At 69.2% G+C, this 112,065-nt stretch carries 113 protein-coding genes and 3 pseudogenes (2 of these 116 cut by a window edge); 75 read left to right on the top strand and 41 right to left on the bottom strand.

The features are described 5' to 3' along the window. From OHT21_RS21590 to OHT21_RS21575, 4 genes are all read left to right on the top strand, one after another. On the top strand, window positions 1-24 hold the 3' end of the coding sequence (locus OHT21_RS21590; protein ID WP_328770000.1) for a heat shock protein transcriptional repressor HspR. It extends 426 nt beyond the left edge of the window; 24 of the gene's 450 nt are visible here — the last part of the coding sequence; its start codon lies beyond the left edge, outside the window; it ends in the stop codon at window positions 22-24. A gap of 121 nt (window positions 25-145) precedes the next feature. Continuing rightward, window positions 146-586, top strand: a complete 441-nt coding sequence (locus tag OHT21_RS21585; RefSeq protein WP_328768325.1) for a helix-turn-helix domain-containing protein — start codon at window positions 146-148, stop codon at window positions 584-586. After that, window positions 583-1,266: an IS630 family transposase gene (locus OHT21_RS21580; RefSeq protein WP_328766012.1), complete on the top strand. Its 684-nt coding sequence runs from the start codon at window positions 583-585 to the stop codon at window positions 1,264-1,266. The genes OHT21_RS21585 and OHT21_RS21580 overlap by 4 nt, the downstream gene beginning before the upstream one ends. 305 nt (window positions 1,267-1,571) lie before the next feature. Continuing rightward, window positions 1,572-2,084: a hypothetical protein gene (locus tag OHT21_RS21575; protein WP_328769999.1), complete on the top strand. Its 513-nt coding sequence runs from the start codon at window positions 1,572-1,574 to the stop codon at window positions 2,082-2,084. A gap of 31 nt (window positions 2,085-2,115) precedes the next feature. Here the strand turns inward: OHT21_RS21575 and OHT21_RS21570 are convergent, their stop codons facing one another. Then, a complete protein-coding gene (locus OHT21_RS21570; RefSeq protein ID WP_033322076.1) occupies window positions 2,116-2,370 on the bottom strand; it encodes a hypothetical protein in 255 nt (84 codons plus the stop codon). Window positions 2,371-2,774: 404 nt separating this feature from the next. On the opposite strand from OHT21_RS21570, the gene OHT21_RS21565 reads away from it, so the two are divergent. Further along, window positions 2,775-3,227: a helix-turn-helix domain-containing protein gene (locus tag OHT21_RS21565; RefSeq protein WP_328769998.1), complete on the top strand. Its 453-nt coding sequence runs from the start codon at window positions 2,775-2,777 to the stop codon at window positions 3,225-3,227. 44 nt (window positions 3,228-3,271) lie between these two features. Further along, a complete protein-coding gene (locus OHT21_RS21560) occupies window positions 3,272-3,643 on the top strand; it encodes a hypothetical protein (protein ID WP_328769997.1) in 372 nt (123 codons plus the stop codon). Here the strand turns inward: OHT21_RS21560 and OHT21_RS21555 are convergent. Then, window positions 3,628-4,194 carry a dihydrofolate reductase family protein gene (locus OHT21_RS21555; protein ID WP_328769996.1) on the bottom strand — a complete coding sequence of 189 codons (567 nt, stop codon included), beginning with the start codon at window positions 4,192-4,194 and terminating at the stop codon, window positions 3,628-3,630. The two genes, OHT21_RS21560 and OHT21_RS21555, sit on opposite strands and share 16 nt — an antisense overlap. 253 nt (window positions 4,195-4,447) lie before the next feature. Here OHT21_RS21555 and OHT21_RS21550 point away from each other — a divergent pair, with 253 nt between their 5' ends. After that, window positions 4,448-5,563 carry a sugar ABC transporter substrate-binding protein gene (locus OHT21_RS21550; RefSeq protein ID WP_328769995.1) on the top strand — a complete coding sequence of 372 codons (1,116 nt, stop codon included), beginning with the start codon at window positions 4,448-4,450 and terminating at the stop codon, window positions 5,561-5,563. 18 nt (window positions 5,564-5,581) lie between these two features. Here OHT21_RS21550 and OHT21_RS21545 read toward each other — a convergent pair whose 3' ends face one another. Together OHT21_RS21545 and OHT21_RS21540 are read right to left on the bottom strand one after the other, a co-directional pair. Continuing rightward, on the bottom strand, window positions 5,582-5,764 hold the full coding sequence (locus OHT21_RS21545) for a DUF397 domain-containing protein (protein ID WP_328769994.1): 183 nt from the start codon (window positions 5,762-5,764) through the stop codon (window positions 5,582-5,584). A 12-nt stretch (window positions 5,765-5,776) separates the two neighbouring features. After that, window positions 5,777-6,658: a helix-turn-helix domain-containing protein gene (locus tag OHT21_RS21540; protein ID WP_328769993.1), complete on the bottom strand. Its 882-nt coding sequence runs from the start codon at window positions 6,656-6,658 to the stop codon at window positions 5,777-5,779. A 152-nt stretch (window positions 6,659-6,810) separates the two neighbouring features. Between OHT21_RS21540 and OHT21_RS21535 the strand changes: the two genes are divergently transcribed. From OHT21_RS21535 to OHT21_RS21525, 3 genes are all read left to right on the top strand, one after another. Further along, the gene (locus OHT21_RS21535) at window positions 6,811-7,260 is read left to right on the top strand and encodes an ATP-binding protein (protein ID WP_328769992.1); all 450 of its coding nucleotides are present in this window, start codon (window positions 6,811-6,813) and stop codon (window positions 7,258-7,260) included. A gap of 73 nt (window positions 7,261-7,333) precedes the next feature. Beyond that, window positions 7,334-8,656, top strand: a complete 1,323-nt coding sequence (locus tag OHT21_RS21530; protein ID WP_328769991.1) for an AAA family ATPase — start codon at window positions 7,334-7,336, stop codon at window positions 8,654-8,656. 49 nt (window positions 8,657-8,705) lie between these two features. Further along, window positions 8,706-9,257: an RloB family protein gene (locus tag OHT21_RS21525; RefSeq protein ID WP_328769990.1), complete on the top strand. Its 552-nt coding sequence runs from the start codon at window positions 8,706-8,708 to the stop codon at window positions 9,255-9,257. A gap of 45 nt (window positions 9,258-9,302) precedes the next feature. On the opposite strand, the gene OHT21_RS21520 is transcribed toward OHT21_RS21525, so the two are convergent. The 4 genes from OHT21_RS21520 to OHT21_RS21505 form a co-directional block, all read right to left on the bottom strand. Then, window positions 9,303-9,578: a DUF1876 domain-containing protein gene (locus OHT21_RS21520; RefSeq protein WP_165341476.1), complete on the bottom strand. Its 276-nt coding sequence runs from the start codon at window positions 9,576-9,578 to the stop codon at window positions 9,303-9,305. Between the two features lie 64 nt (window positions 9,579-9,642). Beyond that, the gene (locus tag OHT21_RS21515) at window positions 9,643-10,485 is read right to left on the bottom strand and encodes a transglutaminase family protein (protein WP_328769989.1); all 843 of its coding nucleotides are present in this window, start codon (window positions 10,483-10,485) and stop codon (window positions 9,643-9,645) included. Window positions 10,486-10,492: 7 nt separating this feature from the next. Beyond that, on the bottom strand, window positions 10,493-11,425 hold the full coding sequence (locus OHT21_RS21510) for an alpha-E domain-containing protein (RefSeq protein ID WP_328769988.1): 933 nt from the start codon (window positions 11,423-11,425) through the stop codon (window positions 10,493-10,495). Window positions 11,426-11,481: 56 nt separating this feature from the next. Next, window positions 11,482-13,026 carry a circularly permuted type 2 ATP-grasp protein gene (locus OHT21_RS21505; protein ID WP_328769987.1) on the bottom strand — a complete coding sequence of 515 codons (1,545 nt, stop codon included), beginning with the start codon at window positions 13,024-13,026 and terminating at the stop codon, window positions 11,482-11,484. 233 nt (window positions 13,027-13,259) lie between these two features. Here OHT21_RS21505 and OHT21_RS21500 point away from each other — a divergent pair, with 233 nt between their 5' ends. Next, window positions 13,260-14,717 carry an AAA family ATPase gene (locus tag OHT21_RS21500; RefSeq protein WP_328774175.1) on the top strand — a complete coding sequence of 486 codons (1,458 nt, stop codon included), beginning with the start codon at window positions 13,260-13,262 and terminating at the stop codon, window positions 14,715-14,717. 113 nt (window positions 14,718-14,830) lie between these two features. Then, window positions 14,831-15,409 carry a DUF3887 domain-containing protein gene (locus OHT21_RS21495; RefSeq protein ID WP_328769986.1) on the top strand — a complete coding sequence of 193 codons (579 nt, stop codon included), beginning with the start codon at window positions 14,831-14,833 and terminating at the stop codon, window positions 15,407-15,409. A gap of 109 nt (window positions 15,410-15,518) precedes the next feature. On the opposite strand, the gene OHT21_RS21490 is transcribed toward OHT21_RS21495, so the two are convergent. The 3 genes from OHT21_RS21490 to OHT21_RS21480 form a co-directional block, all read right to left on the bottom strand. After that, window positions 15,519-16,139 carry a hypothetical protein gene (locus OHT21_RS21490; RefSeq protein WP_443050410.1) on the bottom strand — a complete coding sequence of 207 codons (621 nt, stop codon included), beginning with the start codon at window positions 16,137-16,139 and terminating at the stop codon, window positions 15,519-15,521. A 267-nt stretch (window positions 16,140-16,406) separates the two neighbouring features. After that, window positions 16,407-16,691 carry a hypothetical protein gene (locus tag OHT21_RS21485; protein ID WP_328769985.1) on the bottom strand — a complete coding sequence of 95 codons (285 nt, stop codon included), beginning with the start codon at window positions 16,689-16,691 and terminating at the stop codon, window positions 16,407-16,409. 248 nt (window positions 16,692-16,939) lie between these two features. Continuing rightward, complete coding sequence (locus OHT21_RS21480; RefSeq protein WP_328769984.1) at window positions 16,940-17,413, bottom strand: hypothetical protein; 474 nt, start codon at window positions 17,411-17,413, stop codon at window positions 16,940-16,942. A gap of 795 nt (window positions 17,414-18,208) precedes the next feature. Between OHT21_RS21480 and OHT21_RS21475 the strand changes: the two genes are divergently transcribed. After that, entirely contained in the window at window positions 18,209-19,252 is a 1,044-nt protein-coding gene (locus OHT21_RS21475) for a helix-turn-helix transcriptional regulator (protein WP_328769983.1), read from the top strand. On the opposite strand, the gene OHT21_RS21470 is transcribed toward OHT21_RS21475, so the two are convergent. Genes OHT21_RS21470 through OHT21_RS21460 form a run of 3 tightly spaced genes read right to left on the bottom strand, consistent with a single transcriptional unit; the run spans window position 19,206 to window position 22,182 of the window. Continuing rightward, window positions 19,206-20,198, bottom strand: a complete 993-nt coding sequence (locus OHT21_RS21470) for a helix-turn-helix transcriptional regulator (RefSeq protein WP_328769982.1) — start codon at window positions 20,196-20,198, stop codon at window positions 19,206-19,208. The two genes, OHT21_RS21475 and OHT21_RS21470, sit on opposite strands and share 47 nt — an antisense overlap. Then, window positions 20,195-21,175, bottom strand: coding sequence for a helix-turn-helix transcriptional regulator (locus OHT21_RS21465; RefSeq protein ID WP_328769981.1), 981 nt, complete (start codon window positions 21,173-21,175; stop codon window positions 20,195-20,197). Before OHT21_RS21465 ends, OHT21_RS21470 begins: the two co-directional genes overlap by 4 nt. A gap of 23 nt (window positions 21,176-21,198) precedes the next feature. Continuing rightward, complete coding sequence (locus tag OHT21_RS21460) at window positions 21,199-22,182, bottom strand: helix-turn-helix transcriptional regulator (RefSeq protein ID WP_328769980.1); 984 nt, start codon at window positions 22,180-22,182, stop codon at window positions 21,199-21,201. Window positions 22,183-22,507: 325 nt separating this feature from the next. Here OHT21_RS21460 and OHT21_RS21455 point away from each other — a divergent pair, with 325 nt between their 5' ends. The 6 genes from OHT21_RS21455 (at window position 22,508) to OHT21_RS21430 (ending at window position 27,746) form a co-directional block, all read left to right on the top strand. After that, on the top strand, window positions 22,508-22,843 hold the full coding sequence (locus tag OHT21_RS21455; RefSeq protein ID WP_119101612.1) for a hypothetical protein: 336 nt from the start codon (window positions 22,508-22,510) through the stop codon (window positions 22,841-22,843). A gap of 301 nt (window positions 22,844-23,144) precedes the next feature. Then, window positions 23,145-25,757, top strand: a complete 2,613-nt coding sequence (clpB, locus tag OHT21_RS21450; protein WP_328769979.1) for an ATP-dependent chaperone ClpB — start codon at window positions 23,145-23,147, stop codon at window positions 25,755-25,757. Between the two features lie 32 nt (window positions 25,758-25,789). Continuing rightward, complete coding sequence (locus tag OHT21_RS21445; RefSeq protein ID WP_328769978.1) at window positions 25,790-26,014, top strand: hypothetical protein; 225 nt, start codon at window positions 25,790-25,792, stop codon at window positions 26,012-26,014. Beyond that, on the top strand, window positions 26,011-26,331 hold the full coding sequence (locus tag OHT21_RS21440; protein ID WP_328769977.1) for a type II toxin-antitoxin system PemK/MazF family toxin: 321 nt from the start codon (window positions 26,011-26,013) through the stop codon (window positions 26,329-26,331). Before OHT21_RS21445 ends, OHT21_RS21440 begins: the two co-directional genes overlap by 4 nt. A 166-nt stretch (window positions 26,332-26,497) precedes the next feature. After that, a complete protein-coding gene (locus tag OHT21_RS21435; protein ID WP_165341484.1) occupies window positions 26,498-27,034 on the top strand; it encodes a YbjN domain-containing protein in 537 nt (178 codons plus the stop codon). 403 nt (window positions 27,035-27,437) lie between these two features. Then, window positions 27,438-27,746 carry a hypothetical protein gene (locus tag OHT21_RS21430; RefSeq protein ID WP_328769976.1) on the top strand — a complete coding sequence of 103 codons (309 nt, stop codon included), beginning with the start codon at window positions 27,438-27,440 and terminating at the stop codon, window positions 27,744-27,746. A gap of 51 nt (window positions 27,747-27,797) precedes the next feature. Here OHT21_RS21430 and OHT21_RS21425 read toward each other — a convergent pair whose 3' ends face one another. Then, window positions 27,798-28,988 (bottom strand): pyridoxal phosphate-dependent aminotransferase, encoded by a 1,191-nt coding sequence (locus OHT21_RS21425; RefSeq protein WP_328769975.1) that lies wholly within the window; start codon window positions 28,986-28,988, stop codon window positions 27,798-27,800. A gap of 188 nt (window positions 28,989-29,176) precedes the next feature. Between OHT21_RS21425 and OHT21_RS21420 the strand changes: the two genes are divergently transcribed. The 8 genes from OHT21_RS21420 to OHT21_RS21385 all read left to right on the top strand — a co-directional run bounded on the left by OHT21_RS21420 (window position 29,177) and on the right by OHT21_RS21385 (window position 37,925). After that, window positions 29,177-29,419, top strand: a complete 243-nt coding sequence (locus OHT21_RS21420; RefSeq protein ID WP_328769974.1) for a hypothetical protein — start codon at window positions 29,177-29,179, stop codon at window positions 29,417-29,419. Between the two features lie 401 nt (window positions 29,420-29,820). Next, the gene (locus tag OHT21_RS21415) at window positions 29,821-30,342 is read left to right on the top strand and encodes a DUF2617 family protein (protein WP_328769973.1); all 522 of its coding nucleotides are present in this window, start codon (window positions 29,821-29,823) and stop codon (window positions 30,340-30,342) included. Between the two features lie 143 nt (window positions 30,343-30,485). After that, window positions 30,486-32,057, top strand: a complete 1,572-nt coding sequence (locus tag OHT21_RS21410) for a polyamine aminopropyltransferase (protein WP_328769972.1) — start codon at window positions 30,486-30,488, stop codon at window positions 32,055-32,057. Between the two features lie 57 nt (window positions 32,058-32,114). Next, the gene (locus tag OHT21_RS21405) at window positions 32,115-33,419 is read left to right on the top strand and encodes an SRPBCC domain-containing protein (protein ID WP_328769971.1); all 1,305 of its coding nucleotides are present in this window, start codon (window positions 32,115-32,117) and stop codon (window positions 33,417-33,419) included. A gap of 207 nt (window positions 33,420-33,626) precedes the next feature. Beyond that, on the top strand, window positions 33,627-34,415 hold the full coding sequence (locus OHT21_RS21400; protein ID WP_328769970.1) for an aldose epimerase family protein: 789 nt from the start codon (window positions 33,627-33,629) through the stop codon (window positions 34,413-34,415). Between the two features lie 46 nt (window positions 34,416-34,461). Continuing rightward, entirely contained in the window at window positions 34,462-35,010 is a 549-nt protein-coding gene (gene pyrE / locus OHT21_RS21395) for an orotate phosphoribosyltransferase (protein WP_328769969.1), read from the top strand. A gap of 179 nt (window positions 35,011-35,189) precedes the next feature. Next, the gene (fbaA, locus tag OHT21_RS21390) at window positions 35,190-36,212 is read left to right on the top strand and encodes a class II fructose-bisphosphate aldolase (protein ID WP_328769968.1); all 1,023 of its coding nucleotides are present in this window, start codon (window positions 35,190-35,192) and stop codon (window positions 36,210-36,212) included. 102 nt (window positions 36,213-36,314) lie between these two features. Further along, a complete protein-coding gene (locus tag OHT21_RS21385) occupies window positions 36,315-37,925 on the top strand; it encodes an MFS transporter (RefSeq protein WP_328769967.1) in 1,611 nt (536 codons plus the stop codon). A gap of 22 nt (window positions 37,926-37,947) precedes the next feature. On the opposite strand, the gene OHT21_RS21380 is transcribed toward OHT21_RS21385, so the two are convergent. The 4 genes and pseudogenes from OHT21_RS21380 to OHT21_RS21365 form a co-directional block, all read right to left on the bottom strand. Next, complete coding sequence (locus OHT21_RS21380; RefSeq protein ID WP_328769966.1) at window positions 37,948-38,367, bottom strand: DUF3151 domain-containing protein; 420 nt, start codon at window positions 38,365-38,367, stop codon at window positions 37,948-37,950. Further along, a pseudogene (locus tag OHT21_RS21375) lies at window positions 38,333-39,430 on the bottom strand (acyltransferase family protein); the annotation flags it as partial. The pseudogene OHT21_RS21375 and the gene OHT21_RS21380, both read right to left, overlap by 35 nt. A gap of 237 nt (window positions 39,431-39,667) precedes the next feature. After that, window positions 39,668-41,686 (bottom strand): annotated as a pseudogene (locus OHT21_RS21370) (glycosyltransferase); the annotation flags it as partial. A gap of 194 nt (window positions 41,687-41,880) precedes the next feature. After that, window positions 41,881-42,726 carry a hypothetical protein gene (locus tag OHT21_RS21365; RefSeq protein WP_328769965.1) on the bottom strand — a complete coding sequence of 282 codons (846 nt, stop codon included), beginning with the start codon at window positions 42,724-42,726 and terminating at the stop codon, window positions 41,881-41,883. Between the two features lie 276 nt (window positions 42,727-43,002). Between OHT21_RS21365 and OHT21_RS21360 the strand changes: the two genes are divergently transcribed. Continuing rightward, a complete protein-coding gene (locus OHT21_RS21360) occupies window positions 43,003-43,833 on the top strand; it encodes a tryptophan 2,3-dioxygenase family protein (RefSeq protein WP_328769964.1) in 831 nt (276 codons plus the stop codon). Further along, window positions 43,826-45,010, top strand: coding sequence for a kynureninase (gene kynU / locus OHT21_RS21355; RefSeq protein ID WP_328769963.1), 1,185 nt, complete (start codon window positions 43,826-43,828; stop codon window positions 45,008-45,010). The genes OHT21_RS21360 and kynU overlap by 8 nt, the downstream gene beginning before the upstream one ends. 109 nt (window positions 45,011-45,119) lie before the next feature. Here kynU and OHT21_RS21350 read toward each other — a convergent pair whose 3' ends face one another. Together OHT21_RS21350 and OHT21_RS21345 are read right to left on the bottom strand one after the other, a co-directional pair. After that, on the bottom strand, window positions 45,120-45,446 hold the full coding sequence (locus OHT21_RS21350; RefSeq protein WP_328769962.1) for an SCO4225 family membrane protein: 327 nt from the start codon (window positions 45,444-45,446) through the stop codon (window positions 45,120-45,122). A gap of 343 nt (window positions 45,447-45,789) precedes the next feature. After that, on the bottom strand, window positions 45,790-46,704 hold the full coding sequence (locus OHT21_RS21345; protein ID WP_328769961.1) for an alpha/beta hydrolase: 915 nt from the start codon (window positions 46,702-46,704) through the stop codon (window positions 45,790-45,792). 578 nt (window positions 46,705-47,282) lie between these two features. On the opposite strand from OHT21_RS21345, the gene OHT21_RS21340 reads away from it, so the two are divergent. The 7 genes from OHT21_RS21340 to OHT21_RS21310 all read left to right on the top strand — a co-directional run bounded on the left by OHT21_RS21340 (window position 47,283) and on the right by OHT21_RS21310 (window position 55,252). After that, a complete protein-coding gene (locus tag OHT21_RS21340) occupies window positions 47,283-48,308 on the top strand; it encodes an alpha/beta hydrolase (RefSeq protein ID WP_443050409.1) in 1,026 nt (341 codons plus the stop codon). Further along, complete coding sequence (locus tag OHT21_RS21335) at window positions 48,301-49,665, top strand: acyltransferase family protein (protein ID WP_328769959.1); 1,365 nt, start codon at window positions 48,301-48,303, stop codon at window positions 49,663-49,665. The genes OHT21_RS21340 and OHT21_RS21335 overlap by 8 nt, the downstream gene beginning before the upstream one ends. Window positions 49,666-49,675: 10 nt before the next feature. Continuing rightward, window positions 49,676-51,052: a sensor histidine kinase gene (locus OHT21_RS21330; RefSeq protein ID WP_328769958.1), complete on the top strand. Its 1,377-nt coding sequence runs from the start codon at window positions 49,676-49,678 to the stop codon at window positions 51,050-51,052. Then, entirely contained in the window at window positions 51,049-51,723 is a 675-nt protein-coding gene (locus tag OHT21_RS21325; protein ID WP_328769957.1) for a response regulator transcription factor, read from the top strand. Before OHT21_RS21330 ends, OHT21_RS21325 begins: the two co-directional genes overlap by 4 nt. Window positions 51,724-51,833: 110 nt before the next feature. Beyond that, window positions 51,834-53,198 (top strand): sensor histidine kinase, encoded by a 1,365-nt coding sequence (locus tag OHT21_RS21320; RefSeq protein WP_328769956.1) that lies wholly within the window; start codon window positions 51,834-51,836, stop codon window positions 53,196-53,198. Continuing rightward, window positions 53,195-53,863, top strand: a complete 669-nt coding sequence (locus tag OHT21_RS21315) for a response regulator transcription factor (protein WP_328769955.1) — start codon at window positions 53,195-53,197, stop codon at window positions 53,861-53,863. Before OHT21_RS21320 ends, OHT21_RS21315 begins: the two co-directional genes overlap by 4 nt. A gap of 156 nt (window positions 53,864-54,019) precedes the next feature. Further along, window positions 54,020-55,252 (top strand): cytochrome P450, encoded by a 1,233-nt coding sequence (locus tag OHT21_RS21310; RefSeq protein WP_328769954.1) that lies wholly within the window; start codon window positions 54,020-54,022, stop codon window positions 55,250-55,252. Here OHT21_RS21310 and OHT21_RS21305 read toward each other — a convergent pair. The 3 genes from OHT21_RS21305 to OHT21_RS21295 all read right to left on the bottom strand — a co-directional run bounded on the left by OHT21_RS21305 (window position 55,235) and on the right by OHT21_RS21295 (window position 58,369). Then, entirely contained in the window at window positions 55,235-55,642 is a 408-nt protein-coding gene (locus tag OHT21_RS21305; protein ID WP_328769953.1) for a hypothetical protein, read from the bottom strand. The two genes, OHT21_RS21310 and OHT21_RS21305, sit on opposite strands and share 18 nt — an antisense overlap. 100 nt (window positions 55,643-55,742) lie before the next feature. Beyond that, entirely contained in the window at window positions 55,743-57,404 is a 1,662-nt protein-coding gene (locus OHT21_RS21300; RefSeq protein ID WP_328769952.1) for an ABC transporter permease, read from the bottom strand. Beyond that, window positions 57,401-58,369, bottom strand: a complete 969-nt coding sequence (locus tag OHT21_RS21295) for an ABC transporter ATP-binding protein (RefSeq protein WP_328769951.1) — start codon at window positions 58,367-58,369, stop codon at window positions 57,401-57,403. The genes OHT21_RS21300 and OHT21_RS21295 overlap by 4 nt, the downstream gene beginning before the upstream one ends. Window positions 58,370-58,494: 125 nt before the next feature. Here OHT21_RS21295 and OHT21_RS21290 point away from each other — a divergent pair, with 125 nt between their 5' ends. Further along, the gene (locus OHT21_RS21290; RefSeq protein WP_328769950.1) at window positions 58,495-58,992 is read left to right on the top strand and encodes a GbsR/MarR family transcriptional regulator; all 498 of its coding nucleotides are present in this window, start codon (window positions 58,495-58,497) and stop codon (window positions 58,990-58,992) included. Between the two features lie 17 nt (window positions 58,993-59,009). On the opposite strand, the gene OHT21_RS21285 is transcribed toward OHT21_RS21290, so the two are convergent. After that, window positions 59,010-59,912, bottom strand: coding sequence for a diacylglycerol kinase (locus tag OHT21_RS21285; protein ID WP_328769949.1), 903 nt, complete (start codon window positions 59,910-59,912; stop codon window positions 59,010-59,012). 187 nt (window positions 59,913-60,099) lie between these two features. Here OHT21_RS21285 and OHT21_RS21280 point away from each other — a divergent pair, with 187 nt between their 5' ends. The 10 genes from OHT21_RS21280 (at window position 60,100) to OHT21_RS21235 (ending at window position 65,609) form a co-directional block, all read left to right on the top strand. Continuing rightward, window positions 60,100-61,383 (top strand): adenylosuccinate synthase, encoded by a 1,284-nt coding sequence (locus tag OHT21_RS21280; protein WP_328769948.1) that lies wholly within the window; start codon window positions 60,100-60,102, stop codon window positions 61,381-61,383. A 116-nt stretch (window positions 61,384-61,499) separates the two neighbouring features. Beyond that, window positions 61,500-61,769: a hypothetical protein gene (locus tag OHT21_RS21275; protein WP_328769947.1), complete on the top strand. Its 270-nt coding sequence runs from the start codon at window positions 61,500-61,502 to the stop codon at window positions 61,767-61,769. Window positions 61,770-61,788: 19 nt separating this feature from the next. Next, window positions 61,789-62,640: a helix-turn-helix domain-containing protein gene (locus OHT21_RS21270; RefSeq protein ID WP_328769946.1), complete on the top strand. Its 852-nt coding sequence runs from the start codon at window positions 61,789-61,791 to the stop codon at window positions 62,638-62,640. Between the two features lie 4 nt (window positions 62,641-62,644). Next, window positions 62,645-62,845 carry a DUF397 domain-containing protein gene (locus tag OHT21_RS21265; RefSeq protein ID WP_328769945.1) on the top strand — a complete coding sequence of 67 codons (201 nt, stop codon included), beginning with the start codon at window positions 62,645-62,647 and terminating at the stop codon, window positions 62,843-62,845. A gap of 241 nt (window positions 62,846-63,086) precedes the next feature. Next, complete coding sequence (locus OHT21_RS21260; RefSeq protein ID WP_328769944.1) at window positions 63,087-63,473, top strand: hypothetical protein; 387 nt, start codon at window positions 63,087-63,089, stop codon at window positions 63,471-63,473. Next, window positions 63,473-63,745 (top strand): hypothetical protein, encoded by a 273-nt coding sequence (locus OHT21_RS21255; protein WP_328769943.1) that lies wholly within the window; start codon window positions 63,473-63,475, stop codon window positions 63,743-63,745. Before OHT21_RS21260 ends, OHT21_RS21255 begins: the two co-directional genes overlap by 1 nt. 131 nt (window positions 63,746-63,876) lie before the next feature. Then, window positions 63,877-64,176, top strand: a complete 300-nt coding sequence (locus OHT21_RS21250; protein WP_328769942.1) for a hypothetical protein — start codon at window positions 63,877-63,879, stop codon at window positions 64,174-64,176. Continuing rightward, complete coding sequence (locus OHT21_RS21245) at window positions 64,173-64,643, top strand: hypothetical protein (protein ID WP_328769941.1); 471 nt, start codon at window positions 64,173-64,175, stop codon at window positions 64,641-64,643. Before OHT21_RS21250 ends, OHT21_RS21245 begins: the two co-directional genes overlap by 4 nt. A 178-nt stretch (window positions 64,644-64,821) precedes the next feature. Further along, the gene (locus tag OHT21_RS21240) at window positions 64,822-65,124 is read left to right on the top strand and encodes a hypothetical protein (protein ID WP_328769940.1); all 303 of its coding nucleotides are present in this window, start codon (window positions 64,822-64,824) and stop codon (window positions 65,122-65,124) included. A gap of 194 nt (window positions 65,125-65,318) precedes the next feature. Continuing rightward, window positions 65,319-65,609, top strand: a complete 291-nt coding sequence (locus OHT21_RS21235) for a DUF3303 family protein (protein ID WP_328769939.1) — start codon at window positions 65,319-65,321, stop codon at window positions 65,607-65,609. A gap of 3 nt (window positions 65,610-65,612) precedes the next feature. On the opposite strand, the gene OHT21_RS21230 is transcribed toward OHT21_RS21235, so the two are convergent. Next, window positions 65,613-66,263, bottom strand: a complete 651-nt coding sequence (locus OHT21_RS21230; protein ID WP_328769938.1) for a hypothetical protein — start codon at window positions 66,261-66,263, stop codon at window positions 65,613-65,615. A gap of 127 nt (window positions 66,264-66,390) precedes the next feature. Further along, a complete protein-coding gene (locus OHT21_RS21225; RefSeq protein ID WP_328769937.1) occupies window positions 66,391-67,116 on the bottom strand; it encodes a GntR family transcriptional regulator in 726 nt (241 codons plus the stop codon). Between the two features lie 172 nt (window positions 67,117-67,288). Here OHT21_RS21225 and OHT21_RS21220 point away from each other — a divergent pair, with 172 nt between their 5' ends. The 5 genes from OHT21_RS21220 (at window position 67,289) to OHT21_RS21200 (ending at window position 73,773) form a co-directional block, all read left to right on the top strand. Beyond that, window positions 67,289-67,903, top strand: a complete 615-nt coding sequence (locus OHT21_RS21220; RefSeq protein WP_328769936.1) for a type 1 glutamine amidotransferase family protein — start codon at window positions 67,289-67,291, stop codon at window positions 67,901-67,903. Then, a complete protein-coding gene (locus OHT21_RS21215; RefSeq protein WP_328769935.1) occupies window positions 67,900-68,367 on the top strand; it encodes a MarR family winged helix-turn-helix transcriptional regulator in 468 nt (155 codons plus the stop codon). The genes OHT21_RS21220 and OHT21_RS21215 overlap by 4 nt, the downstream gene beginning before the upstream one ends. A gap of 78 nt (window positions 68,368-68,445) precedes the next feature. Next, on the top strand, window positions 68,446-70,569 hold the full coding sequence (locus OHT21_RS21210) for a serine/threonine-protein kinase (RefSeq protein WP_328769934.1): 2,124 nt from the start codon (window positions 68,446-68,448) through the stop codon (window positions 70,567-70,569). A 128-nt stretch (window positions 70,570-70,697) separates the two neighbouring features. Next, the gene (locus OHT21_RS21205) at window positions 70,698-72,263 is read left to right on the top strand and encodes a PstS family phosphate ABC transporter substrate-binding protein (protein WP_328769933.1); all 1,566 of its coding nucleotides are present in this window, start codon (window positions 70,698-70,700) and stop codon (window positions 72,261-72,263) included. A 100-nt stretch (window positions 72,264-72,363) separates the two neighbouring features. Next, window positions 72,364-73,773 carry a M20/M25/M40 family metallo-hydrolase gene (locus tag OHT21_RS21200; RefSeq protein WP_328769932.1) on the top strand — a complete coding sequence of 470 codons (1,410 nt, stop codon included), beginning with the start codon at window positions 72,364-72,366 and terminating at the stop codon, window positions 73,771-73,773. A 178-nt stretch (window positions 73,774-73,951) separates the two neighbouring features. Here OHT21_RS21200 and OHT21_RS21195 read toward each other — a convergent pair whose 3' ends face one another. After that, window positions 73,952-74,731, bottom strand: coding sequence for an SLATT domain-containing protein (locus tag OHT21_RS21195; protein ID WP_328769931.1), 780 nt, complete (start codon window positions 74,729-74,731; stop codon window positions 73,952-73,954). Between the two features lie 288 nt (window positions 74,732-75,019). On the opposite strand from OHT21_RS21195, the gene OHT21_RS21190 reads away from it, so the two are divergent. The 5 genes from OHT21_RS21190 to OHT21_RS21170 all read left to right on the top strand — a co-directional run bounded on the left by OHT21_RS21190 (window position 75,020) and on the right by OHT21_RS21170 (window position 78,010). Then, on the top strand, window positions 75,020-75,364 hold the full coding sequence (locus OHT21_RS21190) for a YbaB/EbfC family nucleoid-associated protein (RefSeq protein ID WP_165339968.1): 345 nt from the start codon (window positions 75,020-75,022) through the stop codon (window positions 75,362-75,364). A 111-nt stretch (window positions 75,365-75,475) separates the two neighbouring features. Further along, window positions 75,476-76,075, top strand: a complete 600-nt coding sequence (gene recR / locus OHT21_RS21185; protein WP_165339967.1) for a recombination mediator RecR — start codon at window positions 75,476-75,478, stop codon at window positions 76,073-76,075. Between the two features lie 119 nt (window positions 76,076-76,194). Continuing rightward, a complete protein-coding gene (locus OHT21_RS21180) occupies window positions 76,195-76,854 on the top strand; it encodes a DUF5063 domain-containing protein (protein ID WP_328769930.1) in 660 nt (219 codons plus the stop codon). Between the two features lie 494 nt (window positions 76,855-77,348). Further along, the gene (locus OHT21_RS21175; RefSeq protein ID WP_328769929.1) at window positions 77,349-77,624 is read left to right on the top strand and encodes a hypothetical protein; all 276 of its coding nucleotides are present in this window, start codon (window positions 77,349-77,351) and stop codon (window positions 77,622-77,624) included. Next, a complete protein-coding gene (locus OHT21_RS21170; RefSeq protein WP_328769928.1) occupies window positions 77,621-78,010 on the top strand; it encodes a twitching motility protein PilT in 390 nt (129 codons plus the stop codon). Before OHT21_RS21175 ends, OHT21_RS21170 begins: the two co-directional genes overlap by 4 nt. A gap of 25 nt (window positions 78,011-78,035) precedes the next feature. Here the strand turns inward: OHT21_RS21170 and OHT21_RS21165 are convergent, their stop codons facing one another. Further along, complete coding sequence (locus OHT21_RS21165) at window positions 78,036-78,767, bottom strand: TSUP family transporter (protein WP_443050649.1); 732 nt, start codon at window positions 78,765-78,767, stop codon at window positions 78,036-78,038. A gap of 150 nt (window positions 78,768-78,917) precedes the next feature. On the opposite strand from OHT21_RS21165, the gene OHT21_RS21160 reads away from it, so the two are divergent. Beyond that, on the top strand, window positions 78,918-79,415 hold the full coding sequence (locus OHT21_RS21160) for an SgcJ/EcaC family oxidoreductase (RefSeq protein WP_328769926.1): 498 nt from the start codon (window positions 78,918-78,920) through the stop codon (window positions 79,413-79,415). On the opposite strand, the gene OHT21_RS21155 is transcribed toward OHT21_RS21160, so the two are convergent. Beyond that, window positions 79,381-80,793: a HAMP domain-containing sensor histidine kinase gene (locus tag OHT21_RS21155; RefSeq protein WP_328769925.1), complete on the bottom strand. Its 1,413-nt coding sequence runs from the start codon at window positions 80,791-80,793 to the stop codon at window positions 79,381-79,383. The two genes, OHT21_RS21160 and OHT21_RS21155, sit on opposite strands and share 35 nt — an antisense overlap. Next, a complete protein-coding gene (locus OHT21_RS21150) occupies window positions 80,790-81,554 on the bottom strand; it encodes a response regulator transcription factor (protein ID WP_328769924.1) in 765 nt (254 codons plus the stop codon). The genes OHT21_RS21155 and OHT21_RS21150 overlap by 4 nt, the downstream gene beginning before the upstream one ends. 279 nt (window positions 81,555-81,833) lie before the next feature. On the opposite strand from OHT21_RS21150, the gene OHT21_RS21145 reads away from it, so the two are divergent. The 4 genes from OHT21_RS21145 (at window position 81,834) to OHT21_RS21130 (ending at window position 86,548) form a co-directional block, all read left to right on the top strand. Further along, a complete protein-coding gene (locus tag OHT21_RS21145; RefSeq protein ID WP_328769923.1) occupies window positions 81,834-83,111 on the top strand; it encodes an aspartate kinase in 1,278 nt (425 codons plus the stop codon). 55 nt (window positions 83,112-83,166) lie between these two features. Continuing rightward, window positions 83,167-84,261, top strand: coding sequence for an aspartate-semialdehyde dehydrogenase (locus OHT21_RS21140; protein ID WP_328769922.1), 1,095 nt, complete (start codon window positions 83,167-83,169; stop codon window positions 84,259-84,261). Between the two features lie 452 nt (window positions 84,262-84,713). Then, window positions 84,714-85,289, top strand: coding sequence for a SigE family RNA polymerase sigma factor (locus OHT21_RS21135; RefSeq protein ID WP_165339958.1), 576 nt, complete (start codon window positions 84,714-84,716; stop codon window positions 85,287-85,289). Beyond that, complete coding sequence (locus OHT21_RS21130) at window positions 85,286-86,548, top strand: hypothetical protein (protein WP_328769921.1); 1,263 nt, start codon at window positions 85,286-85,288, stop codon at window positions 86,546-86,548. The genes OHT21_RS21135 and OHT21_RS21130 overlap by 4 nt, the downstream gene beginning before the upstream one ends. A 265-nt stretch (window positions 86,549-86,813) precedes the next feature. Here the strand turns inward: OHT21_RS21130 and OHT21_RS21125 are convergent, their stop codons facing one another. Both OHT21_RS21125 and OHT21_RS21120 read right to left on the bottom strand, forming a co-directional pair. Further along, window positions 86,814-87,776: an SURF1 family protein gene (locus OHT21_RS21125; protein WP_328769920.1), complete on the bottom strand. Its 963-nt coding sequence runs from the start codon at window positions 87,774-87,776 to the stop codon at window positions 86,814-86,816. Window positions 87,777-87,862: 86 nt separating this feature from the next. Further along, window positions 87,863-89,734: a S9 family peptidase gene (locus OHT21_RS21120; RefSeq protein ID WP_443050408.1), complete on the bottom strand. Its 1,872-nt coding sequence runs from the start codon at window positions 89,732-89,734 to the stop codon at window positions 87,863-87,865. A gap of 125 nt (window positions 89,735-89,859) precedes the next feature. Here OHT21_RS21120 and OHT21_RS21115 point away from each other — a divergent pair, with 125 nt between their 5' ends. Continuing rightward, window positions 89,860-90,261, top strand: a complete 402-nt coding sequence (locus OHT21_RS21115; RefSeq protein WP_328769919.1) for a nuclear transport factor 2 family protein — start codon at window positions 89,860-89,862, stop codon at window positions 90,259-90,261. A gap of 15 nt (window positions 90,262-90,276) precedes the next feature. Here the strand turns inward: OHT21_RS21115 and OHT21_RS21110 are convergent, their stop codons facing one another. Next, a complete protein-coding gene (locus OHT21_RS21110) occupies window positions 90,277-92,289 on the bottom strand; it encodes an NAD-binding protein (RefSeq protein ID WP_328769918.1) in 2,013 nt (670 codons plus the stop codon). Between the two features lie 263 nt (window positions 92,290-92,552). Here OHT21_RS21110 and OHT21_RS21105 point away from each other — a divergent pair, with 263 nt between their 5' ends. Next, the gene (locus tag OHT21_RS21105; RefSeq protein WP_328769917.1) at window positions 92,553-93,836 is read left to right on the top strand and encodes a GNAT family N-acetyltransferase; all 1,284 of its coding nucleotides are present in this window, start codon (window positions 92,553-92,555) and stop codon (window positions 93,834-93,836) included. Window positions 93,837-93,950: 114 nt separating this feature from the next. On the opposite strand, the gene OHT21_RS21100 is transcribed toward OHT21_RS21105, so the two are convergent. Next, window positions 93,951-94,139 (bottom strand): hypothetical protein, encoded by a 189-nt coding sequence (locus tag OHT21_RS21100; RefSeq protein WP_328769916.1) that lies wholly within the window; start codon window positions 94,137-94,139, stop codon window positions 93,951-93,953. After that, on the bottom strand, window positions 94,139-94,294 hold the full coding sequence (locus OHT21_RS21095; protein ID WP_328769915.1) for a hypothetical protein: 156 nt from the start codon (window positions 94,292-94,294) through the stop codon (window positions 94,139-94,141). Before OHT21_RS21095 ends, OHT21_RS21100 begins: the two co-directional genes overlap by 1 nt. 47 nt (window positions 94,295-94,341) lie before the next feature. Here OHT21_RS21095 and OHT21_RS21090 point away from each other — a divergent pair, with 47 nt between their 5' ends. After that, window positions 94,342-95,259, top strand: coding sequence for a winged helix-turn-helix domain-containing protein (locus OHT21_RS21090; protein ID WP_328769914.1), 918 nt, complete (start codon window positions 94,342-94,344; stop codon window positions 95,257-95,259). A 72-nt stretch (window positions 95,260-95,331) separates the two neighbouring features. Here the strand turns inward: OHT21_RS21090 and OHT21_RS21085 are convergent, their stop codons facing one another. Further along, on the bottom strand, window positions 95,332-95,520 hold the full coding sequence (locus OHT21_RS21085; RefSeq protein WP_328769913.1) for a hypothetical protein: 189 nt from the start codon (window positions 95,518-95,520) through the stop codon (window positions 95,332-95,334). A 232-nt stretch (window positions 95,521-95,752) separates the two neighbouring features. Between OHT21_RS21085 and OHT21_RS21080 the strand changes: the two genes are divergently transcribed. Then, window positions 95,753-96,631 (top strand): winged helix-turn-helix domain-containing protein, encoded by an 879-nt coding sequence (locus tag OHT21_RS21080; RefSeq protein WP_328769912.1) that lies wholly within the window; start codon window positions 95,753-95,755, stop codon window positions 96,629-96,631. Between the two features lie 32 nt (window positions 96,632-96,663). After that, complete coding sequence (locus OHT21_RS21075; RefSeq protein WP_328769911.1) at window positions 96,664-97,386, top strand: HAD family hydrolase; 723 nt, start codon at window positions 96,664-96,666, stop codon at window positions 97,384-97,386. Between the two features lie 148 nt (window positions 97,387-97,534). Here the strand turns inward: OHT21_RS21075 and OHT21_RS21070 are convergent, their stop codons facing one another. Further along, the gene (locus tag OHT21_RS21070) at window positions 97,535-97,717 is read right to left on the bottom strand and encodes a hypothetical protein (RefSeq protein ID WP_328769910.1); all 183 of its coding nucleotides are present in this window, start codon (window positions 97,715-97,717) and stop codon (window positions 97,535-97,537) included. Between the two features lie 176 nt (window positions 97,718-97,893). Here OHT21_RS21070 and OHT21_RS21065 point away from each other — a divergent pair, with 176 nt between their 5' ends. From OHT21_RS21065 to OHT21_RS21040, 6 genes and pseudogenes are all read left to right on the top strand, one after another. Next, window positions 97,894-98,766, top strand: coding sequence for a GntR family transcriptional regulator (locus OHT21_RS21065; RefSeq protein WP_328769909.1), 873 nt, complete (start codon window positions 97,894-97,896; stop codon window positions 98,764-98,766). Window positions 98,767-99,011: 245 nt separating this feature from the next. Continuing rightward, the gene (locus OHT21_RS21060; protein WP_328774172.1) at window positions 99,012-101,153 is read left to right on the top strand and encodes a phosphotransferase family protein; all 2,142 of its coding nucleotides are present in this window, start codon (window positions 99,012-99,014) and stop codon (window positions 101,151-101,153) included. A gap of 115 nt (window positions 101,154-101,268) precedes the next feature. After that, a complete protein-coding gene (locus OHT21_RS21055) occupies window positions 101,269-102,078 on the top strand; it encodes a hypothetical protein (protein ID WP_328769908.1) in 810 nt (269 codons plus the stop codon). Window positions 102,079-102,197: 119 nt separating this feature from the next. Beyond that, window positions 102,198-102,686 (top strand): annotated as a pseudogene (locus tag OHT21_RS21050) (AAA family ATPase); the annotation flags it as partial. A gap of 347 nt (window positions 102,687-103,033) precedes the next feature. Continuing rightward, window positions 103,034-104,368 (top strand): S8 family peptidase, encoded by a 1,335-nt coding sequence (locus OHT21_RS21045; protein WP_328769907.1) that lies wholly within the window; start codon window positions 103,034-103,036, stop codon window positions 104,366-104,368. After that, window positions 104,365-104,613 carry a hypothetical protein gene (locus tag OHT21_RS21040; protein WP_328769906.1) on the top strand — a complete coding sequence of 83 codons (249 nt, stop codon included), beginning with the start codon at window positions 104,365-104,367 and terminating at the stop codon, window positions 104,611-104,613. Before OHT21_RS21045 ends, OHT21_RS21040 begins: the two co-directional genes overlap by 4 nt. A 33-nt stretch (window positions 104,614-104,646) precedes the next feature. On the opposite strand, the gene OHT21_RS21035 is transcribed toward OHT21_RS21040, so the two are convergent. Then, window positions 104,647-105,552 carry a nitroreductase/quinone reductase family protein gene (locus OHT21_RS21035; RefSeq protein ID WP_328769905.1) on the bottom strand — a complete coding sequence of 302 codons (906 nt, stop codon included), beginning with the start codon at window positions 105,550-105,552 and terminating at the stop codon, window positions 104,647-104,649. Window positions 105,553-106,261: 709 nt separating this feature from the next. On the opposite strand from OHT21_RS21035, the gene OHT21_RS21030 reads away from it, so the two are divergent. Continuing rightward, window positions 106,262-107,032 (top strand): SDR family oxidoreductase, encoded by a 771-nt coding sequence (locus OHT21_RS21030; RefSeq protein ID WP_328769904.1) that lies wholly within the window; start codon window positions 106,262-106,264, stop codon window positions 107,030-107,032. A gap of 93 nt (window positions 107,033-107,125) precedes the next feature. Here the strand turns inward: OHT21_RS21030 and OHT21_RS21025 are convergent, their stop codons facing one another. Both OHT21_RS21025 and OHT21_RS21020 read right to left on the bottom strand, forming a co-directional pair. Then, entirely contained in the window at window positions 107,126-108,040 is a 915-nt protein-coding gene (locus OHT21_RS21025) for a LysR family transcriptional regulator (RefSeq protein WP_328769903.1), read from the bottom strand. 131 nt (window positions 108,041-108,171) lie between these two features. Next, window positions 108,172-109,410 (bottom strand): acyltransferase family protein, encoded by a 1,239-nt coding sequence (locus tag OHT21_RS21020; protein WP_328769902.1) that lies wholly within the window; start codon window positions 109,408-109,410, stop codon window positions 108,172-108,174. Between the two features lie 197 nt (window positions 109,411-109,607). Between OHT21_RS21020 and OHT21_RS21015 the strand changes: the two genes are divergently transcribed. Next, window positions 109,608-112,065: the 5' portion of an nSTAND1 domain-containing NTPase gene (locus OHT21_RS21015; RefSeq protein ID WP_328769901.1), read on the top strand. It continues 1,334 nt past the right edge of the window; the window shows 2,458 of its 3,792 coding nt (coding positions 1-2,458); the start codon lies at window positions 109,608-109,610; its stop codon lies off the right edge, out of view.

Genomic DNA, 112,065 nt, shown 5'->3' with positions numbered 1-112,065 from the left:
CCGAAGCGCCAGCAGTCGGACTAGTAGACTGTCGCGACTAAGTGTCGTTCTGGTTGGTGGAGTTGGGGTCGGGCAGGCTTCGCTTGATGCTTCCGTTCGGCCGGGCAGGGGTGCCGTGTCCTCGCAGAAGAAGTATCCGGTTGTCTTGAGTGCCGAAGACCGTCGGGCGTTGGAGCGTGTGACGACGACGGGGGTCCGCAGCGCGTCGATGATCAGGCGGGCGCGGGTGCTGCTCGCGTTGGACACCTCGGCCGGCGAGGTCGCTCCGCGGGCGGTGATCGCGGAGCGGGTCGGGGTCTCGTGCGATTCGGTCCGCCTGATCTCGAAGCGGTACGCGGAGACCGGCGGCGATGTGTGGGCCACGGTCGGCCGGAAGGAACGCGCACTGCCGCCGGTGCCCTCCCCGGTGACCGGCGAGGTCGAGGCAAGGCTGATTGCGCTGGCCTGCTCGAAGCCGCCCAAAGGACACGCCCGCTGGTCGCTGCGCCTGCTGGAGAAGCACGTCGCGCTGGCCGAGGACATCCCGGATCTGGACCACTCCACGATCGGGCGGGTCTTAAAAAAACGGAACTGCGCCCTCACGTGAAGAAGTGCTGGACCATCCCGCCCGCTGCGAATGCGGCCTTCGCCGCGGCGATGGAGGATGTCCTGGCGGTCTACCACCGGCCCTTCGACCCGACGCGCCCGGTGGTGTGCATGGACGAGAAACCGTACCAGTTGCTCGGCCACGTCCGTGATCCGCTTCCCGCGCGGCCGGGCCGTGACCGCCGCGAGGACAACGAGTACGTCCGCTCGGGGACCTGCTCGATCTTCTGCTGGGTCGAGCCGCTGCGCGGATGGCGACGCGTGGACGCGCAGCCCCGCCGGACCAGGGTCGACTGGGCGCACCAGGTCGAGCACCTGCTGACCGTGGACTACCCCGACGCCGCCACGGTCGTGCTGGTGATGGACAACCTCAACACCCACACCACCGCCTCGCTCTACGAGGCGTTCGACCCGGCAAAGGCCTTCGCGCTGACCCAGCGCCTGGAGATCCACCACACCCCCAAACACGGGTCCTGGCTCAACATCGCCGAGATCGAGCTCTCCGCGCTCACCCGCCAGTGCCTGGACCGCCGCCTCGACGACCTCGCCGTACTCAACGCCGAACTTGCTGCCTGGCAGCAACAGACCAACAGCAACCAGCGCCAAGTCGACTGGCAGTTCACCACCGACGACGCACGCGTGAAACTACGCCACCTCTACCCAACCACACAGCGAAATTAAGCCGCGACAATCTACTAGGTCCTGTCTCTCCGATCTTCGCGGATCAGCGCGCGGCGTCTGGTGCGGTGCATCGGTGTGCGGCCGCATCGCCCTCGTACTGGACGTACTTGGGTGAGGCGGCCGTGCGGCGAGGTGCCGTGCCAGGCGTCGTGTGCCCGCGAAGATCGGGGAGACAGGGCCTAGGGGACCAGGGACAGCGCAACTGCCTTGACGGGCCCGGAGGTTGAACCTCCGGGCCCGTTCCCGTTCGCATGCTGCGATCATCTGTCCGACTACTGGAATCACTGGGGGAATGGAGCTTTCCCATGGCCATGGTGGGGCTGTTCTGGATCGCCGAGGGCGATGTGTATGTGGGGGCGAAGCCGTCCGGGCTCGCCCCGGGGGTGCGGCTGACGCCGGAGGGGGTCGTGGCCCTGGGTGACCGGCAGTCGGGACTGTGGCCGTGGGACGACGTCCGGACCCTGACGGTCGTGGACGTACCGGTGAAGTCCCTCAGGCGCCAGGCGGGCGCTCTGCTGGAGATGGCGCTGACGGTGGGTGGCCTGGGCTCGGACGAGGCGCCCACGATGACCGTATCGATCGAAACGGTCGACAAGGACGCCGAGTTGACGGCGTACGCGGCGGCCGCCTGGTACTCCCAGGAGGAGTACGACCTCTCGCTGGCGGTCCTGTCCCACCTGACGGCGGGCGAGGCCACCCTGCGGGCGACGTTGGCCGCCATGGCCCAGTGGGGGCGTGCACAGGAGGACGGGTCGCCTCGGGCGGCGGAGCGGGAGGGGCTGCTGCGGGAGTGGATCGAGGTGAGCCGGCTTCCGTAAGCGGCCTCGCATCAACTCCCGCATCGCGGGCCTACCGCCCCGCCGCCTGCCACAGCGTCACCGCCAAGGCGATGCAGGACGTGAGGGCGGCCAGGGACGGCAGGGGCCAGCGGGCGCGTTCCAGGGCTTCGAGGCGGGTCTCGTGTTCGTCGAGGGTCTTGTCCGTCTGGTCGGCGCGCTGGAGCAGGAGGGCCAGGTCGCCACGGGTGGTGGCGAAGCCGACGTCGACCGAGCGGCGCAGGCGTTCCAGCTCCAGCGCGACCTCGTCGGCTTCAGTCGTCGTCATGGTCGGCCTCCGTCCCGGCGTCCTCGCGCAGCAGCCTGTCCGTACGAAACGCTGTGCGCTTGGCATCGGTCATCGTGGTCGCTCCTCTCTCCTCGTCTCCTCGGCCTTCGCCGCTCTTCTGCGTTCTTGTGTTCTTCTGCGCTCTTCTCCGGTCTTCGTCGCTCCGAGTGTGGGAACATATGTTCGATGACGAAGAGCGAGCGAATAGACTCGCATGGTGCGAGCGCGTACGCAAGTGACTACCCTCCGTGGAGGTGGGTGCGATGGTGACGCTCCAGGCCGTACATCAACTGCCGCTGGCACCAGGGCGGTTGCCGAATCTCCACAGTTACGCGCGAGCGCGCGCACACCTTGGTGCGAGGGCGATCGGTACGTTGTCCGCGCGACGAGGGGAGAGCGGACATATGCGTTCCAGCTCACGGGCCGATGCCCGTACAGATCGCAGATACCGGGCCGAGGGGCTCGAGGAATTCGCCGGCTGGATCGAGGATCTGCTGCGCGGCCGTGGCTACGACATCGACAGCCCGCGGGGCGGCGGTCGTTCGAAGCTCGCCGACGATGCCGGGGTGCATCGGGCCGCCGTGAGCCGGCTGTTGCAGCGTCAGTCCATGCCGGACCTGGAGACGATGCGGCGTATCGCGGCCGTACTGGGCGTCCCGCTGCGCGAGATGCTCATCCGCTCCGGCCGGCTGTCGGAGGACGACCTGCCGGTCGTCGCGGGCGGCGAGCCCCCCGTGCCGGGGGCCGCTCATGCGGAGCTGAGCCCCGAGGAGGCGGCTCGCAGGATGGGTGTTCCGCCCGAACTGCGGGAGCTGTTCGCCAAGGTGGCGCGGCAGTTCCTGCCGGAGGGCGCCTGACGGGAGAGCCGAGGGAGTGGCGCGAGCGAGCCGAGGGGTACGGCATGGGGAATCCGGGCGGCGACGGCCGCGGTGACGAGGCGGAACGCGTCTCCAGGCTGGTGGGCGAACTGCTCATCGGGCTCGGCGAGAAGCTCCGGGCGGCCGGCCCGGAGGGCGTACGCGTACTCACGGAGGACGAACTCCAACGGCACCAGCTGAACTGGTTCCGCGCCGGCTGGCACGAACACGCCCGCGCGACCGAACAGCCGGGCTCCGGCGCCTGTCCCGAGCCCGGCCCCAACTCCCGTACCGACGACGACGTCCGGCGCCAGCACCCCGACAGCGAGCACTGCCCGCCCCCGCCGGCCCGACTCCTCCGCTTCCCGGAACGCCCTCCGGAAGGTCCCTCGGACGACGGTCAGGGCCGCTCGTAACGCAGCAGCACCACCCCGTTGCCGAAGGTGTGGGTGTCGGCGAGGCGGAGGTGGGTGGTGGCGTCCGATTCCGGGAAGAGGGGGCGTCCGCGGCCCAGGATGACCGGGGTGACGTAGAGCCAGTACTCGTCGATCAGGTCATGCCGCCGGAACTCCGCGGCGAGCTCCGCGCCGCCGACCCCGAGGTCTCCGCCGGGCTGCTCCTTGAGGGCCCTGACCTCCTCGGGTACGACCTCCGGCACGACGGTCGTGTTCCCTTCGGCGGGACCGGGGGGAAGCGTGCGGGAGTACACGATCTTCGGCATGTCCCGGTAGATGGCCGCGAACTCCCGCTGCGTCTCCGGAGCCGAGGGGTCCTGGTCGGCGGTCGGCCAGAAGTCGGACATCAGCTCGTACACGACCCGCCCGAACAGGAAGCCGCCCATCGGCTTGATGCGCTCGTTGTGGTGGCGGTGCACTTCCTCGTCGACCAGATGCCAGTCGATCTCGCGGTTCGGGCCCTCGAAGAAGCCGTCGAGGGACACGGCCATAGCGAGTGTGATTTTGCGCATCGGGACTCCCGGGCTTGCAGATGGTGAACGGGGTGGCGAGCGGGCGGGTGAACTGCCGATAGACAGGCCATCACGCGTACTTCATCGCTGCACGCCGGTCCTCCAGATACTCACCTCTGTGTCTTCACAACGACCACGCAGCGTGCTGTTGCGATCTCGTTAACCAGAATTCCTTGACGCTTTGGATACGTGGGCGTTGGCTTTTTGTCACCTGGGTCGCAAATCTGCGCTCTCGTTCGGAAGGCACCATTAAGTGAACAACCGTATGCGTCGTATCGCCATAACTCTGGCCGTGTCCACCCTGACTCTCTCGCTCGCCTCGTGTGGAGTGCTCGACAGCGATACGGAGGGCGCGTCGGCCGAGCCGACCAAGGGCGACGACATCACGGTGGGCCTGCTGCTGCCGGAGAAGGCGAACCAGCGCTACGAGCAGTTCGACCACCCCATCATCAAGAAGACGGTCGACGAGCTGACCAAGGGCAAGGGCAGGGTCGAGTACGCCAATGCCGACGGGGACGCCGACGAGCAGAAGCAGCAGCTCCAGCAGATGATCGACGACAAGGTCGACGTGGTGCTCCTGGACGCGGTGGACGCCAAGGACATCGCGGACGGCGTACAGAAGGCGAAGGACGCGGACATCCCCGTCATCGCGTACGACCGGCTGGCGCAGGGCCCCATCGACGCGTACATCTCCTTCGACAGCCAGCAGGTCGGGGAGGTGCAGGGCCGGGCGCTCGCCGAGGCCCTGGACGGCGGCAGGGCCGAGAAGATCGTCATGATGAACGGCGCGCTCACCGACCCGAACGCGGCCCAGTTCAAGAAGGCCGCCCTCGCCGAACTCAGCGACAAGGTGACCATCGCCAAGCAGTACGACACCAAGGACTGGAAGCCGTCGAACGCGCGGGCCAACATGATGGCCGCGATCTCCTCCATCGGCGCCGAGAACATCGACGGCGTGTACTCCGCCAACGACGGCATGGCAGGCGGCATCGTCTCCGCCCTGAAGGCGGCCGGCGTCACCGACCTGCCGCCGATCACCGGCCAGGACGCGGAACTCGAGGCGGTGCAGCGGATCGTCTCCGGCGAGCAGTACATGAGCGTCTACAAGCCCTACCCCGAAGAGGCCGAAACGGCCGCCGAACTGGCCGTCGCCCGAGCCCACGGCTGGGACATCGAGTTCGACGCCCTCACCCGCGACAAGGTCGACAGCCCGACGACCAAGGACATCCCGGCCCACCTGGTCCTCGTCTCCCCCCTGACGAAGGACAACATCCAGGACACGGTCATCGACGACGGCATCTACAAGGTCTCGGACATCTGCACTGCGAAGTACGAGGCGGCTTGCGAGGAGATCGGCCTGAAGAAGTAGGGGTTCTGGAGCGGTACTTCAGCGCTCGCCCTTGAGGTGCCGGAGGAGTGCGGCGAGGGGGGCGGGTCCGGTGGCCAGTACGGTGCTGGGTTCGTCGCTCTCGCGTAGGCGGAGGGTTCCGTCGGGGGCGAGGGCGACGTTGACGCACTCGCCCTGCGGGCCGCCGCTGAACGTCGACTTCTGCCAGTCGAGCTCGGACATCTTGGCTTCCCCCTAAAGCGTGTAGAGAAGGTGCTGGATGAGGGCCAGCGAGTCCTTCACTGAGTGTGCTTCCGGGGCCAACGATACGTCGATGGGGGCGAGGGCGTTCTCGATGAGCCGGTCGAACATCTCGCTGTACTGCTGAAGGTGGGCCTGCTCGCTCAAATAGCGTGCGCCGCTGGGCTGTTCCAGGACCACCGTGCTCAGCTGCGGGGCGCTGGGGATGATGTGAACGAAGTTCCCGCTCAACGCGGCGTGCGCCTGCGAGCTGAATGGATAGATCTGGATCGTGATGTGAGGTAGGCGAGCCAGTTCGACCAGCCGCAGCAACTGTTCGCGCACCACATCAGGGCCGCCGAATCGCATGTGGAGTGCCGCTTCGTGGATCACGGCGTGCACGGTGGGCGGGTTCTCCTGTGTGAGGAGGCGCTGCCGTTCCATGCGGAACTTCAGCGCCTCCTCGATGTTCTCAAAGCCCAGTTTCGGACTGTTGAAGATGGCTTGTGTGTACGCGGAGGTCTGGAACAGCCCCGGAATGAACAGCGATTGGTGCATCCGTAGCGCCACCGCGTTCGCCTCGAGTTCGGCCAGACTGAGTGCGCCCGGTTCCATGGGCCGCTTGTACGCGTTCCACCAGCCCTTGCCCGTTGCCTCCGACAGGGCAACCAGGGCGTCGACATAGGTCTTATCTGTGCATCCATAGATGCGGCACAGCTCGCGGAGCCGCTCGGTCAGAATGGTCGTCTTCGCGGTCTCGATCTGGCTCAACTGGGCGCGGCCCATGCCGATCCGTGCGGCGGCCTCACCAGCGCTCAACCCTGCTTGTTCGCGCAGTTGTTTGAGCTCGGCACCGAGTCGTCGCTGACGCTCGCTGATGGTGGTGCGCAATCCCACGGGCTACTCCTCGTCCGGTCTACCAAAGTCTCTCCAGGGCAAGGGAGTTCGTCCACCGACCTGAGCGAATAGCTTGAACAATTTAAACCATCTCCTCTACCGTGTGTGCCGCACCAACCACTCTCCGGAATCGCGACGGGAGTCGATCCCCCATGGAAGCAGCCCGCAGGGCATCGCACCTGCCTGCCCAACTCACGTACGACTACAGCCTCTTCGCCCCCGGCGACGCCACCGCACCCAAGGTCTGCCGGGACTTCGTGCGCGCCGTACTCCTCACCCTCGACCGCGAACCCCTGGTGCTGCCCGCGGCCCTCTGCACCTCGGAGCTCGTCACGAACGTCCACCTCCACAGCAAGGGCTCCACCATGCTCCGCTTCCAGCTCACCCCCGCCCGGCTCCGGATCGGCGTGTACGACGAGAGCCGCGACCCTCCGGTCACACCCGTGGCGGAGGCGACCGCCTGCTGGGGCCGCGGCCTCGCGCTGGTCGCCGAGGTGGCCGACGCGTGGGGTGTGGCGGGCGACCGGGCGGGGCGGTATGCGAAGGGGGTTTGGTTCGAGCTCGGCAGCGAGTCGGGGCGTACGCTGGTGCTGGACGCGTAGTCGCGTGATTTTTCTGCACGGCAGGGCATGAAACCCCTGAAGGGAGGTGATTCGCGTGCTCCTAAGTTTTCGTGTGACCAACCACCGATCGATCAGGGATGAGCAGCAGCTCGGTCTCACCCCCGTGTACGACGCGGACCGACCCGAGGGCACGGACTGGCAGGCAGTGCCAGTCGTCGCGCTCTTCGGCGCGAACGCCTCGGGCAAGTCCAATGTCGTCGACGCGCTGCGATTCATGGCGCGTATGGTGCGGGCGTCCCACCGGGATGCCGAACCCGGCGGGGGAATCGAGCGGTACCCCTTCGCGCTGGACCAGGAGGGCCTCACCGAACCTTCTTGGTATGTGGTGGACCTGCTTCTACGGGGGGTCCGGCATACGTACGGCTTCAGCGTGGACTCCGAGCAGGTCCTTGACGAGTGGCTCTACAGCTACCCGCGGGGACGCAGGAGGAAGGTCTTCCACCGCACGGGAGACGAGATCGAGTTCGGAGACAAGGCGCCCAAGCGCGAGCTGGACGTGATCAAGAACATCACCGAGCCGAACGCCCTGTTCATCTCGGTCGCCGCACGCTCCAAGCAGGAGGCGGTTCAGCCCGTATACACATGGTTCTCCGGTTCCGTGCTCTTCCGCGCGGGTGGTGCTCGCCCCTACGGCGTCAGCCCCGCGAGCATGAAACTCCTGGAGGACCCGGAGCGGGCCCCGGCCGTCGTCGAACTGCTGCGCGCCGCCGACCTGGGCATCGAGAACGCCGGTGTGGAACGTGTCGAGGTCATGGAGGACTACCTTCCCGTGACTCGGCGCCTTCGCGAGACGCTGCGCCGGGGCGGTGACGGTCAGGCGACACTCTTCGGGGACGAGATGCCTGCGGCCTCGCGTGGCGCGGTCAAGGAGGTGTCCCGTGTCTGGGTGGAGCAACGGGGGCGCAACGGTGCCGTTCGGCTCGACCTGCGTGACCAGTCGGAAGGCACCCGCATCATCCTCGATTACGCCGGCCCCGTGCTCAAGGCGATCGAGCGGGGCGGGCTGCTGGTGGTCGACGAGGTGGACGCCAGCTTGCACCCACGGCTGACGGCTCATCTGATCAGGCTCTTCCAGGAACCCGAAACCAATCCACGAGGCGCCCAGCTCCTGCTGACCACACACGACGCGAGCCTGCTCGGACGCAGTGGCGGAGAGGACATCCTGAAGCGTGACCAGGTGTGGTTCGTGGAGAAGGACGAGCACGGTGAGACGACGCTGTTCCCCCTCTCCGACTTCAGGCCACGCCAGGAGGAGAACCGGGAGCGCCGCTACCTGGGCGGCAGCTACGGCGCGGTCCCGTTTCTGAACGACGAGCGATTCACGGCCGCGGTAGTGGCACGGGGGGACAGGGATGACGAGAACGCGGAAACCTAGCGGCCGGCGGCGCCCTTCGTTCGACACGGATCTGTCCCGCTCCCAAGGAGTGCGCGAGGCACGTAAGCGGCTGCTCGTGGTGTGCGGGGCCCTGGTGACCGAGAGCGCCTACCTGCGTGGCCTCAGGGCACACGCCGCGAACCCGGCCGTCGCTCTGCGCGTGGTGGAGCGCCCATGTGCTCCGACGCAGCTCGTCTCGTACACGGCGGACTTACGCGATCGATCGCCGGGTGATTTCGACGAGGCATGGTATGTCTTCGACATTGACGAATTCCGGGATGTGCCCCGTGCCGTGTCAGACGCGATCCGGCGAGATGTCAAGGTCGCCGTGTCCAATCCGTGCTTCGAGCTATGGCTGTTGCTCCACTTCACGGATCACGGCGCGTACGCCGAGTCGTACGCCAGGCTGCTGCCGCACCTCACCAAGCATCTGCCGCGGTACGACAAGGCACGCCTCGACTTTCGTCATTTCGCCGACGGCCGGCACGACGCGGTCCGAAGGGCGAAGACGCTGTCTCCGGAGGGCAAGGAGCACGAAGTAAACCCGTCGAGCGGCGTCTGGCGCCTGGCGGAAGAGGTGGCCGGACCGCCACGCGGCTGAGGCGCGCGGCGGTCCCGGATGGGGGCGGATTTCGCCGCGTGGAGGTCACGCGGTCAATGGATGTGACGTACGGCCCGAGGCCTCGTCGATCTCGTCATGGGCCTTGGTCAGGAGTTTCATGGCCAGTTCGTTCAGGGCCCTGGCTCCTGCCACCTCTTCGCCCACCCTCGGCTGGTTGGAGTCGGAGGGGTGGCGTTTGGCGTAGCCGTGGGCTCGTACCTCGCTTCCGTCGCGGAGTCGTACGAGGGCGGCGGCGCGGGTGCGCTGGTCGTCCTCGTCGAATTCCAGCTCCACGTGCCATCCGACAGCCGTGTGCGTCATCGCGATCACCTCCGGAGACGGCCGACTACAGCTACCACCAACAGGATCCGCCCGCCCGCCCCTCCTACGCCACCCGCGTGAACTCCACCGTCACCTCCGGTGGCCCACCGGCCACTCCCCGGTACACCCCCTTGTGCGGCGTCACGTCGTCGTAGTCGCGGCCCCGGCCCACGACCACATGGGACTCGTCGACGCGGACGCGGTTGGTGGGGTCGTAGCCGGTCCAGTCGCCCGCCCAGTACTCGACCCAGGCGTGGCTCTGGCCTTCGACGGGGCGGTGCAGTTCAGCGTCGCGCTCGGGGTGCAGGTAGCCGGAGACATAGCGGGTCGGCAGGCCGAGCGCACGCAGCAGCCCCGCCGTCAGGTGCGCGATGTCCTGGCAGACGCCCGCGCCCTGCTCCCAGGCCTCCGCGGCGGCGGTGTTCACCCCGGTGGAGCCCGGGATGTACCTGACGTGGTCGGCGACCATGGACGACACCGCCACCGCCGTCTCATGCGGATCCAGGCCGGCCGCGGCGGCACGGGCCCGCTCGACGAGTGCGTCGGGCATGGTCGTACGGGAGGTCGGCGCCGCGTACTCCAACAGGCGGGACTTCGCGACCAGTTCGGCCACCTCCGCCCAGGTCGGCGCCGCCGACAGCCCGCTCGGCGGGGCCGTCTCCACCAGGCTCACCGCCGTGATCGTCAGGTCCGCGTGCGGTTCCATCAGGTCGAAGCCGGTGACCTGGGTGCCCCAGTAGTCCCAGTACGACCAGGTCGGCGTGGACGGGTTCACCAGCACGCGGGCGTCCAGCGTGGTCTGGGTCGGGAGCGTCAGCGGCGTCATGCGGACCTCGTTGTGGGAGGAGACCGCGGCCTGGGCGTACGACACCTTCGTGGTGTGCCGGATGCGGAGTCTGCGCGTCATGGCGTGCTCACGCTCCTTCCTGGGCCCACTCGACGGGCCCCTGGTACGGGAAGAACTTCTCCGCGACGGCCTCGGCGGAAGCCATGCAGGACGTCTGCAACTCCCTCAGCAGGGACGGGAGTACGTCTTCGAGAGCGGTCGAGTCCTGGTACTCGAGCCGCGTACGCATCCGGCCGATCGGCCGCCGCGCCGGATCCTGGCGCGGACGCCCCAGCGCCGCCAGACACTCCTCCGCCGTGGTCAGGGCGTGCAGTACCGAACGCGGGAACTCCCGGTCCATGATGAGGAATTCGGCCACGCGGGCGGTGTCCCCGAAGCCGCCGTACACGCGCGCGTACGCCTCGTCCGCCCCGCTCGCACTCAGCAGCGTCGGCCAGTCCGGCGCGTGGGGAGCGTCCAGCACGCGTACGGACAGCAACCGTACGGTCATGTCCACCCGCTCCAGGCTCCGGCCGAGCACCACGAAACGCCAGCTGTCGTCGCGGCTCATCGTCGAGTCGGCCAGGCCGAAGAAGAGGGCGGCCCGGCGGCGTACGAGTTCCAGATAGGCGTACGGGCCGGTGCGGCGGGCTGCCATGCGCTGGTCGGCGAGGGCGTGCCAGGTGGAGTTGAGGCACTCCCACATCTCGGAGGAGACGGCCTCGCGGGCGCTGCGGGCATTGAGGCGGGCCGCGCCCAGCGCACCCTCGATCGAGCAGGTGGAACGGGCGTCGAAGGCCAGCTGGTCAAGGACCTGCTGCATGTCGACGCGCGTGTCCCCCGCGTCGACGCCGAGGATCGCATACAGCGAGCGGCAGGCCACGTCCTCGTCCCGCCAGGGGTCCTCAAGCAGCCGGTGCAGATACGCGTCGAGGATGCGGCCGGTGGCGTCCGCCCGCTCGACGTACCGGCCCGTCCAGGTCAGTGCTTCGGCGATGCGGGAGAGGATCACGTCATTCACGGCCGAACCTCCTCGATCAGTGTTCGCGCCGTCCGGGGGTGTCCGGTGCGAGGTCGTCACTGCTGTTGCGCCCCTTCCTGCGGGACGAGGCGTTCCCCGTCGGGGCCGAGCTGGCGCGGGGCGACGTCCGGTACGGCGCCGGGCTCCTCCGGAAGCGGCCCGCCGGCCGGACCCTCCGCGAGCACCCAGGTGTCCTTGGAGCCGCCGCCCTGGCTGGAGTTGACGATGAGGTTGCCCTCCTGGAGCGCCACCCGGGTGAGCCCGCCGGGCAGCACCCACACGTCGCTGCCGTCGTTCACGGCGAACGGCCGCAGATCGATGTGGCGCGGCGCCATCCGCTCGCCCGCGAGGGTCGGCGAGGTGGACAGGGCGACGGGACGCTGAGCGATCCAGCCGCGCGGATCGGCGATGACCTCTTTGCGTACGCGATCCAGCGTGGCCTTGTCCGCGTGGGGACCGATGACGATGCCCTGCCCGCCCGCCCCGTCGACGGGCTTCACCACCAGTTGGTGGAGCTGGTCGAGGACGGCCTCCAACTGCCCTGGCTCCTCGGGGCGAAACGATTCGACATTGGGGATGACAGGTTCCTCGGCGAGGTAGTACCGGATGAGGTCGGGGACGTACGTATACAGCAGCTTGTCGTCCGCGATGCCGTTGCCGACGGCGTTCGCGAGTGTGACGTTCCCCGCTTGGGCGGCGCTCATGATGCCGGGGCAGCCGATGACGGAGTCGGGGCGGAAGTGGAGCGGGTCGAGGAAGTCGTCGTCGAGCCGCCGGTATACGACATGAACCGGCATCTCGCCGCGCGTCGTCCGCATCCAGACGCGGTTCCCGCGGCAGACGAGGTCGTGGCCCTCGACGAGTTGCACGCCCATCAGCCGGGCGAGGAGGGCGTGTTCGAAGTAGGCGGCGTTGCTCGGGCCGGGGGTGAGGACGACGACGCGCGGGTCGCCGACCCCGTCGGGCGCGGCCGCGCGCAGCGCCGCGTACAGCCGCTGCCCGTAGCCGTCGACCGGGCACACCTGCTGTTCGGCGAAGAGGGAGGGGAAGATCCGGGTCATCGCCCGCCGGTTCTCGATGACGTACGAGACCCCCGACGGCACCCGTACGTTGTCCTCCAGGACCCGGAAGTCGCCCGCCTCGTCGCGTACGAGATCGATGCCGGCGACATGGATGCGCACCCCGCCCGGCGGCTCCACACCGTGCGCGGCCCGGTGGAAGTGCCCGGAGTTGAGGAGCAGCCGCCAGGGGACGACCCCGTCCTCGAAGGCCCGGCACGGCCCGTACGCGTCGGCGAGATAGGCCTCGAGCGCCCTGACCCGCTGGGCGACCCCGCGCTGGATCAGATCCCACTCGAGCGCGTCCAGGACCCGCGGCACGAGGTCCAGCGGCCAGGGTCTCTCCTCGCCCGCGAAGGCGTAGGTCACGCCGCGATCCGTGAACGCGCGCGCCATCTGATCGGCCTTGAACCGGAGTTCGGCCGATTCCATCGGTTGAAGCGCCGCCAGCACCGGCTCATAGGCGGCCCTGACCTCACCCGGCCGCTCAAACATCTCGTCCCATGCGTCGGCCAACGCGTACGCGTCAAATATGTCCGCCATGGCCTGACGGTAGGTGTGGTAGGTAACGCCCTGGTCACTGGGGGATTTCGGGCAGTTCACGGGGGTGATCGGGGGTGGGGCGTCAGCTGCGCCGATGGGGCGCCCAGGAGCAATGATAAGCACGCCTATAATAGATGCCCTGGTCATTGAAGCTGCTTGGATCTGGCAGCAGGAAGCGGCACACCGGAGGCCCCGTGATTCCCAAGCCCGAGAAACCCGAGAAGCCCGAGACCATGTTCGACCGCGACTTCGAGTGGGCCGAGCTCGTGCGTTACGCGGGTTACCAAGGTCCCGAGGCCACATTGGGCGTGGTGTCCGGACGGCGGCGGCAAGGCAAGACCTTCCTGCTGGACGCGGTGTGCCGGGCGAACGGTGGGTTCTTCTTCGCGGCCAGTGAGGCCACCGAGGCCGAATCGCTACGGCAGTTCGGCGCGGCGATGGCCCGGTTCAAGGGGCGGCGGACGCCGTACCGTTTCGCGCACTGGGACGAGGCCGTCGAGGCGATGATGCGGCTCGCGACGCCGGAGACCGGACCACTGACCGTCGTACTCGACGAGTTCCCGTTCCTGGTCAAGGCCTCGCCCGAGCTGCCGTCCCTGCTCCAGCGCGCACTCGGACCGCAGGGGCGCCGGGAGGGCGGGCCTGTCCGGCTGCTGCTGTGCGGATCGGCGCTGTCCTTCATGGGCAACCTGCTCTCCGGTACGGCGCCGCTGCGCGGCCGGGCGAGCCTGGAGCTGGTCGTGCCGACGCTCGACTACAGATCCGCTGCCCGGTTCTGGGGCGTCGAGGACCCCCGCCTGGCTCTCGTGCTCAACTCCGTGGTGGGCGGCACCCCCGCCTACGGCCGTGAGTTCGTGCTCGGCGACACCCCTGCCGACCTCGACGACTTCGGCCCCTGGATACTGCGCAACGTCCTCAATCCAGGTCGCCCCCTCTTCCGCGAAGCACGCTTCCTCCTCGCCGAGGAGCCGGACCTGCGCGACACTGCGCTCTATCACGGCGTCCTCGCTGCCATCGCCCAGGGTAACCACACCCGAGGCGGCATCGCGAGCTTCCTGGAACGCAAGTCCACCGACCTCGGCCACGCGCTGACCGTTCTCGAGGACACCGGCATGATCACGCGCGATCCGGACGCCTTCCACGGCAAACGTTCCGCCTACCGGATCGCCGAGCCCATCCTCACCTTCTACTACGCCGTGATGCGCCCGGAGTGGAGCGACCTGGAGCGGTCGGGACAGGCCCCGGCCGTCTGGAAGCGGTCCCAATCCACCTTCCGCAGCAAGGTCGTCGGCCCGCACTTCGAACAGATCTGCCGCACCTGGGCCCGTTGGTACGCCTCCGCCGACACCCTGGGCGGCCAGCGCACCCGCGTCGAGTCCGGCACAGTCGCGGACCCCGCGGCGAAGACCAGCCAAGAGGTCGACCTGGCGGTCTTCGGCCGCACGGACGACGGCCGCGAGGTCCTGCTGGCGATCGGCGAGGCCAAGTGGAACGAGACCATGGGCACGGGGCACCTCGACCGACTGGGCCGTATCCGCGAGCTGCTGCGCAAGCGCTCGGGCACGGACGGCTCCGGTACGCGGCTGCTGTGCTTCAGCGGCGCAGGGTTCACGGATGGCCTCCGGACTGCCGCTGCTGCCGATCCGTCCATCCAGCTGATCGACCTCGAGCGGCTGTACCGGGGGGAGTGAGGCGCGACCATCGGCAGATCTTGTAAAGGTTCCCTTGATACGCCATCGGCGTCAAGGGAACCTTTACAAGCGTGAGCAGTCCACGAAGTGAACTCGCCGAACTAGCAGCCAAGATGGCGGCGCTCGCCCGCCTGCTCGCCGACGCCACCGAGCGCAACGACGCAGTGCCCGCCGAGCTGACCAGCGTGAAGATCGCGCGTGACCTGGCTGCAATGTCAGACACCGCGTTGCGCGTGAGTGTCGAGCGAGCCCGTGCCGCCGGGCGCACCTGGCAGGAGATCGGTGACCTGCTCGGTGTCAGACGGCAGGCCGCGTTCCAGCGCTTTGGACGCCCCCTCGACCCGCGGACAGGAGAACCCATGAGCAACGCCGCACTTCCGGATGCCGCGAACCGCGCGACCGACCTGTTCGTCAACTGGATCGAAGGACGACACGACGAGATCGTCGCTCACTTCGACCCGACGATGACCGCGCAGCTTCCGCCCGACCAGATAGCCGCCGCCTGGGCCGAGATCATCGGCATGGTCGGGACTTATGAACGGATGGACAAGCCCTTGGTCCGGCAACTGGGCGACCACACGGTCGTGGACATCCCGCTGGAATTCGAAGCCGGCCAGATGAAAGGCCGCGCCACCTTCAACAAGGAAGGTCAGGTCAGCGGTCTGTTCATCCTCACTCCCGAAATTCCCTGACCGATACGCAAACCGTTGACTTTCGGCAACAGCTCGCACTCGTCGGTCGGTTGAGGGCCACCGGGCCGCCAGGAGGGGCGCGTAGGCGGTCCTGACCTCACCCGGCCGTTCAACCCCCTCGTCCCACGCGTCCATCATGGCTGGCGCTTCGCCGGAGGTGGCCGAGCAGAGTGGCGAGGCCCTGCGGGGCAGTGGTGAGTGCGGTGCGGGGGTCGTCGCTCTCGCGGAGGCGGATCGTTCCGTCGGGGGCGGCGGCGAGCGGCTTGCTGGCCTTGCCCGCCCGGGCGTCGACGGTGACCAGGCGGGTTCTGCTCTGCTTCGCGTTGTCGTCGGTGAACTGCGACACCACCGCCGTCTCACCTTGCCCGCAGCCGGGCGAGAAGTACGCGAGGGATGACTGCACCGGCAGTTTGGTCACTTTGCCAGTGGTCAACTCGACGACCGCGGTGAAGGCACCTCTCGTCATCAGCTCGGGTTTGTTGGTGAAGGTGCGGGGTGCGTAGACGGCGACGGCGTGTTTACCGGAGGCGGTGACGCAGGCGTTGCCGATCCACGCGTCCGCGTCGAAGCCCGGCTCGGAGAGCGATGCGGCGGTCTTCCAGTCGTAGCCATCGTTCTTGTCGGCCGTGAGGATGTGGAAGCCCTGCGCGTCGGAGCTGGTCGTCCATGCGCGGTCCTCTGACGCGCGCCAGTCCTTGCCGAGCAGCCGGGACCGCTGTCCTGCGGGCACTGCCGCAGGGTCCGGTGCTGTGGTCGCCGATTTCTCTGTTCGTTGCCTGGCGGGTTGGGAGTCGGGTTCGTCGGCGACAGCGACGGCCTGTATGAGTCCGGTGAGGACTGCGGTGGCCGCGAGGCCGGCGATCCCTGAGCGGACGGGTCTGAGCACTCTCAACGGGAGAACTCCCCTTCGAGTCGGTGGATTCGGGCAGCGCGCAAGAGACCGCCGCAGCTCCGTAGGGGAAGGTGCTGCGGCGGTCGGCTGGAGGGCGGGGCGCGGTCAGTTCTGGCACCAGCGATGCCGCGGATGCGTGCGCAGATTCAGGGCTGTCTGCGTGCAGGCAAGCAGATCGGCTGCCGTGGGCTGGCACGGCGCTTCTCTGCATACCTTGGCGGCCAGGGTGGCGTCATGGATGCCGTAGCGCCAGTCGGTCAGCGTCTTGCCGCCGATGCTGGGAAGACCTGGGGCAGGGGTCCATTGACCGAACCCCGCGTCCTTCATACACGCGTCGATGAGATCGTCCCGGAGCCCGGCGACCATCCGCGTCTGGGCTGTGGTGGGCATGTACTCCGCGATGGGAAGTCGCCACGTCGCCGGGTCTTTGGGGTCTGCTGCAGGCGCATGCGGAGCCTGAGGCTGCTTGGCGGCGGTCGCCGGCACGGTGCGGTCTTTTCGGCTGTCTGGTTCGGATGATGAACTGATCACCGCGACGGTGCACACAGCCCCGGCAGTGAGGAGCGGAATTCCCACCCGCATTGCCGCTCTTCTGGAATTCACTGATGTTCCCCCTCGATTGGATGAAGCCCGCGTCTCTATACCCACCGGAACGAGGCGTTCTCGTTGTAGACGTAACGGAACTGGCTGATGTGCTGGTATGGGGCCATCTTGTCTCGGACGCCCTTGTACCCGCTGTTGAAGCAGACTTCTGCCATGTACTTGTAGTGCGAGTTCTCGCCAGAGGCCGCGTTGTTCTTGATCTTCAGTCCTGATCCGGGCCAAGGGGCGCTGGCGCCGTTCTTGGTGCAGAACCGGAGTGGGTAGGCAGCCCCGTCTCCCGGTCTCAAGGCGTTGAAGTCGTACACGCTGTATCCGATATTTCGGTACGAACCGCTTTGGCCCGAGTTGTACCAGATGTGGAACTTGAACTTTGAGTTGTACCAATTGCTGCAGGCCGCCATGTCGTGGAGGTTGGCCGCAGGGCCATCAGGGTTCGCGCTGGCCGAACCAGCACCCATCATGACGATCGACACGGCGATCGTGGCCGCTGTCATGGCTTTCCTGATCACATATCTCTCCTTTGTTTAGACGCGCTGCGCGGGTTGAATGCACTCAGGGCACGGTCACGTCAGTCGGTTGTTTAGCGTGGCGTGCGGCCCCAGCGATTGGGGAAATGGCAAATCGACGATGGGGGGAATTGCAAGCCCTAGAGGAAAGCTGTCTTTCAGGGTTTACCTGGCCGCAGGCTTGGTCGTGTTTTCGTGCGCGCCGACAATTGCACTGGCGCTTATTCGGATACACCCTCATCTTGTTGCGTGAGGAGGGGGTGCATACTTCGATTATCGGTTGAATAGGGCTATATCGGTCATCGTGATGTGGCCTGTAATGCATGGATTCGCAGGTAGGGAGTAGTTGGGCCTGCGTCTCTTGTGTGCCACCTCGGTGCTACGGAAAGGGCCGTGAGTTGAGGCGGGTGTACAGCTTGGGTAACCCTGATCTCACAGGTCAGACCCACTTATTGTCTAGGTGATCACTTGTGGGCGGCAGTTCACGTGGATGCGTGGGAACAATTGGAATCCAGACCATGGCCGGTGCGTGGCCAATGTGCGAGGCGCCCCAACGATCGGTATTCGGCCAAGGTTCCTCTGGGTGCCTGGCGGATTCGGGAGGAAGGCGTTCGATCGTGGGCTGGGGTGCGTGCGGGCTCCCGCCGTCAGCTTGTTGCAACCGACCATCCGGAGGGGTGGACAAATACGGATCCAATGCGTCGATAAAGGGTGCAGATGAGGTCGAGCCGTGTTGCGGAGGCCGGGTCAGCCGCGCATAGTGGCGCTCCGAAGAGGCTTGAACCGGGGGTTGGGGAGATGGCCGGGCACGGGACGCAGGCGCATCCGCACGGTGCTGACCGTCTGTGTGACGCGGGGGACCGGGTGTACTCCCGGGCGGTACGGCGCGGCCGGGTGTCCCGTGAGGACGCCGACGCCGTGCCGTGTCTGGTCGAGCTCGCGCTGTTGCATCCCGACCCCGACGACATGCGGTACCTGGTGCCGACCTCGCCGCAGGAAGTCATGACGCGGCTGCTGCGGGAGATGCACGAGGACGTCGTGGCGGCGCAGGCGCGCATGGGTGCGACCGTGTCCGCCTTCGAGTGGTACGCCTCCCTGGGCGGCGACGCGCGTTCGCCCGCCGAGGGCGTGGCGATCCGGGTGCTCGACGGACTGCCCCGGATCCGTGCCGCCATGGACGCGGCGACCGAGGCATGCACGTCCGAGGTGCTGGCCGTCCAGCCCGGCGGCATCCGCCGCGAGGACGAGCTCTCCGAAGGGCTGCACCGGGCACTCGCGCTCCGCCGGCGGGGCGTACGGATGCGCGACCTGTACACGCACGTCGCCCGGCATGGGCAAGGCCTGCTCAACTACATGGAGCTGATGGGCGACGCGGCCGAGGCCCGCACCCTCGACGAGGTACCCGAGCGGCTCATCGTCTTCGACCGGACGGTCGCCCTGATCCCCGCCAGCCCCGACCGCACGATCGCCCTGGAGCTGCGCCACCCTGCGCTGGTCGACTACCTGATCACCGTCTTCGAACGGCTCTGGCGCCTCGCGATCCCCCTCACCGCGCCCCTCCCGGACACCGGCATCGAGGGCATCACCCACCGCGAACGTTCCATCGCGGCGCTGCTGGCAGAGGGCCACCAGGACGCGGTGGTCGCGGAGCGACTGGGTATCAGCGTCCGTACGTGCCGGGCCCACATCGCCCGGCTGTCGGAGACGCTGGGGGCCGCCAGCCGTACGCAACTGGGGGTCCGCATCGCCCAGGCGGGCCTCGACGGCCCGCCGCGCTCCCCGGAGCTTGAGCCTCTCACCGCTCCTGGGCCGGCTGCTCCAGAATTCCCGACTGGCCGATGAGGTAGCCGAGTTGGGCGCGGCTTTCGCTGCCGAGAGCGGCGGCGAGTTTGGCTATGTGGACTCGGGCGGTGCGGACGTTCAGGCCGAGACGTGCGGCTATCGCTGCGTCTGTGTGGCCTTCGATGAGGAGGCTTGCGATGGCACGTTGGCGGGCGGTGATGCCGTTAAGTGACGGGCGCTGGACAGCTTCGGGGTACATGGGGGTGGCCAGGCGCCAGAGGCGGTCGAAGGTGGTGGCAAAGTACGCGACGAGCGCGGGGTGGCTGACTTCCAGGGCAAGGGTGCCGTCCTCGTTCGCAGGGATGAAGGCGACCGCGCGGTCGACGACGATGAGGCGGTCGGTGACCTCATCGAGCGTACGGGCCTCTGCGTCGCCCCTCAGCTGTTCGTAGCGGGCGAGGATGAAGGGCAGGTAGCGCGTCGTGTGCTGGTAAAGGGTGCGTATGCGGCCGCCGCGGTCGAGCAGGGCCTGGTCTCGATCCATGACGTCGGACCGGGGCATTCCGCCGCGCTGACCGCCGTAATTGCTGCGGGGCTGAATGGCAAGGAGTTCCTCGTCGGCGTTGGCCATGGCCTCGGTGATGGCCAGATTGATCCGCTGTCTGCCGTTGAGGATGTTGATCGTCGGGGCCACTGCCGTATGACGGCCGTCGATCCGCATGAGCGGCTCGAACACCGTGGCCAGCCGGGCCTCGCGCCTTCGTTCATCCGCGATGCGTTCCTCGGAGGTCCGCAGTAACCGGTGTAGGGCAACGACTGGTGCGACGGGTTCCAACCAGCCTAGATCCCTGACAGCTGGGTGCAGCAGTCCGAAGTCGACGAGACAGGGGACTTCGTCGGCGTCCGCGCAGCGTACGCGCCCCTCGCGCAGAGCCCGTTCGTACAGCTTTGATCCCGCCGCGCACAGTTCGTCCACGCCGTGGGCCGGGTGCGGCGCTGTGGTCACTCCGCTGCTCCCTCCTGCTTGAGGATTCCTGATTCTGCGATGAGGTAGCCGAGTTGGGCGCGGCTTTCGCTGCCGAGGGTTTCGGCGAGTTTGGCGATGTGGACGCGGGCGGTGCGGACGTTCAGGCCGAGGCGTTCGGCGATCGCTGCGTCTGTGTGGCCTTCAATGAGGAGGCTTGCGATGGCGCGCTGGCGGGGGGTGATGCCGTTGAGGGACGGGCGCTGGACCGCTTCGGGGTACATGGGTGTGCCCAGGCGCCACAGGCGTTCGAAGGTGGTGACGAAGAAGGTGATCAGGGCCGGGTTGCGGACTTCCAGAGCGAGCGTGCGGTCCTTGTTCGCCGGGATGAACGCCACGGTGCGGTCGATGATGAGCAGCCGCTGGGTGAGTTCGTCGAGTGTGCGCGCTTCGACGTCGCCCTTGATCAGTTCGTAGCGGGCGATCACCGGGGGCCAGTGGCGGGCGGTGTGCTGGTAGAGGGTGAGGATCCGGGCGCCCCGGTCCAGCAGTGCCTGGTCACGGTCCAGGGCGGCCAGGGTGTTGGAGGGCTGGCCGATGTGGGGCTGGATGGCGAGGAGTTCCTCGTTCGCATCAGCCATGGCCTGCGTGATGGCCAGGTTGATCCGCTGTTTGTCACTGTGGATGCTGATCATTGAGGTGTCGGCTGCTGCCGTATGACGGCCGTCGATCCGCATGAGCGGCGCGAACGCTTCGGCCAGGCGTGCCTCGCTCTGTCGCTGACGCGCGATGTCCTCGGCGGAGGTGTGCAGGAGCCGGGGGAGGGCTATGGCGGGGGCGACGGGACGCAGCCAGTGCATGTCCTCGAGGTCCGGCTGAAGCAGGCAGGAATCGATCAGGCAGGGGACAGGGTCCGCCTCCTGATGGTGGACACCGCCCTCGCGTAACGCGCGGGCATACAGCTCCAGGCCTGCCTCGCACGGCTCGTCGGCTCTGTGCCCGTGCGGCCCTGTGGTCACCTGTGGCTCTCCTCCCTCGGCGTTCAGTGATCCTGGTCCAGGATCCCCGACTGCGCTATGAGGAAGCCGAGTTGGGCACGGCTACCGCTGCCGAGCGATGACGCCAGCTTGGCTATGTGGGCTCGGCAGGTACGTACGTTCATGCCGAGGCGGCGGGCTATGGCCTCGTCGACGTAGCCCTCCACGAGGAGCTTCGCGATGGAGTGCTGGATGTCGGTGATGCCGTCGGGTGCGGTTTCGTAGGGAGCGTTGGCGCTCAGCGGCACCGCACGGCCCCACATGAACTCGAAGACCTTGACCAGGTAGTTGACGAGACCCGGATGCCGGAGCTCCAGGGCGACTTGGCGGTCGTCACGGATGGGGATGAAGGCAACGGTCTCATCGCAGATGATGAGGCGCTCGACCAGCTCGTCGATGGTGCGGTACTCCGCCTTACCACTGGCGAAACGATCCACGTAGGCGAGCCGCTCGGGACTGTACCTGGCCGTGTGCTGGTAAAGGGTCCGAATCCGCACCCCGCGTTCGATCAGGGTCTTGTCGCGCTCCAACCCTTCGATGACCCTGCGTTCGGGGTGGCGGGCGCTCGGCTGGACCGTGAGCATCTCGTTCTGGCACTGGGTCGTGGCCAGGTCGAGGGCCGCGTTGATGCGGTCGAGACCCTCGAGCACCGTGATCGAGTGGGTGGGGGCCGAGTCCTGTGCGCTGAGAGCCATGAACGGTTCGAAGACTTCGGCCAGCTCGATCGACGTGCGCCTGCGTTCGGAGATCTCGTGCTCGATCGGATTGAGCCGCTGGGCCAAAGCGATCGAGGGGGGCACGGGGCGCAGCCAGTTGGCGTCGTCGGGATCCGGGTGCAGGAGGGCGAACTCCATGAGGCAAGGAGCGGCCTCCACATCCGCGCGGGCGATACGTCCTGTGCGCAGAGCGTTCGCATACAGGTGTCCGCCCTCGGCGCACAGTTCAGTGATGGCGTGGGGATGTGTCACTTTGGCCTGATTTGTTGTCAAATCTCCACCCCCCAGGGTCCTGAACGTGCAGGAACATGATGCACTGTGTGTGTGGCCATGACGTGCCTGAATGAGCCATCGTCTTATCGGACGGGGGAACGAGGGGACCTTCAAGTGAGGACGAAGCCGACTATGCGTAAGAGAATGCTTCGCTCGGTGCTTGTCGCCGCCTTCTCCGCCGTTGTGGCCGTCGGAACGCTGAGCGGCCTCTCGCAGGCGAAGGGTGACGCGCCGGCTGACAGTATCTGGTCACTCAGTGCGGTGACAGCGGAGTCCGTCGGCGAGGGTGGTCATGACGGCACGGACGACAGCATTTGGTCTTGATATGACGACTCCTCCAGACGACCGCTCCTTCCGCCGGGAAATGGCCACGGCCTACCGCTCCGGCTGGCACTTCATCGACCTGGTCACCGCCATCCCCCACAGCGGCGACTCGCTGATGGTGACCGTCTTCGGAGAGCCGGTCGTCGTCACCCGGGACGAGGACGACGACGTGCGGGCGTACCGGTGTCTGCGGCGCCCGCGTGGAGCGCCGCAACCCGTGCGGTGTGCCATTCGGTACGGAATGATCTTTGTGAACCTCGACCAGCGCGACCACCGGCTGGTCGAGCCGGAAGCCCCGGACGTACGAACCATCTCAGCCACCCCCCGCAGTGCCTGACGCGATTCCCCCGTCGTAGTAGATCGCTCAGGTGCTTCCCCCCGCAGCGGCGTCACCGTGACCTGAACACGGTGACGCCGCTGTCGTTTGTGCGGAATCTCCGGGTATGCGGTGGTTCGGGCGCTGTCAAGCGCGGCTGGATTCCGTCGATTTTCGTCTGCACGTGCAGCGGCCTCCTTGACCGGCCTCCGTCGCCTCCTTGAGTGGAATAGACTCAACTTTATGTACGTTGCTGAAGTCAGCGTTGAGTGATGACAGAACCACGCCTGACGACGGCTGACGCAAGGAGGAGACAGCGGACGTGGACGCCGAGCTGACCAACAGGAGCCGGGACGCGATCAACGCGGCCAGCAATCGGGCCGTGTCCGAGGGGCACCCGGATCTCACCCCCGCGCACTTGCTGCTGGCGCTGCTCGAGGGGCAGGAGAACGAGAACATCACCGACCTGCTGGCCGCGGTGGAGGCGGACCAGGCGGCCGTACGGAACGGCGCCGAGCGCGTACTGAGCGCGCTGCCCAGCGTGACCGGCTCGACCGTCGCGCCTCCGCAGCCCAACCGTGAGCTGCTTGCCGTGATCGCCGATGCCACGGAGCGGGCCAAGGAGCTGGGCGACGAGTACCTCTCCACGGAGCACCTGCTCATCGGCATCGCCGCGAAGGGGGGCCAGACCGGGGACGTACTCTCCCAGCAGGGCGCCAGTGCGAAGAAGCTGCTGGAGGCCTTCCAGAAGACGAGGGGAGGGCGTCGCGTGACCACACCGGATCCCGAGGGCCAGTACAAGGCACTCGAGAAGTTCGGGACCGACTTCACGGCCGCCGCGCGTGAGGGCAAGCTCGACCCCGTCATCGGGCGGGACCAGGAGATCCGGCGCGTCGTACAGGTGCTGTCCCGACGTACGAAGAACAACCCCGTCCTCATCGGCGAGCCCGGCGTCGGCAAGACCGCCGTCGTCGAGGGACTCGCCCAGCGCATCGTCAAAGGTGACGTGCCCGAGTCCCTCAGGAACAAGCGGCTCGTGGCGCTCGACCTGGGCGCGATGGTGGCGGGCGCCAAGTACCGCGGTGAGTTCGAGGAGCGGCTGAAGACCGTGCTCGCGGAGATCAAGGACTCCGACGGGCAGATCATCACGTTCATCGACGAGCTGCACACCGTCGTGGGCGCGGGCGCCGGCGGTGACTCGGCGATGGACGCGGGCAACATGCTCAAGCCCATGCTCGCGCGCGGTGAGCTGCGCATGGTCGGCGCCACGACCCTCGACGAGTACCGCGAGCGCATCGAGAAGGACGCGGCGCTGGAGCGGCGCTTCCAGCAGGTGCTGGTCGCCGAGCCGACCGTCGAGGACTCGATCGCGATCCTGCGCGGGCTCAAGGGGCGGTACGAGGCCCATCACAAGGTGGTGATCGCGGACAGCGCGCTGGTCGCCGCGGCCACGCTCTCCGACCGGTACATCACCTCACGCTTCCTGCCCGACAAGGCCATCGACCTGGTCGACGAGGCCGCCTCCCGGCTTCGTATGGAGATCGACTCGTCCCCCGTCGAGATCGACGAACTCCAGCGCGCCGTCGACCGGTTGCGGATGGAGGAACTCGCCCTCAGCAAGGAGACCGACCCCGCCTCCCGCGAACGCCTGGAGAAGCTGCGCCGTGACCTCGCCGACAAGGAGGAGGAGCTGCGCGGCCTCACCGCCCGCTGGGAGAAGGAGAAGCAGTCCCTGAACCGGGTCGGTGAGCTGAAGGAGAAGCTCGACGAACTGCGCGGGCAGGCCGAACGCGCCCAGCGCGACGGCGACTTCGACACCGCGTCCAAGCTGCTGTACGGCGAGATCCCGGCCGTGGAACGGGACTTGGAGGCCGCCTCCGAGGAAGAGGAGGAGGCGTCCAAGTCGGGGTCCAAGTCCGACACGATGGTCAAGGAGGAGGTCGGCGCGGACGACATCGCGGATGTCGTCGCCGCGTGGACCGGCATCCCCGCCGGGCGGCTCCTGGAGGGCGAGACGCAGAAACTGCTGCGTATGGAGGAGGAGTTGGGGCGTCGGCTGATCGGCCAGACCGAGGCCGTACGGGCCGTCTCGGATGCCGTACGCCGCACGCGTGCGGGTATCTCGGACCCCGACCGCCCCACCGGATCCTTCCTCTTCCTCGGCCCGACGGGTGTCGGCAAGACCGAACTGGCCAAGGCGCTCGCGGACTTCCTCTTCGACGACGAGCGGGCGATGGTCCGGATCGACATGTCGGAGTACAGCGAGAAGCACAGCGTGGCGCGGCTGGTCGGCGCCCCGCCCGGCTATGTCGGCTACGAGGAGGGCGGCCAGCTGACGGAGGCGGTGCGCCGTCGCCCGTACAGCGTCGTGCTCCTCGACGAGGTCGAGAAGGCGCACGCGGAGGTCTTCGACATCCTGCTCCAGGTGCTGGACGACGGACGCCTCACGGACGGACAGGGCCGCACGGTCGACTTCCGCAACACGATCCTGATCCTCACCTCGAACCTGGGCAGCCAGTTCCTGGTCGACCCCATCACCAGCGAGGCGGAGAAGAAGGAGCAGGTCCTCGAGGTGGTCCGCGCCTCCTTCAAGCCGGAGTTCCTGAACCGCCTGGACGACCTGGTCGTCTTCTCGGCCCTGACGAAGCCCGAACTGGAACGCATCGCCAGGCTCCAGATCGACCGCCTCACCAAGCGCCTCGCCGAACGCCGCCTCACCCTGGAGGTCACCGACGAGGCCCTGACGTGGCTCGCGGACGAGGGCATGGACCCGGCCTACGGTGCCCGCCCCCTCCGCCGCCTCGTCCAGACCGCCATCGGCGACCGCCTGGCCAAGGAGATCCTCGCGGGGGAGATCAAGGACGGCGACACGGTACGGGTGGACTCGTTCGGGGATGGCCTGATCGTGGGGCCGGTGACGGGCAAGACGTTGTAATACGGCGTAATACGGCGCAATACGCTGTCTCCATGGGCACTCTGAACGTCCGCACGGACGAGGCCATGGAGACAGCGCTGAGCGCACTGGTGGAGGAGTACGGCTCCCGTAGGGAGGCCGTGCGGCATGCGCTTCTGCGCGCGTACAGGGCGAAACTGATCGTGCAGGCGAAGGCTGACGCCGAGCGCCTTGCCAACGACCCGGACGACCAGGCGGAGATGCTCGCCATTCAGCGGTACATGGGTGTCGCCGAGTGACCTTCCGGGGGGCGATCTACGAGATCAAGGCCGCGCCCGATGCGCGCGGCCACGAGCAGCAGGGGCGGCGTTGCGCGGTCGTCATCCAGTCCGACCGCTTCTCAACGAGCACGGTCACGGTCGCGCTCACGTCGGCGAGTGCCGGCCCTGCTGGGTACCGCCCGGAGATCGAACTCGACGGGAAGTCGACACGCGTCCTGACCGACCAGATCCACTCGGTCACGCCCGAGCGACTCGGCCACTTCAATGCCTCTCTCGATGCCGACGAGCTGATGGACGTCGACCAAGCCCTCATGCTCAAGCTCGGCCTGTTCTGAGCGCAGATCGCAGGAGCAGACCGCAGGACCAGGGCTCATTCGGCCACATTCGGGAGGCCTTTCCCTGGGGCGGTTGCCGGTCATGGGGCAAGAGAGAGAGGGTGGCGGTGTACGTCTGGTCTCAGCTATGGCCGGACGAGCCAGACGAGCACAGGAGTGTCCAAGTATGTCCATCGACCCGTCCTCGATTCCGAACTTCGGGGGCCAGCCCGAGCCAGAGCCGCAGAGCGGCGGACCAGCGGGCCCCGTCGTCCCGGATCAGGACCTCGTGAAGCAGCTCCTGGACCAGATGGAGCTGAAGTACGTCGTCGACGACGAGGGTGACCTCGCGGCGCCGTGGGAGCAGTTCCGTACGTACTTCATGTTCCGTGGCGAGGGAGACCAGCAGGTCTTCTCGGTGCGGACGTTCTACGACCGCCCGCACAAGATCGACGAGAAGCCCCAGCTCCTCGAGTCGATCGATGACTGGAACCGGCGCACGCTGTGGCCCAAGGTCTACAGCCACACGCACGACGACGGCACCGTCCGCCTCATCGGCGAGGCGCAGATGCTGATCGGTACCGGTGTCAGCCTGGAGCACTTCGTGTCCTCGACGGTCAGCTGGGTGCGGGCCGCCATCGAGTTCGACAAGTGGCTCGTCGAGCAGCTCGGCCTCGAGCAGGAGGTCAACGACGCCGAGAAGCCCGACGACGACGCGGAGTAGCGTCCGCAGGTTTCCAGGGGCCTCGCCCCGTACGCGTACGAGAGCCCGGTCAGGGGGCGCGACCAGAGTAGGTCGCGGACCCGGGCCGGGCTCTCGCCGTCGTGGCAGGGCTCTCACAGCAGCAACCACTCCGCTGGGGCTGGTCGCGCCCACGCGGCCGAGCCGCAAATTGATACAGCCCCGCGCCCCTTCGGGCGCTGGTCGCGCCCCGCCGGACTACTGCCGTAGCTTGAGCAGCCGCTCCGTAGCCGCCTTCAGCCATCGACTACACGCGTGCTCGACGGCCGCGTCATCGGCGAACTCACGCTCGCCCTGCGCGCCCCGTGACCTGAGTATCCCGGCTGCAGCGACTGAGTACGTTGCCCGGTATCCCCGGATCCGGGGCGGCTGGTGCACTGTCGGCATGACCACGGACAGCACACGCACACGCCCCCTCCGGAAAGCCACCGCCACGGTCACCGCCACCGGTTCGGCCCTCTCGGTGGTGCTGGTCCCGCTGGTGGTCGGGGCCTTGGTGGCGCGGACGGTCGGAGGCGACCCGATGGTGTCGGTCAACGCCCTGATCGCGGGCGGCGGGCAGCGGGCCAGGCTGTCCCGGAGCCAGTTGCGCGGCTACCGCGGTCGGGCGCTCGCGGCGGCGCGGGTTGCGCGGGGTCGGTCGGCCCGGTGGCCGAGCAGGAGGACCGGCGGGGAAACCTCCGTCGGGTCATGAGCACCGGCCCGTGTGGTCGGCACCCGGTGCGGGTACGCCTGCCGCCGGCTGTTATGCGGTCAGCGTCTTGAGCCGGGCGGCCGCCTCTTCCAGCACTGTCGTCCGCTTGCAGAAGGCGAACCGTACGAAGGGCGCGCCCTGCTCGCGGTGGTCGTAGAAGACGGCGTTGGGGATCGCCACCACCCCGCAGCGCTCCGGCAGCGCGCGGCAGAAGGCGAAGCCGTCGCTCTCGCCGAGGGGCCGGATGTCGGTGGTGATGAAGTACGTTCCGGCCGGTCGGAAGACCTTGAAGCCCGCCTGCTCCAGGCCGCCCGCGAGCAGGTCCCGCTTGGCGCGCATGTCCGCACGGAACTCCTCGAAGTACGTTCCGGGCAGGCGTAGAGCCTCGGCCACGGCGTACTGGAAGGGCCCGGAAGCGACGTACGTCAGGAACTGCTTGGCCGAGCGGACGGCCGAGACGAGTTCCCGGGACGCCGTCACCCAGCCGACCTTCCACCCGGTGAAGGAGAAGCTCTTTCCGGCCGACCCGATGGTGACCGTGCGGTCGCGCATTCCGGGAAGGGTCGCGAGGGGGATGTGTTCGGCCTCGTCGAAGACCAGGTGTTCGTAGACCTCGTCGGTGACGACGAGGAGGTCGCGTTCCACGGCGAGTGCCGCGATCGCGGTGAGTTCCTCGCGGGTGAGGACCGTGCCGGTGGGGTTGTGCGGGGTGTTGATCAGCAGGAGGCGGGTGCGGTCGGTGACCGCGTCGCGCAGCTCGTCCAGGTCCAGCCGGAACGAGCCCTCGTGCGGGCGCAGCGTCACGGGGACACGGGTGCCGCCCGCCATCGCGATACAGGCCGCGTACGAGTCGTAGTACGGCTCGAGCGCGATCACCTCGTCGCCGGGTTCCAGCAGGGCGAGCAGCGCGGCCGCGATCGCCTCCGTCGCGCCCGCCGTGACGAGGACGTCGGTGTCGGGGTCGTACGTGAGCCCGTACCGGCGCTCCTGATGTGCGGCGATCGCCGTGCGCAGCTCGGGGATGCCGGGGCCCGGCGGGTACTGGTTGCCGCGGCCGTCGCGCAGCGCCCGTACGGCCGCCTCGCGGATCTCCTCGGGGCCGTCGGTGTCGGGAAAGCCCTGGCCGAGGTTGATGGAGCCGGTGCTCAGGGCCAGGGCGGACATCTCGGCGAAGATCGTCGTCCCGAACTCGGCGAGACGGCGGTTCAGGAGCGGGCGCGCGGTGGAGGTCATGGCGGCCATCCTGCGCGCAACCTCTGGAGTTGCTCAACTCCGGCTTGAGCTCCGAGGGCCGGGGGCATCCCCCTCTCACGCAAGAAGGAACCCGGAACGAAGCAAGCGGGAACAGCAAGGAAGCAGACCGAAACACAAGTGAGAAGCAACGCCCACGGGGGGTCGCTTCGGGGGAACGACGAAAGGAGGGTGACGCCATGAACATCGGCATCATCCTGGCGGTGGTCGCAGCAGTGGTCGTCATCGGTGTGGTCATCGCGAAGAGCGACAGCAGGAGGTCGCGCTCACGTTCGTACAGAGGCTCCAGGCGGGGCGGCAGCTGGTGGACCTCGGGCGGCGGCGGTTACCACGGGGGTTCGTCGTGCAGCGGCGGCTCGGCCTGCGGAGGCGGGTCGTCCTGCGGGGGCGGCGGGGGAGGATGCGGCGGCGGAGGCAGCTGACACGGGGCAGCTGGTCCGCGGGGGAACCGCATCCGGGCCGTCCGGCACCATGAGGCGTCCGCCGAAGTGTGACACTCAGCGCCAAAGTGTCACACTTTCCGGCGGACGCCTTGCTGTGTGTCCATGTCCCGCAGGGCGCTTGGCAGTTGGGGCGCGCGCGGCGCACTCGGGAGCCGGGGGCGCACTCCCAGGTTGAACTGGTGAGCTGGGGAGCCCTCGGATGGATGGAAACCGCACGAACATGGGTAAAACTGCTTTGGCAGAAGCGCTTTTCATGATTCCCTGCTAATCCGACGCAGCCCCCGACACATCCTTCTGAGCAGGCAGACCGGGCGATTTCCCGGCGCCGGCGCGGGGTGCGACGGACCCACTCACCCTTTGCGTGCCAGCGGAGCCGACCCATGCTCACGAATCTCAACACCGCCTATACCGACACGCGCGCGGCCGACCTCGCCTGGGCCCTGGGACGCGAGCCGCTCCCCGCGCTCGCGACCCTCGACCTCGAACTGTCCGGCGCTAAGCTCCAGTTGAGACTCCTCGGCGCCTCCCACCAGGTCCTCCTGGAAGAACAGAACGGCACCTGTTCGGAGACCGTCGCCTGTATCCCCGGCAGCAGCACCCCCCTGCCGCTGGGCGTCGCCAAACGCGTGGGAGAGTGGGAGTACGAGTTCGCGGCCCGAGTAGAAACGTTGTCACGCGGCTCCTTCGCAGGCCGAGCCCAAGAACTCCTGGCCCTGGTCTCCGACCACCCCCACGGCCTGGCAGGAGTCTTCCCAGGCAACCCCCACGCCTTCACAGCCCTACTGGCCCAACACCACGAGGGCCAGGTCCACTGGAGGACTTGGCACGCGTATCCCCAGGACGGTCAACTGGTGGCGACGAGGACGAGAGTTGGGGTGAGGGTTCCGGTAGCGGCCCTGTAAGGGGCGCGGGGCTGTGTTGATTTGCGGCTCCGCCGCGTGGGCGCGAGCAACCACCAACTACCGGCAGCCGCAGACGAAACAGGCGGAAGCTCCACACGTGCGAGTGACCCAGCCCGCTGCAGGCGTGACGTACTGTGACCGGGGTGATCGAACCGCACGCTCCCGCCGGAGGCCGTCCGCGGCTGCCGGTCAAAGCAGCCACAGGCCGCGCCCTAGTACTCGCGGGCGTCTTCGTCTGCGCAGCCTGCGGACTCGTCTACGAACTGGAACTCGTAGCCCTCGCCTCGTACTTGATAGGCGACTCCGTCACCCAGGCCTCCGTCGTGCTCTCGGTCATGGTCTTCGCGATGGGCATCGGCTCACTCGTGGCCAAACGCCTGCGTCACCACGCCGCCGCCGGCTTCGGCGCGATCGAGGCGCTGCTCGCGCTGGTCGGCGGCTGCAGCGCGATGGCCCAGTACGCCGCCTTCGCCTGGACCGGCCACTGGGGCGGGGCCTGGGAGGGCGGCTCCCGTCATCTGCTCGTCGTCCTCTCACTGGTGATCGGACTGCTCATCGGCGCCGAAGTGCCCCTCCTGATGGAGCTGATCCAACGGATCAGACGACAGGACGCGGGCGGCGCGGTCGCGGACCTGTTCGCCGCGGACTACGTGGGCGCGCTGGTCGGCGGACTCGCCTTCCCCTTCCTGCTCCTGCCCCTGCTCGGCCAGTTGACCGGCGCGCTGATCACCGGAGCCGTCAACGCGATCGCGGGCGGTGCACTCGTACTCGGCCTGTTCCGGCAGGACTTGACCCGCCGCGGACGCCAACTGCTCGTCGTCGCCAACCTCGTCGTCCTCGGGCTGCTCGGCTCCGCCGCCATCCACGTCGACGACTTCGAACGGGCCGCGCGGCAGGCGGTGTACGGCCACGACGTACGGGTGGCGCTGCAGACGGACGTACAGGAGATCGTCCTCGCGGGCGGCTCCGACGGGCGTCCGCTCAGCCTGTTCCTCGACGGGCGGCTGCGGGTCAGCGGGCGCGACGAACGGCGCTATCACGAGTCGTTGGTGCACCCGGCGATGGAAAACGGCCCGCACGCGCGCGTGCTCATCCTCGGCGGCGGCGACGGGCTCGCCGTACGCGAAGTGCTCCGGCACACGGGCGTACGGCGGGTCGATGTGGCCGAACTCGACGCGGACGTCGTGCGGTTGGCGCGCACCGACCCGGCGCTGACCGCGCTGAACAAGGACGCGTTCGGGGATCCGCGGGTGCGCGTCCAGCACGCGGACGCATTCGTGTGGCTGAGGGAGACCGCGGACACGTACGACGTGGTGATCTCGGATCTGCCGGATCCCGGGATCACGGCCAGTACGAAGCTGTACTCGCAGGAGTTCTACGGGCTCGCGCGGCGGGTCCTCGCCGAGCGCGGGCGGCTCGTCGTGCACGCGGGTCCGGTGGAGTCCCGGCCGCGGGTGTTCTGGACGGTGGACGCGACGCTGCGGGCTGCGGGGCTGCGGACCGTGCCGTACCGGGTGGGCGGCCGCGACTCCGGCTTCGCGGCCGGGCCCGACCGTACGAGCGGTCCGGCGGGGGCGCCGCGCGACTGGGGCTTCGTCCTCGCGTCCCGTACGGCACCGGTGCTGTCCCTGCCCGGGGCGGCGCGGGCGGCGGAACGTACCCGGGTGCCGGGATTGCCCGCGTCGACGCTGGTGCATCCGCGGTACGCGGGCTGAACCGAATGCGCTGATACATGGGTGCGGAACGGGCCACGCTGGGTAGGCTCGGCCGACATGGAGCATGAGGTGTTCGTTCCGGTTCCCGTCGAACGTCTCCGGGAAGCGCTCGCCGATCCCGCGCGGGTGGCCCGGGCGGTGCCCGGGCTCCAGCAGGACGCGGGAACGGAGCCTGTCTCCGGACGCCTGAAGGTACGCGTCGGCAGCCACAGCATCACGTACCGCGGAACGCTGCGGATCACCGGCCAGGACGACGGTTCGTACGCCATCGAAGGCGACGCCACCGAAGCCCGCGGGACCGGCTCCGTGAAGCTCGCGCTCACGTTGTCGCTCCGCTCGGCTGAGGGGGGCTCGGTGCTGGCCTTTGGGGGGACGGCTTCGGGGGACGGGCGGGTTACCGAGCTGGCGTCGGATGCGGTGGCTTCGGCGGGGGCGCGGTTGCTGAGTCGGTTCGCGGAGAACTTGGCGGGGGGCTTCGGGGGGCCGGCGGGGGCGGCTGGTGTGGCGGCGGCTTCTGCCGAGCCGGACGCTGGTGAGGCCAAGGTGCCTGGTGAGGCAGTCGCTTCTATCGAGCCTGGGGCTGCCGGTGAGGCCGAAGGCTCTGCCGAGCCTATGGCTCCTGGTGAGGCGGAGGGCGCCAGCGCGGGGCAGGCTTCTGCTGCGGCGAAGGGCGCTGGTGACGCCGAGTCCGCTGGTGAGGCTGAGGCCGTTGCTGGTGACACCGACGGTGCTGCCGAGCCGGAGGCCGTTGCTGGTGACGCCGAGGGTGCTGCCGAGCCGGAGGCCGTTGCTGGTGACGCCGAGGGTGCTGCCGAGCCGGAGGCCGTTGCTGGTGACGCCGAGGGTGCTGCCGAGCCGGAGGCCGTTGCTGGTGACGCCGAGGGTGCTGCCGAGCCGGAGGCCGTTGCTGGTGACACCGAGGGTGCTGCCGAGCCGGAGGCCGCGTCCGACCCAGCCGCGCAGGACGCGGCCGCCGAGCCGAGTGCCGGTTCCGACTCGGCGATCGCGCCGCCCGAAGGGGCCCGGGACGGGGAGGCCTTGGCTGCCGAGGAACCCTCCGTCTACGAGACGGAGGTTCCGCCGCCCCCGCTCGTTCCGTTCGCCGAGGACGACTTCGAGGGTGGGTTCGAGGACGACGATGAGGACGGGGAGCCTCCTGCCGAGGCCGCGCATGCTCGGCGGACGATGATCGGGCGTAGCGCGGAGGAGGTCGATCACGCGCCGCCGCGTGGGCGGTATGCGCCGGTGCCGGCGCCCGAGGCCGTGTCCGGCAACGCGGCGCTGCGCTGGGCCGCGCCGGCCGCCGCGCTTGTGGTGGCCTCGGCCATCGTGTTGGGGCGCGTGCTGCGGCGGCGTCGCTAGCCGGGTCGCGGGGCGTGCGGGTTTCTTTCCCCAATCCCGCCCCTTCCCGAAACTGGGGTCTGCGCCCCAGGCCCCCCATAAAGGGGTGGGATGACAGGTCCATTCTCGGACGCGGGTCCGTTGTGGCTGATCGCGCGGTTCCCCGCGCCCCCGAAGGGGCGCCCCCTCGGCCGCGCTCCTAAATCGTCCGCCCAGTAGGGTCATGCCGTGCATAACGAAGACATCACGCTGACCGCGGGTGACGCGGAGGTGGCCGTGCGGCCGGGGAACGGCGGGCGGGTCGGTGGGCTGCGGGTTGGTGGGCTTGAACTGCTGCGGCAGGGTGGGAAGTTCGGGAGCTTTCCGATGGTGCCTTGGTGTGGGCGTCTGAGGGACGGGCGGTTCCTGAACGGGGCCACCGTGCACCAACTGCCGCTCAACTCCCCGCCGCACGCCATCCACGGGACCACCCGCGACGCGGCCTGGCGGACGGCTCGTACGAGCGCGACCGAAGCCGTCATCACGTACGACCTCGTCGAACCGTGGCCGTACGCGGGACGCGTCACTCAGGTCTTCTCGCTGGGCGCGGACGCGCTGACGCTGACCATGTCCGTGGAGACGTACGACGATTCCTTTCCGGCGCAGATCGGCTGGCACCCGTGGTTCAACCGGAACCTCGGCGGTGACGACGTACGCATCGACTTCTCGGCCGCCTGGCAGGAGGAGCGCGGCGACGACCATCTGCCCACGGGGCGGCGGCTCGACCCGAAGCCGGGGCCGTGGGACGACTGCTTCGGGATGCCCGGCGGTGTCGACGTCACCCTGACCTGGCCGGGGCAGCTGGAGCTGAAGGTGGCCAGCCGCGAGGAGTGGGTCGTCGTGTACGACGAGCAGGAGGCGGCCGTGTGTGTGGAGCCGCAGACCGGTCCGCCCAACGGGCTCAACACGCTGCCCCGCCTGGTCACCCCGATCGAGCCCCTGGAAGCCACGACCACGTGGTCCTGGCGGCGGCTCTGAGCCAGGGCATCTGGACCTCGTTGCGGGCGGCTCTAAGCTGGCGGGCATGACGGACGTACGCGGCACGCTGCTGCAGCAGATCAAGGACAAGGCCGTGGTGCACGGCAAGGTGACCCTCTCCTCGGGTCTTGAGGCCGACTACTACGTGGACCTGCGCCGCGTCACCCTCGACGGCGAGGCCGCCCCGCTCGTCGGTCAGGTGCTGCTCGACCTGACGGACGGGCTCGCGTACGACGCCGTGGGCGGGCTCACCATGGGCGCCGACCCGGTGGCCGCGTCGATGCTGCATGCGGCCGCCGCGCGCGGACGGCGGCTCGACGCGTTCGTCGTCCGCAAGGCCGCCAAGGCGCACGGCCTGCAACGCCGCGTCGAGGGGCCGGACATCAAGGGCCGGCGGGTGCTGGTCGTCGAGGACACGTCCACCACCGGCGGCTCCCCGCTGACCGCCGTCGAGGCGGTACGGGAGGCCGGGGCCGAGGTGGTCGCCGTCGCGACGATCGTCGACCGGGCCACGGGCGCCGCCGAGAAGATCCAGGAGGGCGCCGGGGTGCCGTATCTCTTCGCGTACTCGAAGGACGAGCTGGGCCTGGACTGAGCTGTGTCCACAGGGAGTTGTCCACAGGTGACCCGAGGCCCCGAACGGGAGTTGTCCACAGGCCCGGGCCGCGTGGCTGGATCATCCGGCCAATTCTGGAAAGATGGGGCCGACGATGACGTCGCCCCCTAGGTCAGGGCTGTAAGCAGAACTCCACCCGCACATACAAGGAGCGGACAATGCCCATCGCAACCCCCGAGGTCTACAACGAGATGCTCGACCGGGCGAAGGCAGGCAAGTTCGCCTACCCGGCCATCAACGTGACCTCGTCGCAGACCCTGCACGCTGCGCTGCGCGGCTTCGCGGAGGCCGAGAGCGACGGCATCATCCAGATGTCCACCGGTGGTGCGGAGTTCCTGGGCGGCCAGCACAGCAAGGACATGGTCACCGGTGCGGTCGCGCTGGCCGAGTTCGCGCACATCGTCGCCAAGAAGTACGACATCACGGTCGCCCTGCACACGGACCACTGCCCGAAGGACAAGCTCGACGGGTACGTACGCCCGCTGCTGGCCATCTCCGAGGAGCGCGTGGCGCGGGGCGAGAACCCGCTGTTCCAGTCCCACATGTGGGACGGCTCGGCGGAGACCCTCGCCGACAACCTCACGATCGGCCAGGAGCTCCTGGAGCGCGCCCGCGCCGCGAAGATCATCCTCGAGGTGGAGATCACCCCGACGGGCGGCGAGGAGGACGGCGTCTCGCACGAGATCAACGACTCCCTGTACACGACGGTCGACGACGCGATCCGTACGGCCGAGGCGCTGGGCCTGGGCGAGAAGGGCCGTTACCTGCTGGCGGCGTCGTTCGGCAATGTGCACGGCGTGTACAAGCCGGGCAACGTCGTGCTCCGTCCCGAGCTGCTCAAGGAGCTGAACGAGGGCGTCGGCGCCAAGTACGGCAAGGCCTCCCCGTTCGACTTCGTCTTCCACGGCGGCTCCGGTTCCACGGAGCAGGAGATCGCGACCGCGCTGGAGAACGGCGTGGTCAAGATGAACATCGACACGGACACGCAGTACGCCTTCACGCGTCCCGTCGCCGACCACATGTTCCGGAACTACGACGGCGTCCTGAAGGTCGACGGCGAGGTCGGCTCCAAGAAGCTGTACGACCCGCGGACGTGGGGCAAGGCCGCCGAGGCGTCGATGGCCGCGCGTGTGGTGGAGGCCTGCCAGAACCTCCGGTCGACCGGCACGAAGATCAAGTAAGGCGCCGGCTGGTCAAGTAGGACGCGCGTCGGAAGCGTAGGCGCTCTTTTCGGACGGTCCGGGATCCTGTGGGGTGCCGGGCCGTTCCGTATGCTCCGGGGTATGACTGCCCTTGAGCAGGACCAGGAGGGCCGGGAGAACACGGGCGTCAGGATCGGTACCCCCGCGGGGAGATGGATCCTGCTGACCACGGTGCTCGGTTCGAGCATGGCGATGCTGGACTCGACGGTGGTGAACGTCGCGCTGCCGCGCATCGGCCGTGACCTGGACGCCGATCTCGCCGCTCTTCAGTGGACCGTCAACGCGTACATGGTGACCCTCGCGGGTCTGATCCTCCTGGGCGGCGCCCTGGGTGACCGTTTCGGGCGGCGGAAGGTCTTCGTCGTCGGCGTGATCTGGTTCGCGGTGGCGTCGCTGCTGTGCGGCATCGCGCCGAACGCCCCTGTGCTCATCGCGGCCCGCGCCCTCCAGGGCATCGGCGGTGCGCTGCTCACCCCGGGCTCGCTTGCCCTGATCCAGGCGTCCTTCCATCCCGACGACCGGGGGAAGGCGGTCGGTCTGTGGTCGGGCTTCGGGGGCATCGGCGCCGCGATCGGCCCTTTCCTGGGCGGCTGGCTGGTGGACGGCCCAGGCTGGCGCTGGGTGTTCCTGCTCAACGTCCCGGTCGCGCTGCTGTGCGCACCGATCGCCGTGCGTCACGTACCGGAGTCGAAGGACGGGCGCGAGCACGGGCGCGGCTTCGACGTACTCGGTGCGGCCCTCGGCGCGCTGGCCCTCGCCCTGGTGACGTACGCCCTGATCGAGGCCCGGAGCGGCACGCTGGTCGTCGCCGGTACGGCGACCGTAGGGCTGGTGGCGGGCATCGCCTTCGTGTACGTCGAGCGGCGGCGGGCGGACCCGATGATGCCGCTGGACATCTTCGCGTCCCGCCAGTTCACGGCGGTCAACGTGGTGACCCTGTGCGTGTACGCGGCCTTCGGCGGCTTCTTCTTCCTCACCGCGCTCCAGCTCCAGGTCGTCTCCGGCTACTCGCCGCTCGGCGCCGGTACGGCGCTGCTGCCCATCACCGTCCTGATGCTGCTCCTGTCGGCCCGCGCCGGAGACCTGGGCCGACGCATCGGTCCGCGCATTCCGCTCACGGTGGGCCCGCTGCTGTGCGCAACGGGGATGCTGCTGATGCTGCGGGTGGGCACGGACGCGTCGTACGTCCTGGACGTGCTGCCCGCGCTGCTGGTGCTGGGCCTGGGCATGGTCACCCTGGTCGCCCCGCTGACGGCGACGGTACTGGCGTCGGTTGACGCCTCCCGCGCGGGCCTGGCCAGCGGCATCAACAACGCGGCGGCCCGCGCGGCGGGCCTGGTGGCGGTCGCAGCGCTGCCGCTGGCCGCGGGGATGGGGGCGGAGGCGTATCGCTCGCCGGCCGCGTTCGACGACGCGTTTACGCGGGCGATGCCGTTGTGCGCCGCGATTGTCGTGGTGGGCGGGGTGGTCGCCTTCACGACGGTGCGGCGGCCGGCGCCGGATTGCCGACGGCCCGAGTGCAAGACCCATGGGAACGTAACGGCTCCTCCCCTGGAGGGGGCAAGGGAAGCGCCCCTCCAGGGGCGCGGGGAACTGCGCGATCAGCCACAAACGCCCCGCACCCAAGGTACGACCTCTAAAGGGGGGCCCGGGGGCGCAGCCCCCCGCGACGCCCACACCGACGCCGGGTGACTAGGCAAGCACAGGGCACCCTCTACCGCTTAAGCGCCGCGTAAGCCTCCGCACTGCTGTCCTGCAGGAACTGCCAACACCGCTCCGCCTCATCCTTCTCACCGATCGAGTCGGCCGCGCGAGCGAGCGCCGCAAGGCACCGCAGGAAGCCGCGATTGGCGCGATGGTCCCAGGGAATGGGCCCATGCCCCTTCCACCCGGACCGCCGCAGTTGGTCGAGCCCCCGGTGATAGCCGGTACGTGCGTACGCGTACGACTCCACCACGCGCCCCGCCTCGAAGGCGTCATCGGCGAGCATGGCCCAGGCCAGCGAGAACGTAGGGTGCTTCGCCGCGACCTCGGCCGGTGCGAGGGACTCCTCGCCCAGCATGCGGTACGCGTCTTCGTTCTCCGGCAGGTGCGTCGGGTCAGGGCCGCCGAGCAGGTTCTTGTGAGTCGTCATGCATGCAGTCTGCCACTTTGCGGTCAGGCGTTCGGGCAGTCGACGGCCCGCCGGACGACGAGGGCCCGGAGGCGGCGATCGGGGACTTCTTCGGTGGCTCCGGCGGCTCCGGTGGTTTCGTGGGCCACGGGTGGGGCCGTTTCCGGGAAGCGAGATCCTCGGCCCAGCCCACCGTCACGATCGCCGCGGCGAGCAGCGGCCAGACCAGCAGGAACAGCAACCAGTCCGAACCCAGCGGCAGATACTGCTCCAGGAACGGCACCTGCCACATCCGGTCGGTCAGCGCCACGGCAAGGATCAGCGCGACCTCATGCCACAGGTAGATCGTGACGGCACGGGCGTTGAAGAGCCGGACAAATGCATCGAGCCACGGCCACCGAGGCAGCGAACGCGGCCGGAATCGCATGAGGAGCAGCACAAACCCCAGCGACCACAGCGCCTGCCCGAGCGGAATCGAGCCCAGGTCGTAGCCCGCGTCCGTGGGATGCGTGAACGCGAACCAGCCGCCGCCCGCCAGCAACAGCGCCGAGGCCGCGCAGACGGTACGGGCCCGCAGCGCGTCCAGCGAACCGTCCTGGTGGGCGAAGCCGAGCAGCCAGCACGCACCGAAGACCCCGAAGTCGGTGAGGGCCGAATCGACCAGGACCGGCAAATCCACCAGCTCGTACTGGCTGACCACGGCCAGCGCCAGAAACCCCCCGAGAAGCGGAAGCGGGGCACGCCGCCACGCCCACAGCAGCACGGGGGACAGGAGCACGAACCAGAGGTAGGCGCGTACGTACCAGAGTGTCCCGGTCAGCTGCGCGCCCCACTCGCTGCCCGGCGGATCGCCCAACGGCACCACCCACAGCAGCAGCCGCGGCAGTTGTACGGGATCCCAGCCGCGCGCCAGCATCCAGCAGACCGCGACGGCCGCGAACACCCAGAACGGGATGAGCAGCCGCCGCAACCTGCCGCGGATCACGGACAGCGCAGGCCTGCTCAGCGAGCGCGCCATCAACGAGCCGGCCAGCGCGAACATCACCCCGAGCGACGGGAAGAGGAGCGTCAGCCAGGCCCAGCCGAAGGTGTGGTACGTGACGACGCGGACCAGGGCGAGGGAGCGGAGGAGATCGAGGTAGCGGTCGCGTACGGCGGGCCGGGCCGGGGGCGCGGAGGGCGCCGCCCTCGCGGTCCTCTGCTCCGGGATGCTGCCGAGCGAAGTCGTCGAGCCGAGCGAAGCCGCCGAGTCGAGCGAAGTCATCGAGCCGATCGCAGTCGCCGACGCCGACTTCGGCCCGTCTCCCTTCGCCATGACGCGCGCCCCCACCTCCCCCGTCCTGCGCAGCTTCTGCCACCGCAGTCGGCCGCCGCTGATCGCGGTGAGGCAGGCCTGGATCAGCACCAGGTACATCAACTGCCGGTAGACCAGCTGCTGGAACGGCAGCGCCCACAGCTCCCGCAGCCGTTCGCCGTCGAGCCGGAAGGCGTACGCGGCGCAGGCGGCCTGGATGCCGAGCACCGCGCACCAGGCCAGGGCCGTACGCCCCGGGTCCATGAAGACGAAGCCGTAGATGGCGAAGAGGTCGATGAGCGGGGCGAGCAGCGGGGTCAGCACCATGAAGACGGTGACCAGCGGCAGCCCGACCCGGCCGAAACGCCCGGAGTGCCCGCTGTCGCGCAGTGCGCCGCGGTGCTTCCACATCGCCTGCATGGTGCCGTACGACCACCGGTAGCGCTGGCGCCACAGTTCGCCGAGCGAACCCGGGGCCTCGGTGTGGGCGAGGGCCTTCTCCTCGTACACCACCTGCCAGCCCGCCCGGTGCAGGGCCATGGTGATGTCGGTGTCCTCGGCGAGCGTGTCGTCGCTCATCCGCCCGGCCTGCTCGAGCGCGAGGCGGCGGAAGGCGCCGATGGCGCCGGGGATGGTGGGCATGCAGCGCAGCAGGTCGTACATGCGGCGGTCGAGGTTGAAGCCCATCACGTACTCGATGTGCTGCCAGCGGCCGATCATGGTGGTGCGGTTGCCGACCTTGGCGTTGCCCGCGACCGCGCCGACGGCGGGGTCGGCGAAGGGCTGCACCAACTGCCGTACGGTGTCCGCTTCGAAGACCGTGTCGCCGTCCATCATCACGATCAGGTCGTGACGGGCCTGTGCGATCCCGGTGTTGAGGGCGGCGGACTTGCCGCTGTTGCGCTGGGTGAGGACCGTGACGTTCGGCAGGTCGAGCGCGGCGGCGATCTCGGGCGTGCCGTCCGTCGAACCGTCATCGACCACGATGATCTCGATGGGATGGTCGCTCGCGGCGAGCGAGCGCAGGGTGTCGGCGATGCACTCGCTCTCGTTGTACGCGGGGATGATCACGCTCACCGGTTCGGTGACCGGATCGCCGTCTCCCCAGGTGAAGTCCGATGCCCGGCGGGTACGGGCGTGGCGGCGGGCGAGGACGAGCATCGCCAGGAACCGGCCCAGCACCAGGACACCGACGACGGCGAGCAGACCGGCGAGCACGGGCAGCGCCCACTCCGAGAGGACCACCGCGGCCACGAAGGCACGGCCCCGCCACAGCTCGGTGTCGGACACGGGCTGGTTCAGCGGGCCGGACCCGGCGGCGTCGGCGACGGTGGTGAACCGGTAGCCGCGCGCCTTGAGTTGAGGGATCAACCGATCCAGGGCCTCGACGGTCTGGGAGCGGTCGCCGCCGGAGTCGTGCAGCAGGACGATCGCCCCGTCGTCGCCCTCGGGCACGGCCGCGTCGACGATCTTCTGGACGCCCGGCCGCTTCCAGTCCTCGGTGTCCCGGTCGATGAACGCGACGAGATAGCCCTGCTCGCCGAGCCGCTCGACCACCGGCCAGGACGCGTTGTCGAGGGCATCGGGCTTCGAGGAGTACGGGGGCCGGAACAGCGAACTGTGGATCCCCGCCGCACCCGCCAGCGCGAGCTGCGCCTGCGCGTTCTCGCGGTCGATGCCCGCCGCGTCCTTGTACGCGAGGTCGGGGTGCCCGAAGGTGTGCAGCCCGATCTCGTGCCCGCCCTCGACCATGTCCTCGACGAGACCCGGATGCCGCGACGTCTGGGTGCCGGTGACGAAGAAAGAGCCCGGGACCCGGTGCTTGCGCAGCACGTCGAGGACCTTCGGCGTCCAGGTCGGGTCCGGGCCGTCGTCGAAGGTCAGCACGATGGTGCGGTCGGGCGTGGGGTGCGCGCGGGGCTGTTCGCCGGTGGCGTCGACGATGGGCCCGCCGTTGAGGACGTTCCGCGGTACGTCACCGTCCGCGACCAGCGGGTGGGTGCGGTGGTCGGCGGCGTAGTCCCCTCGTACGTAACCGCCGAGCATGAGCACGCAGACCAGCGCCAGCAGGACGAGGGAGGGGACGACGATGTGCGGACGGGGCCGCCGCCGGGACGTCGGGGAGGCCGGAGAGGACGGCGAGGCCGGGGACGTCCCGGAGGTCCGGGAGGTCCGGGAGGTCCCCGGTGGTGTCGAACGCGGTGGTGTCGACGTCGACCGGCGCCCGGCGGGGGGACGCGTCACCCAAGGACCCCGCCCAGGAGACCGCCCACTGTGTCGGTGACCGGGTCCACTACGTCGTCGACCACGTCACCGAGGCCACCGCCGCTGCCGGAACCGCCTCCGCCGGTGCTGCCGCCGCCTGTGCCGCCGGAGTCGGAGGGGGAGGACGGTTCGGGGGTCGGGTCGGTGGGGGCGGGGTCGTTCGGAGTGGGGTCCGTGGGGCCTGCCGGGTCTTCGCCCGGGTCGTTCTCGTCCGGGGCGTCCGGGTTCTCGTTGTCGGCGGGCGGCCCGGCGGCGGGTGGTGTCGTGGGCGTCGTCGGGCGGTCGGGGGGAGCGGGCCGGTCCGGGGCGGGGTCGCTGCCGCCGGCCGGCTCGTCCGCGGCTCCCTCGGAGGGCGGAGTCGGGCTCGGCCGGCCGGTCGAGGGGTCCACCGCCTCGGACCGTGCTGAATCGTTACGTCCATCCCTGCTGGACTCCGACGCGTCCCGGTCCCGCCCGTCGGCGGCACCGATGGACGCCTCGCGGTCCGGGTCGCGTAGCGGCATCAGCGTCTCGGGTGCGAAGGGTGCCGCCCCGGCGAGGCTCAGCCCGAGCGTCAGGCAGTAGGCGACGCAGATGCCGCCCATCCCCCACCCGACACGGCGTACCCAGCGGGGCCGACGCCCACTGGAGTCGACGAACACCGGGTCGCTCTCGGATGCGGAGGTGGATACGGACCGGGCCGTGCCACCGTCCGCGGCTGTGGTCTCGGCCGCGGTCCCGGCTATGCCGCTGCAGTCGGTCTCGGTCGTGCTCTCGGTCGTGCTCTCGGTCGTGCTCTCGTTCCCGGCGCCTTCACATGCGCCTGAGGCAGAGTTCGTCACGGTTCCCCCCATGTCGAACGTTCAACTCCAAATGCCCAACCTAGAAGCCGAAATGAACGTCCGCAGGTGAGCTGGGAGTCGACACACACTCCTCACAAGCTGTGTGTTCGCTGTACCGGCGATGTTCCCGGAGGAGCAGGTGCCCGGTCCGGTGTGACCAGGTCGCCCTTGCGATCCGGCGAAGCGACTGCGCAAGATGCGGAGTGGGGACCGGGGCCCCCGTGTCGAAAACGGCAGGGGCGGACCGCTACCCGGAGTACACAACAGGAGACAGCGATGTCCCACGAGGCTGCAGAGCCCGAGACCCCGCATCTCGACTTCCACGGCACGACCCCGTACGAGGACTACGTACAGGCGGATGTGCTCACCCACCTCCAGCACACCCTCTCCGACGATCCCGGAGAGATGGTCTTCCTGGTCACGACCCAGGTGATGGAGCTGTGGTTCACGGTCATCGTCCACGAGTGGGAGACCGCGACGAAGGCGCTGCGCGAGGACGACGTACCGGTCGCGGTGGCGGCGCTGAAGCGGTCCGTACGGGAGCTGGAGGCGCTGAACGCCTCATGGAAGCCCCTCGGCCAGCTGACCCCGGCCCAGTTCAACTCGTACCGCAACGCCCTCGGCGAAGGCTCCGGCTTCCAGTCCGCGATGTACCGGCGGATGGAGTTCCTGCTCGGCGAGAAGTCCTCGTCCATGCTCGTACCGCACCGGGGCGCGCCGCGCGTGCACGCCGAGCTGGAGAAGGCGCTGCATGAACCGAGCCTGTACGACGAGGTGTTGAGGCTCCTGGCCCGGCGCGGGTACGCGATTCCCGCCGCCGTACTCGAACGCGACGTCTCGCTCAGGTACGAGCCGTCGCCCGAGGTCGAGCAGGTGTGGGCGGCCCTGTACGCGGGCGACGACACCTCCGAACTGGCCCGCCTCGGCGAGGCGTTGACCGACGTCGCCGAGCTGGTGTGGCGGTGGCGCAACGACCACCTGGTCGCGACCCGGCGCGCGATGGGCGCGAAGCCCGGGACCGGCGGTTCGGCAGGCGTGGCCTGGCTGGAGAAACGGGCGCGGAAGAACGTGTTCCCCGAGCTGTGGACGGCGCGGTCCTATGTCTGAACTGACCGCGAGGTCCGTGGAGTTGGACGCGGCCGACGAACTGGCCAAGCTGCGCTCGCAGTTCGTACTGGATGAGGTCGTGTACCTGGACGGGAACTCGCTCGGCGCGCTGCCGACGGCCGTGCCCGGCCGCGTCGAGGACGTCGTACGGCGCCAGTGGGGCGAACTGCGCATCCGCTCCTGGGACGAAGGCGGCTGGTGGACGGCGCCCGAACGGATCGGCGACCGCATCGCTCCGCTGGTGGGCGCGGCGGCCGGGCAGATCGTGGTGGGCGACTCGACAAGTGTCAACGTCTTCAAGGCGGTTGTCGGGGCGGTACGGCTGGCCGGGGATGGCCGCGACGAGATCGTGGTGGATGCGACAACCTTCCCCACGGATGGCTACATCGCCGAGTCGGCGGCCCGTATGACCGGCTGTACGGTGCGTGCGGTGGCCCCCGGCGACGTACGGCCGGCACTCGGCCCGCGTACCGCGGCGGTGCTGCTGAACCACGTCGACTACCGCACGGGCCGCCTCCACGACCTGCCTTCTTTGACGGCGGCCGTGCATGAGGCGGGGGCTGTCGCGGTCTGGGACCTGTGCCACAGCGCGGGCGCCCTGCCGGTGGGCCTCGACGAGCACGGCGTGGACCTGGCGGTCGGCTGCACGTACAAGTACCTGAACGGCGGCCCCGGTTCCCCCGCCTTCCTGTACGTACGCCGAGACCTCCAGGACCGCTTCGACTCCCCGCTACCCGGCTGGAACTCCCACGTGGACCCCTTCGGCATGCGGCCTTCGTACGAGCCCGCGCGGGGCGCACCACGCGGCCGCGTCGGCACCCCGGACATCCTCTCCATGCTGGCCCTGGAGGCGGCGCTGGAGGTATGGGAAGGCGTCTCGATCGAAACGGTCCGCACCAAGTCCCTCGCCCTCACGGACTTCTTCCTGGAGTGCGTAGCGGCCTACGTCCCCGAGGGCCGCGTGGAGTCGGTGACGCCGACGGCCCACGCGGACCGGGGCAGCCAGGTCGCGCTGCGCTGCGATGACGCACGCGAGGTGATGCGCCGCCTGATCGCGCGGGGCGTGGTCGGCGACTTCCGCGAACCGGACATCCTGCGCTTCGGCTTCACGCCGTTGTATGTGGGGTTCGGGGATGTGGAGAGGGCGGTGAGGGTGTTGGCGGGCGTGGTCGGCTGAGCCGTACTGCCCGCGCCTGCAGGGACGGCGGGACCGCACCTTGTGTGTGACTCCGCCGTCGGCCTGTGGCTGCGCGCACAGCCGTGTCCGAAGTTGATGGTGCGGTGCGTCAGGCGTTGCTGATGCCGGCACGCTGCGCGGGCCGGTTACGGAACCAGCGGTACGCGGCGCCGAGCACGGACGCCTGGGTGACAGCTCCGACAGCGACGCCGATGATGGGCAGCGCGCCGGGAAGGGCCAAGAACAGGAACGAGGTCGGAGCGGTGACGACGAACAGCCAGACTCCCGCAAGACTGGCATCCGCGTGCTCGACGAACAGCGCGTCCACCCCGACCCAGACACCGACGGCGGCCACAACGGCCAGATAACCGAGGGCGGCAGGGTTCGCCAGGTTGCGGCGAAGGGGCTGGGCCAGGGAACGCAAAGAGGAAGCCATTTCCGAACTCCTTCGAGACGACACGGTGTTGCGTGATCTGTTGAGGTCAACCATGTCGCGGGGGAACGGCTGCGGCTTGAGTACGCGTACCTACCTTGGCTCGGCGATCGGACCTGTTTCGTGTGGGTGCACTCGCTCGTGCCCGTTAGGCGTCCATGAACCGAACCTACAATTTGTAGGCCACCGTTTCGCAACAGGGCAGAGAGGAAGCCCGTTGCAGAGCGAATGCCACACGAGCTGGAAGGTGCCGCCCGAGCACCGCGAGGCTCCGCTCGCCGTGCCGTGGGACGCGGCCCGCAGCAGGGACACCCACGCCTGGTGACATCCACCATTGCCCACCGACTCACCAGGCCAGCTGTGCGATCTCCTCCGCCACCACCGCGCACGCGTCCGCGGCCGGATCGATCAGCGGGAAGTGCCCCACGTCATCGAGGAGCGTGAGCCCCACCACCTCGCCCGCCTTCGCCGCGGCGTCCGCGTACGACTCGGCGACGGCCTGGGGTACGACGACATCCGTGCGGCCCTGGACCAGGGTCGTGGCGATTCCGGTGGGGAGGAGGAGAGCGGGATCGGCGTATGGCTGCCGCTCGGCGAACTTCCCTTCCCCGCCCAGGAGTTGAGGGGCCGCGCCTCCGCACACGTCGAGCTTCTCGGCGACGGCGAAGTCCGCGATCGGAGCGAGCGCGACGACACCGCGCAGCGGCGCGGGCCGATCCGTACGCCAGGGTGCGTCCTCCGGCAGCAGATGCCGGGCGGCGGCCCACAGGGCGAGCTGCCCGCCCGCCGAGTGGCCGGTGATCACCGTACGGCGCGCATCTGCCTGCGGCAGGGCATCCCGTACGAGACCGGGGATCGCGTCGAGTGCCGCCGCGATGTCGTCGAAGGTGTCCGGCCAACGCCCCGCGACGGAACCGTCATCGCCTTCGCCCTCCCCCGGCCCGCCACCGCCACGCCGGTACTCGACGTTGGCCACCGCGAACCCGCGCCGGGCCAGGAAGTCCGCGAACGGCGTGATGTGCCGACGGTCGTACGCGGCCCGCCAGGCGCCCCCGTGCAGAACGATGACGAACGGGGCCGACTCCTCGCCCCCGCGCGGCGCATAGAAGTCGATCACCTGGTCGGGATGGTCGCCGTACGCGGCGGTGGTGTCGGGATCGACAGGCGGATGCGAGAAGGCCGACTGCTCCTCGGCTGCGGCGCGGGCAGCGACGGCGGCGTCCGGTTCCGCGGCTACACGGGCTGCGTCGTCATCCGGCATGCTCCAACCTCTCAACGCTGTTCGAACGTTGGCCGGACGGTATCAGCCCTGTGACGTGGGCCGACATGGGGCTGTCCCGCTGTGGCGGGCGGCGGCGAACGGTGACCGGTCAGTCCAGATATGAGCACGGCAGCCACTCCGGTTCGGCCGCCCGGTAATACCCCTAATACCTGAGAGCTACGTCCCAGGTGAGCTCCCTGGCGGGACGCCGACCACGAGGTCGCGTCCGTAACTTCCTTTCCAGTTAGGCCCGATGAGCGGGTCGGTGAGCTGGGACTGGGGGCACGGGCGTCATGGGGGTACGGGGGAGGCTGAGGCTGTCGGAGCCTGGAGTGAGGTCAGAGTCTGGAGTGAGGTCAGAGTCTGGAGTGAGGCCAGAGTCTGGAGTGAGGCCAGAGTCTGGAGTGAGGCCAGAGTCTGAGGCGAGGCCGGATTCGGCGGCGGGGGCGGAGGAGGCGGCTGGGTCGGCTCGTTCGGCTCCGTCGGCTCCGTCGGCTGGTCCGGATGCTGGTTCAGCTCGGGTGCGGCGGTCGGGGTGGCTCCGGCGGCGCGGCCGGCTGTCGCGCGGTCTGCTTGCTGTGCTGGTCACGGCGGCAGTGGTCGTTCCGGTCTCCGCCGTTGCCGCGCACCCGGGGATACCGGCCCCCGCACCGGCCCGCCTCACGGCGGTGACCCCGGCCACCCTGGACGAGGCGTACGCCGCGAACCGTGCGAACGCCGCCGAGGCTGCCCGTATGGCCGCCGACCACGGCGACCACGGCCGCGCGGCGGCGGTTCGCTCCATGGCGGCCCCGGGCCGGAACTTCCTCTCCTTCGACGCCCGAGGCTCCGGCCGCGCCATCGAGGTCTTCGGCGACCTCGCGAAGGCCGAGCGCGTGGCCATGCTCGTGCCCGGCTCCGACACGAACCTGGACACGTACAAGCGCTTCCGCGCGGGCGCCGACGCCTTGCACAAACGGCTCGGGATACGTGGCGCCGTTGTCGCCTGGCTCGGCTATGAGACGCCCGGAACCATAAGCCCCGAGGTCCTCACCACGGGGCGTGCGAAGGATGCGGCGCCTGAACTGCGGGGATTCATACGGGAGTTGGAGGCCCTGAATCCGCAGGCCCAGGTCTCGCTGCTGTGCCACTCGTACGGAAGCGTTGTGTGCGCGGAGGCGGCCGAGAGCGCCTTCCGGGCCGCGGGTTCCGCCCGGTTCGCGGGGCCTGGCGAACCCGCCGGTGCGTCCCGGGCCGCCGTTGCCTCGCGCCCCGCAAGCGGTCAGGGCGCTGAGATCGGCGAGGGCGACCTCGATGTCTCCGACATCGCGCTCTTCGGCAGCCCCGGAACCGGCGCCGACTCCGTTGCCGGACTGCACACGAACGCCCGCGTCTGGGCGGGCCGGGGCGCCGACGACTGGATCGCGGACGTCCCGCACACCAAGGCCGACCTGTTCGGCACCACGGTCGGTTTCGGCACCGACCCCGTGTCGTCGGACTTCGGCGCGCGCGTTTTCGCGGCGGGCGACGGCGGCCACAGCGACTACCTCAAGCCGGGCTCGGTGTCCCTGGACAACCTCGCCCGGATCGTCCTTGGCGAGACTGCGGAGGTGACCCATGCGTGAGCTGAAGTTGAGGGGGAGGGTGGGGGAGGGGGAGGGCCCCCCGAAGGACTCCACGCGAAACGCCGCCCAGCCCGGCACCTTGCCCATCACCACCCCACCCCCGCTCCCCGGAGCAGGCCTCCTCCGGAAACGCCTCCCCCAAGAAGGCCCCCTCCGGAAACGCCTCCCCCAAAAAGCCTTCCACCGCCTCCACCGCACCGCCCACCAGATCGACACCGCCACCCCACCCCACCGCGACCGTTCCCTCGACGCCCTGCGCGCCTTCGCGATACTCGGCATAGTGCTCGGCCACTGGCTGGTCACGGCACTGGTCGCGGACGGCGGCGCGCTGCGTACGTCGAGCCCGCTGGCGTACATGCCATGGCTGGCCCCGGTCTCCTGGGTCTTCCAGACGCTCGCGGTGTTCTTCCTGGTGGGCGGGCATGTGGTGACCAAGAGTTACAAGTCGGCGCGGGCCCGTGGCATCACGTACGGGAGGTGGCTGCGTACGCGGCTGTCGCGCCTCTTCGGGCCGGTGGCCGCCGTGCTGGGCCTGTGGACGGTGGCCGCCGTCTGCCTGCTGGTGACGGGGACGGGTGTGCCGACGGTGCATGCGTTGCTGAAGCTCGTCCTGTCGCCCCTGTGGTTCTTGCTGGTCTTCGCCGCGCTGACGGCGCTGACCCCACTCGTTGCCCGGGTCAACCCGCTGTGGCCGCTGGCCGTGGTTCTCCATGTGGACCTCATACGGTTCGGTTTCGGCGGTCCGGCCTGGCTGGGCTGGATCAATGTGGCGGCGGGCTGGCTGGTCCCGTACACGCTGGGGGCGGCCTGGATGCGGGGTGAGCTGACGCGACGTGCCGGGTGGGTGCTGCTGATCGGTGGTGCGGCGACGACCGCGGGGCTCGTCGCGTGGGCCGGTTACCCGGCGTCGATGGTCGGCGTCCCCGGCTCCGCGGTCTCCAACCTCAACCCGCCGACCCTGGCCGCCGTCACCTTCGGTCTGGCCCAGTGCGGTCTGGCGTTGCTGCTCCGGGAGCCGTTGCGCCGGGCGATGCGGCGGCCCGTGGCGTGGGCGGCGGTGGCGTTCGTCAACCTCTCCGCGATGACGATCTTCCTGTGGCACCAGACGGCGCTGATGTCGGTCACCGCGACGGGCCTGTTCGCGGGCCGTCTCCCGGGACTGCACACCACTCCCGACAGCCTGGCCTGGGTGCTGGCCCGCTTCGCCTGGCTCCCGGTCTTCGCCCTCGCCCTCCTGGTGTGCTGGGCCGCCTTTCGCTCCTACGAGCAGGGGCGCCGCCGTCGCGGTGGGCGCCTGTCGCGCGTGGTCCACGTACAGCGTGGCAGGGCGGGGGCCAAGGGAGTTCGCCGTGCATAGGGTTGTGCGGATGAGAGCGGTGGAGAAGCGCCTTGCGCGGGGACTGCGGGTGCTGCGCGAGGACCTGTGGACCGGGAAGGCGGACCCGTTGCCGCCCTCGGTGTGGTTGCGCTGGCTGCCGCACGGTCTGGTGATCCTGGTCGCGATCGGCAGCACCATCGCCAACGCGGACCAGTTCGGCGACGGCTACAACCTGGGTACCGAGTACGGCCTGGTGTGCGCGCTGGCTCAGGGCGCCGCCGTGGGGTTGGCGCTGCGGTGGCCGGTCCCGGCGTGGCAGCTGTCGATGGTGGCCACGGTCGTGGTGGCCATGGGAGCACGGTCTCAACTGAACCAGCTCGACTTCACTCCTCCCTGGCCATGGGGACCGCCCGGTCTGGTCGCGCACGCGATGGTGCTGTTCCTGTTGGCGCTGCGGGTACCCACCCGCGTCTCCGCAGAGGTGTTCGCCCTGACCGCGCTGGTCACCTGGGTGGTGCAGGGCCTCATCGGTGCCGCGAACTACTCGTCTACGGGCACGCTGGCCGTGGCCCTGTTCGCCGGCGTCATCCTCCTCGGCAGCGCCCAGCGCGGTCGCCGCGAAGCCCGTACCCAACTCGTCGAGCAGGCCGGTATCACCGCCGAGGAACGCGCCCGCCGTACGGTCCTCGAGGAGCGCAACCGCATAGCGCGCGAGCTGCACGACGTGGTCGCCCACCACATGTCGGTGATCTCCATCCAGGCCCAGGTCGCCCCCCACCTGGTCAAGGACCCTTCCGACGAGCTCAGGGAGAACCTCGACGGCATCCGGCAGAACGCACTGGAGGCGCTCACCGAGCTGCGCCGTGTCCTGGGCGTACTGCGCTCGGAGAACCCCGAGGACCCGTACGGGATCGGCGCTCCCGGTACCGGAGCCGCCCCCGATGCGCCACAACCCACCCTCGACCGCCTCGACGTGCTCGTCGAGAACACGCGCGCCGCCGGCATGAAGGTGAACACCGAGATCAGCGGCGAGGTGCTTCCGTTGCCGCCGGGTGTGGAGCTGTCCGCGTACCGGATCATCCAGGAGGCGCTGAGCAACGCGCTGCGGCACGCGCCCGGTTCGGAGGTGCGCGTGGAGCTCACGCACGTCCCGCGTGGCCTGCAGATCCGGGTCGCCAACTCCGCGCCCCGGCGCCCCGCCCCGCCGTCGCCGGGTGCGGGACATGGTCTGCTGGGAATGCGGGAGCGCGCGGCGATGCTCGGTGGCACCCTCATGGCGACGGAGACGTCCGACGGCGGCTTCATGGTGGAGGCCTTCCTGCCCCGCGCCGGAACCGCCACCCTCGACGCCTCCGCTCACGACGCCACTACCCCCGACGCCACCACCCCCGACAACTCCACAGAATCCCCAGGAGAACGATTATGAAGAGCGGCACCATCCGCGTACTCATCGCCGACGACCAGCAGATGGTCCGGCAGGGCTTCTCGGTGCTGCTCAACACCCAGCCCGACATCGATGTGATCGGCCAGGCGGTCGACGGCCTGGACGCGGTCGCCCAGGTCGCCGAACTCGCCCCGGATGTCGTCCTGATGGACATCCGCATGCCGGAACTCGGCGGCATCGAGGCCACTCGCCGCATCGTCGACAAGACACCGCAGATCAAGGTGCTGGTGCTGACCACGTTCGATCTCGACGAGTACGTGTATGACGCGCTGCGCGCGGGTGCCTCCGGGTTTCTGCTGAAGGACGCGTCCGCCGACAAGCTGGCGGAGGCGGTCAGGGTGGTCGCCGCGGGGGACGCACTGCTCGCGCCCGGGATCACGAGGCGGCTGATCGCCCGGTTCTCCCAGCTCGACGGGGCTCCCCGCGCCCCTCTCAAGGAGCGCGTCGGTGAGCTGACCGAGCGCGAGACGGAGGTCCTCGCCCTGATCGCGCAGGGTCTGTCGAACGCCGAGATCGCCGAGCGGCTGGTGGTCGCCGAGCAGACGGTGAAGACCCATGTGGGCCGGATCCTGGTGAAGTTGGGGCTGCGGGACCGGACGCAGGCGGCGGTGTTCGCGTACGAGTCGGGTCTGGTACGGCCCGCCGGGTACTGAACCGCCGATTCCGCCGGTCCCCCGGGCTACCCGTAGTACCTGAGAGGGATTCCGGAGGACCATTCTCACTGGTGACGACCGCGAGCCGCCCGCCGCTTACTGTTTTCAACGTGACCGAGACGACCCAGACGCAGACGACACCCCCACGGGGCGGAGCCAAGTCGCGCACTCCTGAGTACCGGCTGGCCGTGGAGGCCCTGCGCGGGATGCGGCAGGAGCTGTTCCACGACGCGTTCGCCTACCGCCCGCTGCCGCGCATGAGCGTGGACGGCCCGATCACCCGGCGGCTGCCCGGGCGCCTGCGGGTGTACGCGGGGTGGACCCCGCACGCCGTGGTGCTGGCGGGCGGCTTGCTGGCGGCGCTCATAGCCGGGACCGCGAGCGACGGCGACGAGGCCACCGCGATGATCGCGGCCCTCCTCGTCTTGGTCCCGGTCCTGCTGACGCTGGTCCGACCCATCGCCGCCTTCTGGGCGTCGATCGCAGTCACTCCGTTCGACGCGGTGCTCAGCGGCGGCGGTTCTGCGGGCTGGCCGTGGGCGCCCGGTGCTTTTGCCGCGCACCTGGTGGTGCTCACGGTCGTGGCGCTCCGGACGCGTCCCCGCACGGCAGCGTGGATGTGGGCCCTGACGGCTTGCTATGGAATCCTCGCGGAGCTCGTCGCCGGCTCGGACTACTACTCCTCCACCGCCGGCCCGATGCTGTTCGTCTCCGCACTGGCCCTCCTGGTCGTCGCCGTCGTCCACATACGCCGTACGGCAGAGCGGCAGGTGATCGCCCAGCAGACGGTGACCGAACACGAGCGTTCCAAGCGGACCCTGCTCGAGGAGCGTACGACCATCGCTCGCGAGCTGCACGATGTCGTGGCCCACCACATGTCGGTGGTCGCGATCCAGGCGGAGGCCGCGCCCTACCGGGTGGAGAACCCGCCACCGGAGCTGGAGCACGCGTTCGCGGTGATACGGGAGAACGCGGTGATCGCACTCTCCGAACTGCGCCGGGTCCTCGGTGTCGTCCGCGCGGAGGACTACGAGGCCCCCGACGCCCCGCAGCCGACCCTCGCCGACCTGGACGGGTTGCTGACCAATGTGCGCAACGCCGGCCTGACCGTCGAGAAGGTGATCACCGGAGCCGTTCGTGAACTCCCGCAAGGCATAGAGCTGTCCGCGTACCGAATAGTCCAGGAGGCACTGAGCAACGCGCTACGGCATGCGCCGGGTGCCTCGGCCCGCGTGGAGATCGGTTATGTGCTGGGCGGCCTAGGTCTGCGGATCGTCAACGGTCCGGCGACCGAGCTGGTGAAGCCCTCGCCCGGTGCCGGGCACGGGCTCACGGGGATGCGGGAGCGGGTGACGATGCTGAACGGCGAGATGACGGCTGCGACGACGGACGACGGGGGGTACGAGGTGACGGTGTTCCTGCCGGTGCCCGTATCCGACACGGAGGCCTCGAGGGACTCGGGAGACTCCGCATGACGATCCGGGTGCTGATCGCTGACGACCAGATGATGGTCCGCGAAGGGTTCTCCGTGCTGCTCGGCGCGATGCCGGACATCGAGGTTGTCGGCGAGGCGGTCAACGGGCGGGACGCGGTGGACCGAGTGCGGGAACTCGCACCCGACGTGGTCCTGATGGACATCCGTATGCCCGAGCTCAACGGCATCGAGGCGACCCGGGAGATAGTCGCCGCGGACGGCGGGGCCAAGGTGCTGGTGCTGACCACGTTCGACCTCGACGAGTACGTGTACCAGGCGCTGCGCGCAGGGGCGTCGGGCTTCCTCCTGAAGGATGCCTCGGCACGCCAACTCGCGGACGGGGTAAGGGTGGTGGCGGCCGGCGAGGCCCTGCTCGCGCCCTCTGTCACCAGACGGTTGATCACGGAGTTCTCGAAGTTGGCGGAGGCGCCGAGCCTGTCGGCCACGGCGCGGGCGGCGGCGTACGGCGATCTGACCGAGCGGGAGACGGAGGTGCTGGTACTCATCGCGCAGGGCCTGTCCAACGGTGAGATAGCCGGGCGTCTCGTGGTCGCCGAGTCGACGATCAAGACCCATGTGAGCCGGATCCTGGTGAAGCTGGGCCTGCGGGACCGGACCCAGGCGGCGGTGTTCGCATACGAGGCGAGGTTGGTCACTCCGGGGTGAGGATCACCTCGGGGTGAGGTGGCAAGCCGGGATGGAAGGGCAAGCCGGGAAGAGAGGCACGCCGGGACGGGAGCGTGTGCCGTTCAGAGGCGGGTGTGGCGTTCTACGGAGGGGGCGGCTCTGGCGGGCCGAGACGCGGCAGGTTAGCGTCCCGACATGACAGACCCTTCCGACTCCGACCGTGCACTTGACGCGTTCGACCCCTGGGATACCGGGTTCGTCGACGATCCCTACCCCGCGTACGCCGAGTTGCGTGACCGGGGGCGGGTTCACTACTTCGAGCCCACGAACCAGTGGCTGGTGCCGCGGCATGCGGATGTGTCGGCGTTGTTGAGGGACCGGCGGCTGGGGCGGACGTATCAGCACCGGTTCACACACGAGGACTTCGGGCGGACGGCGCCGCCGGCCGAGCACGAGCCGTTCCACGTGCTCAACGACCACGGCATGCTCGACCTGGAGCCGCCGGACCACACACGGATCCGGCGTCTGGTGTCGAAGGCGTTCACGCCGCGTACGGTCGAGGGGCTGCGCCCGTACGTCCACAAGCTGGCGAACGAGCTGGTGGCGGGCCTCGTGGCGGACGGTGGCGGTGATCTGCTGACGGCGGTCGCCGAGCCGCTGCCGGTCGCCGTGATCGCCGAGATGCTGGGGATCCCGGAGTCCGACCGGGCGCCGCTGCGGCCCTGGTCGGCGGACATCTGCGGGATGTACGAGCTGAATCCCTCGGAGGAGACGGCGGCGAAGGCGGTGCGGGCGTCGGTCGAATTCACCGAGTATCTCCGGGAGTTGATCGCGGTTCGGCGCAAGGAGCCGGGGGGCGATCTGATCTCGGGGCTGATCGAGGCGTACGAGGAGGGCGACCGGCTGACCGAGCAGGAGATGATCTCCACGTGCGTTCTGCTGCTCAACGCGGGGCACGAGGCGACGGTGAACGCCACGGTCAACGGCTGGTGGGCGCTGTTCCGCAACCCCGACCAGCTGGCGGCTCTCCGCGCCGACCGCGGACTGTTGTCCACAGCTGTGGAAGAACTGATGCGTTACGACACGCCGCTTCAGCTCTTCGAGCGATGGGTGCTGGATGAGATCGAGATCGACGGGACGGTGATTCCGCGGGGGAGTGAGGTGGCGATGCTCTTCGGCTCCGCCAACCACGATCCGGCGGTCTTCGACCGGCCCGAGCGGCTCGATCTCGCCCGGGCCGAGAACCCGCACATCTCGTTCAGTGCGGGCATCCACTACTGCATCGGCGCGCCCCTCGCCCGTATCGAACTGGCCGCGTCCATGGGCGCATTGCTCGACCGAGCCCCGACACTCCGGCTGGCCGCCGAGCCGGAGCGCAAGCCGAACTTCGTCATCCGGGGCATGAAGGAGCTACAAGTGGAGGTCTGACAGTCGTACGTCGTCTGAGAGCCGCCTATCGTCCGACAGCCGTACGTCGGGCGAGGGCGGCCTGGGCGGGTTCACCCAGGTGTGCAGGGCCCACGCGGAGAGCACGAGAGCGCCGATCGTGACGGCCGTCGGCACGAGGAGTCGGGCGGCGCGCGGCCCTCGCCCGCGCAGCAGTCGTCCCACCGTCAGCCATACGGTCGCCGGTATCAGGGCGCCCGCGGCCAGGACGAGCGGCAGCTCGGTCCACAGCACGCTCAGGTCCATGCCCTGGTTCTCGAATCCGCCGCCCATGTGCACGTGGGTACGCCTCGAACCGCCCCACACGAACAGCGCGGTGAGCAGGCCCGCGACCGACAGCAGACAGCCCCCGCATCCGACGGATTCCGGCACTGATGCCCTACGCCCCATGGTCAACAAGGACGCACGCGCCGCCCCGAGGGTTCCCGGCGGACGGAGAGACCGCCGACCGCCGGAAACCCTGAAGGTGCCGCTACTTCGTCTCCAGGTCCCGTCGGCGGAAGCCCTCCAGGCCCAGCCACACCAGGCCCGCCGCGATCAGGGTGAGGAGCAGCAGTGGCGTCCAGCTCATGTCCGCGGCCGGTAGCTGCGGCACGTGGCCGAACGGGGAGACGTTGTTCATCCAGTCCGGGAACTGCAGGATCTGGCCCAGGTAGCCGACGACGAACGCGTACACAGGGACGATCCAGGCCGCCGCGCTCGCCCGCGGGAACCAGCCGAAGATCACGACCGCGACCCCGACGGTGACCCATAGCGCCGGTGCGTAGGCCAGCGCCGCGCCGACCAGTTTCAGGAGCAGCCCGCCGTCACCGGTCGAGGCCGACCCCGAGATGCCGAAGCCGAGCCCGGCGAGGAGCAGCACCAGGGTGCCACCGGTCATGGCGACGGCCAGGTGGCTGCCCACCCAGCGGGTGCGGGACAGGCCGGTCGCGAGGAGCGGTTCGGCCCGGCCCGAGGTCTCCTCGGAGCGTGGCCGAAGCGCCGCCATCACCACGTACACCGCGGCGACGACGGTGATGACCACCATGACCATGGAGGCGAAGGACTCGGCCATGCTGGCGCCGCCGATTTGTTGCAGGGCCTCCTGGATCTGGTCGATGTCCTGCAGCATGTCCTCGGCGTCGCCCAGGATCGACCCGTACATCACACCCATCACGAAGAGGCCCGCGCCGAAGCCGATGAGCGTGCCGCGGTGCAGCCGCAGTGCGAAGCCGAATGGCCGGGTCAGCGCGTCGGAGGCGACCGGGTTGCCGAGCCGGGTGGCCCGCAGTCCCGCGCCCACGTCCCGCCTGGTGGAGAGCACGAAGCCGGCGGCAGCGCAGAGCACGGCGAGCGCCAGGCAGAGCAGCAGCGGCCACCAGCGGTTTTCGACGTACACGTATGTACGCTGCACCCAGCCGATCGGCGACAGCCAGGACAGTGCGCCGTTGCTGCCCACGTCACCGGCGGCGCGCAGGACGTACGCGATGCCGATGACCGCGAGCGCCATGCCGGAGGCGCCGCGTGTGTGCGCGGTGATCTGCACGGTGATCGCGGCGACGGCGGCGAACACGATGCCGACGGCCGCGTGGTCGAAGCCGTAGAGCAGCGAGCCGCCCGTGTCGATGCCGTCGATGCCCAGGCCGCTGAGGCCGAAGGCCAGCAGCAGGGCCAGGGCCAGGTTGGCGAGCACCGCGACGGCGAGCGCGGCCGCCAGGTGGGCGTGCCGGCCCACGACGGTGGAGCGCACCAGTTCGGCGCGGTTGGTCTCCTCCTCGTTACGGGTGTGCCGGGTGATGATCAGGACGCTCATCAGGCCGACGAGGACGGCCATGAAGCCGAGCATCTGGTGGCCCAGCATCGAGCCGAAGTTGTAGTCGTCGAGGTAGTGCCGCGGTCCGGACATGGCGAGCCCGGCCGGGCTGTCCATGGTCTCGACGGCGTTGGCACGGTCCTCAGGGTCGGGGTACAGCGTCTTGTAGTTGCTCGCGGTCGAGACCGTGCCCAGGAACAGCGCGAGGATCCACACCGGGAGCCGAACGCGGTCGCGGCGCAGGTTGAAGCGGATCAGGGTGCGGGTTCCGGCCAGCGAGTTGCCGCCCGCTACGGTGCCGGCGGGTGCGGGCGCCTGCGTGGTGGCGGTTGCGGTGGTCATCGGACGGCTCCGTCACTTGTGGCGGTGGACTTGCCGTTGTCGTGCCCCCTGCCGTCGCCGTTGCCGTGCCCGTTGGCGGAGAGCTCGTCGCCGTAGTGGCGCAGCATGAGCTCTTCGAGCGTCGGCGGGTGGCTGACCAGGCTGCGGATGCCGAACTCGGTCAGCTTGCGGACCGCGCCGTCGAGCTGACCGCCGTCGACGGCGAACCGCACCCTGCCCTCGTCCGTCCGCAAGTCGTGGATGCCCGGCAGGCCGTCGAGCCCGGTGGCCGGGGTCTCGGTCTCGGCCTCGATCGTCGTGCGGGTCAGGTGCCGCATCTCGCTGAGTGTGCCCGACTGCACGATCTTCCCGAGCCGGATGATGCTCACACGGTCGGCGAGCTTCTCCACCTGGGCCAGGATGTGGCTGGACAGCAGAACGGTCTTGCCCGCGGCCTTCGCCTCGAAGATGACGTCCTGGAAGACCACCTCCATGAGGGGGTCGAGGCCCGCCGTCGGCTCGTCGAGCAGCAGAAGTTCGGCGTCGGAGGCCAGTGCGGCGACGATGGCGACCTTCTGCCGGTTGCCCTTCGAGTACGCGCGGCCCTTCTTGGTCGGGTCGAGGTCAAAGCGCTCGATGAGCTCGTCCCGGCGCTGCCGGTTGATTCCCCCGCGCAGCCGCGAGAGGAGGTCGATGGCCTCGCCGCCGGTGAGGTTGGGCCACAGCTCTACGTCGCCGGGAACGTAGGCGAGGTGCCGGTGCAGCTCCACCGCGTCGGTCCAGGGGTCGCGGCCAAGCAGCTGAGCCGCGCCCGCGTCGGCGCGCAGCAGGCCCAGCAGGACGCGGATGGTGGTGGACTTCCCGGCGCCGTTGGGGCCGAGGAAGCCGTGGACTTCGCCGGTCTCGACGTCCAGGTCGAGGCCGTCCAGCGCGTGAGTCTTGCCGAACGACTTGTGCAGTCCGGAGACAGAGATTGCCTTCGTCATGATTTTGAACCTACGCTACTTTCACAAATTTGTGAAGTTAAGGAAGCGTCAAAAGCGGCGTCTAGAATCGATAACGGCGCATGGAGCAGCGATGAGCGGCGCTGAGCAGCGGAGAGGATCGAAAGATGAGCGAACCGACTGAGGCGGGGCGGGATACGGAGGCGGTCTCGAAGTTCGTCGAGAGCTTCGCCGCGCAGTTGGTCGAGGCCGGGATGCAGCGGATGGCGGCCCGGGTGTTCGCGGCGTTGCTCGCCTCCGACTCCGGGGCGATGACCTCCGTCGAACTCGGCGAGCAGCTGCAGATCAGCCCGGCCGCCGTGTCCGGAGCCGTGCGCTATCTCGCGCAGCAGCACATGGTCTCGCGCGAGCGTGAACCCGGCTCCCGGCGCGAGCGGTATCGCGTCCACAGCAACCAGTGGTACGAGGCGGCGACCAATCGGGGCGCGGTGCTCAAGCGCTGGGAGTACGCCTTGCGGGAGGGGGTCGACGGTCTCGGCCCCGAGACCCCCGCCGGACGGCGGCTCGCCGAGACCCTGGCGTTCTTCGAGTTCTTCGACAGCGAGCTCACCAAGATGATGGATCGCTGGCGGATCCACCGGGAGGAGCACTTCGGCACCGGCTGACCGCGGGAACGTGCCGCTCACGCCCCCGGCAACGTCAGCCCCCACGCCCCCGCCCGCACCGTCCACGTCCGCGTCCGTACCGGCCCCGACACCAGGGCGTCCGCCCGGTACCGGAAGTGCGCGCCCGACACGGTGACCGTGCTGCCCCGGGCCAGGAGCGGTGAGGCCTCCGCGCCCACCGACACCGGGCGGACCTCGACCTCGGCCACGCCCGCGTCCCCCGGTGCCACCGACACCCCCTCCACCGGCTGGTCCAGATCCACCAGCGTCACCCCGTCGACCTCGACCCGCAGCCGGGACGGCCCGGAGCCGCCGTTCGCGGAGGCGGTACGGGACGGACGTACGGGCACCAGCGTGCGGACGAGGGACTGGCAGGTACGCAGCCAGGGGTGACCGGAGGAAGCCCCCGGCTCGGCGTCCGACTCGCTCTCCCTGTCCTCCTCGTCCGTCCCCGTAGTCCCCATCCCCGCCCCCGGCCGCGCGGCGAGCGGCGGGATCCGCAGCGCGCCCAGCACCACCCCGTCGCTGTCGTCGACGAGCAGGTCCAGCCGCCGCTCGACCCCGTCCAGGACCGCCCGCGCCCCCGCCACTGCACCCGTGGGCACCCCCAGGGACCGTACGAGCGAGATCGCACCGCCCACCGGCACGACCGACAGCGCACATCCAGCCAGCTCCCGCTGCCGGTGCAAAACGGACACCGCACGCAGCAGGGCACGATCGTCCCCCACCACAACGGGCCGCCGGGACCCTCGCCGACGCAGTGCCCTGGCGAATTCCTCGGGCCCGTCGGGGAGGCATACTTTCGTGGTCGCACCCGCGCTGAGCACGTCTTTTGCGATCCGTACCGCCTCACCGTCATTGCGACGGGCGACCGGGTCGATGACCACCAGAAGCTGGTCGGAAGCAGCCACCTCGGTCATGCCTCGCTTCCTCGGGTAGCATCTTTGTGCAAGAGCCCCTTGCGCTATTGCGCCAGGGGCTTCGTCTATTCCGGGGCATCCGGTCCGACGGGTCGCGGCCAACGAAGGTCGCCGGTGTACGCGGCACAAGCCGTGCAGCGTACGCCCCTGATGTTGGACATGCCCCACCCGGAAGGGGTGTACGCCTGTGCCCGCACTTGTGCTGCTCGGTGCTCAGTGGGGTGACGAAGGCAAGGGAAAGGCCACCGACCTGCTCGGTGGATCCGTGGACTACGTGGTGCGCTACCAGGGCGGCAACAACGCCGGCCACACGGTGGTCGTGGGCGACCAGAAGTACGCCCTGCATCTCCTCCCTTCCGGAATCCTCTCGCCCGGATGCACGCCGGTCATCGGTAACGGTGTCGTCGTCGACCCGTCGGTCCTGCTCTCCGAGCTGAGCGGTCTGAACGAGCGCGGCGTCGACACGTCCAAGCTGCTGATCAGCGGAAACGCTCACATCATCACGCCGTACAACGTCACCGTGGACAAGGTGACGGAACGCTTCCTCGGGAAGCGGAAGATCGGCACGACGGGCCGAGGCATCGGCCCCACCTACGCCGACAAGATCAACCGCGTGGGCATCCGCGTCCAGGACCTGTACGACGAGTCGATCCTGACCCAGAAGGTCGAGGCGGCCCTCGACATCAAGAACCAGGTCCTGACCAAGCTCTACAACCGCCGCGCGATCGCCGTCGGCCAGGTCGTGGACGAACTGCTGGGCTACGCCGCGCAGATCGAGCAGTACGTCGCCGACACCGTCCTGGTCCTCAACCAGGCCCTGGAGGCCGACAAGGTGGTCCTCTTCGAGGGCGGCCAGGGCACGCTCCTCGACATCGACCACGGCACGTACCCCTTCGTGACCTCGTCGAACCCGACCGCGGGCGGCGCCTGCACGGGCGCGGGCGTGGGCCCGACGAAGATCAGCCGGGTCATCGGCATCCTGAAGGCCTACACGACCCGGGTCGGCGCCGGCCCCTTCCCGACCGAACTCTTCGACGAGGACGGCGAGGCCCTGCGCCGCATCGGCGGCGAGCGCGGCGTGACGACGGGCCGCGACCGCCGCTGCGGCTGGTTCGACGCGGTCATCGCCCGTTACGCGACCCGCGTCAACGGCCTCACCGACTTCTTCCTCACCAAGCTCGACGTCCTCACCGGCTGGGAGCAGATCCCGGTCTGCGTGGCGTACGAGATCGACGGCAAGCGAGTAGAGGAACTCCCGTACTCCCAGACCGACTTCCACCACGCGAAGCCGGTCTACGAGCTGCTCCCCGGCTGGTCCGAGGACATCAGCAAGGCCAAGACCTTCGCCGACCTCCCCAAGAACGCCCAGGACTACGTCAAGGCGCTGGAGGAGATGTCGGGAGCGCCGATCTCGGCGATCGGCGTGGGCCCGGGGCGGGACGAGACGATCGAGATCAACTCGTTCATCTGAGACGCCATCCGCTGCTTCCAAGAGGCAGCCGTGCGGCGGCCGACCTTGTGTACGTCGGCCGTCGCACGCCGCGCACCAGGCCACGCCGGCCGCATGGTGTGACTAATCTGTCCGCCATGAAGGAGCCAGGATGCTGCTGGGATTCCGGGTGGCGAATGTCCGGTCCCTGCGGGTGGAGGAAGGGCGAAGGCGGGACGAAGGGCCGATCCAGCAGACCCCGCCAGGTCCACGTCTTCGCCGAGGGCGAGGCCACCGAGTCCGAGTACGTCGACATCCTCGTGAAGAACGGCACCCCGGCCAAGGTGGGGGAGACTGTCCAGCACCACATCGGAAATCCCAACGCCGAGAGCAAGCCCTTACGCCAGGTTCAAGAAGCCGGCGAGTGATGGAGAAAGGGGCAGGCTGATGGCGTCCAGGAAGCCTCCGACTGAGCGGCAGCAGCGTTTGGGTGCAGAGTTGCGCAAGATGCGTGAGCAGGTTGGGTTGTCGCTGACCGAGGCTGCCGAACTGCATCGCGTCGACAAGGCCACGATCAGTAACACGGAGTCCGCCCGGTACGGCGTGAGTTCGGACCGTGTCCGTGTATGGGCCGCCAACTACTCCTGCCCGGACCGCAAGTATGTCGACGCGCTTGCCGAGATGGCCAGGGAGCGGGGTGCGAACTGGTGGGACACGTACAGGGGGCTCGTCCCGGCGGTTCTTCTGGACCTGGCGGAGTTGGAGCACCATGCGGTCGCACTCCGCACCGCGCAGCTCACACACATGCCGGGGCTTCTCCAGCACGAGGACTACGCACGTGCGGTCATCGGGGAGGCGGTCCCTGATCCCGCTCCCGAGGACCTCGACCGCAAGGTCGAGTTTCGTGTCAGGCGAAGCGCCGTACTTGACCTGGAGGAGCCGCCGTCGTGCACGTTCCTCATCCACGAGGCGGCGTTGCGCATGTTGTTCGGCGGTGCCCGGGTAGCCAAGCGCCAACTGGCGTACCTACTGGAGCAGTCCGATCGGGAGAATGTGACCGTACGGATTCTCCCGTTCGCAGCCGGCGGATTCCCCAGTGCCGGAAGCTCGACCATGTACGCCTACGGCCCTGTTGCACAGCTCGACACGGTGCAGTCGGACACGCGTCTGGGGTCAAGGTTCCTCCACGCCGAGACTCATCGCGCGAACTACCGCATGGTCTTGGATCGTATGGAGGAGCGTTCCCTGGACCCTGACCGTTCACGGGAGTTCATTCGTGAAGTCGTACAGCAACTCTGAAGGCGTGAGAAGAGTGGATGTCCAGTGGCGTAAGTCCTCGTTCTCCGAGGACTCCGACGGCAACTGCGTCGAAGTCGCCTTGTGCGACGATGACGTGCTCATACGTGAGAGCGATGAGCCGGGTGCGATCGTGACGACCACATCGGAACGGCTCCGCACGTTCCTGGTCGGCATCAGGGCGGGTGCGGTCGGCCACTCGTCGTAGGCGCTCCCAGCCAACTGGCCCCCAACCTGGCTCAGATGGGGGCCAGTTGTTGTTCGGGGCATCCAAGCGAAGAAGGCATATGCCGAACCTTGCAGCAATGCGCCTCAATATTGAGATGACGCGTATGTTGGGGCTACAGTTTCAACTACATGCTGTGACCTGTCGGTTGCAGAGCAAGTAGAAGCCCCGGCGGTGTCGGAAGCACCCCGGGGCATGGCCAACGCCTCGTAGGAGCGTCAGCATGTCCAACCGTATCCGGCCCGGCCTCGCGCGAACACTCGTGCACGTGGCCGTCTTCTTCCTCGCGTGCCTCTTGCGCGTGCTCGTCCCCATCCCGGCATCGGACGTGGTCCGGCGACCGCCGGGTTACCGGCTCCTCGTCGCCGGTGCCGAGATCCCCGCGCTGCCGCCGTATCTGCTGCGGTCACGCAGAACGGCAACCGCGCCCGCACGCCGTCCCGCCTCCCGTGTCCGTCCCTATCTGATCGCGCACGAGCAGCGCATGCGCCGTAGGGCGCTGGCGCTCGCGCTCGACGGGATCGACGTCGGGCCCCAGGTGATCCATGGGCATCGGATCGGCGAGCCGGTCGTGCGCCGGGCGATGGCGTCCGTGGGGGTGGCGGCCTGATGAGCGAACCCCGGATGCAGGTAAGTCGCGTACCCAGCAAGCCCGTACGGCGGGACGAGGACGGCACGCTCACCATCGATCTCTGGCTGCGCAGGGACGGTGCCTTCGAGTCGGACCTCGCGCTGCGCCTCACGCCCGCTGAGGCGGAGGTCCTGCACGCCCAGCTCTGCTACGCGCTCGACGACGCGACGGTCTCGGTGACCACGCCGGTGTCCAAGCTGCCCGACTGCCGCAAGCCCGCCGTGGGCAGCCAGGGAGTCCACTGGCCGTAGGAACGGATTCTCCAGGTGTGGGCGGCACGAGGCACGAACACGAACGTGTCGCCCACGCCGACCGTAGCCGCCTCTTCCCCGGTGCAGGCGGGGGCTCCCAGCTGCGTAACACTTGGTGTTACGGTTCTGGTATGGCGATTGTACGTTTCTCGATCAGCATGCCGGCCGAGGTGCGTGACCGGATAAGGGAGCACGCCGCGGACGCCGGACTCGACGTTTCCACGTTCCTGGCGATCGCCGCCCAGGCGCAGATGGACCAGCAGGATCGGGTCAGGGAGATCTTCGAGCCCTTCCAGAAGGCGCGCACGGAGGCCGAGGAGCAAGCTGGTACGGGTGTCTGGGCAGGCGACGACATCGAGCCGACAGAGGGGGAGCAGGCGGAGGTCGACGCGATTCTCGGCTCTGCACCGCACAACGAGGCCGCCGCGTGAACGTGGTCGTGTACGACACGGGCATGCTGATGGCGCTGGTCGACCAGGAACGCCGGGCGCACATCCTGCACAAGGGGTTCGTCACGGCCGGCGGACACAAGCCGATCGTCCCCGGTCCCGCCCTGTCACAGGCATGGCGGACAAGCCCGAAAACGGCCTACGCCTGGAAGCGTCTCCTTGCCGATGTCTTCGTGTACCCCGTTGACAGGGCCCGGTACGCCGACGGTCTTCCGCCGCGCTGTCTCCCCTGTGCGGGAGGAGTGAACATCGAGGGCTGGAAGACACTCGGCGACATGATCGGTTCTGCTGCACTACCGCCGAAGAAGCGCCCCGATCCGGTCGACGCCCTGGCCGTCTTCATCGCGGCCAGTCACGGCGGAGGCAGCGTTCTCACCTCCGACCGCGACGACATCGATGCGTACGCCGCCACACTGCCCGGCGGCAACGTCTCGGCCGTGGCCGTTTGACGTAGGCCCTCATGGCTGTGCGAATCCAGGCAACTCTCTCTCAGGGGACGCCGCCTCACGCCTCTCCGCTCCCCGTCCCGCAGCATGGACCCCCATGCGGTTGACCGTGACACAGGGGAGGCGTGAGGCATGGTTACCGGAGCGGACAGGAAAACCGGCCAGCAGGCCGAGGCGGCACGTGTACGTTCCCGCACTCTGCCTGGCTGCCGCCGACGGTTTGCGCAAGGGGCCGGCGGAGCACACCGGGGCCCTGCCCGCGGCCGAGATCGTCGAGTTGGACTTCGCGGGCGCGTCCACCGTGGGCGCGTTGCTGCGTGACGGTGTGGAGTGGCGTCTCGGCCACGCGGTCCACCTGTCCCGCCCGACACCGGACTGGCCGGACGGCCGGCACGTGGTGACCGCGGACCCTGGCCCCGTACGCGGACATGCCTCTCGTACACGCCATCAGGGTGCCGGGGCAACGGTGACCTGGGCCGGATGAGCGAGCCTGGCCTACCGGTGTGCCCCGCACTCGACCGGGGGCACACCGGTAGGCCGAGGTTCTCGGCCTCAGGCGTCCGGCCGACTGAGCCCGGATACGCCAGATGGTCCACATGCCGCATCCTCGTTCGCGGCACATACTGGACAAAAGCTGAGAAGTTGACCAGCTCGAATCCCCGAGGAGAGGTGCGTGCGATGCGCGTCATGCTCAAGGCGACCCTGGACACTGAGAAGGCGAACGAGGTCATTCACAGCGGCAAGCTCCAGGAGCTGATCAAGTCGGTGCTGGAGAAGACCAAGCCGGAGGCCGCCTACTTCGGTCCTGTGGATGGCCGGCGGACCTGCTTCCTGATTTTCGACATGAAGGACAGCTCGGAGCTGCCCCCGACCGGTGAACCGTTCTTCAGCGACCTCAACGCCAAGGTCGAGGTAAGTCCGATCATGAACCTCGAAGACCTGCAGAAGGGACTGTCGCAGCTGGGGTGACCCTCAGCTGAAGACGATCATCGACCCCTGCGCCAGGCTGCGCGTAGCCGCCGCGTGCAGGCCCAGCCACACATGCCGCTCCCGGGCGAAGGGGCTCGAGTCGAAGGGAGCGGGGGCGGCCGGTTCCTCCAGCGACGTGGGGGCCATGGGGGGTTCCGGCGGCAGCGGCGGGTTCGCGGGGTCGATGCCGATCGACGGGGCCACGAACTCCAGCTCGCGCAGCAGCGTCTGGGAGGAGCCCAAGGGGCCGCCGCCCGCGAGGAGTTCGTCGTTCGAGAGCGGGTGCGGGAAGTCGACGGGGACGTACGCGCCCGCGTGGTCGTAGTGCCAGACCAGGTGCGACTGCTGGGCCGTCGCCTCGAAGATCTCCAGCAACTGCTCGTAGTCGCCAACCAGGTCGTCGACCGGGGTCACCGCGAGACCGCGCACCTGCAGCAGGTACGCGCGGCGCAGGAAATGCAGCGCGTCGTAGTCGAAGCCCGCGACGGGGGCCACGTCGCCGGAGAGTCCTGGCATGTACTGGTACACCGGCACCGGTGGGAGTCCGGCCTCGCTCAGGGCCTTGTCGTAGAGCGCCAGTTCCTCGGCGAAGGGGTTGTCGGGGGTGTGGCACAACACGTCGACGAGTGGGACCAGCCACAGGTCACAGGCCAACAGATGACTCCTCGGGTAGCACGGTGGTCAAAGCAGGGTAATGGCTGGCAAGCGCCGTAAGCCCTTGTCGTACAGATCCGCCTACCCACGCCCCGCCGCCCCACATCCCCATGCGCCCCATGAGGTCTCATCCCGCCGCCAGCCGTTCGATGAGTGCCAGCGAGTGCGTGTTGTACGCGGTGACGATCTCGTGTGCCGCCTCGGCGTCGCGGCGGGCGAGGGCGTCCACGAGGGCGGTGTGCTCGGCCCAGAGGTGGCCGCGCAGATCGACCGTATGCAGGTACTGGACCGCGCACACCCAGGACTGGACGCGCAGCCGGTGCAGGAAGTCGGCGAGGTAGGGGTTGCCGAACAGATTGCTGAGCTCGCGCCAGAAGCGCAGGTCGTAGCCGATCAGTATGTTCAGGTCACCGGCCGCGGCAGCCCGCTCGGCCTCCTCGCCGCGGCGGCGCACTCCGGCGAGGACGGCGGCTTGGCGCGGGTCGTCGGCGCGCGGGTCCAGGGCGGCGCGGGCGGCCCGGCTGATGTCGGACTTCTCGTCCAGGTACTGGTGGAACAGGCCGTCCGTGACCAGGCTCCGGGCCTCGATCATGTCCCGGTAGTCGGCCGGCGAGTACTCGTGCACGCGGAAACCGCGGTGCTGGTCCGCGTCCAGCAGACCCTGCGCCGACAGGTCGACCAGGGCCTCGCGGACGGGGGTCGCGGAGACGCCGTACTGCTCGGCGATCTCCTTCACCGTGAACTCCTGGCCCGGCTTCAGGCGCCCGGCCAGCACCTCGTCACGCAGCGCGTCCGCGATCTGCTGTCGCAGCGTGCTGCGCGTCACGGCGCCGTTGCCGCCGGTGCCGGGCATGGTCCTGGTCCTCCTCGATCGGTCGGTACTCGCGCGTATCTACGAGCACGTACGTCCATATCTACGAGCACGTCACCATACGCGTTCGACTTCGCGAGGAACCGGTTATTGACAGCATGCTGTCGAAATGACAGCATGCTTACATAAACATCAAGCCACCCGAGGAGAAGCCATGGTCGCCACAACCGCCCGTAAGCCTGTCCACCTCGCCGTCTACGACACCTTCGCCGACTGGGAGACCGGGCACACGACCGCGTATCTCGCCCGCGCCGGATACGAGATCCGGACCGTGGGACCCAGTCGCGCACCGGTGACGAGCATCGGCGGCCTGCGGATCCAGCCGGACCTGGCCCTCGATGACGTACGCCCCGAGGACAGCTCCCTGCTGATCCTCACCGGCGCCGACCTCTGGGACACAAGCGACGACCTCGCACCGTTCGCCCGCAAGGCGCGCGGCTTCCTCGACGCGGACGTCCCCGTCGCCGCCATCTGCGGAGCCACCGCCGGGCTGGCCCGCGAAGGCCTGCTCGACGACCGCGACCACACCAGCGCCATCTCCTTCTATCTGGCCGCCACCGGATACAAGGGCGGCGAGCGGTACGTAGACGCCGACGCCGTGACCGACGGGAAGCTGATCACCGCCGGTCCCACCGAACCCGTCGCCTTCGCCCGCGAGGTGTTCGGGATGCTCGGTGTGTACGAGGGCGAGGTGCTGGACGCCTGGTACCGGCTGTTCCACGACTCGGACCCGGAGGCGTACGCCGTTCTCGAAGCGGCCGGCCAGTGAGCCGCGAGCGTCAGGACCTGCTCAGCCGCAGCGCCCTCGGCGTCTTCCGGCTCAACGGCCAATTCCTCTCGGTGGCAGAGGAGTTGGCCCGGCCCGCCGGACTGACCGCGGCCTGGTGGCAGGTACTCGGAGCCGTGGTGTCCGAGCCCCTGCCCGTCTCCGGGATCGCCCGCGCGATGGGCATCACCCGCCAGAGCGTGCAACGGATCGCCGACCTGCTCGTCGAGAAGGGGCTAGCCGAGTACGCGCCCAACCCCGCCCACCGCCGCGCCAAACTGCTCACTCCGACCGAGGACGGCCGCGCCGCCATGGCGAAGATCCACCCCGGCCACGCGGCCCTCGCCGACCGCCTCGCGGACGCCCTCGGAGACGACGGCTTCGCCGAGACCGTACGCGTGTTGGAACGCCTGTCACAGGCGCTCGACCAGCTCTCGTCGACCGCGCCACCTGTTACGGAGCTGTAGAGACCGCCCGGCCTTCCAGCCCGTACGGCCGCACTATCCTCACCGTGTCGCACACGCACGGGGTAGGGGGCGCCGGCCATGGAGAAGCTGGGACAGGGGGAGCCGTCGGGCATCCCCCAGGCCGGAGGCGGGGGACGGATCGGCGCGTACCGGCTGCTGGCGCGGCTGGGGTCCGGCGGGATGGGGAACATATATCTGGCGCGTTCCGACCGGGGCCGTACCGTCGCCGTGAAGCTGGTGCGGCAGGAGCTCGCCGAGCAGGAGGAGTTCCGGGCGCGGTTCCGGCAGGAGGTGCGGAACGCGCGGCGGGTCGGCGGGTACTGGACCGCACCCGTGCTCGACGCGGACACGGAGGCCGCGATTCCGTGGGTGGCGACCGGTTATGTCGCCGGGCCCTCCCTGCAGACCGTCGTCGGGCACGACCACGGCCCGCTGCCGGAGCGTTCCGTACGCATCCTCGCGGCGGGACTCGCCCACGCCCTCAAGGACATCCACGCCGCCGGGATCGTCCACCGCGACCTCAAGCCCTCGAACGTACTCGTCACGATCGACGGCCCCCGCGTCATCGACTTCGGGATCGCGCGCGCCCTGGAGACGGTGACCGACGGAGGGCTGACGCGGACCGGCGCGCTCGTCGGCTCGCCCGGGTTCATGGCTCCCGAGCAGGTCCGCGGCGACCGCATCACTCCGGCCTGCGACGTCTTCTGCCTGGGTTCCGTCCTCGCGTACGCGGCTACCGGCGAGCTTCCCTTCGGCACCTCCAACAGCGGGGTGCACGCCCTGATGTTCCGCATCGCGCAGGAGGAGCCGGACCTGGAGCCGCTGCCGGAGGGCCTCGCCGATCTCGTACGGCTCTGTCTGCGCAAGGACCCGGCCGCCCGCCCGAGCCTCGACGACATCCTGGAACGCACCGGCGCGGAGGACACCGTCGCCGACGGCCGCAGCCGCGACCCCTGGCTGCCGAGCATGCTGGTGGCCCAACTGGGGCGCCATGCTGTGCAGTTGCTGGAGACCGAGAATCCGGAGGGGTCGGAGGCCCCGGAGAAGCCGGAGAAGCCGGAGAATCCCCAGCGTTCGGCGGAGGGGGCCGAGCGGGGCTGGAACGCCGAGAAGCCGGCGGGTCCGGCGGGCTCTGGAGGTTCAGCGGGTCCGGCGGGCTCCGCGAAGGCGGCGGCTGGAGGTTCGGCGGGTCCGGCGGGCGCCGCGGGCGTGGCCGCCGTGGGAGGCGCGTCGGGTCCGGCTGCCGCGGACGCCCCAAAGCCCCACGCCCCCAGCCCCGCTCCCCACCCCGAAGCCTCCCCCGAACACGCCCCCGCCGCCGACGACTCCGCCCCGCCCTCGCCGGGCACACCGGGCAGCGCCCCGCTGGATCACCTGCCCACGACGGTCAACTCGGGCGGCACGCCTCCGCCGACCCCTCCGCCGGGCCCGGCCTACGGCTATCCACAGCAGCACCCGCAGCCCGCCGGATACGGTTACCCGCAGCAGCCCGGCACCTGGGGTGCGCCCGAGGGGTACGCGCCCGCGCCGGGCTCGACTCCCCCGTACGGGCCCGCCTACGGGCCGGGAGTCGGCGCCCCGCAGCAGCCACCCCACCGAAGCGGCCGCTCCACCGCCTTCCTGCTCGTGGTGGCCCTGGTCGTCGCGCTCGCCGCAGGCGGATCGGTCTACGCGCTGATGAGCGGCGGCGAGGACGGCAACGGCGCGGGCGGCGACACCACGGCGACCCCGACCGCCAGCGCACCCACAACCGACCCGACCAGCCAGAACCCGGACCAGGACCCGACCGCCGAGCCATCGAAGGCCACGGAGGAGAGCCCGGTCGGCGGTGTGATCCCGACCAAGTACCTCGGCAGTTGGGTGGCGGTCTTCCGCACCGACCAGGGCAGCAACACCCGAAGGCTCACCATCCAGCAGGGCCAGGTCGGCGACATCGTGCTCTCGCTCACGGCGGGCGGCCCGGAGAGGCTGGAGGGCGACGAAGGCGACCGTACGTACCACTGCGTCTTCCAGGCGAGGCTCGCCGCGGCCCCGACCGCCGACGGACCGCTCCGCATCGGCCCGTCCACAGTCACCGTCGGCGAACCTCCCAGCTCCTGCACCCCGGGCGAGGCCTCGGAGCTGACCATCCTCCCGGACGGCAGCCTGCGCCGCCTGACCGACGGGAGCGGCGCCGAGCTGACGTACAACAGGACGGACTGAGCAGCGAGTTGAGGTCCGCAGCTGTGAACTCGCTGAACTGGAGCTGAACTTCCGCTGTCGTGTCCCTTATGTCCCCACCCAGAGCCGTACCTTGATCCCGCAGGGTCAGGCTCGGGGGAGTGGCTCACGTGCAGGATTGGCTGAGCGCGGAGAACGTCATCGCGCTGACGACGGCGCTCGTCGGTGTCGTGGCGTCCGCCGTGATGGTCTGGTACGAGCGCCGGGTGCCGCGGCGGAAGCGGCTCGGCTACCGCGTGCAGATGGACAACCCCATCGGGCACGACGTGCGTTCGGGGCGGGCGAACGTACGGCTCGGGCTGTTCGACGAGGCGTCGGACATGTCCGACGCGACGCTCGTGCTGCTGCGCATCGAGAACGACGGCTCGCAGAGCATCGCCGACAACGACTACACCGGGCGTGAACGGCACGGTCTCACCGCGGTGTTCAGCGACCGCGTGATCCGGGGTGTGTCGGTCACGCAGCCGGCCGGCACCGATCACCTCATGGACCACTTCACCCCGGCCGCGGGCTTCGGCTATCAGGACGGCGTCCTGCGCATCCCCCGCGTCCCGCTCAACCGGGGCGAGCACTTCAAGCTGCTCGTACTGCTGTCGGGCGGGGACGTCGGCTGCGGCATACGGCTCATAGGCGGCATCCGCGACGGCGAGGTGCATCCCAACAGCGCGATTCTTCCGGACGACAAACCGCCGCTGTTCAGCCGCGCGGCCCGGTTGATCACCGTACTGCTCACGCTCTGCGTGATGACCCTGGCCACGATCATCGTCGCCCGGGACGACACTCCGCCGCCGCTCGAATGCGAGACGGGCAAGCTGACGCTCACCGGATCGACGGCGTTCAAGCCCGCACTGGAGGACCTGGAGGACGAGTACGAGGAGGACTGCGAGGGCGCCGACATCACCGTGGACGCGCGCGGCAGTACGGCCGGGGTCAACGAACTCGCCGCCCTGGGCGCCCAGTCGAAGGACTCGCCCGCCGTCATCGCCTTCTCCGACGGCCCCAAGACCATCGACGACTCCGAACTGACCGCGAACCGGGTCGCGTTGTCCCTGTTCACCCTGGTCGTCAACGACGCCGTCCGGCCGAGCGGGGGCCTGACCCTGGACGACATACGCCGCATCTACCGCGGCGAGGTCACCCGCTGGCGGCAGCTCGACAAACGACTCCCCGACCTTCCCGTCGTCCTCGTCAGCCGCGACGCCGACTCCGGTACGCGGCAGATGTTCCAGCGGGAGGTGCTGGACAGCTGGGAGCGGGTGCCCAGCACCTCGCTGGACTGCCGCAGCAAGGAAGACTCGTCCTACCCGGTCACGCGCTGCGAGCTCGACTCCACGCAGCAGGTGCTGGACAAGGTCGCCGAGATCCCCGGCGCCATCGGCTACAGCGAACTCAGCCAGGCCACCGAGCGGCGCGGACTGCACCGGCTCGCCATCGACGGTCACCAGTCCTCCGTCGAGGACCTGGAGCAGGGCGAGAACGCCTACCCGTACTACGGCCTCGAGTACGCCTACACCTACGGCCGCCCCTCCGCGAGCTCCCTCACCGGCAGCTTCCTCGCCTATATGCGCGGGGGCACCGCCCAGAGCGTGATCCGCGGCCATGGGCATGTGCCGTGCGAGACGACGACCGGGAACGACCTCTGCGCCGAGAGGGCCAGGAGCGACGAGGCCGGCTGATCGGCTGGCAAGGGCTCCCCGGGCGCCCTTGCCCCTGCCTGGCGCGTGCAGAACGATGGCAAGTCACGGCGTTCCCCCACCCCGTGTTCCGGGAGGATCCATGCGGCGCATCCGTCCCAGCAGAAGAAACGTCCTGGCCGCGGCGTCGGCGGCCGTGGCGGTGTCCGCCGACGCGGTCGCCGCGCAGGCCAAGGCCATGGAGCCCACCGGCACGCGTCCACCCGCAACCGCCCAGCCGCCGTCCCGCGAACTCCGCGCCCTGTTAAGGGAGATCGACCCCGAGCGCATCGAGGCGACCGTCCGCAAACTCGCCTCCTTCGGCACCCGCCACACCCTCTCCTCTCAGGACGACCCCAAGCGCGGCATCGGCGCGGCCCGCGACTGGATCCTGGCCCAGATGAAGTCGTACGCGAAGACCTCCGGCGGCCGGATGACGGCAGAACTCCAGTCGTACGTCCAGCAGCCGGCGAACCGTATCCCCGCGCCCACCCGCATCACGAACGTCATCGCGACCCTGCGCGGCTCGGTCACCCCGGACCGTATCTACGTGGTCTCCGGCCACTACGACTCCCGGTGCAGCGACCCCATGGACGCCACGTCCGACTCCCCGGGCGCGGACGACGACGCCTCGGGGGTGGCGGTCGCCATGGAACTGGCCCGGGTGATGGCGGGGCGGCGCCCCGCCGCGACCATCGTGTTCGCGGCGGTGGCGGGGGAGGAGCAGGGGCTGTACGGGGCGGCGCACATGGCAGAGCGGTTCCGGTCGACGGACGCGGACGTCCAGGGCATGTTCACCAACGACATCGTGGGCAGCCCGACGGCGGACGACGGCACCAAGGACCCGTACACCATCCGCCTCTTCGCGGAGGGCGTCCCCAGCTCGGAGACCCCCGAACAGGCCGACACCCGCCGCTCCGTAGGCGGCGAGAACGATTCCGCCACCCGCCAGCTGGCCCGCTTCGTGCGGGACACGGCGGACAACTCCGCGACCGGCATGAACGTACGCGTCATCTACCGCCGCGACCGCTACCGTCGGGGCGGCGACCACATCCCGTTCCTCGAACGCGCCTATCCCGCCGCCCGCTTCACCGAGCCGACGGAGGACTACGCGCACCAGCACCAGGACGTACGGGTCGAGAACGGCAAGCAGTACGGGGACCTGCCGGAGTTCTGCGACTTCCCCTTCATCGCCCGCGTGGCGCGCGTCAACGCGGCCGCCCTCTGGAGCCTGGCCCAGGCCCCCGGCACCCCGCGAGGCGCCAAGATCCTCACCGCCGCGCTCACGAACTCCACCGAGCTGAGCTGGACGCGCGGCTCCGAGCCCGACCTCGCCGGCTACGAGGTCGTATGGCGCGAGACGACGGAGCCCGACTGGACCCACGTGATTCCGGTCGGCGACGTGACGAAACACAAGGTGGACTTGTCGAAGGACAACGTGTTCTTCGGGGTGCGGGCGGTGAGCCGGGCGGGGTATCGGAGCCCGGTGGCTTTTCCGCAGCCGCAGGCGTGACGGCGCCGGGCCGGGAGTTGTTTCGCCCCCGCCGCCCCTACCCGTCCCATCCCCGGGGCGTAGCCCCGAGGGGGTCTGGGGGCGCAGCCCCCAGCGGGGTTCAGGGGCGGAGCCCCTTGGTATGGGACGGGTAAGGGCGGCGGGGGCGCCGTATCCATCAGCGGCTCCGCCGCGGGCGTCACCGAGCTTCCGGCGGCCGCTGCCGAGGCATGTTCGGCCGCGCCCCCGGCGCAAGCGCGGGCCGCCCGCCCGGCGCCGACGGATCCGGCCGCGAAGCCCCGGCCACGGATGACTGCAACCCCAGCGGAGCGGCCCCGTTGCGGAACTCCACCATCCAGTCCGCCGTCTCCGCCCGCACCAGCTCCGTAACGTCCTCGGAGAACCGCCGCAACACCCCGAGGCACCGCTCGGCGGCATCCGCCGCCGTCCCCTCCGTAGGCCCGAGAACCTCCCGCACACACTCCGACGTCCAGTCGAACTGCAGCGCCTGCAGCCGCCGTTGCACGGCCTGGGCCGTGGCCACGTCCCTTATCCACCCGGACGTGACCCCGAAGAAACGGTCCACCGCCACACACGCGACCCCACCCAGGAGTCCCAGATAACCCCAGGGGGCCACACCGCCCACCACCCCCGTGAGATCGAGCACCGGCAACGCGGCCCCGGCCACCGCCCCCACAGCCGTACCGGCCCGAAGCACCCGCGCGCCCCGCCGCTTCCACGCCCGCCCGGCGAGATACCAGGAGGCCGTGGCGAGCGCCCCCGCCTCCACCCACCGGTACAGCTCATGGAGCCGCTCCGCCGGCTCCGCCCAGTCGCCGACCGGAAACGGCCGGCCCATCAAGTCACCGGGCGCACCCGGCAGAACTCCGTTCCCATATCCGTCAGCTCGACCGTCCCCCCGCCCGTCACCCCGGCCGTCCTGGGCCGATCCTTCGGGCTGCATCTCCGGCTGGCTCACCGACGCTCCCTCATCGTTACGTTGCGTGACGGTACCGTGGCGCATGGGTGCCGCAAGCTGCTGAAGCGCCCCACCCTTACTACCTCCCAATGGGTGGCGATGGCCCCGGTATCGGGGGTTTTACGCTCGGACGTGGTTCTTGATCAGGTATAGGCAATCGCCTTGCCTCACTCGAAAGAGTGCTGGGGCGATGCCGCTGTAGACCACGTAGGCTCATGCCAGACGGGGAAACGCCCGCGCGGGCGGAAAACCCCTGCCCGGACAGCCGTACGAAACCAGGAGCTGATCGTGATTCCCGGTGGTGGCCAGCCCAATATGCAGCAGCTGCTCCAGCAGGCCCAGAAGATGCAGCAGGACCTCGCGAACGCCCAGGAGGAGCTGGCGCGTACCGAGGTCGACGGTCAGGCGGGCGGCGGCCTGGTGAAGGCGACCGTGACGGGCTCCGGCGAACTGCGCGCCCTCAAGATCGACCCGAAGGCCGTGGACCCGGAAGACACCGAGACCCTCGCCGACCTGATCGTCGCGGCGGTCCAGGCGGCCAACGAGAACGCGCAGGCGCTCCAGCAGGAGAAGCTCGGCCCGCTGGCCCAGGGCCTGGGCGGCGGCAGCGGCATCCCCGGCCTGCCGTTCTAAGTCAATCCGGCCGTCTCTTCTAAGAAGGCCGGACGCCAACTACCGTACGTACCAAGAAGACAAGCGCGATTACGGTACGTACCGAGAGAGCGTGAACAGGAAGGCAATCCGTTGTACGAAGGCGTGGTCCAGGACCTCATCGACGAACTGGGGCGGCTCCCCGGCGTCGGTCCCAAGAGCGCGCAGCGGATCGCCTTCCACATCCTGCAGGCGGAGCCGACGGACGTACGGCGTCTCGCGCAGGCCCTTCTCGAAGTGAAGGCCAAGGTCCGCTTCTGCGCCACCTGCGGGAACGTCGCGCAGGAGGAGCTGTGCAACATCTGCCGCGATACGCGCCGCGACCTCGCGGTCATCTGCGTGGTGGAGGAGCCGAAGGATGTCGTGGCGATCGAGCGGACGCGGGAGTTCCGGGGCAAGTACCACGTCCTCGGCGGCGCGATCAGCCCGATCGAGGGCGTCGGCCCGGACGACCTGCGGATAAGGGAACTCCTGGCCCGGCTCGCGGACGGCACGGTCACGGAGCTGATCCTGGCCACGGATCCGAACCTGGAGGGCGAGGCGACGGCCACGTATCTCGCCCGCATGATCAAGCCCATGGGCCTCAAGGTCACCCGCCTGGCCAGCGGTCTGCCCGTCGGCGGTGACCTCGAGTACGCCGATGAGGTCACCCTGGGCCGGGCCTTCGAAGGGAGGCGGTTGCTCGATGTCTGAGACGGCTGAGATAGCTGAGACGGCTGAGACGAACGCCACTGAGACGGCCGCGCCTTCGCGGGAACGCGGCTCATGGATGTCTGAACGTGTTTTTGCTCATGAGGAAGGTCGGCTTCTAGATGTCTGACGCCACGCTGCACGCGGCCGCTCACGACCCGGGTGACTTCGCGGTCCAGATCGCGGACCAGATCGAGAGCTTTCTCGTCGCGGTCACCGAGGTCGCCAAGGGCGACGAGCCGGACTCGGCCGTGCCCTTCCTGTTGCTCGAGGTCTCCCAGCTGATGCTGGCGGGCGGCCGCCTCGGCGCCCACGAGGACATCCTTCCCGAGGAGCGTTACGAGCCCGACCTCGGCCCCGAGCCGGACGTGGACGAACTCCGCGAGCGTCTGGCCGCCCTGCTCGACCCGATCGACGTCTACTCCGAGGTCTTCGACCCGTACGAGCACCGCAAGGGCCGGGTCCCCGCCCGTATCTCCGACGACCTGGCCGACGTCATCACCGACCTCCGCCACGGCATGGCCCACTACAAGGCGGGCCGCACCACGGAGGCCCTGTGGTGGTGGCAGTTCTCCTACTTCTCCAACTGGGGTTCCACGGCCTCCGCCACCCTCCGAGCCCTCCAGTCCCTGGTAGCCCACGTACGCCTGAACCAGCCCCTGGAAGAACTCGACGGCCTAGACACCGACCAGGACCTCAACGAGGACGCCCTGGAGGAGGAAGCCGGCAAGGTCATGGCGGAGGAACTGGCGGGGCCGCTGGGCTTGCGCGAGGTCAAGTAACGAAGGCCGACGGAACTGCGAGGCCTCGAACACGGGGAGCACCGAGGTCCGGATACGAATGTGGGGCGCGGCGGGCATGCCGCGCCCCACAGCGCTTTTACGGGGACAGCCCAACCAACCAAGTCCGTACGTGAGTTGAGGGTGCGTAACTCGTAAGGGTGACGTTCCGCGATCGGCTTGCATCTGAACGTAAAGTCACTCTAGGTTCCCGGCACAAGATCGGCCCCGGTCGGTGCGCCAACACCGGCTCCGGGGCCTGGCCCTACGGATCGAACGGAACTCGATCGTGGCTTGCGCCCAGCCTAGTCCTGCCCTGCCGCGCCCCACCCACCCCATGGCCGAAACGGGGTACGGAAAACGCGCCGTGGGTGACGAATCCCCGCACGCGGACGCGGACTTCGCGCAGCTGTGCCTCCGGGACGCCGAGTGCGGGGGCGCCCGTGCGCCTCCGCGTGCCGGTGGCCCCAGCGGAGTTCCCGGATTACATTCGTAATATGGCAGAGAAGGTGAAGTTCAGCGTGAGTCTGGATGCCGAGCTCGGAACGGCAGTGCGGCAGTACGCCGCTGCCGAGGACGAGCAGATCTCGGCGGTGATCAGCCGGGCACTGGAGCAGTACCTCGACAAGCGTCGCATCGTCCGCGAAGGCTTGCGGGCGATGGACGAGTACTTCGACGAGCATGGCTGGCCCACGCCCGATGAGCAGGCAGAAGCTCGGGCATGGGTTGACGATCTCTTCGCGGAAGAGCACCGGGAGCAGCGCAGCGCATGAAGCATGTTGTCTACGACAGTGGCGCGCTGATCGCTGCGGCCAAGAACAATCAGCGGTTCCTGTGGCGGCACAGGGAGGCGCTGGCGTCCGGTGTCTCGGTGCTGGTGCCTGCGGGTGTGCTTGCCCAGTGCTGGGATGAGCGGGCTTCGGCGGCGCGTCTGCATCGGGTGCTGAACGGCTGCGAAATTCTGCCGCTCACGGAGGTGGCCGCCAAGGCCGCGGGCGCGCTCTGCCGTCGCAATGGGACCTCGGACGTGGTCGATGCGAGTGTCGTCCTCGCGTCGATCGCATACGACGAGGCACCGATCGTCACCGATGACCTGGGTGACATCCGTGACCTGGTCGAATGCGCGAACCGTAAGCGCATCCGCGTCGAACGTCCCTGAACGAGTTCGACTCCTGGCCAAGGGATCACAACCCCCACAACCCCTTGGCCAGGGTCGTGATCCCGCCCCCCAACGCCAGCAGCAGCACCAACCCCCGCGCCCCCTTCTCCGGCACCCGAGTCGCGAGCGCCCGCCCCACGGCGGCGCCGGCGGCCATGCCGGTGGCTGCCAACAGCCAGATGGGCGGGGCGAGTTGGGGCAGCCCGTTCGCGGCTACGGAGAACGCGTTGACCAGCACTCCGTAGAAGAACGCGTTCGGGACGAACTCTCGTACCGGCCAGCCCGCGTTGACCGCGTACAGGGAGACCGGCGGGCCGCCGACCCCGGCGGCGGAGTTCATGAACCCGCCCAGTGCGCCCGCGGTCACCGCGCCGCCGGTGCCGCGCAGGGCCGGCACCCGGGCGCCCCGTATGACCAGCAGCACGGCCACCGTCACCAGTGCGCCCATGAAGGCGAGCAGGACGGGCTCGGGCAGTCGTCGGGCCACCCATGTCCCGGCGGGTACGGTGCATGCCGCCGCGGCGCACAGCGGCACCATCGCCCGTGGGCGTATCTGGCGCCAGCCGCCCGTGAGGCCGGCGAGACAGATGACCCCGCCGGCGCAGTTGGCCAGCGCGACGCCTTCGGCCGGGCCGAGCAGGAGCACGAGCGCGGGTACGGCGACCAGCGCGAAGCCCATGCCGGTCAGCCACTGCACGGAGGAACCGAGCAGGATGATGCCGCCCAGCAGCAGGTTCGCCGCCCATGCGCCCGTGATCAAAGTGTCACCCTCTGTCTTTGGACGGATCTTGTCCGGCCCCTGCACGTCTGCTGGATCAGCCCTAACCAGTGCCAGGCGAATCTTGAGTCACTCCCACCGCAGCGGAAGCGAAAGGGAGCAACCTACCTAGACCGCACTGGAGTTGCGATGACCCGCAAGACCCGTATACGCGCCGCACTCGTCACCGCCACCGCCCTCGTCTCCGTCGCCACGGTGACCGCGGGGATCAGCGCGGCCACGCCCGAGAAGGCCGGCAAGCCCTCGAAGAAGGAGGTCGCCGCCCTCTTCGACACGTGGAACGCGACCCTGCAGACCGGCGACCCGGAGAAGGTGGCCGACCTCTACGCCAAGGACGCGGTGCTGCTGCCCACCCTGTCGCCCGAGGTGCGTACGGACCGCGCCGGCATCGTCGACTACATGGAGCACTTCCTCGAGAACAAGCCGCGCGGCGAGAAGGTCAAGACCGTCATCAACGTTCTCGACCACGACTCCGCGATCGACGCCGGCCTGTACAACTTCCACATCACCGACCCCGAGACCGGCGAGAAGTCGGTCGCCGAGGCCCGCTACACATACGAGTACGAGAAGCGCAACGGCGAGTGGAAGATCGTCAACCACCACTCTTCGGTGCTGCCCGAAGGCTGATCGCCACGCACAGACCGCGCCCGGGGGCGTCCTCGAGCGCGACGGTCCCGCCGTCGTCCGTCACCAACTGCCTGACGACGGCGAGGCCCAGGCCTGAGCCGGAACGCCCGGTGAGGCCCTGACCGCGCCAGAAGCGGTCGAAGGCGCGGGACTTCTCGGCCTCGGACATACCGGGGCCCTGGTCCATCACCTTCAGCACCACCTGATCGCCCTTGGACTCCGCGTGGACGGTGATGGTCGCGCCGTCCGGTGAGACCTCCAGGGCGTTGGAGAGCACGTTGTCCAGGACCTGGTCCAGATGACCGGGACTGGCCAGCACAAGAAGCCGGCCGTCGGCACTCCCCCTGAGCGCGATCGACACTCCGCGCTCGTCGGCGGCCGGCCGCCACACCGCCAGCCGCTCCTCCAGTACGTCACTCAGCGGCAGCGGTTCCGCGGCGGTCACCTTGGCCTCGGCCCGCGCCAGCACCAGCAGGTCGTTGACCAGGCGGCTCATCCGGACCACCTCCGCCGTCGCCTGCTCCACGTCCTCCTTGACGAACTCGTCGTCCACACCGTCGGCGATGTTGTCCAGCGACAGCCGCAGCGCCGTCAGAGGCGTACGGAGCTGGTGGGAGGCGTCCGCGACGAAGATGCGCTGCGCGGACATGAGGGTGTCGAGGCGTTCGGCGCCCTGGTTGAGCGTACGGGCCAGCGTCTGTGTCTCCTGTGGGCCCGTCACGGGGGAACGGGCCGTGAGGTCACCGTCGCTGAACTTGCTCGCCATGTCGTTGAGTTGGCGCAGGGGGCGGGTCAGCCGACGGGCCACCACGGCGCCGATCACGGCGGCCACGGCCAGCACGAGCACGGCGAGGATCGCCCGGAAGCCCCAGATGGTCCACAGCCGTCCGGTGAGGTCCTCGGTCGAGTACTCGATGCGTACGGCTCCGACCACCGGGCCCTTCGCATCGTCCGCACCCGGATCCACCGCACCCGGGACCACCGGATCCGCGTGGGCGGGAACGGTGACCACCAGGTGCGGACCCCAGATGAAGGAGGAGCCCCAGTCGCTGGTGGGCTTGCCTTCGTTCAGAGCCTTGGTGAGGGCCGCGTCCTGGTCCGGCTGGGGCAGTTCTCCCGCGCAGGGCGCCTCCTCGGAGAGGACCTGGACATCGTCGGGCGTCTTAAGGCTGTACGCCGTGCCCATTTCCTCCAGAGCCTGGCACGAGGCTTGGCTGCCGTTGCCCAGCAGAAGCGCCATGGTCCTGGCTTCGCGCTCGACGGACAGCTTGGTGTCGTCCCGCAACTGGTCGGTGAGCGTGAAGGCCACCGGCACGGTGAACAGGGCGATCGCGACGGCGACGAGAAGGACGTAACTGCGAATGAGCTGGCGGATCATGAGGAGCTGCCGCCGCTCACGCCGCCACCCTTGCCGCCCACGCCGCCGTTCCTGCCGTTCCCCGCGCTCCCGCGCGGATCGCCGTCCTCGTGGACGATCAGCCGGAAGCCGACCCCCCGTACCGCCTCGATCGTGATGGCGTCCGTGAGTTTCCGCCGCAGCGCCGCCACATGGACGTCGAGCGTCTTGGTCGGCCCGAACCAGTTCGCGTCCCAGACCGCTTCCATGATCTGTTCGCGGGACATCAGCGCGCCGGGCTCCTGGGTGAGGAACGCGAGCAGGTCGTACTCCTTGGGCGCGAGGGCCAGTTCCTCGTCGTCCAGTCGTACGCGGGCGGCCTTGCGGTCGATGGTCAGGCGCGGCCCGTACCGGTCGGGGCCGGCCTCCGCCGGCGCCTCGGTGGCGCGCGGCTGCATGCGGCGCATCACCGCTCGTATGCGTGCGATGACCTCCCGTACGCCGAAGGGCTTGGAGACGTAGTCGTCGGCGCCGAGCTCCAGGCCCACCACCCGGTCCGTCTCGTCGCTGCGCGCGCTGATCACGATGATCGGCACGTCGCCGCGCTGCCGTAGCGTCTTGCAGACGTCGAGGCCGTCGGTGTCGGGCAGTCCGAGATCGAGGAGGACGACGTCGTACGGCCCTTCGTGGGCCAGAGCGTCCCGGCCCGTGGTGACCCATTCCACCTCGAAGCCGTATCGCGTCAGGCCGCGCCGGAGCGACTGGGCGATCGGCTCGTCGTCTTCCACCAGAAGTACGCGCACAGCCGGAACCCTAGTGCTTGAAAACTCAGGCTCCTCGCCGGGTGTGACTCGGCGCACTTTCGGCGCAGTTTTCCGAGTGGGCCCTGACTGAGGGGGCATGTGCGGTCCTGGAGTGGCCGGGCCGCCAGGGGCCGTTGGCAGCACTCGGCGACAGGGTCGAGTGATCACGTCGTGAGCGGGACATCTCACGATGCGATAACACCCGGGTGGTGTTCGGCCGCTCGTTAGACTGAGCCGACCGCAGTGTGCGGTACCAGACGGAATGAGCGAGGAGCGCACGTGGGCCTTGTCGTGCAGAAGTACGGAGGCTCCTCCGTAGCGGATGCCGAAGGCATCAAGCGAGTCGCCAAGCGGATCGTCGACGCCAAGAAGAACGGCCACCAGGTGGTCGTCGTGGTGTCGGCGATGGGTGACACGACGGATGAGTTGATCGATCTCGCCGAGCAGGTATCCCCGATTCCTGCCGGGCGGGAGTTCGACATGCTGCTGACCGCCGGAGAGCGGATCTCCATGGCCCTGCTGGCGATGGCGATCAAAAACCTGGGCCACGAGGCCCAGAGCTTCACCGGCAGCCAGGCAGGTGTGATCACCGACTCGGTCCACAACAAAGCGCGGATCATCGATGTCACGCCGGGCCGGATCCAGACGTCGGTCGACGAGGGCAACATCGCCATCGTCGCCGGGTTCCAGGGCGTCAGCCAGGACAAGAAGGACATCACCACGCTTGGTCGTGGCGGTTCCGACACCACGGCGGTCGCGCTGGCCGCGGCCCTCGACGCCGACGTCTGCGAGATCTACACCGACGTCGACGGTGTGTTCACCGCCGACCCGCGCGTGGTGAAGAAGGCCCGGAAGATCGACTGGATCTCCTTCGAGGACATGCTGGAACTGGCGTCCTCCGGGTCCAAGGTGCTGCTCCACCGCTGTGTGGAGTACGCCCGCCGCTACAACATCCCGATCCATGTGCGCTCGTCCTTCAGCGGACTCAAGGGCACCTGGGTCAGCAACGAGCCGATTCAGCAAGGGGACCAGAAGGTGGAGCAGGCCATCATCTCCGGTGTCGCACACGACACCTCCGAGGCCAAGGTCACGGTCGTCGGTGTCCCGGACAAGCCGGGCGAGGCCGCCGTCATCTTCCGCGCCATCGCCGATGCCGAGATCAACATCGACATGGTCGTGCAGAACGTGTCCGCCGCCTCCACCGGCCTGACGGACATCTCCTTCACGCTCCCCAAGACCGAGGGCCGCAAGGCCATCGACGCACTGGAGCGGGCGAAGACGGCGATCGGCTTCGAGTCGCTGCGCTACGACGACCAGATCGGCAAGATCTCTCTGGTCGGGGCCGGCATGAAGACCAACCCGGGCGTCACGGCGGGCTTCTTCGAGGCGCTGTCCGACGCGGGCGTGAACATCGAGCTGATCTCGACCTCCGAGATCCGCATCTCGGTGGTCACCCGCGCCGACGACGTGAACGAAGCCGTCCGCGCCGTGCACACCGCCTTCGGTCTCGACTCCGACAGCGACGAAGCCGTCGTCTACGGAGGCACCGGGCGATGACCGTCCCCTCGTACGGATCGTGCGGAGGCCTCTCGTACGGAGGCACCGGCCGCCGATGACCGCGGTTGCGGGGCGTGCCGGAAAGCCGACGCTCGCGGTCGTGGGAGCGACCGGAGCCGTCGGCACGGTCATGCTCCAGATCCTGTCCCAGCGCGCGGACATCTGGGGTGAGATCCGTCTGATCGCCTCGCCGCGCTCGGCCGGCCGCAAGCTGGCCCTGCGCGGCGAGGAGGTCGAGGTCGTGGCGCTCACCGAGGCCGCCTTCGACGGCGTCGACGTCGCCATGTTCGACGTACCGGACGAGGTGGCCGAGCGCTGGGCGCCCATCGCCACGTCCAAGGGCGCGGTCGTGGTCGACAACTCCGGCGCCTTCCGGATGGACCCGGATGTGCCGCTGGTGGTCCCGGAGGTCAATCCGCACGCCGCCCGCCTGAGGCCGCGCGGCATCGTCTCCAACCCCAACTGCACGACGCTGTCCATGATCGTGGCCCTCGGCGCACTGCACGCCGAGTTGGGGCTGCGTGAGCTGGTGGTGTCCTCGTACCAGGCGGTGAGCGGCGCCGGACGCCGGGGCGTCGACACCCTGCGGCAGCAGTTGTCGCTCGTCGCGGGTACGGAGCTGGGGACGAGCCCCGGTGACGTACGCCGGGCCGTGGGGGACAACACCGGGCCGTTCCCCGAGCCGGTGGCGCTCAATGTGGTGCCGTGGGCCGGGACTCCGCGGGAGGACGGCTGGTCCTCGGAGGAGATGAAGGTACGGGACGAGTCCCGCAAGATCCTCGGGCTGCCGGACCTCCGCGTCGCCGTCACCTGCGTACGCGTGCCCGTCATCACGACGCACTCGCTGACCGTCCACGCCTGCTTCGAGCGTGAGGTCACCGTGAACCAGGCCCGCGAGATCCTCGCCACCACGCCCGGGGTCGTCCTCTTCGACGATCCGGCCGCCGGGGAGTTCCCGACACCGGCGGACGTGGTGGGCACGGATCCCACGTGGGTGGGGCGCGTCCGGCGGGCCCTTGACGACCCGACGGCGCTGGAACTTTTTGTGTGCGGGGACAACCTGAGGAAGGGTTCCGCGCTGAACACGGCGCAGATCGCTGAGCTGGTGGCGGGGGAAATGAAGGGGGCCGGGAGCGGGGCCGGGGCATGAGCAACTGTCCTGAGTGCGGGCCGGTTTGCCGATGATCGTGTGGTACTGGGCTGAAACGTTTGTAGAATCTGTGACAGTTTGATGGTTCGCCCATTGGTCCGGATCTAGAACCGGAGCCTTCGGCGTTCGAAGATTTCCCTCCCCGCCCTCCGCAACCGCGCGGAGGGCGGGGAGCGTCTTTGGGGTCGCCCGTGAGGGGTGTCCGGACGCCGCGATCACATGGGCATAGAGGAAGAGCTGGTACGCATGAGGGCATACGACGCGTTGACAGGCGCGCGGGGGGTCGCGCCGGGAGTCGCACGGCCTGACTCAAATGTGATGCCTGTCGCGTACAACCCCGACAGGGGTAAACGTGTCCAACTTGCGTGGCAGAGGTACTCGAATTCCCAGCAGCGTGCGGCACAGCCCTGCGCCCGCCCCGTCGGCCCCGCTTGTCCGGTGGGCCCGGCGGCATGCCGGTGATCGCGCCCATGCCCGCAGCTCGGCCCGCCCGCATCCCGGATCAGCGCGAGGGCGCTGACGACGCGATGGCCGCGGGCACCACCGTCGACCATCTCACCGAGACCTACCGCGCCCACTACCGCTCTCTCCTGGGCCTCGCGGCGCTCCTCCTCGACGACACCGCCTCCTGCGAGGACGTCGTCCAGGAGGCCTTCATCCGGGTGCACTCGGCGCGCAAACGCGTCCGCGACCCGGAGAAGACCCTCGCGTATCTGCGCCAGACCGTCGTGAACCTGTCGCGCTCCGCGCTGCGCCGCCGCATACTCGGCCTGAAGCTGCTGACCAAGCCGATGCCCGACATGGCGAGCGCCGAGGAGGGCGCGTACGACCTGCTGGAGCGCGACGACCTGATCAAGGCCATGAAGGGGCTCCAGCGCAGGCAGCGCGAGGTCCTCGTCCTGCGCTACTTCGCGGACATGACCGAGGTGCAGGTCGCCGAGACGCTGGGCATTTCGCTGGGCTCGGTGAAGGCGTATGGTTCGCGCGGCATCGCGGCCCTGCGCGTCGCCATGGAGGCGTCGGCATGAGCGACCACGATCGCGAGCGGGCTCGCGACGACAACGAGTACGAGCATGGGTACGAGCACGATCATGAGCGCCACGCTGGAAACGGCACTGGGAACGGAACTGTGAATCACGGCCACTCGGAGAATCCGGGCCCGCGGGAGTCGAGCGGGGCGGGGGAGTCGAGCGGTTTCGCTTCGGGAGTAGCGGAGGGCTCCGGTCCGGAGGGCTCCGGTCTGGAGGGCTCAGGACCGGAGGGTCTCGCCTCCGACGAGCTGGCCTTGCGCAGGATGCTGCACCAGGCCGTGCAGGAGCTCGAGCCCGCCGACGACGACGCCACGCTGGAGCACTTGCGGCGCGCGGTGCCGGTCCGGCGGGCCCGCAAGCGCCAGGCCGTGGTCGGTATGGCCGCTGCCGCGCTCTTCGTCGGCACGGCGATCCCGGCCCTCGTGCATGTCTCGAACTCGACCGGCTCCGACGCCGACCCGTCCATCGCCGGCCACGAGACCTCGCAGACCCAGGGCGGGTCCAGCCAGGGCGGCTCCTCCCAGGACAGCGACGCAAGCGGCCCCGGCAGCGCCCCGGGCAAGGACAAAGAGAAGGACAAGGAAGACAAGAAGGAGACGCCGGGCGAGGACAAGGAGGAGAGCGGCGGCGCATCCACCGGCGGAGCGGAACCGACGCTCTCGGCCGCCGACGCACCCGCCTGTACGTCCACGCAGCTAGGCAACGCCACCTCCAACGTCGGCTCCCCGGACGCCGGCGGCACCGTCTACGGCACCTTCCAGATCTCCAACGTCTCCGCCGCCACCTGCACGGTCACCGGCTCCGGCACCGTCTCCGCCCTCCCGCAGGGTGCGGCGGACGCGTCCAAGATCCAGGTGGTCGCCCATACCTCGAGCGACCCGGCGACCGGGCTTCCCGCCCCGTCGGCCGAGGTCAGCACGCTGGTACTGCAACCCGGGGCGGCATACGAGGTGAAGTTCGCCTTCGTCCCCTCGGAGACCTGCCCGACCGTCCCCGACGACGACCCCACCCCGCCCGACGAGCCGACCCCCACGAACGGCACCACCACCGGCGGCGACAGCGGCGGCACGACCTCGGGTTCGGAGGGCGGCACCGGCGACGGCACAACCACACAACTCGCCCCGGAGGAAGGCGTCCAGGACGGCAGCGTCGTGGTCTCCAACACAGCAAAGGACGGCGCCCCGACAGCTTCAGCAACGGTGCCGGACGTGTGCGCGGGGACGGTGTACCGGACTGGGGTGCTGGCGGCGTCCTGACGCTGGGCGGATTGCCTAGATCCGCTGCAGTACCGCGCCCGGTCAGGGGGGCGGGGGCGCCACGCGGCCCTGCCAAAGTCCGCTGCGGTACCGCGCCCCGAGAGGGCCGTAGGCCCTTTGGGGGCGCGGGGAACTGCGCGACCAGCCACAACGGACCCGCAGCGTGGAACCAGCCCGGCGGAGCCAGGCTGAGCGGGTCCGGGCCTCAGGCCCTAGGCAAGGCTGATGCCTTGCATCTGGCCCGTGGGCAAGGCTGATGCTGTCGTCAGGCCGTAGGCGAGGCCGACGCCTTCGGCTCGCCGCGCGCCTCGTCGGCGGGTTCGGCGGACCCGGCGGGCTCGGCGGGTTCGGCTGGCCCGGCGGACCGGGCGGGTTCGGCTGGCCCGGCGGGTTCGGCGGACCGGGCGGGTTCGGCTGGCCCGGCGGATTCGGCCGACCCGGCCGACGAGGCGGGCTCGCCAGTCCGCTCCTCCGCCAGGCCCAGCGCAGCGTCCTGCGCGAACTCCACCTCCCTGCGCACCAGCCGGTACCACATGAAGACCACGAAGCCAGCGAAGACGAACCACTCGCCGGTGTAACCGAGGTTCTGGAACGCCTTCAGGTCCAGCCCCGTGTCCTGCGGAGCCTTCGCGGGCACCGCCGTCATCCCCGCGTCGGCCCGAGCGAGCGTGACCCAGGCGTCGTACACGTCGTACGGCACCAGGTTCACCAGCGACGCCGCGCTGATCGCGCCCGTCTGGCCGGCGGGCAGACCACCGGCCGCGCTCACGCCGTCCGAGCCGGGATTCTCGGATGCCTGGAGCGCGCCGGTCACGGTGACCTCGCCGGACGGTGCGGCCGGGGCCTTCGCGGTGTCGGCGTCACCGGGCAGCCATCCCCGGACCACGGGCAGGGCCTTGCCGTCGTCGGTACGCAGCATCGTCAGGACGTAGTAGCCGCGCTTGCCGTCCAGCTCGCGGTCCGGCACGAGCAACTGCTTCCCGTACCGGCCCGTCGCCGTGGCCTGCTCGCCGGACGTCTCCTTGTCCACGGGCAGCAACTCGGCGAGGGGCCGGGCCGCGGCCCGCTGGTCCTCGGACACCTTCTCCTCGGCCGTGCGGTGGCTCTCGACGCGGTCCTCGAACCGCCCCAACTGCCATGACCCCATGAACACGCAGAACGGGATGGCCAGCAGCACGAAGACGTTGATCGCCCACCAGCGGGGAGTGGTCAGCAGGAACCGGTACACGCCCTCCACGTTACGGGGCCCTTGCCCGCGGCCCGGGCGAGGGGTGGCCCCTCGCTGCGGCCCCCCGGCAAACGCGCCCTCCGCTCTCACCTCCCCAGGTGCCGCTCCGCGAAGTCGAGTTCCAGGCGGACCTGCTTGATGCGTTCGTCCACGACCAGGGAGCCGTGGCCCGCGTCATAGCGGTACACCTCGTGGACGGCGTCTCGGGCGGCGAGGCGGGTGACGTAGTTCTCCACCTGGCGGATGGGGCAGCGGGGGTCGTTCACGCCGGCGGAGATGTAGACGGGCGCCTTGACCGCGTCGACGTACGTCAGAGGGGACGAGGCCTCGAAGCGCTCGGGGACCTCCTCCGGTGTGCCGCCGAGAAGGGTGCGGTCCATCGCCTTCAGCGCCTCCATCTCGTCGTGGTACGCCGTGACGTAGTCCGCGACCGGTACCGCCGCGATGCCGAGGGCCCAGGCGTCCGGCTCGGTGCCGAGGCCCAGGAGTGTGAGGTACCCGCCCCAGGAGCCGCCGGTGAGGACCAGCCGCTCGGGGTCGGCGAGGCCGGAAGTCACCGCCCACTCCCGGACGGCCGCCACGTCCTCCAACTCGATCAGGCCGACCCGGTACTTGAGCGCGTCCGTCCACTCCCGGCCGTATCCGGTCGAGCCGCGGTAGTTGATCCGGATCACCATGTATCCGTGGTCCACCCACGCCGCCGGGCCCGCCGCGAAGGAATCGCTGTCGTGCCAGGTCGGGCCGCCGTGGATGTCGAAGACGGTGGGCAGAGGACCCGCAACTCCCGCGGGCCGCTGCACGAGGGCGTGGATGCGGCCGCCCGGACCGTCCACCCATACGTCCTGAACGGGCACCGACCCCGGAGACTTCATCCCCGGAGGATCCAGGACCACCTCGCCGGACGTGGAGCGGACCACCGGGGGCTCGGCCGCCGACGACCACAGATACTCCACGCTGCCGTCCGGGCGGGCCGTCGCCCCCGACACCGTGCCCTTCGGCGTCGGGATCCGCTCGAGCCGGCGGGACGCCAGGTCGTACCGCCACAGCTCGCTGCGTGCCTCGTAGCTGTGCACGACCAGCAGCGCCGAACCGTCCGGATACCACTCGGCGCTCAGGTCACCGTCCAGCCGCTCGGTCAGCGCCAGGTCGGTCTCCTCGCCGGTCGCCACGTCCCACAGCATCGGCTCCCAGCGCCCGCGCCGCTGATGCCCGACCAGCAGCCGGGTGTCGCCGTCGACCGGGGCGAAGCCCAGCACCTCAAGGCCCAGCTCGACCGTGCCGCCCTTGGTGTCGTCCAGCTCCGCGACCGCCGAACCGTCCAGCCGCAGCACCCGCAGCGCCGAGTGCATCGCGTCGCCGTGCTCCGTGTGCTCGATCGCGATCAGTGAGCCGTCGTGCGAGAGATCGCCGACGCCCGCCGACTCCCGGTGACGGTAGATCTCCACCGGGTCTTCACCGGCCCGCGTGACGTAGATCGTCGAACCGTCCTCATCGGTCGACCTGCCGACGACCGCCGTACGTCCGTCACGCGCGAGCGCCAGCCCGGCGGGATACGACGGTTCGAGACCGGGGGCCGCGGGCTCGTCGGGGCCGGACCGGGCGCGCACGTCTCTGGCGAACGGCCGGCGCCGCCAGATCCCGAACTCGTCCCCGTCCTTGTCGTCGAACCACCAGATCCACTCGCCGTCGGGCGTCAGCACGCCGTCCGTCGTGCCGTTCGGCCGGTCCGTGACCTGGTGCTGGGCACCCGTCTCGCGATCCCACGCGTACAACTCGTACGTCCCTGTCGCGTTGGACACGAACAGCGACCGGTGCGGTGCGTCCTGCGCCCAGTCCGGCAAGGACACCCGCGGCGCCCGGAAGCGCTTTTCCCAGTCCGGCATGGCCTCGTCGTGCGGCATCGCCGCGTGGTGCGGGATGGTCCCCTCGTCCGGGTTGGCCCCGTTGCTCTCAGTCATGACCCCATACTGCCCGCTCCCACCGACATTCCGCTGCCGAGGCCCTCAGCCTGTGGATAACTCGTGGCCTTTCTGAACTTTCGCAGGTCAGGGCGATTGTCAGTGGCGTGGTGCACTATCGCGGTATGACCACATCGACCGATCCGAGCGAACTGACCGATCTGCGCAAGACAGTTGAGACCTTCTGGGCCACGGCCGAGGCCCGCGACTGGGCGGGCTTCGCGGAGACCCTCGCGGAAGACGTCGTCTACACCTTGCCCCAGACGCGCGAGCGCATTCGCGGGCGAGAGAAGTTCGTCCAGTTCAACCGGGAGTATCCCGGCGACTGGCACCTGCGGATCGACCGCATAGTCGCCGAGCCCGGGCAGGTCGTCACCTGGGTCCACTTCACGGTGGGCCTGGAGGAGATGTACGGCATCGCGTTCTTCACCGGGGACGACCAGGGCCGCGTCATATCGATGACGGACTTCTGGCCCGAGCCGTACGAACCTCCGGCGGGGCGGGAGCACTTGGTGGAGCGTTACTGAGCCGCGGTCGGCCGCTTATGGGTTCGTACGGTCGCGGCGCCGGCGGCCCAGTAGTTCCGCGAGGCCGCGGCGGGTGGCGGCCAGGACTACGCGGTCGCCGGCGCCCATGACGTAGCCGGGCGGCAGGTCCCAGACCAGGCCCGGTGTCCTTGCGGGGGCGTCCGGGCCGGGGTCGGTGGCCAGGTCGGGGCTGCGTTCGTCCGGGGCCGTCGTGTCCAGGGCGACGACCCGCCACGCGCCGGGGCGGAAGGCCTCGGCGACCGTCCGGCCGTCCAGTTGCGGGTGCCCGGCGACGTCCAGGGCCGCGAAGAGCAGCACGCGGCGTTCGACGGGTATGGCGCCCAGGATCTGGCGGCCCATCATCGCTCCGGCGAAGGCGGGCGCGGCGAGGTAGGTGACGCTTCGGCTGCGGGTGAGCGCGTAAGGGTGGGCCGATCGCAGGGTGCGGTACACCGCGGTGGCGAAGTCGTCGTCGTACAGCCGCAGGACGACGCGCAGATCGGGGCGCACCGTCCTGGCGTACAGAGCGGCTTCGAGGTTGGTGGTGTCCGCGCTGGTCAGCGCCAGCAGTGTGTGGGCCCGGTGGATCTTGGCGGCTTCCAGGACGCCTTCCTGGGTGACGTCGCCGAGGACGACGGGCACACGCAGGCGCCGCGCGGTGGCGATCCCGCGGGCCTCGGGGTCGGCCTCGACGCACACCACCGGGGTGTCGAGTTCGCGCAACCGCGTGAGGACACGCGTACCGATCTTGCCGAGCCCGAGCAGGACGACATGGCCGGAGAGCCCGCGGGGCGGCCGGCGCAGCGCCGAACCGCTGCGGAAGGTGCCGAGGGCTTCGAGGACCGCGGCGAGCAGGACAGGTAGGAGCAGCAACCCGACGAGACTGGTGAGGAGTTGGAGAATTTGGCGGCCTTGCGACTGGTTGAGCGCGGGCTCGTTGATGGCGAAGAGATCGAGCAGCGTCAGATAGGTGGCGTGCAACGGATTTTCGTCCGTCACCACCAACGACGTGATCACGAGCGCGACCACACAGCCCACCAGGCCTGCGAACGACCAGCGCAGGCGCCGGGAGAACAGGGCGGCGAAGGGCAGGGCGGGCACGACGCCACGGCCCGAGGGGGCGGTGGGGCCCGAGTACGACACCGTTTCCAGGACGACGGTGCCACGGCCGGTCGCGGCGGCCACGGACCGTTCGTCGGGCAGGAGTTGAGGGCCGTGCTCACCGCTGCTGTCGGAACCGTCCGCGCCGGCCGGGTCGTTGGTCGTCGCCGACAGCAGGGCCAGGGTGCACAGACCGGGGTCGGCGATCTGGCCGGGGCCGGGCGGCGGTCGCTCCATGGCCCGCAGCATCAGCCCATCCGCCTGTACGACCTTGCTGGTCCCGGCCACCGCGGTCGCGGCCAGGGCGGGAGCGGCGGTGTCGGCGTCGGAGAGGACGGTGGTGGAGGCGTCGACGACACCGGGCTCCCGACCGGGCTCCCGGGAATCACCGGCACCGGCAGTGGCTCCGTCCCCCGTGCCCGCTCCCGCCATGGCCAGCGCCGAGGCCTGGTCCAGCAGGGCCTCGAGGTGCTGGCCCAGGCGGCGGTTGTAGAGCCGGATGACCAGGCGGAGCCGGGGGTTGAGTCGGCGGGCGGTGAGGGCGGCGCGGATGTTCGTCTCGTCGTCGTCGTACACGAGCGCCAGCGCGTCCGCCCGCTCGACGCCCGCCTCGGCGAGCACGGCCTCGGTCAGCTCGGCGGCCTCCAAGGGTTCGGGAGGCGACCCCGCACCGGGGGCCCGGCCCGCGGAAGCCCCGCCAGCGGCGGCTCGGTCCGAGGAAGCCCCGCCACCGCCGTTGCCGCCGCTGCCCGCCGCCCGGGTCACCGCCGCCGACACCCGGTCGAGCAGCGCGGACGCCCGGCCGACGACCGGTGGCCGTACGGTGCGCACGGCGGACGGTACGACCAGCGTCACCTGCTCCCCGTAGACCCCGCGCAGCTCCGCCGCCAGCCGGTGCGCCAACGCGTCGTCCCCGCACACCACCATGTGCGCGGCATCGTCCCTGGACCTGGACCCGCTCTGATACGGAAAGCTCCCCACAACTGCACAGAGTGCCTCACCGGCACGGGCGGTTCCACCACGGCCCCTTGACGTATCTTCCGCTCACCGCCAGGGAATTGGGGGCGCCGGTTCGTGCAGACCCGCTCCCGGAGGCCGAGCAGGTCAGCGGTTGATGCACCCTTCCACCGTGATCCTGCCGCCGGAAAACCCCTGGGGCAGCCCGTGCCCACCTGCCTAGGCTGACAGCCATGAGCCGTCACCAGGACATACAGGGCCCGGGCGTGCGGGACATCGACGTACGCCAGATCACCGAGACCGAGATCCCGGACTGGATCCGCGCACTGAACACCGGGTTTCTGCGACCGCCCGCCATCTCGGAGGCGGAGATCGCGGACCGGAGTTCGTACATCGTGCCGGAGCGCACGCTGGGAGCCTTCGACGGCGGGCGGTGCGTGGCGACGTTCCGGTCGTTCGCGCAGGAGCTCACGGTGGTGGGCGGCGACGTCGTACCCGCCGATGCCATCACGAATGTGAGCGTCACTTCCACCCACCGGCGGCGCGGGCTGCTCACGCGGATGATGGCGCGGGACCTGGCCGCCGCGAAGGAACGGGGCGACGTGGTGGCGACGTTGATCGCGGCCGAGTATCCGATCTACGGGCGGTACGGCTTCGGGCCGGCCACCACGGCCACCGAGTGGACGATCGAGGTGCCGCGGTCGGGGCTGGACCCCCGGTGGGCGGGCCCGGACGACGGCGGGCGGATCGACCTGGTGGACGGCGAGGACGTACGCAAGATCGGTCCGGAGCTGCACGAGCGGCTCAGGCGGGTGCAGCCGGGGGTGGTCGACAGGGGCGAGCGGTGGTGGCAGGTCAACACCGGTGTGCTGACGCTGGACCGGGCCTCGTGGACCGAGCCCTTCTACGCCGTGTACCGGAACGCCGACGGCGAGGTCGAGGGCCTGCTCCCCTACATCTCGGACGGGGAGTGGGACGACGACGCCAAGCTGCCGCTGAACACGGCGAAGGTGAAGGGCATGATCGCGGTGTCGCCGGCCGCCGAGCGCGCGCTGTGGCAGCACGTCTGCTCGGTGGACTGGGTCACGGCGGTGAAGACGGGCCATCGCGCTCCGGACGACCTGCTGCCGCACCTGCTGCCGGACCCGCGGGCGGCGCGGCTCACCACGCAGGCCGACTGGCTGTGGGTACGGATCCTGGATGTCGTACGGGCTCTTGAGGCGCGTACGTACACCGGTACCGGGACGCTCGTACTGGAGGTCACGGACGGGGACGGTCTGTCGGCCGGGCGGTACCGGCTGGACGCGTCACCGGACGGGGCGGGCTGCTCGCGAACCAACGACGCCGCCGAACTCACGCTGGGCGCAGGTGAGTTGGCGGCGCTCTGGCTCGGGGACGAGTCGGCGGTGCGGCTCGCCGCGCTCGGCCGGGTGGCCGAGTCGCGGGCGGGCGCCGCGACCACCGCCGACGCCCTGTTGCGTACGTCCAGGCGGCCTTGGTGCCCGGACGTCTTCTGAGGTCCTGTCACCTCCTGTCCTCCGTAGCGCGATGGGAACCGTCTGGCCGAGCTCCCGGCTCCCCTCCAGGAGGGAGCCCGGCCAGCCGGACTGACGACGGACGGTGGCGTCCGGTCAGCCGGTCTGGGTGAGCAGCAGTACGAGGATCACTGCTCCGATACCGCTGATGTACGTGTTCTTGGCCTTGATGCCGACAGAGAGGGCAACGAATGCGATGAGGCCCATCACCCCGAACTTCAGCTGGACGAACTGTTCGAAGCCGATGATGAGGGCGGCGATGGCGAGGGTGGCGATGAGCGGCATTACGGTCCCTCCTTCGGGATGGGGACGCGGTGACCGGCGGTGACCAACTGGCCGATCCAGTCACCGGTGGTTACCAACTTCTCCGAAAACCTGGCCATGTTGCTGAAGTTGGCGACCAACTCCACTCTGCTTATCTCCGCTTGGAGACGTCTCATAACCACCTTCCCGGTAACTGCCCAAAGATGGCGCGAAGTTGTAGTGTTTGGTTGTGGACGCGGAACGCGCTGCCGCCAATGGGCGGAATCGGTCTCAACGGTCCCAGCGGCCGCAGCGGTCACACCGAGAGGTCGCTGAGGCGCTGCGCAGTCGGATCAGGTCCGGCGAGCTGCAGCCGGGCCAGCGCATGCCCACGCAGGCCAAACTGGCCGACGAGTTCGGCGTCGAGCGCGGTGCCGTACGCCAGGCGCTGCGCATCCTGCAGTCGGAGCATCTGCTGTCCAACGTGTCCAAAGGGCGTCCTGCGACCGTCGCCGAGGACGCGGACAAGGCCCTGCCCGGGCCCGAGACACCGCAGCCCACCATGGTGGCGCTGGCGCCGCGGATAGCGGCCGCGTTCGAGGCCCCGCATGTGGAGATCGACGCCCTGTGCCTGACGGCGGTCTCACTCACGCTCGCCATGGGCGAACCCCTCCGGCTCATCCACGAGGGCCGTATGAAACCGGCCAAGGTCGACGTCCGGGTCCTGCTGCCGAGCCGCGACATCGACCTCGCGTTCCCCGTCCCGGTGGACGGCGGCAGCGATGACGACGTGGTGCACGAGCGCTGGCTGGCCCAGCGCAACGCCCAGGGCCAGGTGCTTCGCCACAATCTGCTGGCTCTACGGGCCACCCATGGCATCGACGTCCATGTCACGTTCCGCGCGCTGCCGTTCACGCCGCCGGTGAAGTTGTACCTGCTCAACGGGGCGGAGGCGCTGTTCGCGTACTACACGCTCACGCGGCGCGGCGAGCAGATCGACCATGAGCGACTGGATGTGTACGACGCCCAAGGCACGCGGTCCATGCTGTTCCCCTTCGAGCAGGGGCCCGTGCTGCGGGACACCACGTTCGTGGAGCAGTCGCATCTGTGGTTCAACGCACTGTGGGAGACCATCAGTCTGGAGCTTGAGCTCACAAACTGAGGTCTCCCACGGGTGGATCGTCGGGCGGAGGATCGTCGGACGGTGACTCACTCGGGGCGGGGTCTTCCCAGCTCACAGGGCCGGTCCCGAGACGAGTATGGCGAGCAGGACCGCTCCGATCGAGCTGCAGGCGGGGCTCTTGGCCTTGATCCCGATGCTGAGCAGAAGCAGGCCCAGGATGCCGACGGGACCGTACCGCCACTCGACGAGCTCCTCGAAACCGACGACGAAGACTGCGGAGATGAAGGCGATGGCGGGCATGGTGGATCCTCCTTCGGGGAGTGGCGGGCTTCCAGGGGCAGGGCGGGCACTGCGGGCAGAGCGGGTGCTTTCGGGCGCGTACTGCGTAGCTGCCAAGTAGTTGCGAAAGGAGGGGGGCGTTCCGCCATCTTGGCTTAGTTGGTTGCCAACATTGAATAACTTACCCGGAGTTGGTTCTGACTAACCAACAACTCCCGAACAACTCGCCTAAGATGGAGCAAAGTTGTAGCGTTTGGTTGTGACCCAGGAGAACGTCGCAGTGAACGGCAGCAGAAGGCTCACGCCCCAGGAGATCGCCGACATCCTCAGGGACCGCATTCGCGGCGGCGAGCTGAAGGCGGGCGACCGCCTGCCCACGCAGGCCGAACTCGCCGAGGAGTTCGGCGTGGAACGCGGCACGGTCCGCCAGGCCCTCCGCGCCCTCCAGGAAGACGGCCTGCTCAGCAACGTCAGCAAGGGCAGCCCGCCGCGGATCGCCGAGGTGTCCCCGTCCACCGACGAGCCCCAGCCGACGATGGTGGGCCTGGCTCCGCAGCTGATGGAGGCCTTCAAGGCCAAGCACGTACGCATCGACGCGGCCTGCCTCACCGCCGAGACCCTGCTGACGGCCCTGGCCGAACCGGTGCGCCACATCCACGAGGGCACCATCCGCCCGGAATCCATCGACGTACGTATCCTGCTGCCGTCCCGGAAAATCAACCTGGCCTTCCCTGTCTCGGTGGAGGGCAGCAGCGACGACGACGCGATCCACCGCCGATGGCTGGAGCAGCGCAACGCCCAGGGCCACGTCCTGCGCCACAACCTCCACTCCTTGCGCGCTTCCCACGGCATCGATGTCCATGTGACGTTCCGCGCGCTGCCGTTCACGCCGCCGGTGAAGTTGTACCTGCTCAACGGGGTCGAGGCCTTGATGGCGTACTACATGCTGACGCGCCGTGAGGAGGAGTGGGACACCGGAACCCTCGACATGTACGACGCCTTGGGCTCCCAGTCCCTCCTCTTCTCCTTCGAGAAAGCCGCAAGCGAACGGGACGCGGCCTTCGTTGAACAATCCCAGATGTGGTTCGACGCCCTCTGGGCAACCATCACCACTGACCTGACACTCTCCTAGTGACTCCTGATACGACGCAGCAGACTGAGCTGGTGACAGCAGAGACAGGGAACGTGGCAGAGGAACTGAGGGGACTGATCGCCGGAGCGCGCTTTGTGCTCTTCGACTTCGACGGCCCGATATGCAAGTTGTTCGCGGGGCACACGGCGGAGCAGGTGGCCAAGGACCAGGTGCGGTGGCTGGAGGAGAGAGGCCTGCGCGGGCTCCTCACGGAGGAGGAGCAGACAGAACCCGATCCGCACGTCGTGCTGCGGCTGGTCGATGGCCGGCATCCTGACAGTGATCTGGTATTCGAGCTGGAGAAACGTCTCAGCCTGCAGGAGCTGAGAGCCGTGGAGTCGGCGTATCCCACGGAGTACGTGGATCCGCTGATCCGGACCTGGCACGCGCTGGGCGCCCGGCTGGCCGTCGCGACCAACAACTCCCCGCTGGCAGCCACCCGTTACCTGGCCACCCGCGGCCTGTCGGAGTGCTTCGCCCCGCACATCTACGGCCGTACGCAGGACCTCTCGCTCCTGAAGCCGAATCCCCACTGCCTGAACCGCGCTCTGCACGCCCTGGGCGCCAAGCCCTCCGAAGCGCTCATGATTGGTGACACGGCATCGGACTTCGAAGCGGCCATGAGCGCCGGAGTCCGCTTCTTGGGTTACGCGCGTAACGAAGCCAAGGACAGGGCGCTGCGGAAGGCCGGAGCCGAAGTGGTCGTGGAGTCGTTCGAGCCCCTCCTGGAGATGCTCCGCGAGCGGGGGCGGTGAGGCGAACCACCGTGTGGCCAGTTGAGCTTGTTCGCTTGGTGGTTGGCGGAGGTAAGTCGGGCCGGATGGGGCCGGGGCCAATGATCGGCGAGGCCATTGACGAGCCCGAAGTCACCCTGGGTTTCTACACGTTGGCGTAGACCCGTTCTCAGGCCTGAGCCATCAACAGCACGAACAGTACGGCGCCGGCGGTGAGGCATGTCGAGTTACGAGCCCGGACCCCACAGGTGATCAGCAGCAGACAGACGATGCCCATGGCCCCGTACCGCCATTGGATCAACTGCTCTATGCCGAGGCCCATGACGACCGACAGCAGTTGGAAGAAGACCATGGCCCCCCCCTTTGTCTCTGACACTTCCAGTGAAGCGATCAACTAGTCGGCCAATTGGACTGGTTGACTTAGATTGGTCTTCCCGGCCTGTCTGATCCCTTAACCGGCAGGCGTGTTGGACTGGTGAGTTGACTGGAACTGGTTTGTTTGTCGGCTAGGAGAGGTACGGTCGGTGTGTGGCTGAGGGTTGGGTCGGCGATGGGGGCGGCAGAGAGTTCGAGCGCGTGCTGGACGCGCTGCGGACTCGCTTGACCGACGGCACGTACGAGGTCGGTGACCGTCTGCCGCCGCAGCGGGAGCTCGCCGATCACTTCAACGTTTCCCGGGACACGGTGCAGCGCGTCCTCAAGGCGTTGGCCGGAGAGGGGTGGATCGAGTCCCGCCAGGGCAGTGGGACCCGGGTGATCACGACCCAGCGGATACAGTCCCCGACGGCGAAGGCGGCGCAGCCGGGCCGTGGTGTGACGCTGGGCAGCCTCATCAGTAAGGCGTTCGAGCAGCCCGAGATCACTCTGGATGCCTACACACTGACCTCCGAGTCCCTCGACGCCCATGTCAGGGTGCAGGTCGAACGCATCCGCGCGGGAGAGATAGCGCCGCAGCGCATCGCTCTGCGCATGCTGCTCCCGTCCGAGACGCTCGAACTTCCCTACCCGCGAGCCAAGGACCCGGCTTACGACGAGGCCATGAGGCAACGGCTGCTCGCCATCACCCGCCTGCACACGACGTCGCTGCAAGGCGCCCTACGGGAACTGCGAACCGAGGGTCTGGTCCCCAACGTCGACGTCAAGATCCGTCATGCGCCGCTGACCCCCACGTTCAAGCTGTATCTGTTCAACGGTGACGAAGTGCTGCACGGTCCGTACGAGGTGATCGAGCGCCCCATCAGTCTGGACAGCGGCGAGGAGATCGAGGCGCTCGATGTCCTCGGCTTCGGCGCCACCCTCACGCATTACGTCAAGGATGAGGATCCGAATTCGCAGGGATCGGTCTCTGTCGGCAGCATGCAGTCTTGGTTCGACTCCGTCTGGAACTTGCTCGCGGAGTGACCGCAACCCGGCCGAATCCGTCAAGCATGCCCATCCCAGCGGGCTCGTATACCTCATTGAGACCAACAGTTAACGGACTCCGGTCGTGAGCGATCTCCGCCGACGCTACGGTGTGCTCACCTTCGAACGTCAGCCAGGAGCGGCCAGTGCGCACAGTGCCTCATCCCAGCCGCTTGTATGGGGGGCGATCCGCCGCCGATCAGGCCTACGACAAGTTCGTGGACCTGGCGAAATTGTACGGGGTGATGAGCGGCGGTCATCACAACCGCAACTATGTGCTGCCTCTTACCGAGGACATGTCCCGCCATGTGCGGCGCGATGCCGGCACATCCGTGACGGTGCGGATCCGCAAGCCCGAGGCCGTGCCGGTCGTGATCAGGACCTGGCAGCACGAGTCGGAGATTCTGAACGCGATCAAGGGCGTCCTGCCCCACGTACCGGAGTGCCTGGCCGAGCGTGGAGGTTCTGCGGTCCACAGCTACGTGGAGGGTGTTCCGCTCTCCAACGTGTGCCCGAACGGCAAACCGGTCGACAGGCTGCTGATCAAAGCGCTGGCCGAGCTGCTGGCACAGATGTCCCAGGTGCGCAGGGAGACGTTGCCGCCGCTGCCCGCTGTCTGGCCGCTCAACGACAAGGACAGCCAGGGGTTCCTGCGGACGCTGGCGCGCCTCGCGGACCGACAGATCCGTCAGCCCAATTGGACTGCTTTCGGAGGGCTGTTCGCAGCCTTGGGTATCCCCGAGGACGCTCTGACCAGGCTGGCCGACCGGGTGCCCGCCATGGCTCGCCGCCCGTACAGCCTGCTGCACGCGGATCTTCACCGGGACAACGTGATCGTGACCTACAGCGGTGCCCCGCCCCTGATCTGCGTGGACTGGGAACTCGCGTCCTACGGGGACCCTCTGCACGACCTCGCCACACACCTCGTCCGCATGCGGTATCCGGAGTTCCAGTGGGACGAGGTGATCGACGCGTGGGCCGAGGCCGTACAGGCGACGCGCCCTCTCGCCGTGAACGGGCTCGCCAAGGACCTGCGCCACTACGTCGACTTCGAGCGGGCCCAGTCCGTCTTCCCTGATGTGATGCGTGCGGCGAAGTCGCTAGAAGAATCGTTCGACCAGAAAAGCCTGGACGAGGCGACGGCATCCGTGCGCAGTGCTCTGGAAGCCGCCGCGAAACCTCTTCGACTCGCCAGTGTGGCGAGCGAGACGGAGATCGAGAGAGTTCTCTACCGGTGGCAGGTGTCCCGGCTTGATCGGCTCCAGGGTGTCCGGTCGGTCAACGTCATCAGCTGGGATCCGGATCCGAGGGTTCCCGAGCATCCCGACTTTCCGAGGTCCGCGGTATTCGACGCGTTGATCGCGGAGGGGGCGGCCCCCGCGAGCCGGGTGTTCAAGGGCACCGCACACCTCAACTCGGTGGTCCGGGTCCCGGGTATCGGCTTTCCAGTCGTCGTACGCCGCAAGGTGGCATCGGTCAGCCGCCGGGAGCCCAGCTTTCTCAGCGAGCACGCCGTGCTCCGGGCCATCGAACGGTCCCGGGTCGCGGTGACGGCGCCGCGGGTGCTGGCCCTGGGCACGAGCTATCAGAACGACCCGTTCGCCATCCACACCTATGTCGGTCCGCCTGACGGTGATCAGCCCCCCAGCCATCCGGTGCACGGACTGCTGCCTCATGAGGCGGACGGGCTCGTGGACCAGCTCTGCGCGCTGGCCGAGGTCGATTACGGTCCCTTGGACCCGTTCGCTGAGTACGGAGCTGAGTGGGAGTTCTACAGGTGGCTGAGTGAGCAGCTGGTGGCGCTGGTCCGGGAACTGCCCAAGGAATCGAAGCAGATGGCACGCGTCCTCGGCCTGCCCGATGCCCCCGGGCTGAGGAGGATCCTGTCCCGGCATCGCGTGACTCCGCGCTCGCTGTCCCTGCTGCACGGTGATCTGAATCCCTGGAACCTCGTGCGCCGCGACGACCCATTCGCCCTCACCATCATCGACTGGGAAATGGCGATGGTCGGCGACCCGCTGTACGACCTGGTCCGGCACATGCATCTCACTCCGACCCGGCCCGAGATCCGCGAGCGCATGTTCCGCCGCTGGGCGGGCAAGCTTCCCGTCGCGCACACGAAGGACTGGCAGCAGGACTGGCGCGTCTACCGGTGGATCGAGAGCGTCCGCTCTGCCTACGTGGATCTCGACCGCCTGGTCACCGGCGCCAGCCTCGACGCTCCGAACGTCCGCAGGGCGGTCGACTCGTACGCCGTGACCCTCGCGGTGGCCAAGGGGTCACTCGGCATGCCTACCCGTGCTACCGCGAACCCCTATCTTGCCCGCGCGTTGCCGTACGGAGACCATGGCGGCATCAGTCGGGCCGGGTTCACTGTGGGCGCATGACGCGTCGCCGGACGGCCCGAGGTGAGGGGGGCCGTTGATGTCCGGGGCGGGTAGTGGTGGAGCCGACGGTGGATGGGGCTTACGGCTGAGGCGGTACCAGGAGCGGTTGGAGCCCGTGGTGACGCGGGTCCTGCTGATCGGAATCTTTGTCAGCGGGCTGACCGCCCAGTTCGTCAAGCCGGTCGGAGACGCCCTGGAGGGCAAGGCGTTTCTCGGCGGTGCGCTGCTGAGCCTGGTGGGCTATGTGCTGTACGACGCGGTGAGGGAGCTCTCCTCGTCGGTCAGGACGCCGAGCCGCGCGCTGGTGAACTCGCGCCAGCTCGGCAACTTCGTCAGTGAGGCCTTCCGGGCCCGGAAGGTGGAGATCAGCTTCCTTGGTTACACCGGCGAGACGCTTTACAACGAGCTCTACCACCGGCTGGAGGATCTGCCCGTCGATCCCGGACCGGCCAAGCGAGTCACCGTCAGGATCCTGGTGCCCGACTTCCGCGTACCGATGAGAGTGCCCTCCCGCGTCGGGCCCGATGGGGCGCCTGTGGACGACCCCGAATTCCGTAAGCGCATTGAGCGGAAATGCCAGGAGTACGACGGGATCTTGTCGGGCCTCGCGGAGCAGGTCACGGCCGGCGGCACAGTCGCCGTCGAGTGCGAATACCGTCTCTATCTGGGCATTCCGCGGGACAAGATCTGCATCTTCAACCGGAAGCAAGTCCTGCACGGCCTCTACAACGTGGCTGCCCGTATGCGGCTGAACCACCTGGATCCGGAGTTCTACGACCCCAAGGGCTACAGCACGGACCTCAATGTCTGGTCCCGAGAGGGCACGGCTGCAGCCGACGCGGCCATTTCCACGTGGAACAAGCACTTCGACGATCTGTGGAATCTTGCGGCCATTCCTGACTGGAGGCAGGGAACCGTCGCGTAAGGCGTCCGAGGCGGGCCGAACGCGGCGCTCGCATGCGGCTCCCTGGTGCGTACGCTCGTCCGCATGAGCGACACGGGATTGCGCGACACCGGACTGCGTAACGCAGGTCTGCGCGAGCCCGGCTGCTGGCCCGGCTGGATGTGCGGGTGCCCGCGGCTCGATCCCTGCGGAGCGACGGAGAGTTGAGGATTCGGCAGGTCGCCGAGGTCGCCGAGGTCGCCGAGGTCGTGGAGGTCGCGGACGTCGTCGGTGAGACCGTCGCGGCCGTTCGGGATGCGCTCGCCCGCGAAGGGTCCATCGGGGTCATCACGGCCGACTCCGATGTCGTACGGGTGGGGGAGGCGCTCGAGGCCGCGGGGATCGAGTCGGCGGGGCCCGACGAACTGGGCGCGCGAGTTGCGGTGTTGGGAGCCGGGGTCGCCAAGGGGCTCGAGTACGACCATGTCGTGGTCGTGGAGCCGGCGGCGATTGCGGAGGCGGGGGAGGAGGGCGACGTAGCGGGAGAGGCGAGGGCGAGTGCGCGGGGGCTGCGTCGGCTGTATGTCGTACTGACCCGGGCCGTGTCCCGGCTTGATGTGGTGCACAGCCGGGCGCTGCCCTTCGCCTGACCGCCTGACCGCCTGACCGCCTGACCGCCTGACCGCCTGACCGCCTGGCCGCCTGGCCGTCTGAGCTACTGACCCACTGATCGACAGCTCGACCGGGTCCGCGCGGTCCCTGCCGTCGCTCGGCCCCCGCGACCCCGTCGGCGTTCCTGAGTTGCCGGTCCCTGTGCCCGGTGCCACCGTGAACGGGGGGCAACGCTGACGGCCTGGCCATGGAAAACATCGCAGGTCAACGGCGGTACGCGTCGATACGCGACTGAACCGCGCCCCGCGATCCGTGGCGCCCGACAGCCCGTGTGCCGACGCGCGTCCACGACACAGGGGGAGCGCACAGAAAGCGGGAAGACCACATGGCGAACGGACCCATGGACAGGCGCGCCTTCGGCGAGCGGCCCAACGGGCAGGGCGGGCCGGGTATGGGCCAGGGCACGGAGTACACCGGCCGGTACGTGATCCTGCTCGACCCGAGCAACCAGGAGAGCGGACTGAACGCCCTGCGTTCCTCCGCCGACATCGCGTCCGTCGAGCGCGTCCGCGGAGCCGAGGTGGGGAACGTATCCGAACTGCTGGAACGCCCCGACGTCTCGGTGCACTTCGAGGAAATCGGCGCCGCCGTCGTCGAGGTGCGGTCCGACCAGCGTCACGCGCTGGTGACCACGGCCGAGGCCGAGCCGACGATCCTCGCGGCGGAGCCGGAGCGCATGGTGTACGCGATGCCGATCACCGCCCCGACGCAAGCGCCGACGGAGTTCTACCCGGCCTACCGCAGTGACGAGGAGATCGTCGACCGCCACACCAGGGCGGAGATCGCCGCCGCTCAGGGCCCGGCCTCGGACGAACAGAGCTTCACCTGGGGCCTTCAGGCGATCCGTGCCAATCTGTCCCACCTGACCGGACGCGGTGTGAAGGTCGCCGTCCTCGACACCGGCGTGGACATCACCCACCCGGACCTGGTCGGCTGCATCGAAGACACCATGTCCTTCGTGGTCGGCGAGGCGGTCGAGGACGGCAACGGCCACGGCACCCACTGCATCGGCACCGTCGCCGGCCCGGCCAAACCCCAGCAGGGACCCCGGTACGGCGTTGCCTGCGACGCCCGGATCCTCGCCGGAAAGGTCCTCAACAACGGGGGCAGCGGCGCGGACGGCCAGATCCTGGCGGGCATGGCCTGGGCCGTCGCCCGCGGTGCGCGGGTGATCTCCATGTCGCTCGGTGGCCTGGTCAGGCCGGGTGAGCTGTTCCCGCAGACGTACGAGATCCTCGCCCAGCGCGCGCTCGAGCGCGGGACGGTGATCGTCGCCGCGGCGGGCAACGACAGCGACCGGCCCCCGGTCATCCACCCCGTCAGCCGGCCAGCCAACTGTCCCTCCATCCTCGCGGTGGCCGCCCTCGACAGGGCGCTCACTCCGTCGTTCTTCTCCAACGGCGGCATCAACGGCCAGGGCGGCGAGATCAACATCGCCGCGCCCGGCAGGGACGTACGCTCGGCCGCCCCCCGCGGCAGGTACCAGAACCTGAACGGCACGAGCATGGCCACACCGCACGTCGCCGGTGTCCTCGCCCTGCTCGCCGAGGCCAACCCCAACGGGTCCGCGACCGATCTCGTCGCCCGTCTGAAAGCGGGCGCGTTCCCGCTGGCGCAGCCCGTCAGGGACGTCGGCTCCGGCCTGCTCCAGGCCCCGTGAACGAGCCGAACCGTTCCGCACCGGTCGGGGTCATCATCGCGGTCGACCCCGACCGGTTCGCGGAGGTGGTCGAGGCCCTGCGGCAGGCCGGGCTGACGGTCACCGGAGAGCAGCCGATCCTGGGCACGCTCTCCGGCACGGTCGCCGAGGACCGTATCCCGGCCCTGGAAGCGGTCGACGGCGTCGACTCCGTCGACCGGGACCGCACGGTCCAACTGCCGCCGCCCGACTCGCCTATTCAGTGAGCCGTGGCCCGCTGATCACGGCTGGCGGAACCGTCACGCCGACGCGTCGAGTATGGGGATCAACTGCTCCTCCTCATACATCAGATGGGCTTCGAGTGCGTCCGTGAGGCGGTCGACTTCCTTGCGTACGAGGTCCCTGCGGGCGAGTTCCGTGCCTGCGAGTTCGTTGCGTACGGGTGTGGGGGAGCCCTCGCTCCCTGGGCCCACGGTGTCGATGACTGCCTTCAACTCCTCCACCAGCGCAGCGATCTGCTCATGCTCCTGGCTCAACCGCTCGATGACCGGGGCGAGTTCGGGGTGGCGGGCGGCGAGGGCCGGGAACATGGCGACATCCTCGCCGGTGTGGTGGTTGTGCAGGCCCTGGCAGAAGGTCAGGCAGTTGACGCGGAGCTGGGCGCCGAGGGCGGTGGTGCCCGGCCCTGCGTCGGCGAATTCCTTGCGGATCAGGGCGAGTTCGCGGCGGAACGCGTCGTGGATGACCTGGAGGTACTCACCCATCGACGAGGCGGCCACGTTCGGCGGGCCGTCGCTCGGGATCTCGTGCAGGGCGACCACGGGGAGCAGGCGGTCCGTCTTCGCCTGGTACTCCGCCCAGCCCGGCTCGGCCTCGACGGCCCGCGCGAAAAGCTGATCGCGTTCCTCGCCCTGCAGTACAACGGCCCGCGCCTCGTACGTGAACACCCCTGTTTCCACGGTGACTTGGGGGTGGGCGACGAGGTTGCTGAACCAGTCCGGGTGCTTCGGTGCACCGCCTGCCGAGGCGATGACCAGGACCCTGTCGCCGTCGGGGAGGTAGCCCACGGGGGTGGTGTGCCGGGTGCCGGTACGGGCTCCCGTGGTGGTCAGCAGGAGCAGCCGGGCTCCTTCGAAATAGCCGCCCACCTGGCCGGCGTTGCTGCGGAACTCTTCGATGACTGGTTGGTTGAAGTCGTTGGGCATTCTTCTCTTTCTGCTATGGGGTACGTGGATGCGGTATGCGGATGGGGTTCGTGGATTGCTGGGATTTCCCTGCGTGCGGGCAGGGCGAATTGCCACGGGGCGCATACGAACGCGTAAGGCGACCGTGGTGAGGGAGGTGATGAAGAGGAGAGGTGAAGAGGGGTGACGAAGGGGGTGGAGGGCGTACGGCGCGGCGGAACGCGCGCTCAATACGCGGACTCAGAAAAAGGTGGGCCCCTGGCCCACCCCGGCCTCACGCGGAGGCCGGGAACCCAACTCGCTTGTGGCCCATGGCCGACCCGGCAGTCACGGGGGAGACGCTAATGGAACACGGGCGGTTGGGCAATGCCGTATTTCTCATTGGCGCCGGGTGCGGTGGTGTCGATCCCGGCCACCAGCGCCGCCGGGGTCGGCGCCCGGCACCAGTGTCACCGCGTCGGGGTAGTACAGCGGCGTACGGGGCGGGACGGGGCGGGACGGAGCGGACCAGGCCTGTGCCACGAAGCCCAATCGGATGTCATAGGAACTCCCTATAAGGTGTGCTGCAATTTCGTCTTTGCCTCTCGTTCTTTTCGCTACGTACCGTGAAACAGCTCGACGAGGTGCTCACCGTGTTTTCTCCGATTTCTCCGAGGATTCGCGCTCTGTGCACGTCGGTCGATCCATTTTCCGTCGAGCTGACTATTACGCGATCGAGAGGATCGGTGGCATGGCCACTATCGAGAACGGGCCGGGAATGTGGGAACTCAAGGGAAAGCGGGCCCTGGTCACGGGTGGTACTCGCGGAATCGGAGCGGCCGTCGTACGGCAACTCCTGGACGCTGGTGCCGAGGTGCTCACCACCGCCAGGTCGGCGACGAGCGCGGTGCCGGAGGGGGCCACCTTCGTGGAGGCCGACGTACGGACTCGGGCCGGCGCGGAGGCGCTCGCCGCGGCCGCGCAGGAAGTGTTCGGTGGGGTGGACGTCCTGGTCCACAACGCGGGTGGGGCGCAACCGTACAAGGGAGCCCTGGCCATCCCTGAAGAGGTGTGGCTGGACGCGCTGGACCTGAACTTCCTGGCGTCGGTGCGGCTGGACGCGCTGCTGGCACCGGGGATGCGCGAACGGCGTTCGGGGGCGATCGTGCACGTCTCCTCGGCCGCGGTCCCGCCCACGCCGCCACCGTTCCTGCACTACACGGCGGCGAAGGCGGCGCTGGAGAACTACAGCCGGGGACTGGCCGCGGAGCTCGCCCCGTTCGGGATCCGGGTCAACACCGTGTCTCCCGGCAGGACCGCCACCCCCGGCGGCGAAGCGACGCGGGAGCAGTGGGCCCGCCTGGCCGGGGCTGCCGGCCAGGCCACCAACACCCCTCCGCTGGGCCGCGAGGGTCAGCCCGACGACATCGCCCAAGCGGTGCTGTTCCTCGTCTCCGACCGGACGAGCTGGCTGACCGCGAGCAATCTCGTCGTGGACGGCGGTGAATTCCCCAGGGGCTGAAGCTGACCTTTAATTCCGAAACGCCTGCTTGGTCAAAAGGAATTCGACTTGGTCGAAAGGTATTCGACGGCGCCTGCTTCCTTCTCCCGGCCGTCAGGACACCGGCGAGTAGGCAGCGAAATCGGATTCGGAATCGGATTCGGACCAGGTCTCCTGACGCAGGAATTCGAGCAGGGCCGTCCCCGCCGGGCCCGAGCCCGACCGGACCACGGCGATCACGGGCTGGGACACGACCGGGAACACCGGCCGTACGAGGTGCTCGTAACCGTGGGGCACCGCGGAGGCCGGGACGAGCGTCGCCCCCAGCCCGTGCGCGGCCCAGCGCACGGCCGTCGCCGACTGGGACACGCGGGCGGCCGTGGTCGGGGTCAGACCGTTGTCCCGCAGCACGTGCAGCAGTACGCCGTCGAGCGCGCTGTCGCGGTCGAACCTCACCCACGGCTCCCCGTCCAGCTCCCGCAGCTCGACCCGGTCCGCGGCGAGTTGCCGGTGCCCGGCGCCCAGCACCACGACGAACTCCTCGTCGCCGAGGTGGTGGGCGTCGGCGGGAGTCCGCTCGCACGCCGCCATCAGCGCTAGGTCCAGCACGCCCCGGCGGCACAGCCGCTCCAGTTCGGCGGAGCTGGGCTCCTCGAAGACGGTGACCTCCAGCCGCGGGAACCGGCGACGCAGCGCGCTCAGCGCGCCCGGCAACTGCCGCGTACCGAAGCCCATTTGCACCGCGACCACAAGCTCGCCCACCAGCTCATCGGCACCGGCCCGCGCGGTCGCCCTCGCCCGCCGCGACGCACTCACCGCGACCTCCGCCTCCCGCAGAAACGCACGGCCGACCGCGGTGGGCACCAGCCCGCTCGGCGTACGAGCGAACAGCTCCACCCCGAGTTCCCGCTCCAGCCCGCGGATCTGCTGGGACACCGACGGTTGAGCGACGCGCAGCACCTCCGCCGCAGCCGTCACCGACCCCTCCGCGGCAACGGCAAGGGCGTACTCGTACTGACGAAGGCTCATCGGCTCCCGCTTCCTCCCCGCGGTGGACCGCGGTCTCCGGCTGTCATCGCTGCAACAGCAAGCAACTCGGCTGCGGGGGCGGAGATTCCCGAGACGGCCGGAGCCGATCTGTGGTGCGGCACGGGTGCTCGTCACGGTGGCTGCAGGCGGTTGGCCAATCGGCGGCCCCAGGTCTGGCCCGGGCCTTCGACGCAACGGTAGGTCAGCACGCACAGCGGCAACAGCGCGGCGAAGAACGCCACTTCGAGCGCGAGACTGTCCTGTCGCCGCCGGCCGATCGTGGCGTCGATCACCGCCAGCAGCACGGGATGCACCAGATAGACCGAGTAGCTGATCGTTCCCAGTCCGGTCAGCATCCGCGGTATGCGCCGGCGGCGCGACAACAGCCCGGCGCTGAAGGTGAGTACGGCCAGCAGGAATGCGAGGATCCAGCCGCGCCGTGTGAAGTGGTCACCGTCGCCGTACCGGTACGCACTCCCCACGGCGCAGGCGACCACGATGACGGCGGTGCCAGCCGCGTACCGCCAGGTGCTCTGACCGTTCTCGGCACGGTAGACGGCGGTGCCGAGGAACATCACGGCGAGGATCACCAGGCCCTCCCACAGCGGGACCGTGCCGTTGAACGGGACCAGGCCAAGCGCCAGTACGCCGCCCAACACGCCCCCGAACACCCGGAGTACGGGCGACCTGGCGCTCGCACAGCAGATGGCGACCCCCATGGCGATCGAGGCGAAGGCGATCAGCGGGCCGGTGCCGACCAGGCCGGTCAGGGCAGAGGCCGGCAGCACCACCCCTGCTGCCACGCTCACAGCGGCGAGCACGGCCAGGATGACGGCGACCGCCGCGGACCGCTCGTGGAGGTGGACCGTGAACAGAGCGACGACCAGCAGGTAGAAGGCCATCTCGTACGAGAGTGTCCACAGGATGAGCAGGAGATTGGGTGTCCCCAGTAACTCCTGGAGCATGGTGGCGTGGGCGACAGCCACGGCGGCAGCGCTCTGCTCGCCGAAGCCACGTATCTCCGCGATGCCCAGCAGATTGACGGTCAGGAGCCCTGCGACGACTGCCGCCCACAGCGGGTACACGCGGAAGATCCGTCCGATCCAGAACGTACGGACGCAGCCGCGGCGCTCCAGCGACGCGGGGATGATGTAGCCGCTTACCAGGAAGAACACCATGATGCCGTAGCGGCTGGTGTTGAACTGCGGCATCAAGTCCCGCCGGAAGTCCGCCATGAAGGCGTACGACGAGTGGTCGAACACCACGACGAGTGCGGCGATGCCGCGCAAGGCGTCCAGCCAGCCCAGCCGCGACGGACGGGTTGTGGTGATGGCTGCCAGTAATCGTGGTGTGAGGGGTGGGGATTCCATGCGCAGGCAGCGTCCTCTTGGATGAGGTGTTCGGTGGGTGGGTGTGGCCTGGCCGCCCTGCCGGTCGGCGAGGACCAGCAGGGGGTTCCGCTCAGAGCGGTCGCGCCGCTCTCATCACCGAGTTCAGCTGCCGGCGGATTGTTCGGCAGTACCGTTCTGGCGGCCGAACAATGGCGTGGCTGGAGGGGGTGGGGGGCGTGGCGGGTCGTCGTGAGGTGCCGGTGGATCCGGCGGCGGGTCCGGTGCAGCGGTTTGCGTTCGAGTTGCGCAAGCTGCGGGCGGAAGTCGGCGGGATCACGTATCGGGCTCTGGCCCAGCGGGCGGGCTACTCGGTGACCACGCTGTCGCAGGCCGCGGCGGGCGAGCAGTTGCCGACGCTGCCGGTGGCCCTGGCCTATGTGGGGGCGTGCGGTGGAGACCTGGCGGAGTGGGAGGCCCGGTGGAAGGGGGCGGTGGAGCAGTCCGCGGGTGACGGCTCTCGGGATGACGACGGAACAGGCGACGGAACAGGCGACGGATCAGGCGACGGATCAGGCGACGGATCAGGCGATGGCTCCGGTGGCGGGTCGGTTGCGCCGTACCGGGGTCTGGCGCGGTTCGAGACCGGTGACAGCGCCTTGTTCTTCGGCCGGGAGCAGCTCACCGCCGACCTGGTCGATCTGCTGCGCCGCCGCCGGTTCGCGGCGGTCTTCGGCCCCTCCGGCAGCGGCAAGTCCTCCCTGCTGCGGGCCGGCCTGATACCCGTACTCCGGCAGACTCAGGAGCCCGACCTGCGCCCGGCCGCGATCCGGATCCTGACCCCGGGCGAACGCCCCGCCCGTAGCCACGGCCCCCTCCTCACACCCGCGACGCCCGGCGACGGCAGCGCCGGGGCGGACACGTTCGTGATCGTCGACCAGTTCGAGGAGGTCTTCACCCTCTGCCACGATGCCGCCGAACGTGGCCGCTTCATCGACCTGCTGCTGGCCGCCCGGCAGCCCGAGAGCCGCTTACGAGTGCTGCTGGCGGTACGCGGCGACTTCTACGGCCACTGCGCCGAGCACCGCGACCTGGCCGACGCACTGCGCGACGCCAACCTGCTGGCCGGTGCGATGAGCCCGGCGGAACTGCGCGACGCCGTCGTCAAGCCGGCCACGGCCGCCGGACTGACCGTTGAACGTGCCCTCACCGCCCGGCTGGTCAAGGAGGTCGGCGACGCGCCGGGCGGGCTGCCGCTGCTGTCTCACGCGTTGCTGGAGACCTGGCGCCGGCGCCGCGGCAAGACACTGACCATGGCGGGGTACGAGGCGGCAGGATGTCTGGACGGCGCGATCGCCAAGACCGCCGAGAAGGTCTACGGCCGTTTCACCGAGGGCCAGGCAGCCGCCGCCCGCCGGGTGTTGCTGCGGCTGATCGCCCCTGGTGACGGGACCCCCGACACCCGCCGCCCCGTCGAACGCGCGGAACTGCCCGGCACCGGCCGCACCGGCCGGGAGGACACCGCCCAGGTGCTGGAGGCACTCGCCCGAGCGCGCCTGCTCACCCTGGACGGCGACACGGTCGAGCTGGCCCACGAGGCCCTGATCAATGCCTGGCCCCGGCTGCGCGGGTGGATCGAGAAGGACCGCGAACGCCTGCGTGTGCACCGTAACTTGACCGACGCGGCCCACGCCTGGCGGGAACTGAACCGCGAAAAGGGCGCCTTGTACCGGGGAAGCCGGCTCGCCGCCGCCCAGGAACACTTCGGCGGCGCACCGCGCGAGGACCTGACCGACCTGGAGCACGCCTTCCTCGAGGCCAGTCGTGACCATGAGCAGAAGGGCCGTCGCCGTTACCGGCTGGTGCTCACCGCGGTCACCGTCGCTCTGTGCCTCGCCCTCGTCGCCGCCGGCCTCGCCGTGGGGCAGTGGCAGAGCGCGGTCACCGCCCAGCACCTGGCCCAGTCCCGTCAACTGGCCGCCCAGTCCAGCGCACTCCTGGACTCCGAACCCGACCTCGCCGCACTGCTCGCCGTCCACGCCTACCGCACCAGTCCGACCCGGGAGGCCACCGCCGCCCTGTATGCCGCGGCGGCGCTACCGCTGCGTAAGCGCCTGGTCGGCGGCAGCGAGCCCGTGTCCTCCATCGCCCTCAGCGCGGACGGACATACCGTCGCCGCCAACAGCCAAGACGGCAAGGTACGGATCTGGGATCTGCCCGAGGGCCGGCTGCGGCACACGTTCACCGGCTACAGCGGCGGCAACATCGCGGCGTTCAGCCCCGACGGACGCACCCTCGCTGTCGCTACCGCCGACGACACGGGCGTGACAGTGGGCCTGTTGGACTCGGTCGCCGGCAGGAAACTCAGAACCTTCACTGTCCCCGACGGTTCGGTACGCGGCGTGGACTTCAGCCCTGATGGCCGTACCGTGGCTGTCGCCTCCCTGGCGGCCGTACGGGTGTGGGATGTGGCCACCGGCCACAAGCGGCACAGCTTCACCAGCCGCCCCGACCCGGAGGCGGTCGCCTTCGGCTCTGACGGACGTGCCGTGGCCGCGGTGAGCCGCAACGGACAGGTGCGCGTGTGGGACGTGGCCACCGGCCGCACCCGGACCGTCAACGACGACCGGATTGAGGGCGCTGCGGTGGCCTTCAGCCCAGACGGCCGGACATACGCGGATGTCCGCACCGACGGTT

The organism is Streptomyces sp. NBC_00286 (genome assembly GCF_036173125.1).
GTDB lineage: Bacteria > Actinomycetota > Actinomycetes > Streptomycetales > Streptomycetaceae > Streptomyces.
The sequence above is the reverse complement of the archived record's forward strand: the minus strand, read 5'-3'. Positions and strand labels throughout refer to the sequence as shown.

Coding starts and splice junctions, on each gene's coding strand:
- OHT21_RS21030 (WP_328769904.1), top strand. CDS start 106,262: ATGGCCACTATCGAGAACGGGCCGGGAATGTGGGAACTCAAGGGAAAG.
- OHT21_RS21385 (WP_328769967.1), top strand. CDS start 36,315: ATGACTGCCCTTGAGCAGGACCAGGAGGGCCGGGAGAACACGGGCGTC.
- OHT21_RS21300 (WP_328769952.1), bottom strand. CDS start 57,404: ATGACCACCGCAACCGCCACCACGCAGGCGCCCGCACCCGCCGGCACC.
- OHT21_RS21570 (WP_033322076.1), bottom strand. CDS start 2,370: ATGACGACGACTGAAGCCGACGAGGTCGCGCTGGAGCTGGAACGCCTG.
- OHT21_RS21225 (WP_328769937.1), bottom strand. CDS start 67,116: ATGCCCGGCACCGGCGGCAACGGCGCCGTGACGCGCAGCACGCTGCGA.
- OHT21_RS21420 (WP_328769974.1), top strand. CDS start 29,177: ATGAACATCGGCATCATCCTGGCGGTGGTCGCAGCAGTGGTCGTCATC.
- OHT21_RS21515 (WP_328769989.1), bottom strand. CDS start 10,485: ATGACGCGCAGACTCCGCATCCGGCACACCACGAAGGTGTCGTACGCC.
- OHT21_RS21285 (WP_328769949.1), bottom strand. CDS start 59,912: ATGACCGAGGTGGCTGCTTCCGACCAGCTTCTGGTGGTCATCGACCCG.
- OHT21_RS21175 (WP_328769929.1), top strand. CDS start 77,349: ATGGCAGAGAAGGTGAAGTTCAGCGTGAGTCTGGATGCCGAGCTCGGA.
- OHT21_RS21070 (WP_328769910.1), bottom strand. CDS start 97,717: ATGGTCTTCTTCCAACTGCTGTCGGTCGTCATGGGCCTCGGCATAGAG.
- OHT21_RS21315 (WP_328769955.1), top strand. CDS start 53,195: ATGACGATCCGGGTGCTGATCGCTGACGACCAGATGATGGTCCGCGAA.
- OHT21_RS21425 (WP_328769975.1), bottom strand. CDS start 28,988: ATGGCCGCCATGACCTCCACCGCGCGCCCGCTCCTGAACCGCCGTCTC.
- OHT21_RS21475 (WP_328769983.1), top strand. CDS start 18,209: ATGGCCGGGCACGGGACGCAGGCGCATCCGCACGGTGCTGACCGTCTG.
- OHT21_RS21130 (WP_328769921.1), top strand. CDS start 85,286: ATGAGCGACCACGATCGCGAGCGGGCTCGCGACGACAACGAGTACGAG.
- pyrE (WP_328769969.1), top strand. CDS start 34,462: ATGACGGACGTACGCGGCACGCTGCTGCAGCAGATCAAGGACAAGGCC.
- OHT21_RS21485 (WP_328769985.1), bottom strand. CDS start 16,691: ATGCCCACCACAGCCCAGACGCGGATGGTCGCCGGGCTCCGGGACGAT.
- OHT21_RS21180 (WP_328769930.1), top strand. CDS start 76,195: ATGTCTGACGCCACGCTGCACGCGGCCGCTCACGACCCGGGTGACTTC.
- OHT21_RS21560 (WP_328769997.1), top strand. CDS start 3,272: ATGGGGAATCCGGGCGGCGACGGCCGCGGTGACGAGGCGGAACGCGTC.
- OHT21_RS21045 (WP_328769907.1), top strand. CDS start 103,034: ATGGCGAACGGACCCATGGACAGGCGCGCCTTCGGCGAGCGGCCCAAC.
- OHT21_RS21020 (WP_328769902.1), bottom strand. CDS start 109,410: ATGGAATCCCCACCCCTCACACCACGATTACTGGCAGCCATCACCACA.
- OHT21_RS21085 (WP_328769913.1), bottom strand. CDS start 95,520: ATGCCCGCCATCGCCTTCATCTCCGCAGTCTTCGTCGTCGGTTTCGAG.
- OHT21_RS21430 (WP_328769976.1), top strand. CDS start 27,438: ATGACCACGGACAGCACACGCACACGCCCCCTCCGGAAAGCCACCGCC.
- OHT21_RS21170 (WP_328769928.1), top strand. CDS start 77,621: ATGAAGCATGTTGTCTACGACAGTGGCGCGCTGATCGCTGCGGCCAAG.
- OHT21_RS21210 (WP_328769934.1), top strand. CDS start 68,446: ATGGAGAAGCTGGGACAGGGGGAGCCGTCGGGCATCCCCCAGGCCGGA.
- OHT21_RS21060 (WP_328774172.1), top strand. CDS start 99,012: ATGAGCGGCGGTCATCACAACCGCAACTATGTGCTGCCTCTTACCGAG.
- kynU (WP_328769963.1), top strand. CDS start 43,826: ATGTCTGAACTGACCGCGAGGTCCGTGGAGTTGGACGCGGCCGACGAA.
- OHT21_RS21105 (WP_328769917.1), top strand. CDS start 92,553: ATGAGCCGTCACCAGGACATACAGGGCCCGGGCGTGCGGGACATCGAC.
- OHT21_RS21335 (WP_328769959.1), top strand. CDS start 48,301: ATGCGTGAGCTGAAGTTGAGGGGGAGGGTGGGGGAGGGGGAGGGCCCC.
- OHT21_RS21270 (WP_328769946.1), top strand. CDS start 61,789: ATGGCGTCCAGGAAGCCTCCGACTGAGCGGCAGCAGCGTTTGGGTGCA.
- OHT21_RS21555 (WP_328769996.1), bottom strand. CDS start 4,194: ATGCGCAAAATCACACTCGCTATGGCCGTGTCCCTCGACGGCTTCTTC.
- OHT21_RS21140 (WP_328769922.1), top strand. CDS start 83,167: ATGACCGCGGTTGCGGGGCGTGCCGGAAAGCCGACGCTCGCGGTCGTG.
- OHT21_RS21255 (WP_328769943.1), top strand. CDS start 63,473: ATGAGCGAACCCCGGATGCAGGTAAGTCGCGTACCCAGCAAGCCCGTA.
- OHT21_RS21455 (WP_119101612.1), top strand. CDS start 22,508: ATGACGACTCCTCCAGACGACCGCTCCTTCCGCCGGGAAATGGCCACG.
- OHT21_RS21035 (WP_328769905.1), bottom strand. CDS start 105,552: ATGCCCAACGACTTCAACCAACCAGTCATCGAAGAGTTCCGCAGCAAC.
- OHT21_RS21545 (WP_328769994.1), bottom strand. CDS start 5,764: ATGTCCGAGCTCGACTGGCAGAAGTCGACGTTCAGCGGCGGCCCGCAG.
- OHT21_RS21235 (WP_328769939.1), top strand. CDS start 65,319: ATGCGCGTCATGCTCAAGGCGACCCTGGACACTGAGAAGGCGAACGAG.
- OHT21_RS21295 (WP_328769951.1), bottom strand. CDS start 58,369: ATGACGAAGGCAATCTCTGTCTCCGGACTGCACAAGTCGTTCGGCAAG.
- OHT21_RS21330 (WP_328769958.1), top strand. CDS start 49,676: ATGAGAGCGGTGGAGAAGCGCCTTGCGCGGGGACTGCGGGTGCTGCGC.
- OHT21_RS21405 (WP_328769971.1), top strand. CDS start 32,115: ATGGAGCATGAGGTGTTCGTTCCGGTTCCCGTCGAACGTCTCCGGGAA.
- OHT21_RS21500 (WP_328774175.1), top strand. CDS start 13,260: ATGTTCGACCGCGACTTCGAGTGGGCCGAGCTCGTGCGTTACGCGGGT.
- OHT21_RS21100 (WP_328769916.1), bottom strand. CDS start 94,139: ATGCCGCTCATCGCCACCCTCGCCATCGCCGCCCTCATCATCGGCTTC.
- OHT21_RS21350 (WP_328769962.1), bottom strand. CDS start 45,446: ATGGCTTCCTCTTTGCGTTCCCTGGCCCAGCCCCTTCGCCGCAACCTG.
- OHT21_RS21200 (WP_328769932.1), top strand. CDS start 72,364: ATGCGGCGCATCCGTCCCAGCAGAAGAAACGTCCTGGCCGCGGCGTCG.
- OHT21_RS21135 (WP_165339958.1), top strand. CDS start 84,714: ATGCCGGTGATCGCGCCCATGCCCGCAGCTCGGCCCGCCCGCATCCCG.
- OHT21_RS21535 (WP_328769992.1), top strand. CDS start 6,811: ATGGAAGCAGCCCGCAGGGCATCGCACCTGCCTGCCCAACTCACGTAC.
- OHT21_RS21495 (WP_328769986.1), top strand. CDS start 14,831: ATGGCGGCGCTCGCCCGCCTGCTCGCCGACGCCACCGAGCGCAACGAC.
- OHT21_RS21505 (WP_328769987.1), bottom strand. CDS start 13,026: ATGGCGGACATATTTGACGCGTACGCGTTGGCCGACGCATGGGACGAG.
- OHT21_RS21220 (WP_328769936.1), top strand. CDS start 67,289: ATGGTCGCCACAACCGCCCGTAAGCCTGTCCACCTCGCCGTCTACGAC.
- OHT21_RS21435 (WP_165341484.1), top strand. CDS start 26,498: ATGTCCATCGACCCGTCCTCGATTCCGAACTTCGGGGGCCAGCCCGAG.
- OHT21_RS21260 (WP_328769944.1), top strand. CDS start 63,087: ATGTCCAACCGTATCCGGCCCGGCCTCGCGCGAACACTCGTGCACGTG.
- OHT21_RS21310 (WP_328769954.1), top strand. CDS start 54,020: ATGACAGACCCTTCCGACTCCGACCGTGCACTTGACGCGTTCGACCCC.
- OHT21_RS21325 (WP_328769957.1), top strand. CDS start 51,049: ATGAAGAGCGGCACCATCCGCGTACTCATCGCCGACGACCAGCAGATG.
- OHT21_RS21025 (WP_328769903.1), bottom strand. CDS start 108,040: ATGAGCCTTCGTCAGTACGAGTACGCCCTTGCCGTTGCCGCGGAGGGG.
- OHT21_RS21160 (WP_328769926.1), top strand. CDS start 78,918: ATGACCCGCAAGACCCGTATACGCGCCGCACTCGTCACCGCCACCGCC.
- OHT21_RS21565 (WP_328769998.1), top strand. CDS start 2,775: ATGCGTTCCAGCTCACGGGCCGATGCCCGTACAGATCGCAGATACCGG.
- OHT21_RS21345 (WP_328769961.1), bottom strand. CDS start 46,704: ATGCCGGATGACGACGCAGCCCGTGTAGCCGCGGAACCGGACGCCGCC.
- OHT21_RS21380 (WP_328769966.1), bottom strand. CDS start 38,367: ATGACGACTCACAAGAACCTGCTCGGCGGCCCTGACCCGACGCACCTG.
- OHT21_RS21360 (WP_328769964.1), top strand. CDS start 43,003: ATGTCCCACGAGGCTGCAGAGCCCGAGACCCCGCATCTCGACTTCCAC.
- OHT21_RS21520 (WP_165341476.1), bottom strand. CDS start 9,578: ATGACGCACACGGCTGTCGGATGGCACGTGGAGCTGGAATTCGACGAG.
- OHT21_RS21290 (WP_328769950.1), top strand. CDS start 58,495: ATGAGCGAACCGACTGAGGCGGGGCGGGATACGGAGGCGGTCTCGAAG.
- OHT21_RS21095 (WP_328769915.1), bottom strand. CDS start 94,294: ATGAGACGTCTCCAAGCGGAGATAAGCAGAGTGGAGTTGGTCGCCAAC.
- OHT21_RS21110 (WP_328769918.1), bottom strand. CDS start 92,289: ATGGTGGTGTGCGGGGACGACGCGTTGGCGCACCGGCTGGCGGCGGAG.
- fbaA (WP_328769968.1), top strand. CDS start 35,190: ATGCCCATCGCAACCCCCGAGGTCTACAACGAGATGCTCGACCGGGCG.
- OHT21_RS21275 (WP_328769947.1), top strand. CDS start 61,500: ATGAAGGAGCCAGGATGCTGCTGGGATTCCGGGTGGCGAATGTCCGGT.
- OHT21_RS21115 (WP_328769919.1), top strand. CDS start 89,860: ATGACCACATCGACCGATCCGAGCGAACTGACCGATCTGCGCAAGACA.
- OHT21_RS21120 (WP_443050408.1), bottom strand. CDS start 89,734: ATGACTGAGAGCAACGGGGCCAACCCGGACGAGGGGACCATCCCGCAC.
- OHT21_RS21250 (WP_328769942.1), top strand. CDS start 63,877: ATGGCGATTGTACGTTTCTCGATCAGCATGCCGGCCGAGGTGCGTGAC.
- OHT21_RS21415 (WP_328769973.1), top strand. CDS start 29,821: ATGCTCACGAATCTCAACACCGCCTATACCGACACGCGCGCGGCCGAC.
- OHT21_RS21155 (WP_328769925.1), bottom strand. CDS start 80,793: ATGATCCGCCAGCTCATTCGCAGTTACGTCCTTCTCGTCGCCGTCGCG.
- OHT21_RS21575 (WP_328769999.1), top strand. CDS start 1,572: ATGGCCATGGTGGGGCTGTTCTGGATCGCCGAGGGCGATGTGTATGTG.
- OHT21_RS21445 (WP_328769978.1), top strand. CDS start 25,790: ATGGGCACTCTGAACGTCCGCACGGACGAGGCCATGGAGACAGCGCTG.